Here is a 115343-nt window from a genome sequence, read left to right as displayed (position 1 = left end):
ACCCCTTTTTTACTTCTATTCTAGCAAACGAAGAAACAGAATGCACGTTCTGCATCCTAAGTACTTTTCAACCAAAAAAGGAGAAGATCTAATATTGACCTTCCCCTACTAAATTAAGAATCTTTTTTAGATAAGGCTAATGCTTTTTTGAAATCCTTTAATGAGCTCGATCTTCCATAAAGTAAAACTCCACCTTTATATACTTTTGCTCCAATATACGCAAATAAAAGAATGGATAATACTATTATTCCTATTGATACCATTACTTCCCAAGTTGGTATGTCCAACATTCCCACTCTCATAAACATGATCATTGGGGAGAAAAACGGGATAAAGGAAGTAACCTTAACGATAGTTGAATCTGGTGCCTCTAAACCAAACATAGCGATAAAGAATGCAATCATAATTAAGAAAATTAGTGGTAACATCATTTGTCCTGTATCTTCTACTCGGCTAACTAGTGAACCAAGCATTGCAGCAATGGTTGCATATACTAAATATCCTAATAAGAAGAAAATAATCGCATATACGTAAACTGCTGGGGAAATATCTTGAAACCCTAAATATTCAAAAATACCTCCCATATACTCATCCTGTTTTGATTTAATAAGAATGATTCCTAGTATGATAATAGAACCGACTTGTGTAAGTCCAAGAAGTGCAATACCAAGGATCTTTGCAAACATATGTGTCACAGCTGGAGCACTAGAGACTAAGAGTTCCATTACTCGGGATGATTTTTCATTCGCCACATCCGTCATAATCAATTGCCCATATGACATGACCGTTATATATAGAACGAATAGCATGACATAGACAATACCCCTTGCCTGATTCAGTTCCTCTTCTGTCTTAGCTGTTTCGTCCAAAGCGGTTGCTTGAAAAGTTACCGGTTCATTAATTTCCATTAATGCCTTTTCGTCAATTCCTGAATATTGGGTAGCTAATGCAACTTTTAACTGTTGCACTTGCTGTTCAAGGAGTATTTGATCACCTGTATCGGAAATATTATTAGCATAATACGACGCTTCTGGTAATTGCTTACCATTTAACGTGATAACAAGAAGTGCATTATACTCCTCATTAATGACAGCGTCTTTCCCTTCTTCTACTGTCCCATCAAACTCTACTAATTCCAAATCATTACTAGCCGCCTCTACATTTGTTGTTAATGGAACAAATAATGTGTTCGATTCATCGATTACTGCAATTTGGTCAACCTCATCATCAGTGAAAAGATCAATAATCGACTGGATATTTGCCAACGCAACAACGAATAATAGCGAAATGATAGTACTTATGATAAATGGTTTTGCCTTCAGCTTTGATAAATAGGTATGTGAAAGGATTACCCAAAATTTATTCATAGCTTGCACCTACCTTCTCTATGAAAATATCATTTAGGGAAGGTTCCTCTAGTTCAAATTTACGAATAAATCCTTTTCCTTGTAACAAAGAAAAAATTCGTTGTGAAACATCTTCATTTTCAATTTGTAATTCACAGCCTTCCGCTACCTTCTTATATCGTACTACTCCAGATTCATTACCTAAAAAATCTAATTCAAAATCTGCATGAATGATAAGATTTTTCTTACCGAAGGAACGTTTAATTTCCCGTAATGAACCTTCCACAACTGGGTTCCCTTTGTGCAAAATACATAGATGCTCACATAATTCTTCTACATGTTCCATGCGATGTGAAGAAAATACAATGGATGTACCTTGTTCTTTCAAATCAATCACAGCATGCTTCAACAATTCTACATTGACAGGATCCAACCCAGAGAATGGTTCATCTAATATTAATAATTTGGGTTTATGAATTACTGCGGAGATGAATTGAATCTTTTGCTGGTTCCCTTTTGAAAGTTCTTCTACCCGTTTATTCATATACTCCGGTACTTTAAAACGCTCTAACCAACTTTCAAGCTCTGATACGATTTCTTTCTTTCTCATCCCACGTAATTTACCTAAATAAATGATTTGGTCTTTAACCGTTAATTTCGGATATAAACCTCTTTCCTCTGGAAGATAGCCTATGAGATGACTTTTACTGTAGTTAATTCGCTCGCCATTCCAAGTAATTTCCCCTTCCGTAATATCCAAAAGACCTAGAATCATTCGAAAGGTTGTCGTTTTTCCAGCGCCATTAGAAGCGTGTATATATAGACAACAGGCTATAACCCTTGCCAGTCAAGGGGTTATAAAAACTTAAAGACAATTAAACATATCTATAATCACACCTAAAACGTCATTTGAACGGTATTTTATCGATCATTGGCGTTTTTAAGTTGTGATCTTTAGGGGTGATTATTTTTGAAGGATAAAATAACTGAAAAGGATTCTAGTGCAGCTTTAAAATTAGGAAGTCTTTTTGATGGGATTGGTGTATTTCCTTTGGCGGCTTCTCGTTATGAAATTACGCCAACATGGGCAAGTGAAATTGAGAAAGCACCTGTGTCTATTACAAAACACCATTTCCCTAACATGCTCCATCTTGGAGACATCACAAAAATAGATGGTGGAAAAATACCACCTGTTCATATCATTACCTTTGGTTCACCCTGTCAGAACTTATCCAATATCGGAAAACGAGAAGGTCTTGCGGGAAAGCAATCGAGTTTATTTTATCATGCAATACGAATTATCGAAGAAATGAGGTGTGCAACGAATGGAACATATCCAGTTATCGCTGTTTGGGAAAACGTCATGGGAGCTTTTTCATCAAATAACCGGATGGATTTTAAAGCCGTGCTGGAGTCCTTCACAAATACCAAAATTCCAATGCCTGCTTCTGGAGTCTGGGCAAATGCTGGAATGGTCAGAGGGAAGGATATTGAAGTGTGTTGGCGACTCTTGGATGCCCGATATTGGGGAAAGCCCACACTCGCTCAAAGAAGAAGACGTATCTTCCTCGTGGCAGATTTTAGAGGAAAACGTGCCAGGGAAATATTATTTAAAACCCGTGATCTGCAATCGTTTCCTACGTCTTGCGGAAAGGGCGGGTTGTCCTCCACCAGCACCAGTCGAATATCTGCTCCAAAAACAAGGGGGAAAATACCCATCGTCCGTCCCTTTCAAGAAAGACGCATGCGAAGCACCGCAAAAGACAAAAACAAAACAGGATTCCATGCAAGTTTCGGACGAACACATGACCCTTTTCCCACTTTGCTCGCAGGCTCTGTAAATTATTTTTCATTTTGGTACGAAGGAGAAGAGAAAGAAGGATTTATTCGTCAGCTTACCCCATTAGAATGTGAACGTTTGATGGGATTACCAGAGGGTTGGACAGCTTTAGGACACAAAGATGAAGCAATCAGTGATTATGCAAGATACAAAGCCCTTGGAAATGCGATCGCCATACCATGTGCGGAATATATTATGGCTGGTATTGCAGAAAATTTATAGTAAATCAATTTTTGAGCATGTTGGATAATTCTCATCTGACGTGCTTTTTTTATGGATTCATAGAAAGGAGAAAATTGTATGATGTCTTTGAATGAACAGGATATATACGAAGAAAAGGTAATGGAATGGATTGATGATCATTTTGTTATAAATGAAATTGAGATTGAAGACTTTCCATTTTTTCCTCATGGGAAATTGATACGGGATGAAAATGGAGAAACAATGGTTGTATTTTGGTGTGTCATTTATGGACGTGTAGATTATCGTTTACAAGAAGCGTAAGGAGTGATTGACAAATGAAGAGGTATTTTTCTCGTTCTCCCCCCTTCTGCCTTGCTTTTCATACGGATAGATAAGCAAAAATTAAAACAAGAAAAGAGGTTTATATGATGGAATTAAAACATGTTGTTCCAAATATGGAAAAAACATTTGGAAATTTAGAATATGCAGGTGAAGGCAAAGTCGAACAGCGACGAATTAATGGACGTATGACCACTCTTTCTAGGAGTTATAATCTGTATTCCGATATTCAACGGGCAGATGATATTGAAGTGATTCTCCCTCAAGAAGCTGGAGAAAAGTTTTTTGAACATGAGGAAAAAGTAAAATTAGTGAATGCAAGAATTACCGCAGAAGGTTATAAAATTGGTGATCGTGGATTTACAAAATATATCTTACATGCAGATGACATGGTCAAAGCATAAGGAGGAATAACACATGAGATTAGCACAAGGAATTGTCATTGATAAGGAAAAAACGTTTGGTTTATTAAAGTTTTCGGCATTACGACGTGAAGTCTTTCTTCAAAATGAAGATGGTACGGTATCAAATGAAGTGAAAGAACGCACGTATGACTTAAAGTCTCGTGAACAAGGACGTATGATTCAAGTGAGTATTCCTGCTTCCGTTCCCTTAAAAGATTTTGATTATAATGCGGAAGTAGAACTTATTAATCCTGTCGCAGATACCGTTGCAAACGCGACTTTTCGTGGTGCTGATGTCGATTGGTACATCAAGGCAGATGATTTAGTCTTAAAGGGAAAAGCGTCAACATCGACTAATCATGTTTCAAAATTTACTCCTGATAAGGATAAATAATGAATATTTTCAAAGGACGAGGGAAACGCATTAAAGAAAAAGATGCTTCTCTCGTTTTTCAATTTGTATTCTTTGGGCTGGTTGGTGTATGGCTCGTTTCCTTTATCCCTTTTCATCTGCCCTTTTTACTCTCGACCACATGGCAATTGGATGACTTTCAAGCACACTTTATTAGCACCTATGGATTGGTGACATTGTTAATTAGTCTTGCCTTAACTGCTGGATGTGCATATCTCTATTATCGCTATCGGTATGACAAAATAAAACAAGTCATTCACCGTCAAAAGCTCGCAAAAATGATTTTGGAGAACGGATGGTATGAAACAAAACAAATTACACAAGAAGGCTTTTTTAAGGATATTCCATCCAATAAAACGAAGGAAAAAATCAGCCATTTTCCAAAGATGTATTATCGGTATGAAAAGGGATTATTGTATATTCAAGTGGAAATTACACTCGGTAAATATCAAGAACCCCTTTTAAATTTAGACACCAAATTAGAAAGTGGGCTGTATTGTGAATTGGTATCAAAAGAGTTACATGATTCCTATGTGGAGTATGCCCTTTTCCATGATATGATTGCGAACCGTATTTCGATTGATGAAGTTGTTGCACAAAATGGCAGCTTGAAACTGATGAAATCCCTCTATTGGGAATATGATAAGTTGCCGCATATGTTAATTGCTGGTGGAACAGGCGGAGGAAAAAGTTATTTTATTCTTACATTGATTGAAGCGCTACTCAAAACAGATGCAAAATTGTATATTTTAGATCCGAAAAATGCCGATTTAGCGGACTTAGCTACTGTGATGCCTGATGTGTACTACAAAAAGGAAGATATGATAACCTGTATCAATGATTTTTATGAATCTATGATGGCTCGTAGTGAAGAAATGAAACAGATGCCTAATTATAAAACAGGAGAAAACTATGCTTATTTAGGCTTATCTCCCCACTTTTTAGTTTTTGACGAATATGTAGCTTTTATGGAAATGCTTGCTTCTAAGGAAAATACAGCAGTATTAACCAAGCTAAAACAAATTGTCATGTTAGGGCGTCAAGCTGGATTCTTCCTTATTCTTGCTTGTCAACGACCAGATGCAAAGTATCTTGGAGATGGCATTCGAGATCAATTTAATTTTCGGGTTGCTTTAGGTCGTATGTCAGAATTAGGGTACGGGATGGTTTTTGGGTCGGACGTACAAAAACAGTTTTTCTTAAAACAGATTAAAGGCCGAGGGTATGTTGATAATGGGGATAATGTAATTTCTGAATTTTATACACCGCTTGTCCCTAAAGGTCATGACTTTTTACAAACAATTGAAACACTTGCAAAAGCAAGGTAAACATCATCAGTAAAAAAAGAAATGGAGAAATAGAGGAATGGCTATGAAAAAATTAGAAGTCTATCATACACCGACAGAAAACTGTACCCTTTGTCTTTGTATAAATACAGACCAGTTCACAGTAGATTGTGACCAATACATCATTGACCGATACAAAGGCTTTACTGTCAATCCCAAAGCACGATTTTACTCGAAAATAGATAAGTTGATTGATGAAATTATTCGTGAAGTAAAAAAGCCACCGTTCAAATTTAGAATGCGGTTAGATAGTCGTCACAGTATTACCAGCAGGAATATTCATTACCGTTTTCAGATTTTTGATAGGGATTCATTCAAAAAGGATACTTTATCAGAAGTGATTTTGCATGAACAAATAGAGCCAGAGATTGATTTTGTAGTGATTTATACTGGAATACAAGGGCTATCAAAAACAGACGACAAAGGCGGGTTTTACGGTCCCAAACCGTAAAACCTGTCTTTGTCGGGCAGGGCTTGCCCTGCCCTTACCCCCCCGTTTCTAACAGGGGGGTAGAAAAGCAATAGGAAACTGTCCGAGAAGTGCCTTAACACCTGTAGGCACAATAGTTTAAAGGATATCACAAAGATGTCAACTCAAACGAAAAAGTTGACATCTTTTTTTAGTTTGGAGGAATGCACATGAATCAAGTGCCTTGGTATCAACGTTTAAAGGAAAGACGAGTGGAATATGGCGTATCACAAAATAAATTGGCTGTACATGTGGGGATTTCTAGACAATATATCAGTGAAATCGAAACAGGAAAAGTAACTCCGACTCCAACATTAAAAAATGCTCTATTCAATGTTTTAGAACAATTTAATCCAGATGCACCTTTGGAAATTTTGTTTGACTATGTACGGATTCGTTTTTTAACGACCAATCCGAAGCCTGTCATTGAAGAAATTTTGAAACTTAAAATGGAGTATATGATGCATGAGGATTACGCATTTTACTCGTACATGGAACAATATGTGTTTGGAGATATTGTCGTCATGGTTTCACCTGATGAAGATAAAGGTTGTTTACTGGAACTGAAAGGAAAAGGATGTCGCCAATTTGAAAATTTCTTATTAGCCCAACAGCGAACATGGTTTGATTTTTTCATGGATGTGTTTCGTGTTGGTGGCGTATTTAAACGAATTGACCTCGCGATAAACGACAAGATAAGCATCTTAGATATTCCGTTTTTGACTAACAAATGCCGTAATGAAGAATGTATCTCTGTTTTTCGTAGTTTTAAAAGCTATCGTTCGGGTGAACTGATACATGGCGAAGAAAAGCGGGATATGGGCAATACGTTATATATTGGTTCATTAAAAAGTGACGTATATTTCTGTGCTTACGAGAAGGATTACGAACAATACGTAAAGCATGGAGCATCACTAGAAGATACAAAAGTGAAAAATCGCTTTGAAATACGCTTAAAAAATGATCGTGCGTATCACGCGATTGTTGATTTAATGACCTATGAAGACGCTGGACGAACAGCGTTTTCCATCATTAACCGATATATTCGTTTTGTCGATAAGGATGAGAAAAAGCGTCGTAGTCATTGGAAAATCAATAAAGAATGGAAACGATTTCTGGATTTAGGTGTAAGTAGAAAAATTACTTTAACAACAAAACCTGAACCGTACACATTTGATAAAACACTTAGATGGTTGGCTCGACAAGTGGCTCCTACTTGGAAATTAGCAACGAAGCTCGATGAAATCAATCAAACGACTGTGATTAAAGATATGTTAGACCAGGCAAAGTTAACTAAGCGTCACCAACAATTATTGATGCAACAAGCACTTGCGACAGAAGAAGTCATTAACCGATAGATTGGAGGGATTGTATGAAGTTATTAAAGTACATTTTTATTACGATTATGGGCGGTGTTATTTTATGGGTTATCGAATGTATGCGTCAAGTGACAAAGTATTAGAGAATGAAAGGAGAAATAAACAATGAATTTTGGTCAAAATCTCTATAATTGGTTTTTAAGTAATGCACAATCGTTAGTGTTGATGGCAATTGTTGTTATCGGGATTTATTTAGGATTTAAGCGTGAATTTTCTAAGCTGATTGGCTTTTTGATTGTTGCCTTAATTGCGGTGGGATTAGTCTTTAATGCGAGTGGAGTGAAAGATGTATTGTTAAACTTATTCAACAGAATTATTGGAGCTTAGATAATGTGATTTATAGAAAAAAATGTGTGTTTATTGTATAGTATGAAATATTAATACTAGAAAAAGAGTCGTTTATTCAACAAACGGGTCAGTTAATGGAATAAAAGAAAGGGAAAAATGATGAGCAAAAAACGTAATTTAGTATTATTTATTGCTTCAAGTTTGGATGGATATATTGCTACAAAAGAGGAATCTCTTGAATGGTTATTTAAGGTTGAAGGTGAAGGAGATAACGGATTTACAGAGTTTTATGAAACGGTCGATACGGTTTTAATGGGCAAAAGAACTTACGATTGGATAATGAAGCAAGATATAAAGGAGTTCCCATATAAAAACAAAGAATGTTATGTGTTTACAAGATCGGTTGTTGAAGATACCGAAAATGTAAGGTTTGTTAATGATGATGTAACTAATTTTATTCATAAATTGAAAAATCAAGAAGGAAAGAACATATGGATTGTTGGTGGAGGAGAATTGTTACAGTCATTTATACAAGAAAAATTGGTTAATGAACTGATCTTAACGGTTGCTCCAACAATACTTGGTAAAGGGATTCCATTATTTAAAGAGGGAGATTATCAATTGGATCTTTCGTTGAAAGGAACTAGGAATTTCAATCAATTTGTTGAACTACACTACGATGTCAAAAATTAATGGAACACTCTTCAACTAAAGGGCGCGATTGTTTAATACAAGCTTAACGCAGATATCTCTTAGATCTTATTCAACAAATATTTTTATTAATTGTTGGCTCTAGTGAAATTTAAATACGAAAATGAAAACAGCTACTATGAACAGTTAGCTGTTTTTTTATGCCCATTTTTAATAAAAAGGATGTGAAAACTAATGGACATGCAAGTTTACATTGCCAATCTAGGAAAATACAATGAGGGCGAATTGGTAGGCGCTTGGTTTACTCCTCCGATTGATATGGAAGACGTAAAAGAGCGTATCGGATTAAATAGCGAATATGAAGAATATGCCATCCATGATTACGAGTTGCCGTTTGAGATTGATGAATATACACCAATCACTGAAATCAATCGTTTATGTGCCATGGTGCAAGAATTAGAAGGTTCGCCTATCTATCATGAACTTTCTGAAATTCAAGCCTATTGGTTTGATAGTTTGGAAGAATTACTAGAACATCAAGACGATATTATGCATTACCCCGATTGTGAGAATATGGCAGATGTCGCAAGGTATTTTGTGGAAGAAACAGGAGCACTTGGAGAAGTTCCTGCCCATCTACAAAACTATATTGATTATGAAGCCTTTGGACGTGACCTAGAAATAAACGGTAACTTTCTTGTTACATCACATGGCGTATTTGAATATCTTGTGTAATGAAATATGTTATAAAACTGTGAAACAGTCTGTTTATATGCAGGCTGTTTCACTTTTCGAAAGGAGAACGTATGAAAAAACTAAAAAGTTATACACGTATTTGGTCAGTAGAAAAAGTGATTTATGCCATTAATGATTTTCGTTTACCTTTTCCCGTCACATTCAACCAAATGTCATGGTTTGTACTCTCTCTTTTGATCGTAATGTTACTAGGGAATTTCCCTCCCCTTTCTTTGATTAATGGGGCGTTATTAAAATATGTCGGAATACCAGTTGGTTTGACTTGGTTTATGAGTCAGAAAACATTTGACGGCAAAAAACCGTATAGCTTTCTCAAGTCCGTATTGACTTATTGGTCCCGACCTAAAGTGACCTATGCGGGAAAACCTATCAAACTACAACGCATGAAGTTTAATGAAGCTATTACTACTGTGAGGAGTGAAGTCCATGCGTTATCCGATTAAATATATGGAAAATAATCTCGTCTTTAACCATGATGGAGAATGTTTCGCCTATTATGAGCTGTTACCATATAACTATTCGTTCCTTTCATCAGATGAAAAAATACAAGTACATGACCACTTCCGTCAATTAATTGCACAAAATCAAGATGGCAAAATTCATGCACTGCAGATTAGTACCGCGAGTAGTATTCGCTCGGTACAAGAACGAAGTAAAGAGTTAGTCACAGGACGATTACAAAAAGTTGCTTATGAACGGATTGATGACCAAACAGAAGCACTTGTTTCGATGATTGGGGAACATCAAGTCGATTACCGTTTCTTTATCGGTTTTAAACTGCTTTTGAATGAAGAAGAAGTCAGTTTAAAATCGATTGGGAAATCAATAAAAAATTCACTATCTTCTTTTGTCCGTGATGTGAACCATCACCTGATGGGAGATTTTGTTTCCATGCCTTATGATGAAATGAGACGTTTCTCTAAAATGGAATCTTTATTACAAAACAAAATAGCTAGACGTTTTAAGATCCGCCCTTTAAATAAAAATGATTTTGGCTACCTAATTGAACATCTTCATGGACAATCAGACATTGCTTATGAGGAATATGATTATCCTCTCCCTCTAAAGAAGTTGAAAAAGGAAACGTTAGTAAAGCGTTATGACTTGGTCAAACCGACTCGTTGTTTGATTGAGGAAAACCAACGTTATTTAAAAATTGTACAGGAAGAACAGACAACGTACGTTGCTTATTTTACGATTAATTCGATTGTAGGTGATTTGGAGTTTCCATCCGATGAAATCTTTTATTATCAACAACAACAATTCACTTTTCCGATTGATACGTCCATGAATGTAGAAATAGTCACCAATAAAAAAGCCTTGTCTACGGTGCGGAATAAGAAAAAGGAGTTAAAGGATTTAGATAACCATGCCTGGGAATCCGATAACGAAACAGGAAGCAATGTCATCGACGCATTAGAACAAGTGAATGAATTAGAAGATGTGCTCGACCAAACGAAAGAATCGATGTATAAATTAAGCTATGTTATTCGAGTTTCTGCTTCTAATTCGGACGAACTTAAACAGCGTTGTAATGAGGTAAAAGATTTTTATGATGATTTAAACGTAAAACTTGTTCGTCCATTTGGAGATATGATCGGTTTACACAGTGAATTTATTCCAGCCAGCAAACGCTATATGAATGATTACATTCAGTACGTTACATCCGACTTTTTAGCTGGGCTTGGATTTGGGGCTACACAAATGCTTGGTGAAACAGAAGGGATTTATTTTGGCTATAACTTGGATACGGGAAGAAATGTCTATCTCAACCCTAGCTTAGCTAGTCAAGGGGTTAAAGGTTCGGTCACAAATGCCTTAGCTTCTGCTTTCTTAGGTTCACTTGGTGGTGGGAAATCTTTTTCCAACAATCTACTAGTCTATTATGCGGTTCTTTTTGGAGGACAAGCACTCATTGTTGATCCAAAGGCAGAACGGGGAAACTGGAAAGAAACGTTGCCTGAAATTGCTCATGAGATCAATATTGTAAATTTAACAAGTGATGATTCCAACAAAGGATTACTTGATCCTTTTGTCATTATGAAAAAGAAAAAGGATTCGGAAAGTCTTGCGATTGATATTCTTACCTTTCTCACAGGTATATCGAGTCGAGATGGAGAAAAATTTCCTGTATTACGACGCGCAATTCGTGCGGTCAGTCAACAAGAGGAACGTGGGTTACTTCTTGTTATCCAGGAACTTAGAAGTGATCCGAATCCATTAGCTGGACCGATTGCAGATCATATTGAAAGTTTTACAGATTATGATTTTGCTCACCTTCTGTTTTCAGATGGAACGGTGAAAAACTCGATTAGTTTAGAAAAACAGTTAAACATTATTCAAGTGGCAGATTTAGTGTTACCAGATGCAGAAACGAGTTTTGAAGAATATACAACGATGGAACTGCTTAGTGTTGCGTTGTTAATTGTTATCTCTACGTTCGCATTAGATTTTATTCATTCTGACCGCAGTATATTTAAAATTGTTGATTTGGATGAAGCTTGGAGCTTCCTACAAGTTGCACAAGGGAAAACACTTTCCAATAAATTGGTTCGTGCAGGACGTGCCATGAATGCTGGCGTGTACTTTGTCACTCAGAATGCGGATGATTTAACCGATGAAAAATTGAAGAATAATATCGGTGTGAAGTTTGCTTTTCGATCCAGAGATATCAATGAAATTAAAAAGACACTTGAATTCTTTGGAGTGGATAAAGAAGATGAGGGAAATCAAAGGCGCCTACGGGAACTGGAGAATGGACAATGTTTGATGCAGGATTTATATGGGCGTGTCGGAATTATTCAAGTTCACCCTGTCTTTGAAGATTTATTCCATGCTTTCGATACGCGACCACCTGTAAAGGAAACGAGGTGACAAAATGAACAAACAAAAAATAAAGAAGATCGTCCTAACGGTGGTACTCATTGGTGCCGCCGTTTTTCTTTGTCTTCTTTTACTTGGAACATTTGCACAAGCTGCTGGTTTAGTGGATGATACGGTATCGGAAGACAATTTGTATTCTAAATATGCCCTTGACCATTACCAACTCGATTTTTACGTGGATACGGGTTGGGATTGGCTCCCGTGGAACTGGAATGATGGCATCGGAAAACAAGTGATGTATGGCCTATATACAATCACCAATTTTATTTGGATTATTAGCCTATATTTATCAAATGCGACAGGCTACTTAATCCAACAAGCCTATTCATTGGATTTCATTTCACAAACAGCGGATGCCATCGGGAAGAATATGCAAACATTAGCTGGAATCACCGCCAGTGGTTTTAGCAGTTCGGGGTTTTATGTGGGCTTCCTGCTTATCTTTATTTTAGTAATCGGGATTTACGTGGCCTATACAGGATTAATGAAACGGGAAACGACAAAAGCCATTCGAGCGATTCTCAATTTTTTAGTTGTGTTTATTTTGTCTGCCTCCTTTATTGCCTACGCTCCAACATATATCAGTAAAATCAATGATTTTTCAGCAGATATTAGTCAAGCAAGTTTGGACTTAGGAACCAAAATTTTGATGCCGAACTCGACAAGTCAAGGGAAAGATAGTGTGGATATGATACGGAATAACCTTTTTTCTATTCAAGTGGAACAACCATGGTTATTATTACAATTTGGTGATTCAGATAAAGAGACGATTGGCGAAGAACGTGTCGAAGCCTTAGTTTCCACTAGTCCAGATGCCAATAACGGAAAAGATCGGGAAGATGCCGTCAAAACAGAAATTGAAGATCACGACAATAAAAATTTAACGATTACGAAGACCACTACACGTTTAGGAATGGTCTTCTTTTTATTTCTATTTAATATCGGAATTTCCATTTTTGTGTTTCTTTTATCGGGAATTATGATTTTCTCACAAATTCTGTTTATTATCTATGCCATGTTTCTACCTATCAGTTTTTTATTGTCCATGATACCTACCTTTGAAAACATGGGAAAACAGGCGATTATGAAATTGTTTAATGTGATTATGCTTCGTGCTGGGATTACATTAATCATTACTGTTGCTTTCAGTATTTCTTCCATGCTTTACAGTTTAACAACGAGTTATCCATTTTTCTTGATTGCCTTCTTACAGATTGTGACATTTGCGGGCATTTACATGAAGCTTGGTGACATTATGAGCATGTTCAAACTGCAAAGCAATGATTCGCAACAAGTTGGACGTCAAGTCATGCGTCGTCCATACCGAATGTTTAACCGGGGTAGTCGCCGATTACAGCGAACAATTGGACGTACCCTTGCGGGGACAACAGCTGGAGCAACGATCGGAGCAATGGTCGGGAAATCAAAACAAGCAAAAGGTTCGTCCTCTTCACTACGTCCATTGCAACGGCTAACATCGACTACAAAAAATAACAAAGAACGCTCAAATGCAAATACAAAACCAATCTCTTTGAGCCAAAAAGTAGGTCAAGTCACAGGAAAAGTACTTGGTGCGAAAAAGCAGTTGCGTGCAAATATTAAGTATCGTAAAGATCAGCTACATGATTTACCTACTACTGCTCAATATGCGGTCATGAAAGGAAAAGAACAACTTACAAAACCTTCTCGTGATTTTAAAGAAGGGATAAAACAAGCAAAGGAAAAAAGACAGCAAGTAAATAAAGAACGTGAAGCAAAACATCGTCAAACCATTGCAGATAGGCGACAAGCTTTGGATAAAAAACGTACTCCTTCTCGGGAATTTGTCAGTCCTAAACGACCACTCACACAAAAAGGCAATGAATTGTTATATCAGGAAAGATTAATGAAAACAACTGTTCAACAAAAAGAAAAGACAAGACCTGTCACAAAAAGCGAGCATAGAAAGCAATTCAAGTTACAACGGCAGTTATCGAATCCAGACAGAAAAGAACATTTTACTGATAATCCCAAACAACCTGTTAAAAAAGGAAACCGATCTCCCAATGAAGAACGTTCTCGACCAAAAAGTAGTCGGACAATCATCAAGCGTCCTTCTAAGCCGTTGAAACGTGCAAATCGAAAACACATGAATAAGCGTCCAATCCATGCAGTTAAGAGGAAACGCCGATGAAAGTCATGAAATTAAAGATCATGTTCATTGTTGGGGGATTAGGCTTTCTTGCGTTGTTTGGGCTATTAGCATTTGTAGCTATTTTTATATCGAATGAAAAACATTCATCAGATGGTGGTCATTTCATGCATGATGTAGGCGGTATATCAGTATCCGCAGATGTGTTAAAACATCAAGCAATGGTAGAAAAATATGCGAAAGAATATGGGATTCTTGAGTATGTTTCAACACTACTTGCCATTATCGAAGTGGAAAGCGGCGGCAAGTTACAAGATGTAATGCAGAGTAGTGAATCGTTGGGATTACCACCTAACACATTGGATACCGAAGCATCCATTCAGCAAGGTGTCAAATATTTTGCGGATTTATTACGTTCCGCAAAAACAAATGGTGTCGATGAGAATACAGTCATTCAGGCTTACAATTATGGCGGTGCTTTTATTGATTATGTTGCAAAACGAGGAAACTCTTACTCTTTTGAACTAGCTGAAAGCTTTGCGAAGGAACGTTCGGGCGGTAGCAAAACTACTTACTCCAATCCAATAGCCGTAAAGAAAAATGGGGGCTGGCGTTATCTTTACGGCAACATGTTTTATGTTGATTTAGTGAGTCAGTATTTCATTTCCCCTCAATTTGATGATGAAATGGTTCAGATGGTCATGAATGAAGCCTTAAAGTATGAGGGATATCCGTATCGGTTTGGGGGAGACAATCCGAACACTTCTTTTGATTGTAGTGGATTAACACAATGGAGTTATCGGAAAGCTGGCATTCATTTACCTCGAACGGCGCAACAGCAATATGACGTGACCGAACATATTCCTCTTTCAGAAGCAAAACCGGGGGATTTAGTGTTCTTTCATTCCACGTATAACTCTGGAACGTATGTTACCCATGTTGGTATATTTGTAGGAAATAATCAGATGTATAACGCTGGTGATCCGATTGGTTATGCCGATTTAAAGTCTTCTTACTGGCAAAAGCACCTCATTGGAGCTGGACGGATTAAACAATAGAAAGGGCTGGTTCAAATGAAAGGATTATTTAAAAAACAAAACAGACAACCGAAAGAAACAAAAGCTACAACGTTGAAAGTACGGGCAATAGGAACACGAAAAAAGTCAGTGACTATTTTATGGTTAGTCCTCATTGGGAGTCTTGCCTTTGGGATATATAAAAACTTTACGGCGATTGACCGACATACCGTTCACGAAAGAGAAATCATTGAAACAAAGATTGTAGATACAAATGCGATAGAAACCTTTACGAAAAACTTTGTGAAAGATTACTACACATGGCAAAATGAAAAAGATTCTATTGAACAACGAGCAAAAAAGATTAATGACTACTTGACAGAAGAACTACAAGCTTTAAATGTAGATACTGTAAGAAACGATATCCCGACTAGTTCGAGTGTGACTGGTATTGATATCTGGTCTGTGACACCAGAAAAAGATGATCATTATGTGGTTGTATATTCGGTAGACCAAAAAATTACAGAAGATAAAAATAGCCAAATGATACGTTCCAATTATCGAATTTTGTTGCATCAAGATAGTACTGGAAACTTAGTCATTACACAAAACCCTACCTTATGGAGTCCACCGAAAAAATCAGATTATGAGCCACCACAACCTGAAAGTAATGGAACGGTTGATTCTGATACTACACAGGAAGTAACAGAGTTTTTGGAGACTTTCTTTGCGTTCTATCCAACTGCGACGGATAAAGAACTTGCATATTATGTAAAAAATAATGCCTTACCTCCAATTGATAAGGATTATTTATTTTCCGAGTTAGTTAATCCCGTATTTCAGACAGTAGATGATCAAATAAAAGTATGGGCTACAGTTAAATATATTGATGAAACAACGAATGCCACACAGTTTTCGCAATATATACTTAAGTTAGAAAAAGATACGAACTGGATGATTGTAGCATCTAAATGATTAAAGAGAAAAAAGTTCTTTCTAGTTATAAAATTCTTTCTGTTGAAATATTATTTTACATTATTAAAAATCATCACTTGGCAAGAATTAAGCAAGTGATGATTTTTTTCTTTATTTTAATTAGCACCGGGTTTACCACCAAAGAATTGTCCCTCATTGAATAGATAGAATAACGAATAAATCACTTATTTTTATTTTTTATCTTTATATGTTCTTCTTCAATTTCCGTATACAATGCTGGATACTGTTTTCTAAAAGAATTTACTATTTTTGCGATTTTACTAAACGCATACTTTTCAACTTCATTGTAGGAAATCCAAATTTCTCTTTCTTGAATTTTTTCATACAGAGATGAAATAACTTCATCACGGTGAGTAGAAGGAAGTTTTCTTGTGGTACGCCTTTCTTTCATTTTACTGTGATAAAGTTTATTAAGTTCTATTGCAATCCAATTCTTTTGGCTTTGTTTCAATTGTGAGAAACGCTTATTGGATTGAAGTAGTTTTCCATTTACTTTAATATGATTTTTCATCTATCTACCTTCCTATTGTAGATTGGTATACTTCTGCTTTCTCCCCTCCTACATTTGTCTAAAATGGATGAACAACATTTTCTAATATTACTAGCAATAGGTTAATAGGGGTTTCATTTATTCTAGTTTATACACATGTTTTATAAAACCTTCTCATAATCATATTCGGGAGTTTGACACCCTAAAATAAAAAAAACGCGCAAAAGCCTTGGTACGGCTTTATTTTTTTGTCAAATTTTTCATAATTTTATTGCGTAACATTTCGTAATATACTATAATTAAGGTAACATTAGCTGCTTTGGGGGTAATTTTATGCGTATTAAAGTGAGTCGTTCTAAAAATTCCAAGTCTTATTTTGTAATTAAAGATATTTATCGGGGCAATAAAAGGACAACCAAAGTTGTTGAAGCCTTGGGAAATGACAAAGAAATTTTAGAAAAGCATCCTGGTGTGGATCCCTATACCTGGGCAAAAGAATACGCTAAAAAGTTAACACTGGAAGAAAAGGAACGAAACTATAAAATCGTCACCAAATACAGTCCTGCCAAGCAAATACCATTGAATAAACAGACGCTATTTAATGCTGGTTACCTCTTTTTACAATCTATTTACCATGGGTTAAAACTGGATAAAATTTGCCAGAAGATATCTCAGGAGTATGAATTCAAATATGATCTGAATGAAATACTTTCGCGCCTTCTTTATTTACGGATTCTACATCCGACCTCTAAAAAAGGAACGTTTGAACATTCGAAAGACTTACTTGAACCTGCACATTTTCAGTCACATCAAATTTATCGGGCACTTGGTGTCCTCGCCGAGCAATCAGATTACATAGAGGAAATGGTGTATAAAAACAGTCTAAATGTAGTGGATAGAAACACACAGATTCTATATTATGACTGCACAAACTTTTTCTTTGAAATCGAAGAAGAAGACGGTTTAAAACAATATGGAGTTTCTAAAGAAAATCGCCCCAACCCAATTGTTCAAATGGGACTGTTCATGGATGGGTCAGGCCTTCCACTTGCTTTTAGTATGACACCTGGAAATAGAAATGAACAAACAACCTTGAAACCGTTGGAACGTCGTATTTTAAAGGACTTTAACCTTTCAAAATTTGTTGTATGTACAGATGCCGGTCTATCTTCAAATAAGAATCGGATATATAATACTCGAGGAAAACGCGCCTTTGTAACTACGCAGTCTATCAAAAAACTGAAGAAATTTTTGAAGGAATGGTCTCTGGATCCTGAAGGGTGGCGAATACCAGGAAGTAATAAAAAGATAAATTTGAATGACATTCGCAATCTCGAAAATGACCAGAGAACGTACTACAAAGAGCGTTGGATCAAGGAAAATGATCTAGAACAAAAGTTAATTGTCACCTACTCCCCTGTTTATCAGCGTTATCAATCATCCATTCGAGCTAAACAAGTTGAACGAGCGAAGAAAAAGATGGAAAATCCAAGCTCGTTGAATAAACATAATCAGAATGACCCAAAGAGATTCATTAAAGCGACACATGTAACAGACAATGGTGAAATTGCGGATAAGACGCAAGCAACTCTGAATCAGAAACAGATTGATAACGAATCCATGTATGATGGATTTTATGCCGTATGTACCAATCTAGAATCAACTATTGAGGAAATAATTAAGATAAATCATGGGCGATGGGAGATTGAGGAGACATTCCGAATACTAAAAAGTGAATTCCAGGCTCGACCAGTTTACTTGCAAAGAGAAACCCGAATAAAGGCACATTTTCTAACATGCTTTTTGTCCTTATTGATCTATCGCATTCTAGAAAAAAAGTTGGATGAAAGATTTACATGTCCTGAATTAATTAGTACGTTAAGAAATATGAACATGCTAGAATTGGATGGAGAAGGATACATACCTGTATATACTCGAACAGAAATTACGGATGCATTACATGATGCATTTGGCTTTAGAACTGACTACGAAATAGTTACTCAAAAAAATATGAAAAAAATTTTTAAACAAACCAAAAGGGAAAAATAGTACGCAGTTTTATGCCTTAAAAAAATCGCCATAAACATTGATTTAGCAGTGTTTTTGGCGATTTTTAGTGTCAAACATGAGGGTTTCATTTATTCTAGTTTATACACATGTTTTATAAAACCTTCTCATAATCATATTCTCTGCTTATTTTACATTACTACAATTAATTTATCAAAAAGAGATGAGTAAATGGAGAAGGAAAAACAATTTTAAAGAGAACTATTGCGACTATTCTTGAACATAAATGTGGTACAATCACAGGAGTAATTTTTGTTTGAATATTTGTTAGGAGCCATATGAAGTGCCTATACCTTCATTCTTAGCATAACAAAGACCGCTCAAGGGCGGTCTTTTATTTGTGCTCATATAAAATATCATATATTGAATATTGAGAAGAGAAGAAGAGGCGAATAAATTGAATTACTCACCTCCGAAAGAGAAGTATGCATTTCTCTAACTATTATTATACATTGATAAATTTAAGATAAAACAAATAAATGTTACATTTTGGTGAATTTGCTATAATTCTAACAATTTATAACAAAATGTATTTTGAATAATTTGTAAAAAGTATCTACACTTAAGTAAGTGCCGTTATTAAATATAAGAAAACTTGTCGTAGGTTTACCACTATATATAATATAAGTAATCGGAAACACATTTATATTAAATTATGATAAGTTATTGGGATCCTCATAAACCAATGCTTTCAACTAACATTTGAATACATTATATTACGAAATAAATATACTTTAATCCGTTGACATATCAAGAGGTCAATGTAGTAGAGAAGTAAATTTAAATACTTTCTGACTATTTAATTTTAAAATATAAATAATTTCCGTTATATTTTTGGGATTTTAATTTTTTATCCTTTTCATTTATATTAGGTTTAGTCGCAATCTATGTGTAAAATAGTTCTCGAGGATTTGAAACTAAATTCTAGAAAAAAAAGAAAAGGCACTCTATCATTAATGTATGCTACCAGGCAAATACATTAGAAAGAGGCCTTTTCATGAATACAATTATATCAAAAATAAGTGATTTATTAAAGGGTACAAATAATTTAATTGACTTTGAGGAACAAGTTCAAATATGTTTATATGATCTTCTTACAACACTGATGGGTAACGTTTTTACACAGCTTAATCAAACAATTAAAAGAGAATTGCAAAGTAAGGGTTGGACAGTGGAACGAGAGGATGAAAAGACGATTCAGTTTATCTTTGGGGCGGTTCGTTTTACTCATACATTAATGCACGATGAGAATGGGAAGGCACATTATCCCTTTGATGAGTGGATTGGATTTAGAAAGTACCAACGACACAGTCCTTTGGTTGAAGTAAAAGTGGCAGAGTTGGCTAGTGAGAGTACGTATCGAGAAACGGCACGTATATTAAGGGAATGGACTGCCGTAAACCTAAGTCACACAACTGTGGGAAGTATAGTGAAACGTGTAGGAGAAGCACAAGCAAAAGCCGATGAGGAAATGTTAGTTGAATTAGAGGAGGCTGCCTATTTACCAAAAGGAGAAGAATTAGACTTTTTATTTGCCGAGGCAGATGGTGTATTTGTGCGTGGAACAAAGAAAAAGACAAGTCACGAAGTCCATCATGCGGTACTCCACGAAGGTTGGTGTAGAAATGGAAAGCGCATTTCACTAAAGAATCCACAGGTCATCATGACAACCAAACCAACGAATGATTTTTGGAAAGAAGTCCAAGCGTATACGGCTAATCATTATTCCTTAGAAAAGACTCAAGTGGTTACGAATAGTGATGGTGGCCAAGGCTATACTGCAGAACGTTTTCAAGAAGCTTTCTCACAGTCCGAATATCCAGTTTTAAATCAATTGGATTCCTTTCATATTTCCAAGGCGTTGAACCGAACTTTTGGAGCTAAAAAGAGCCAGTTTAAGGATGGTGTACAAAAGGCAATCAAAGAGCACAATCTTGATGATTTTACACGTTGGATGGATACATTTGAGAGTACTTTAGAAACGGATAAACAACTGGAAAAAGCAGAGGTTTTTCGTAAATATATTGGCGGTAATTGGGATCGGATTTTTGATTGGAGAAAGAAAGTTGAGAATCCACCTAAAGACGCAAGAGGCATGGGCGCAATGGAATCCAACCAACGCCATATTTCATTCCGAATGAAAAAGCGTGGAATGCATTGGAGTTCAGAAGGTAGTGAAGCAATGGTGAAAATTAAGCAAGGGATTCTAAATAAAACATTACGATCTGTATATCTGAAGGATCAAAAACGAAGTGTTAGAAAGCAGCGTGACGTGAAAAAGACGGTTCGTATGACAGAATTCCTACGCCAGGTGACACAACCATCAATAGGAGTAAAACAAGGCAAAATAAGCCTAAATACAGCTCATTCATCAGCTATTGGACAGTTAATAAAAAGTTTTAGTTAACTCCCTGATTTTTAGGTAAGGTTCTTGGTTTTTAGAACGTTACCTAAAAATTGGGGACAGCAAGCGACGGAGGTCGCGCGGTAGCCGAAAAAGTGTACAAAAATAGAGTGCCGAAGATATTGGTGTGAAAGACACACCGAGAAAAACTTGACACATACAGTCGCAATATTTTATTTGTAAATTTCTTTTACTTCTTTTATTATTTCTTCTACATGAGATTCATCCGTATAATTATATTCGTTTATGACATAACCTTGATCATCTACTAAGTAAAAATTCGTTCCATGGATGACCTGATTAGAAGTATCAGGTTTTTGAACAATCGTTTGAAATTGTTCTCTTGCAAATTCTTCAATTGTATCTTGAGAGTACCCTGTCAATATATGCCAATTTGTTTCATGATTCGTGAATTTCTGTATATATTCTCTTAATACATCTGGTGTATCAAGATTAGGGTCTACGGTGAATGAGACAAACTCTACGTTTAAGTCATTTTCTGCCATTTCTTTTTGTAGGGATGCCATTTCAAACATCATAGGAGGGCAAACTGTTTCACAATTCGTAAAAATAAAGCTGGCTACCCAAACGGTTCCATTTAAATCGTCTGTTCCAAATGGTTTCTCATTTTGATCTATAAATGAAAATGGATCAATTTTATTCCCAGTAGGTTGATTCGCACTACAAGCTGATAAAATTAATAGACAGACAAGAGAATAGATGATATATCGAATCTTCATGACTATATTTCCACTCCTTCTATGTCTAGATAAGGCAATTGTATTGTAACAGTTGTCCCCGTTGATTGAGTACTTGAAATAGTAAATTTCCCTTCATGTAATCGAATAATTTCCTTTACTATAGATAATCCTAATCCTGTTCCTCCAGTTGTACGATTTCTAGCTTTATCCGTTCTGAAAAAACGCTCTCCGATTCGCTCAATATCTTCTTTTGGAATTCCTACTCCATCGTTGTTAATTTGAAATTGTACTGCCCTGTTTACTTTCTTTAATTTAATCGAAATGATACCCATTGGTAACGAATATTTAATAGCATTATCGATGATGTTATAGAACACTTGGTGAATTCGTTGTGAATCACCTAATACAATAAGATCCTCTTCAATACTAAGTTTTATGTGTAATTTTTTTTCTTTTAGGAGAATCTCGAACAAATCAATTGTATCTAATAATACTTGTGCGACTGCAATTGGTTGCATGTTTGTTGAATAGGAGTTTTCCTGCAAATAGTTCAAATCAACGAGATCATTAATCAATTTACTTAACCGTTCCGTTTCTTTTTGTATCGTTGTTAAATAATTATTCGCTTCTTCAGGCGAAGTATATATTTTTTGTTTCAAAGCCTCGGTATAACCACCAATATACGTAAGAGGAGTACGCAGTTCATGTACAATGTTTGAGGTGAACTCTCTTTTACGTTCTTCCATTTGTCCTAATGATAAACACATTTGGTTGAAGGCTTTAATTAATTGACCAATTTCATCTTGGCGATCTGTTTGTATGATATTAGAATAGTTCCCTATTGAAACTTGATCTGATAGTCGTTGTAACTCTTGGAGAGGTTTGAACATGGATTTCCAGATAAGAGTAATTATCAAAAAGAAGATGCAAAAAAACAATGAGCCAACGACAAGTAATATAGGAATACTATCACTAAATACATCTTGAATAGCTTCAAGTGGAACATAGATATATATAAACCCAATGAGTCCTTGATTGCCTTTAATCGGAAAAATTGCTCCTAATATCTCTCGATTTAGTTCTTCGACAAATCCTTCTTTTTTTACATATTTTCCTTGCTCTAATTCAGACTGATCGTGTGAATTAATAAGATTTTCATAATTTACTTTATAAGGAAAGTATGAAGACAAATCATCCAAATCATCAACAACGATGATTTCATATTCGGAAACAACATTATACCATTGGATTTTTTCAATAATTTCATCACTTAATTCTCCATAATGATAATGTGAAGCTGTGCGTTTCCCTTGGTGAACGATGGAGTCCTCAATACTTGAAACATATAATTTAGAATATAAGTAATGAATAAATAAAAAAGAAAATAGAACAGAAAAACTAATACTAAAAATGATGATGAGTAATATTTTTTTATTAAATGTTAGATTTTTCATTTTACACCTCAAATTTATAACCAATCCCCCAAACAGTTTCAATCAAATTTCCATGGTCTCCCATTTTTAATCGTAATGTCTTAATATGAGTGTCCACTGTTCTACGGCTACTTTTGTGGTCATCACCCCAGACGAGATGTAATAATTGTTCTCTAGAGTATACGCGACCACTATTTTCCGCAAGAATATTTAGTAATCCAAATTCTTTTCGTGTTAATGAGAGTAACGTATCATTTATTCTTACTTGATAAGATTCATAATCAATTAAAAGTGGACCTACTATTAAAACATCAGATTCATTTTTTTTACCATATGTTCGTCTTAGAACGGATTCAATTCTAGCAAGAAGTTCTCCAGGGAGAAAAGGTTTTACTATATAATCATCTCCTCCTAACTTTAGACCATGGACTTTATCCCATTCTTCCCCTTTTGCTGATAAAAAAATAAGAGGTAAGGATGATAGGCGCTTGACTTCTTGAGCAAATGTGAAGCCGTCCATAAAGGGCATCATGACGTCAACTAGCAATAAATCTGGTTTAGTTTTGTCTATTAAAGAGAGTGCATGAGAACCATTTGTTGCTTCAACAACCGTATACCCATCTTTCTCTAAAAACGTTCGTATCATTTTCCTCATTTGTTCCTCATCATCTATTACCATAATGATTTTTTGATTCATACCATTACCTCATTTCAACAATGAATATGTATTTTAATTATAGAAGAAAAATGTGAATTATGTGTGAAATAAGATGTTTGTCCATAAAAACTCAATACTTAATTGGCTTCATACAGAGAATTTTATTAAAATCTTTAAACTAGATTAGAACACGATACTTGTAACTGTATTTTCGAAATAACCTCACAATGAATTCATACATATAGTGTACTATTTTTCTATAGTAACAACAGATTAACGATTGTAACTGCATTGAAAGGAGGATAAAAATTAATCTATTTTTATATAAAATAAAGTATTGCTGTTTTAAGAGTTTAAATGAAAAAACACATACTAGGAGGTAATGGAAATGAATTTTCCAGTTGTGGAGTTTCCATGGTTGGGTAACGGTACAGTCATCGCAATCATCGCAATTGTACACGTAATTGTTAGTCACGGTGTGGCTATTGGAGCAACAGCTTTAATGGTTTCAATGGAGTACGTAGGGATTAAAAATAAAAATGATGGGCTAATTAATTTAGCTAGAAAATTTAGTAAGTGGATTTTAATTATAACAACAACAGTTGGGGCAATTACAGGTGTTGGAATATGGGTTAGTACAACGATTATTCAACCAGATTCTATCGGCTCATTACTGCGTATATTCTTTATACCATGGTTTGTAGAATGGCTTGTTTTTGTTGGAGAAGTAATACTACTATTAATTTATTTTTATACTTGGGATAAATGGACAGGTGTAAAACAATATATTCATAATCGAATTGGAATTGTATTGGTCATTTTCGGATGGTTAACGGCAATGATTATTACAGGTATACTTACAGCTAAGTTAACTCCTGGATGGTCAGAAGATATATCCTTTTGGTATGCTTTTATTAGCCCACCATATCTTCCATCTCTAGCCTTTCGAACTTTTCTTGCATTGGTCTTAGCAGTTTCATTAGTATCCATATTTGTCAGACTATTTATTAAACCAGAAAAGTTAAAACAAGATGCATTTTTATTATTTGGAAAAATATACAATATTTGTTTACCTTTACTATTAATATCAGGTCTATGGTATTTAATCACAATTCCTGATGAAGCATACAATCAAGTTCTCTGGTCAACAGGAATGTCAAAAGAAGTTTTTATGTTTATTAATTATTCAGGATTATTTGCTTTTGTTATATTTGGTATCTGGATAATTGGGAGACCAGACAAAGTATCTATCATCTTAGCTATAACGATATTCTTTTCATCCATGGGTTTTATAGCAGAATTTGAAATGGTTCGTGAATCAGTTCGTAAACCTTATATTATCTATGATTATATGTATGCAAATGGCGTTATAGAAAAAGATGCAGAAAAATACAATAAAGAAGGTTACTTAAAGAACTCTACTTTTGCAGCTGTCAACGAAGTGACAGAAGAAAATATATATGAGGCGGGAGAAGAAATTTATAAAGGGCAATGCCTATCCTGTCATACCATTGATGGTTGGCGTGAAAAACGTGCGTTCTCTAATCGTTTAAATGGTTGGACGGAAGAAAACATTGCCCAATATATTGAAACTTTACATGAAACAAGACCTTTTATGCCTCCGTTTGTAGGAACTGATGAAGAACGAGAAGCTTTAGCACATTACCTACAAAAGGTATCGAATGAAGGTAAGAAAGAAAAGCAAGAAACAACATCAGGGGAGGAATCATGATGGTTTTACAATCAATAGTGCCTAAGGATTTGGATCTTGTTATCCCAGGAAGTATAGGTTTTTTTGAAATATTAATTGTCGTTAGTTTTTTGCTTCACATACTATTTGTAAATATAACAGTTGGTTCATCAGCAATGGCAGTATTTCAAGAAATAAAAGGAATCCGCTCTGGGAGAAAAGAAGATGATCTTCTAGCGTCTCAATTAGCACATCACACTTCTGTATTAAAAAGTATTGCTGTCGTCTTGGGAATCGCTCCTTTATTGTTAATTAGTGTTATTTATACGCAATATTTTTATCCAGCGATGATTCTGATAGGAAAGTCGTGGTTATCGTTACTGATTATTCTAATTGTTGCCTTTTTAATGTTATACGCATATAAATTTACTTGGGATAAGATGCAACATATTCGAAAAAAACGTATTCACGTATTATTTGGTACAATGGGAAGTTTGCTACTTCTATTTGTTCCACTTATTTTTATTGTCACCGTTGTTTCAATGCTATATCCTGATATGTGGGAAGGATCAAAAGGTTTTTTCCATAGTTTAATTTATTATCCTCAAATTTGGCAACGCTACTTTCACTTTATATTAGCAAGCTTTGCAATTGCAGGATTTTATCTGTATTTTTGGAATAATCGTTTACAAAAGGCTGGCTCAAAAGACAAAACTGATGAAGCAATGAAAAAGCAAGGGAAAAGATTAGGTCTACAAGTAATGATTGGTACGACTGCTTTACAATTTTTTACAGGATTTTGGTTATTAATGAATTTTGAACCTGAAATTCGCTTGCTTTATATGGGAGAAGATTTGCTACTAACAGGACTTTTGATGGCATCTATTTTATTTACCATGTTATTATTATTTTTTCTCTACTTGCTTATGAAACATGATCAACGAAAGTATTTTATGATGTCTCTTGCTACTTTTGTTTTTGTATTGGGGTTAATGGGATGGATGCGGCATGAGTTAAGAGAAACATATGTAAAACCGTATAAAGACGAAGTTCCGCAAACAACTCAAGTGAAAAAAGAAACAATAGAATAAGAACTAATTGAATAAAGAGAAGTGACAAATTCACTTCTCTTTATTTACCACACATAATGTTCAATAAACTTTTAAGCCCAACACATTGTTAGCGAATTTTAATGTAGATTAGTACCGCATCATGTCTCCTTTTAATGATAGGCCTCTTCAAAAATAGGCCAATTCATTTTTCTGTTTACCATCCTCATGTTTTATTTTCTTCTTTTTATTCAAAAAACTAATTAAATATCATTAAAGTTTTGTTGTAAGGAAAAGTTCGAAATAACCTCACAATAACTTCACACACATAATGTATTATTTTACTAATGAGTTTTATGGAGGTGAAAAGTTATTATTAATTGAACAAAGAAGGTACTTGTAATTGTAAGAGAATCAAATGGCAACACTTCCTTTAGACTTAAAAAATGCCCAGACTTAATATTGTTTGGAGAGAATTGAGACTTATAGGCATAAAGAGGCGGTGTTAAGTATTCAAAAAAAATTTATTAAAGTTGCCTTGGCATTAGGTTTTCTGTTTATCCTATTTTTCCCTATTTATGCAAATGCACAAGAGCAATCTATTCAACATCAGATTCGAGAATCACAATCGGGTGAGACTGTTAAACTACGCAAAGGTGAATATAAGGAAAGTATTGTTATAGACAAACCCATTCATCTTGTAGGTGACGAAAATGTAACTTTGATTCAAAAAGGTTCCAATCCTACCATTACAATCAATTCAAATAATGTGAAAATTGAGAACTTTAATATTAAACATCTGGATACTGGTAGTAAGTCACCAGCCATTTTCATAAATGGCGACAATAATTACTTGAAAAATATTCAAATTGATACAAACAGCTATGGAATCCAATTAGATGAGGCGAATTATAACATATTATCGTATTTAAACATTTCTGGAGATGAAAATGAATTAATAAAAAACCGACAACATGGTATCGATTTATGGAAATCGCATTACAATATCATCCATGACACAACTATAGATCATGTACAAGACGGTATTTATATAGAAAGAAGTAATGAAATTAAAGTATATAATAATACCGTTTATCAATCTCGTTATGGTTATCATCTTATGTTTACAAATAACACCATTCTTGAAGAAAACGAATCTTATGAAAATATTAGCGGCATGATGATCATGGGTACTGACGGAACTATAGTGAAGCATAATATCTTAAAATACAATCAGGAAAATGTTCAATCACTGGGTCTACTTTTATTTGATACGGTTAATTCCACCATTACAGAAAATAACATAGTGAATAACCGTATAGGAGTTTTTATTGAAGATGCAAGTAACAATAAGTTGGCCTTAAATAATGTACAGGGAAATTATATAGGTATCCAATTTAAAGGTGCGGAAAATAACAATATTTTTAATAATTCATTCGTTGCCAATGTAGTTCAAGGTCAAGCGAAAGAGAGTTCTCATAATAATACCAATCAAAACTATTGGGGAGACCACTTTGGACTAGATATTACTGGAGATAAGATTAGTAACTTAACATATAAAGTTGATCCATTTTTTTTGAACATAACGAATGAATATCCGCCATTTCAATTGTTATTTCAATCACCAGGGATGGTTTTTCTGGAACAACTTATTCATACACCTGTTGAACAGCAACTTATTGATCAATCTCCATTAATGGAAAATCCGTTAATAAGTTCAAACAATCAATCTATCAATCAAGTTCCTATTTTATTATTTTGTATTTCTTTATTAATTGTTAGCATACTTATTATTTATTTGGGGGTAAAAAGCAATGAAAAAATTTAGTTTTTTATTTATGGTTTTAGCGGTAGTTACATTAATTTTAGCTGCATGTGGTGAAGGCAATAATGATAAGAAAGAAGATGCCAATTCAGAAAATGCAGAACTCAACGAAACAACTGAATTAAAGTATAAGCCTGAAGATATTAATCCTGACACGGATGTTTGTGAAATTTGTGCTATGGCTGTTGCTGATGATCAGCATGCGACTCAAATCGTATTAAAAAGTGAACGTTCACTAAAGTTTGATGATTTAGGTTGCTTATATGCATGGATAACAGAAAACGGTGAAGACGAAATTGGGGCAAAATTTGTTCGTGATTTTAATACAGAAGAATGGGTTTTAATGGAAGATGCAACTTACGTTTTTGATGAAGAAATTAATACGCCGATGGCTTATGGAATTATTTCATTTAAAGATCGTGCAGACGCCGAAAGTTATATTGAAGAAAATGGATTTGGTGAAATATTAACGGCTGATGATTTAAAAGATCATAAGTGGGAGATGATGAACCATGATCATGACCACGGTCATGACGGACATGATGGTCATGATGATCATGCACATGGATTTCACGCAGAAGGATTTGATATGCACTTTACAGAACTTGAAAATGCAACGGTAGGAGAAGAAACTAAATTAGAGGTTAATATTACACTTGATGAAGCTGGTTTAGAAGGTGCTAAAGTTCGTTATGAAATTTGGAAGGAAGATAATAAAGATAATACGGACTGGGTAGACGCAAGTGAAGTTAATACAGGGAACTATGTTGCAGATTATTCCTTTAAAGAAGCCGGTACATACCATGTTCAAGTTCATGTAGAAGATGATCATGATTTACACGAGCACATGGAATATGAAGTCATTGTGAAGGAATGATATGAAGTTGCGTATCCTAACAGTAGCAAAAAGAGAAATAAAATTAGGGTTTAGAAACTCTTGGACCTATTCTTTTATGATTCTATTGTCCATTTTCACTGTTGCTATACTACTGTTACAATCAGGTGTCGCAACTACACAAGGGTATACTGATATGACTGGTACGGTAATAAATATGACTCTATATTTATTACCGTTAATTACCCTTCTATTAGGTGGATTTTCAGTAGCAGTTGAAAAGGAAGATGGGCAATGGGGATTACTTTCTACCTATCCAATCTCTGTGTATACTTTTTTATGGGGAAAATGGATTGGGCTGGCCGTTATTCTTTTAACAATGCTCTTTTTTAGCTTTGGGCTTGCTGGTGTTATTACTATCGTATTTGGACAGGAATTAAGTATTAATACTTTAGTTTTCTTTTGGCTCTTTTCTACTGTGTTGGCATTAGTCTATTTAAGTATTGCTTTATTCATAGGTTCTATTGCGATGAATCGTTGGCAATCACTTATTGGAGGAATCGCAGTATGGTTTTTAACAATTATTATATGGCCGTTGTTAATGATTAGCACACTTAGCCACTTACCATCGTATAAATTAGTAAAACCTACTTTACAAGTACTAACTCTTTTAAATCCCGCTGAATTTATTCGTGTTGTTTCTATTATGAGATTTGGAGCGGGGGCGGCGTTCGGAGCTGACTATTATAAATGGATTACATGGGCAACTAGTAGCTACGGCATACTTATTTTTTTCGGTGTTTTTTTGAGTTGGATATTCGTATCAATATTCGTTGGCGGATTTATTTGGAATCGGGGCGACAAAAATGAAGCAGATTAACATGGCAGTAGAGTTTCATAATCTATCGAAAAATGTAAAAAAGAAGCACTTATTGATGCCTTTAAATTATCAACTTTCTAAAGGGAGGATACTTGCTTTATGTGGTGGCAACGGGGCAGGTAAAAGTACACTAATTCGATTGATTACAGGGTTAATAAAGCCCACAACAGGATATGTGACAATCAATGGATTAAATAAAAAAAAACATAAAACGCAATTCTTAGAGCAATTTGGTTATATGCCAGATGATTTTCAATTTCAAAAGTCGATGACTACAAAAGAAACGATGGATTTTTATGCACAAATTAAAAATATTAGTAAAACTAGGTATTTAGAAACATTAAAGGAAGTGGGCTTGCTAGATAAACTAAATGAGAAGGTTGGTAACTTTTCAAAAGGAATGAATCAACGTCTTTTGTTAGCTCAAGCACTCTTGGCAAAGCCAAATACGCTTATTTTGGATGAGCCAACGAACGGTTTAGATCCATATTGGGTGAAACAATTTTGTAACCTTATGCTACATGCTAAAAAGAATGGGCAAACGATTATTTTTTCAACGCATGACCTTCATATTGCAGAACAAATTGCTGATGAAGTTTTGTTTCTTAGTGACGGTGAGGTCATTAGTAAGGGGCCTATTAATCAATATCGTGATTCCGGTTTATATGAAACATTTCAACAGCTTTATTTTAATGCTATTTCAGAAGATAAAACATGTCTACATGAACAATAGCCAGAGATGTTATATAAAAATAAAAGGGATGGAATCTAATTTGAAAAATACCTATAATCCTTTACAAAGATTACATCTTTACGCTGCGTTGTTTATCACCCCGTTATTACTTACACTGACTCTATCAGGTATCGGATATCTTTTTTTCACGGATGTAGAAAATAAGATATATCAACAAGAGTTTTTTGGTAAAAGTGAAGAAACTGAACAACAGACACTTAAACAAGCAGTTAAAGAGATTGAAGAAACATATAAAGGCTACAGTATAAACAAGATTAGTATTATGGAAGAGCCTTATAATGATAGAATAACGGTCAATGATGAAGATGGAAATCAACTATACGTTTTCTTAGATGAAAATAACCAAATAGTTACTAGTCAAATTGCAAAATATACTTATTCGAATGTAATGAGAAACATACATAGTTCACTGTTTACGGAAAACACAATTATTAATTACTTAGTAGAGTTAACTGCATGTTGGACTATTTTCATGATTGTGTCTGGAACTTATATGTTAGTTAAAAAGAAACTCATTACGAATAAAAATAAGAAATTAAGATTTCAAAAATGGCATGCTCTCTTAGGATTGATTGTAGCCATACCTTTGGTTGTTATTGTATTAACTGGTATTCCATGGTCAGCATTCATGGGAAGTCATATTAGTAAGTTGGGAGAAGATTATCCAAATTTAGGACATACGGAATTACGTTATAATCCACCTAATTCAGATGTTAATGAGATTCCTTGGGCAACTAGAAGTAAAAAAGAACCAATGTCTGAGAATGGTGAACATAAAGGACACGCTGATCGTCACGGTGCATCAAGTTCAGTTACTGATTTACCCAATCAAATGACTGTTGATGAAATTGGTAATATTGCCCAAAAAGAGGGTGTTTCTAAGCCTTTTTCTATAGTATACCCGTCAGATGATAAAGGCGTTTTTACCATTTCTAAAGGTAGTAATACAGGTGTCACTGGGCTAGATGTTTCTCCATATGAAGAAACAACTATTTATTATGATCAATATAGTGGTAAAAAGCTTGGCAAAGTAGATTATGAAGAATATGGTCTTATTGGTAAGTGGTTTACTTGGGGTATCCCATTACATGAAGGACATTTATTTGGTTTGCCAAATAAAATAATGAACCTACTTGCCTGTATTGCTTTTCTGGGTACTATCATAATTGGTTTTATATCTTGGATTAAACGTACTAAAAGCTTCACAAAAATACTTCCAAAAAGAATTAATAAACCACTTTCACTGTCTGTTATATTGATGTTAGTAATACTGGGTATTTTAATGCCATTGTTTGGACTATCTATTATTCTTGTGTTAATTATTGAATATATTTTGTATTTCAAGAAGAAAAAAGCGGTGTCTTAAGACATCACTTAACTTGTATAGAAAGTGATTATTTTTTCTTCACAGTACCATTTTATATGAGTCTAAAAAAAACAAAAACGTTCAATCGTTGAAAAACTTTACAACATCTTGCGATTTATACATGAAGATTACTTAATCATTAATGAATGATTGTCTCTCTTATAGTTTTCATAAACATAAATCTTACTATTAAATTTGTTTTGTGATACGCATAGGCTAGATATATTCTGATGAAGATTCTCAAATAAAAGGATGTCAACTAAAGCTTAAAATCTGACATCTTTCTTGAATGTTGCAAACTGTTGCTTCCACTAATGATGGAGGATTTGATAAATATCATAATAAGAATCTAAATAGCATTTCAAAAAAAGTTTTGAATTTTAATCCCCAACTGACTTTTATTCAGTTGGGTTTTTATTTTTTAAAATAAATTTTCTCAAATCTTTGGCATTTCACAAAAAATCTTGTTGAAGGTTATGAAAGGGGAAATCATCACCCACCTTTGCAGTTGCGAAGGGAGAGGAAATGCATGATAGAACCAAATCGTACCGAGTGGCAAGTTCGCTGTGCATTTAATGCTTTTTGTAAACGAGTATTGAAGAATGAAGCAATCAATATTTACAACGAAAGACAACAGCGACAAGCAAAGGAGATGACATTTTCCGATTTAACTCCACAAGAAGAAAATCAACTCTTTACTTTGGATAAGCAATATGAAGGTGAAGATGGACAAAGTTTTCAAGTGGCTGGAAAGAAAATCACTCCGAAATTACTTGCTGAAGCAATGCGTACTTTGCCAAAAGAAAAGCGTATCACTGTCCTACTATACTATTTCTTTGAGCTGTCTGATGTGGAAATTGGTCAACTACTTGATATTCCACGCAGCACCGTACAGTATAGACGGACAAGTTCTTTTGAACGGTTAAAACGGTTTTTGGAGGAACATGCAAATGACCGGGATGATTAATTCTAATGTTGAAAACAATGAGCGTGGCTTATTGCCGTATCCAATTATTTTAGCTGCAAATAAGGGTGAGCCAGAAGCAATGAAAGTAGTTGTTCTGCATTATGGAAGCTATATAACAAGCTTGTCTATGCGTAAGCTCCGTGATGAACATGGAAACACTTTTTGGGGTATCAATGAAGATACACGTGATCGCTTACGATCGAAGCTTATGCAATCTGTTTTAGTTTTCAAGATTTGATGGAATAATGGTTAGGTTTTCCCTTTCAATAATCATATGTTTGCTCTTTGACAAAGAAAGCACGGAAGATAACTACGTGCAGTATAAACAAAAAATCAGATACGTTCTACTGATGATGAGCCACTTAATTCATACGCCATGACTTTCATTAGAAACGAGCGATAACCTATGAGTCTAATGCAATTGTGGTAGATTGCTGGCGATAACCCATCAGTTAGGATAATGATACTCCCCTATCGTCATGGTTCGAGCGTTTAAAGCGTCGCAAGCTATGAGTAGGGCTGGAAGAAATACTTGCAGGGGTGGAATTCCCGTGGAGCTGTACCAACAGCCGTCTGATTTTTTAATCACTATGGAAGGATGATCGAATATGGTTGATGTTAAAAAGCTTGATAAAAACAAACGTCAAGATAAAAATAGTCATCAATCACCAAACCTTGTAGACATTCGGCATATTCAAATTGACATGGAATTACCTGCATTCGAGCGATTGGAAAAATATCTTCAAGACATCGAAAATCCATACCAGTTTCTATGCGGGCATGTAGCGGTCCATGTTTGCTTTTCTGATGAAGGAAATGATTTGTCTACACAATTAAAACACTATTTTTCAAGCTATAATCACTGAATTTATATTTAATGCGCGATATAATAAAGATGTGATTATAGAGGATTGGAGGAACATGGCACGAGTTAGAAAAAATACAAAAGTTGAAAAGTCACGTCGGCAAATATGGAAGGTTGCGGTTTATATCCGTTTGTCCAAAGATGATGGAAATGATGAAAGTTTAAGTGTTACGAATCAACGAAAAATCATTCAAGAATATCTTGAACATACCTTTGGTGATGAATATGTACTCGTTGACTATTATGTGGATGATGGACAATCTGGTACAACAGATTATGAAAGAATTGATTTTCAACGTATGATACACGATGTTGAAACAGGCAAGGTCAACTGTATTATTTGTAAGACACTTTCAAGGGCTTTTCGTAATTATTCTGACCAAGGCTATTTTTTAGAAAGAGTATTTCCTTTACATGGTACGCGTTTTATTAGCATAGGTGATCCAGTGATTGACACCTATCTGAATCCAGAAGTAATTCAAGGATTGGAAGTTCCAATGGCGGGATTACTAAATGACCGCTATGCCGCACGGACATCAAATGATATTCGTCGGACATTTGATACTAAGCGTCGAAACGGTGAATTTATTGGTGCATTTGCTCCCTATGGGTATAAAAAGAATCCAGAGAATAAAAATCATCTTGTAATAGATGAGGAAGCAGCCCAGATTGTACAGAACATTTATCATTGGTTCGTTCATGATGGCATGAGTAAAGCTGGCATTGTGAAACATTTAAACGAGTTAGGTGTTCCCACACCGAGCGTATATAAACAGCAAAAAGGATTGAAGCATGTTACACCGAATGCTAGTAAAAAAGACGGCATGTGGAGTTTAGGCACAGTATTTCGTATCTTAACCAATCGAGTCTATATTGGCACAATGGTACAAGGACAACAACGAGTGGTTAGTTATAAAATCCGTGAAAAAATCACACCACCAGAAGAAGAATGGTTTGTAGTAGAAAACACACATGAACCTATTATTGAGCCAAGTTTATTTGAAAAAGCTCAAAGTTTAGGACAACGTGATACCCGTACTGCACCATCTAAAAAGAAAGTATATCTTTTTTCTGGCTTCCTTCGTTGCCGAGATTGTGGGATGTATATGACAAAGAAAACCAATCGTAAAAAGACAAAATCAGGGCTAAAGGAATACACTTATTATGTTTGTTCCACCTATTCTGTTAAAAATAAAAACAAATGTACGCGACACAGTATGAAATTAGAAGATATAACGGAAGCCGTATTACGAGCGATTCAAGCCCAAATAGCACTTGTTGATGATATGACCACAATCATTAAGGAAATTAATAAAAGACCAATCATTAAAACCAAATCAAAAGAATTAGAGCGACTGTATAAGGCTAAACAACAACAGCTTGAAAGAATTACAGTAGTTACAGACAATCTGTATATCGATTGGAAATGTGGTGACATTACAAGAGCTGAATACTTGCGCATGAAAGCAAAATTTGAACAGCAAGCTGAGGAATTGAAACAATTCATTGAAAACCTTAAATTAGAAATGATGAATGTCCAAAAAGATACTGGTGTCAACAGTCTCTATCTACAAACATTTTTAAAATACAAGAATATCAAAGCACTTGATCGTGGCTTGTTAGTTGCGTTAATTGATCATATTGATATTCATGAAAATAATGAGATTACGATCCAATTTAACTTTGAAGACCAACATAAACGAATGTTGGAATTTATTCAAGAAAACAAGAAATCACACATGGTAAAAGAAAGCCAAGTGATGTGATAACTTGACTTGGTTTTCTTTCTTCGTATTTTCTTCTATATATTCATGCACCATTTCCACCTAAAAATCCAAACATTTCTTTTTCTGGGATTTTTAACGATAAATGATTAACTGCTGTATCTTTTCCAAATCTTTTTGTTACTTGATTTAACACTAACGTCATTCTGTATCCCCCCCTAAAAGTAACAGTATGATTATAACAAAAACATATCATTCTTTGTTAAGAAAATATAGTTTTGCAATAATTGCGGTAATATTATGGAAGACATAAAGGGCTGTTATTAGAAAGAAACTAAATGAAATGCCATCAAATATAATCACCATACACCATGCAATCATATATATCACAATCATGGCATCCCAAGATCTTGCCTTCATACGGTTCGTCTGTTGATGATAACGTTCAGACCAAAAGCGCAAGCGCCCGTTTAGCGACGTACGGACTGGACTGAGCCGTAGGAGATAAAGGAAACACGACGAACGGAGTGAGTCGATGTTGACTTATCGCACGGAGGTGAAGGAAGTCTCGCTAGTCGCTGGGCGCTGGAGCTGGACGTGGACTTCCCTATGACAAGATTTATAAGCTAAATTCTTATACTTTCACTTATCTTATCAAATAAATGTTTCTTCTTCCCAATATGTTTATTAACAAAGTATACAACAAGCAAAATAATTCCTGCTCCAATGACCCCCATTAACCCCCAAGGATTCGCTAAAAAGGATTCACTCAATATTCTCATCCCCTTCAAAAATAAATAATTCTTCAATCGTACATCCGAATGTCTGGGCGAGTTTATGTGCTAAAACTAAGGAAGGTTTGTATTTTCCTTTTTCAAGTGAAATAATGGTTTGTCTGGAAACTTTTAACCTTTTAGATAATTCTTCTTGTGTGATGTTTAATTCCGTTCTTTTTTCACGAATTAATGTCTTCATCTTCACTCCGCCCCTTACAAATAGTAAAGTTCACTTGACGTTAAGTTTACTTCACAAACTCCTTAATGTCAAGTAGGCTTTACAAATGTTTTAGTTTAAATTTTTCTTGTCTTAATTTATAATAATATTTAGAATATAGCGATTAAACATAAGGAGGCTATGCTATGGGAGAATATACATTAACGCACTAGCGTTGCATAAAAAATAATTGTAGAAGTCAACCATTTAATTTATAGCTTTAATTTAAATGTACAAATTTTCAGATATAAATTATATTTAATTTATGAAAAAAGGTTAACAGGGCTCTAAAGGTAGTCCTTTATCCATTTTCTGAATTTTATATAACATTTTAGATGATTGGGTCATAGGTTAAATCGTCTAAGAGCAAAACATCTCCTAATTCGTATTGTGCAACAGTTACTTGAAAGACCTTTTCGTGATCAAGCCTTCGTCGACCACGGGATGATCGCTCTGGTTCCTTGAATACTTTAGAAATAAGGGTTGTGATGGAGTGAGAACAGAAATCCCGTATCCAACGTAACATTTCCAGCAAGGTCCCTTTATAGCCAATTTTGTTTTTCATTAAAAGGGTTAAACAGAAAGAAATCATTGCCAAATAGATTTGATTATATACCGCATTTTCGCTTTTTCCATATAGTTTTTTAATAACCATATGCTGCTTGACCCATTTGAAAAATAATTCTATCTGCCAGCGGTTGCGGTAGAGATCACTCATTTCCTGTGCACTGACTTTAGCATCATTACACACAATTCGAATCTGATTTCCTTTACTGTCTACAGTTTCAACGAGTTGCAGCGGGTTCTTCATCTTTCCGATCTTTACTACCGCATGACGGGTGATCGGTGAAGAGGAATCAATCGGTAATTCCTCGATGACATGTACGACCGTGTTCGTTTTAATTCGTGTGACAAATCGAATACCTTCTGCACAGTAGGTATCAAACTTTTTAAAATTGAAATAGCCTCGGTCAAATACATGAAGAACGTTTTTATCTAATACGATTAATGAATCTAGCTGTGTTTCATCTGCAGGTCTTGCAGGTGTGAGAATGACTTCATTTGGGTAAGAAATGCCCTCGCAAAAAGTAATGGAAGTATGCATTTTCACACCCGATTTTGTATCTCGAAAATCTGCCCATTCATATTGACTAAGGCACATCGAAATCGTTGATGAATCAATCAGATGAAGCTTTCCAAGTGCTTTGCCTGCCGTTTTTGGTCCAAGTATGCGGTGCAGTTTTTGAATTAGATGATGCAGGATAACCTGGAAAATCTCGGATGGTATATCCCCATTTTTTCGAGATAGCTGTGATTTACTAATGCTTTCTATGCCAACCAATCTTTGGACGGTTTTCTTGCGTTTTATCGTGTCACTTATCCGCTGAAGGTTATCTAGTTGCTTCAATTGCGCATAAATAAACGTGTTCATAAACGTAAGCACATCAAACTTTTTGACATATTTGTCAATCTTGGCGTGATCAATCATTTTTTGTATTATTTTTGAATCTAATGGATGAATGTATTCCTTGAATACAGTTTTTATGGTATGATTGTCCATGGTTATCTCCTTATAGTTAGGGATTTGGACAGGACTATCATACCCTAATTATAAGGTTTTTTTATGGATTTTTGTAGTGAAAGTTCCTATTATTAATAATATTGACATAAAATGTTTCGCTTGACTTTTTACCGAAAACTTTATGCAACGCTAGTGACATTAACGGTATTCAGTAAATCCGGGGAAAAATTATTAGATGAAAAATTTACAGCACAAAATAATGAGGAAGCAAAAGCAATCGGACAACAACAATTGGAAGAGAAAGGTTATAGTGAATATACACATCGCTGTGTGTCACCTGAAGCTAAATTAGTTTTATTCCATAGGTAAAGAAACGACTTCACATGGTGAAGTCGTTTCTCGTATTACTGATGATCCGGATTTCCATAAAGCTCTTCTAATGGTTTTGTAATAATTTTACTAATATCATTAATTAAAAGATTTAGTTGTTGTTCATCTTCCATTAGTTTAGAAATATCACTATGTTGTTGTACTTCTTCTACAACTGTGCGAGCTTGTTCTACTTCTTCTTCCGTTATATCTAATCCTTGCATTTGTTTTTCTTGTAATTGCATTTGTGTATCGCGAAAACGTTCAAATAATTGTTTTGCTTGTGGATTACTCATTACTGCTTCAAAGGAATTTTTTAAATGATTAAATTCCTCACTTTCTCGAATTGCTTTCTCCAAATCGTACGCACTATCATGAATATTAGCCAAAAACGTACCCTCCTAGATTTTTATTCTTATCCACTATATCAAACGTGATTTCCCATGTATACCCATAAGTCATTATTTAATTTCAATGAATCACCACTACCATGTTAAAATGGATATATATGATAGAAAAGAGGAATTACATGTATATGAATGATCTAAAGAAAATATTCCCATCTTTATGCTATAAAGATGAAGGAGTTAATATTCCAGAAAAATATAGTTGGTTTATAACAGATGATCATAAAATAATTGGGATTGATAAAAAGGAACTAACCCATAAAGATGAAGAAATATTATCGGCTTTTCTTACACCATACCATATTTTTATTCCTCAACCTACAGAATTAGAACAAATTTGGAATCAACGAATTCATACTAATACTAATAATGAATATGTTAATACATTTCGTTTTGTTTATTTTTCTACAAAGAACACTCCAATGGAACCAAAACTATTTAAAGAAGCAATACATAATTTCTATACAAACCCTGTAGCAATCATGTGGGAAAACGATCATCAAGGGGTTATCATCGAAGAAAAACCTAACATTTCGGATGAATCGATATCCTATGAACAAATGATTGACGTATTAATGAGCGATTTATATATAAACATACGCTTTTGCATCGGACCATATATGAATAAGTTGGAAAGATTAAATGATTTTTATACAACTTTTATAAAGGAAGCTAATATTGCATTTCACTATACAGACCAATCAGTTGTTACGTATGTTGATGCGATTCCCTATCTTCTGATCCACCAAGCAGAAAAGGAATTTTTACAAAAAACGAAAGATATGATATTAGGCGAATTGACAAATGATCAAGATCTACTCCATTCCATTAAGGTATTTATTCTAAGTAATCAAAATGTAACTACTGCTGCAAAAAAACTACATTTACATCGCAATAGCTTACAATATCGATTAGATAAATTTATTGATAAAACCGGTATAGATGTTAGACAATTCAGTGGTGCAATGGCTGTATATTTAGCGATATTGTCCATGGTGCACAAGAAATAGTCTATTCTTTGTGCACGTCTACCATTTTCAGAATTCTCCATAAACCATACAATATAATTAACCGCTTACACCAAATTGGAGGTAATAAAAATGGCTGAATTAAGATTAGAACATATACAAAAAAAATATGATAAAGAAGTAGTTGCAGTAAAGGACTTCAATCTACATATCAAAGACAAAGAATTTATCGTCTTCGTAGGTCCTTCTGGTTGTGGTAAATCTACTACACTACGTATGGTTGCTGGATTGGAAGAAATCTCAGGTGGAGATTTTTATATTGATGGTAAACGTATGAACGATGTTGCTCCTAAAGATCGTGATATCGCGATGGTATTCCAAAACTATGCTCTTTATCCACATATGTCTGTATTTGATAATATGGCGTTTGGATTAAAACTACGTAAATTTAGCAAAGAGGAAATTAACAAACGTGTGAATAATGCGGCCAAAATTTTAGGCCTTGAAGCTTATTTAGACCGTAAACCAAAGGCCCTTTCAGGTGGTCAACGTCAACGTGTTGCTCTTGGTCGTGCAATAGTAAGAGATGCAAAAGTATTCTTAATGGACGAGCCTTTATCAAACCTAGATGCAAAACTTCGTGTTCAAATGCGTGCTGAAATTCAAAAACTACACCAAAGATTACAAACAACTACCATTTATGTAACACATGATCAAACAGAAGCGATGACAATGGCTACACGGCTTGTAGTTATGAAAGATGGAATAATCCAACAAATCGGTTCACCAAAAGAAGTTTATGATCTTCCTGAAAATGTATTTGTTGCCGGATTTATTGGGTCGCCCGCAATGAACTTCTTTCATGGTAAAATAACAGACGGTTATTTTGAAATAGGAGACGTTAAAATAAAAGTTCCAGAAGGTAGAATGAAATCGTTACGTGAACAAGGATATACAAATAAAGACGTTATTTTAGGTATGCGTCCAGAAGATATCCATGACGAGCCGGCATTCATCGCTGCCTCTCCTGAAACAAAACTCAATGTAAAAATTGATGTATCAGAACTAATGGGGGCTGAATCCTATCTATATTCTTCCGTAGCTGGCCAAGAATTTGTTGCCCGAGTAGATTCACGTTCCAATATCAATGGTGGAGATCAAATTGATTTGGCATTTGATATGAACCGTGTACATTTCTTTGATGCAGAAACAGAAAGCCGTATTAAATAAGTTTTAATCAAAAATCGAGTACATGGTGCTCGATTTTTTGACGCCCCTCTAAAAAGAGGAAAGCCTTTGCTTTCCTCTTATGCCATTTCTATATTAAATTTATTGTCCACCATTTAGTTGTTGTTGAGCTGTGTGTACTAGACGTTTTGTAATTTCTCCACCAACAGAACCGTTAGCACGAGAAGTAGTGTCTGCACCTAAGTTCACACCAAATTCAGATGCGATTTCAACCTTCATTTGGTTTAGAGCTTGCTCAACCCCAGGAACTAATAATTGGTTAGAATTGTTGCTTGCCATTTTTATCTCACCTCCTTGTTTGTTGTATTTCTATTGTCTGTTATTTTTATAAATCCTATTACAAAAAAACATTGGTAAAATGTAGATATAATTCCAATTCAACAGCTACTACAAAAAATAAACGCTTGGAGTAAACTTTCTATTACTCCAAGCGTTTGCTATTCATTATTTAGGATGTGTCATTTCTTCCGGTTTTACAAATTCATCAAATTCTTCCGCTGTCAGCAATCCTAATTTAACAGCGGTTTCTTTTAATGTTGAGTTTTCATTAAATGCTGTTTTAGCAATTTTTGCTGCATTTTCATATCCAATATGTGGATTTAATGCAGTTACTAGCATTAAGGAATCATTTAAATTCTTTTCAATTTGTTCATGGTTTGGTTCGATTCCTTGAGCACAACGCTCATCAAAAGAAAGAATACTATCAGCAAGTAATTGACAAGATTGTAAGAAGTTATAAGCAATAACTGGTTTGAATACATTTAATTCAAAGTTACCTTGGCTTGCTGCAAAGCCAATTGTAGCATCATTACCCATTACTTGTGCAGACACCATTGTAACTGCTTCACTTTGAGTTGGATTAACTTTACCAGGCATTATCGAGCTTCCTGGTTCATTCGCTGGTATGGTAATTTCCCCAATTCCGCAACGTGGGCCACTTGCTAACCACCGGACATCATTAGCAATCTTCATCATGTCCGCAGCAAGACCTTTTAGTGCACCATGAGCATATACAGATTCGTCATGACTGGTTAAAGAATGAAACTTGTTTGGCGCGGAAACAAATGTTTTTCCAGTAAATTCACTAATCGCCTGACATACACGTTCTGAGAATTCAGGATGTGCATTTAGGCCTGTACCAACTGCTGTTCCCCCAATTGCTAATTCTTTAATATGCTCAACACTTTCCTTAATCATCATTTCTGATTTTTCAAGCATACGATGCCATCCACTAATTTCTTGTCCTAATGTTAGTGGTGTAGCATCTTGAAGGTGAGTTCGTCCAATTTTTACGATATCAGAAAACGCATCGATTTTTCCTTTAAGTGTATTTTTTAATGTTTTCACAGCAGGAAGTACTTCATCTTCTAATTTTAATACGAAAGCAACATGCATAGCTGTTGGGTATGTATCATTAGAACTTTGTGATTTATTTACATCATCATTAGGATGAAGGATTAAATCGCTACCATTTTCTAATAGCCATTTATTTCCAACATGTGCGATTACTTCATTGACATTCATATTCGATTGTGTACCACTGCCAGTTTGCCAAACTACTAATGGGAAATGGTCATCTATTTTCCCTTCAATAATTTGATCTGCTGCATAGGCAATAGCTTCGGCCTTTTTACTATCTAATAAACCTAGATCACTATTAGCTTTTGCCGCACTTTTCTTCAAAATCGCAAATGCACGAACAACTTCTTTTGGCATTAATTCATTTCCAATAGGAAAGTTTTGTTTACTACGTTGTGTTTGTGCACCCCAGAATTTGTCTGCTGGTACATTAATTTCCCCTAATGTATCTCTTTCAACACGGTATTCCATCCTGTAATTCCTCCCCTATGTTACTTTTACTATCAACTATATTGTAACAAATTTCATAACAAATAAGGTACTAAATATACTAGGTTTAAGGTAATTTTATAAAGAAGTTGGATAAAAAACTACAAAAAGCCCCACCAATAATGGCGAGGCTTCCTATTTTTCTACTCCCAAACGTAGTCCATATACACTTGGCTATATTTTAAAAATTCATCTTTATTATCTGTCTCAATCGAATAATGGATCTTGTCCAATATTTTTTGTTTATTCCAGTTAAAGCAAATCTCATCCAACATTAACTGTGCATTTAAACCAAACTCATAAGGGATTTCTTTTCTTGCATAAAGTTCCGTACCTGCATAGCGACGAAAGTTGTATATTACTTTTTGTTGTTTCAAGAGAACTCCCCCTTAACCTTTTTAATATTATAATAATTTTTTAGAAAAATCTCAACACTTATTTTTACAAATACATGATGACTTTTGATTCATAATAAGTAAGGTATTTATTTCATTCCCTGTAATCATAATAATTAAACTTCTTACATATCCTGTCTTTTCTTTAGACTATGAAATTTACATATGAGAGAATTTAGGTAACAACATAGCGGAGGAAATAAGATGAATTACGCAGATAACTTAAAGCAGGCTGAAAAAGGAGCATGGATAAGCATAATAGCTTATATCACTCTTTCTATTATAAAATTGCTTATTGCTTATGTTGGTGACTCTGATGCCTTACGTGCTGATGGATTAAATAATGCAACAGATGTTATCGCATCAATAGCCGTCTTAGTTGGATTGAAAATTTCCCGTAAACCACCTGATAACGATCATCCATATGGTCATTACCGGGTCGAAACGATTGCCTCCTTATTTGCAGCTTTTATTATGGCGTTTATAGGGATACAGGTTATTTTCGATACATTCCAAAAAGTCATTTCTAATAAAGTGTCGGAGGCTCCCAATTTATTAACTGCTTGGACAGCTCTAGGTGCGGCTATTGTTATGTTTTTTGTTTACCAGTTCAATGTTAAACTTGCTAAGAAAATAGAAAGTAGCTCATTGAATGCAGCCGCACAAGATAATAAATCAGATGCTCTAGTAAGTATTGGAGCATTTGTAGGAATTATCGGTGCGCAATTTGGACTATTCTGGCTTGACCCGCTTGCAGGCTTTGTTGTGGGAATCATCATTTGTAAAACAGCTTTGGATATTTTCAGGGAAGCAACCCTCACTCTGACAGATGGTTTTGAAGAGGATAGATTAAAAGAGATTCAAGCAAGTATTGAAAAAGTGAAGGAAGTAAAAGAAGTGATTGATGTGAAAGGGAGAATCCACGGAAATCAATCACTTTTAGATGTAACCATATTAGTTGATCCCAATTTAAATGTCATTCAAAGCCATCGCATAACCGAAGATATTGAAAATTACTTGTATGACCAACATAAAATAACTTATGTGCATATCCATATCGAACCATACTGTAAATAGGCTGTTCAAAATAACAGCCTATTTAACTATTCATGTATAATTGACACTAGTTTTCTTAATCCATCTAATAATCTTGGGGATGGTCTACAAAATAGTGATTCCTCTAAAACATGAATCTTTTTATTTTTTATTGCTGGCATCTCACTCCATCCCGGTCTTTTGATCACCAATTCCGGGCGCATTTTTTCCTCTTTCACCCCCACCCATACCATACAAATATGGTCTGGATTTCGTTCTTTTACATCATCCCAATCTGTCTGAACACTTGCGACTTTTTCTGATGAGAAAATATTCTCTCCACCAGCTATTTCACTAATTTCAGACAGCCAGTTCAATCCACCTGGAGTAAATATTGGTTTAGGCCACCATTCCCAGTATAATTTAGTTTTTTTCTCATTTGATTGAAATTTATTTCTAATCCCTTCTATATCACCTAAGAATTGTTTAGCCTTTTCTTCACCTAAGTCGCTAAACCCTAGTGCTTCCCCCACTGTTTGAATGTCCTTTGCAATCTCTTGGAGTGAATTTGGATTTAAAATAATATATGGTATCTTTCTTTCATCCAATGCTTTAATGTTCTTCTCCATACCAGGCACACTTAAAGAAGCAAGTACAAGATCGGGTTTCATATCCTCCACCTTATCCATATCTATAGAGAGGTCTGGACCAACCTTTGGTAAATTTTGAATAGATGCTGGCCAGTCCGAATAATTATCCACCCCTACTAAAACTTTAGTTAATCCTAAATAGGCTACAATCTCTGTGTTACTCGGACAAATCGATACAACTCGCATAAAATTTCTCCTCTCATTTTTAACTTTATAAAGAAACGTCCAGAAAATGCTAGGTCTAAAAATCTGCATTTTCTGGACGTTGAATAGATATATTATTTAGCAGTAAGAAAAGAGTAAACTTTCTTCCTGTAGCGAATGTTAAGCTTTCTAATCTTGATCTGTTATGATAAGTGGACCATCTTTTGTAATGACAATTGTATGTTCATACTGTGCAGAACGGCCTTTATCAACTGTTCTTGCTGTCCAACCGTTCGAATCCATCTTACTTCTCCAATCACCTTCGTTAATCATTGGCTCGATTGTAATAACCATTCCTTCTTTTAGGCGCATTCCTTTATTTGGCAAACCAAAATGTGGGATGTGTGGATCTTCGTGAAGGGTAGGGCCAATTCCATGCCCAGTAAAGTCACGGACAACTGAAAAACCTTCAGCTTCTGCAAAAGTTTGGATAGCATGACCAATATCACCAATGCGATTTCCAACTTGTGCCTGCTCAATTCCTTTATAAAGGGATTCTTTTGTTACAGCCATTAAGTGTTTCCCTTTTTCATCTACGTTTCCAACTGCATATGTCCAAGCTGAATCTGCCAATCCCCCATCTATATTCACTACCATATCAATGGTTACGATATCTCCATCTTTCAGTTTCTCATTTCGGGGAAAACCATGACATATTTCATCGTTTATGGAGGCACATGTTGCATATTCATAGCCATTATATCCCTTTTGCTCAGGAGTTGCTCCATTCTTAGTTAGAAAATCTTCGACAAAAGCATCAATCTCCATTGTTGTAATACCAGGTCTAATCATTTTTGCTATTTCTTTATGTGTTTTAACAAGCAAATCGCCTGCCGCTTGCATCTTCTCAATTTCACGTTTACTTTTACGAGTAATCAACTATCTTCTTCCTTTCTTTTGGCAGATTGGAAAATATATAAAATTTTTCTCCTGCATAAGTACAACTAAGATACTTCTTAGCTTCTTACTTCTATATAAAAGCTATACCTAACTAATTATCGATACCACATAAATTTTATCATAAAGTTAAACTTCTTGCAGATTTTATGGATTTACTTTAGTGACCGACTTCCATCAATGGGGGGTTCCTTCATCCCCCACTGATAGTTAGTCGCACTTACCGAACCTCCTACCTACCTTTTTTGTCCCTCAGAAGCTTGAAAATGCAGTGGGTTACCCACTGCATTTTTTCTTAATATACGCATCCTCCTGTATAGGAAGTACCAATAATAATTAGAAGGATAAATAGAACGACTAACAGCGCAAAGCCTGAGCCGAAACCTCCAAAAAATTCTTTACTCATAACTTTCCCTCCCTCTTTTAAAGGCTAATTTACTATATTCAATTAGAATTCAAAATGGGAAGGGATTTTTAGAAAACTTAGGATTTATCAAGTATTTGGGCGAACACCTAAGTCACATTATACACCTAATAATGTTTATAATCAGAGATAATCTGTAATATTATATAATTTCCCATTGATCACACCTTCATCATTTAAAATATCAATTAATACACTAGCTACGTCAACGGGACTGTTTAATTGGTTTTCCGCTTTTAATTTTCGATAACGTTCCACATCTAAAAAAGCACCTTTATCCATCGACCGAATAGTTTCCTGCATTTGTGTATCCATAACTCCTGGATTAAATGCAATTACTTTGTTTCCTGTGTTCAATTCCTCCTGTTCCAGGGCAACGGTTTCTGTATACAGATTAATACCTGCTTTCGTAGAACAATACGTACTCCATCCAAAAATTGGTCGTTTCCCTGCTCCTGATGTAACTTCGACAGCTATAGCTTGTACATGCTCATGCTTATTTGCTTCGTTTAGGAAGGAATTCGTTATTAACATAGGAGCTATCATATTCACATGGATGTGATTAACTAGATCTTCTTTTTTGATATTCATTGCTTGATCCATCGGTTCGACAGCAGCAGCATTATTAATTAGAAAGACTTCCGTTAATTCCGGTATGAAAACGAAATCTTTTAATTGTTCAAAAGTGTCATCTACTTCGTCAGGGTCGCTTAAATTACAACTAAAATGCTTATAAATTTGATTATTCTCTTCCGCTATTTTTGGTAATTTATGATTATTCGTTCTTGATATTCCTATAACGTGAACACCAGATTCTAAAAATAACTTTGCTAGACCTTCTCCTAACCCTCTTGAAACACCAGTAATGATGGCGAATTTCGTCACTATTACTCCCCCTGTTCCTCATTTTATTCTTTTGATTTAACGTTATCCCAATAGTAAACTAATGTTTCCATTCCCTTTTCCAAACTATCCATAGGAAAGCTTTCATTTGGGGAATGTAATCGATCTTCAGGTGTACCAAACCCTAATAATACAATTGGAATTTGATAAATAGCTTCTATCCATTCTACAACTGGAATCGAACCACCCATGCGAATATAGACGGTTTCTTTACCAAAAGCTTTTGTATAACTTTCAGCCGCCTTTTTAATTAAAGGATGTGTTGGTTCTACTTTATATGCCTTAGCTGATAATTTTTCTTTTTTCACTTCTACTACAACACCTTTTGGCGCTACACGATGGACATGTTGTTCCAATAAGTATTGAATGTTTTCTGGATCTTGCCCTGGAACTAATCGACACGTAATTTTTGCAGTAGCTGATGAAGGGATGATTGTCTTGGTCCCTTCTCCCTGATACCCGCCATATATCCCATTTAATTCCAAAGTCGGTCGTCCCATTGTATGCTCTTTTGGAGAATATCCTTTTTCCGAAACTGTTTCCGGAATTCCTGTCGCCTTCACAAAGTCTTCACTCGGCACCTCAGCAATTAGTTTCCTTTCTTCATCCGTCAATGGCTCAACACCATCATAAAAACCATCAATCGTAATGACTTCCTCTTCATTTTTCATTGTGGATAAAATATGACTTAAAGCCATTATAGGGTTTCTTACTGCACCACCGTACATACCTGAATGAAGATCATGATTCGGTCCCGTTACCGTAATTTCAATACCAGTAAACCCTTTTAATCCGTATAAAATGGTTGGTTGATTTTTCGCTACCATTCCAGAATCTGAAATAACGGCAAAATCGGCTTGGAATTGTTCTTTTTTGCTTTGTAAAATTTCATATAAATTCTTACTACCAATTTCTTCTTCCCCTTCAATACAAACTTTCACGTTAATTGGAAGCCTTCCCTCTGTATTCATATATGCCTCAAATACGGCTAGATGCATAAATACTTGTCCCTTATCATCACTTGACCCTCGCGCATACAGTCTTCCATCTCTTATCTCTGGTTTAAAAGGATCACTATCCCATTTGTCAATTGGATCTACCGGTTGCACATCGTAATGTCCGTAAAACAGTACAGTAGGTGCAGTTGAACCAGCTCCATTATATTCTGCATAAACAATCGGATGTCCGTTCGTTTGCTGCTTTTCAACTTTTTCAAATCGTATATCATTCAAATATGTAACAAGGAAATCACAAGCTTTATTTACATCATCTCTATATTTACTGTCTGTACTAATACTAGGAATGGATAAGAACTCATTCAATTTAGATATTAATTCCTCTTGATGTTCTTTCAAATACTTTAACGCCTTTTCACTCATCTTTTTTCCCTCCGCATAAACGTTTTCATTCATTTTAGCATATTTTTAAAAAAATAAAAAAAGAAGCAAGCAACCATCATTAGTTGCTTGCAAGAAGTTTTATTTACCTTTTATTCTGTGGGAATAGGCGTTCAATCATATTACCAAATTGGTCAAAGAATCCTTCCACTGGTTTACCACGGTCAACATCATTCGAATAATTATTTGCTAAATTAAAGAAATCTGGGTTTGTGGAGACGTAAACATTGTCTATATCGTTGTCAACTGAACGAACAATATCTGATATTTCTTTTTTGACATGATCTGATAATTGATCATCAAACATGTCATTATCATTGTTATTAACATTATTGTTGTTAATATTGTTATTGTTGTTGTTACCGTTATTGTTGTTATTGTTGTCTGTATCTAATTCCGCAGCAACATATGCGTTATTATCCGTGGTTAATACATAGACATTATCAATTTCTTTTACTTTCTTAGAAATTTGATTTGCTGCTTCTTTGGATACTTCATAACGAGTATTGTTATTGTTACGAACGCCATCATTTCGGTCCCCAACATTACGAACGCCGTCATTTCGATCTGCGACATTACGGAAACCATCGTTTCGATCTCCTACTCGATTTCCATTGTCATTATTAAATATATCATTATTGGTTAAATATCGATTATCACGGTTTTGGAAACGATCTGCATCGCGTTCTAATGTGTAGTTACGAACGTTGGTCATTCCGTCACCAGTGTTATTCCTGTTTTGATCCATATTACCAGGAGCGGCTCCTTGATCCCCCGCTTGACATCCCACTAAAGCCATTGTTACAACAACTGCGCCAGATAAGAGCTTTTTCTTCAAATTTGTTTCCTCCTTTTGATTATGAATCAGTCATAGTATGATTCCTAAGGAGAACAATATTCGATAAATGTTGATACTATTTCTGGTAATCCAACCATAAACTAAAATACACATGTTACCTTAACAATGGGCATGATAGTAGTAACCCTGAATGTTAAGGAGGGGTAAAATGGTGCCTGATTATGACAAAGCCTTATATTATACGCTTTGGGGACAATGGGATGATTTACTTGTATTGATGGTACGAACAAAAGATGATATGCTTTCCAAAAAGATCCAGCATTTTCTGCATTCTTACCGATATTCCCTTGATCAGCAGAAGGTAATGGAATCCCATGACAACCTTCTTTATTATATAGACCATGCAATGAAACAAACACCTACTATGACGATGGAAGTATAGAAAAGCGGAGCGACTTTCACCTCAAGGGTATAAGTGCGACTAAGCCTCAGGTTTCACCATCGGCAAGTCTTCTTTATCGTGTCATGAGGTGAAGGATCTTGCTACGGCTTTAGCGCTGAAGCTGGAAAATTAAAAGGAAAAGCAATAATTTGCTTTTCCTTTCATGTTTATTCATTATTTCCGTTCTTTCCTTTTTGATTACTCGGATGATTTTCATCCTTCCAATTGGCCTGATCATTATCCTTTTTATTTTGACTTGGATGTTGATCGCTATTCTTTTTTATATTATTACCGTTAGAATTAATCTCGCCATTTTTACCTTTTAATTCACTTGGATGTGGGTCTTCCTTTGAATCTTCATCAGTTGGTATATTTTCTTCCTCATTGGTTTCCGTATGTTCTTCAACTTCAGATTCCTGGGGTGGATTAGGGGTATTAACTTCCTCGTTCGTTTCATCGTTGATGTCATCGTTCATTTCAACATTTTCATCATTTTCCATTTCTTCTTCATGATCTTCCTGTGGTTCCTCTTCATTTACTATCTCTTCTTCATCTGTTTTCTCTTCCGCATTATCTGTAGATTTAAAGAAAGTATCCATGATTTCTACTTCTGAAATATCAAGAAAATCCTCATTTTGAAGAGATTGAATAGATTCCGGTTCTTGGCCAATAATCAATTGTTTAGCCATCAGTTTATTCATTGACGTCTCTTGTTCGTTTGCCAAGTCACGAATATCTTTCGGAACATTAAAAGCAGCAAGATTCCAATCAGGTTTATTTTCCTCAAAATGGTTTTCAATTTCCTTTAAAATCTTTTGTTCATCATCTGTTTTTTCTTCATCCATATAACTTATTCCAACTAATATATTTTTCCCGTTGTTTATTAACCCATTTTCCTCACTTGTATTCATAATCATCTGAATGACTGTTTCCAAATTTTCGTTTAAATAATTCGTTAATTCTCCCATTATTTGTTCTGCATCATCATTCATAGCATGTATTTTTCGTACAGTATAATTTTCATCTACCTCTAATTCTATACTAGGGTTAATATCGACTGTAACATACGCATACGTTTTATCGTTTGGGGAAAAATAAAAGGGAAGAAAAAGACAAACCAGTACGATACATGCAACCGTTAATATTCTAGCTGGTAAATGCCTTTTATTATTTTTGGATAGGAAAAAAAACCTCTTTGGGTAAATTGGTTCAAATACAACCTCATCACCTATTTGTGCATCCTTTACGTAAACTTTCCCTTTTAAAAAAGCCCCATCTTTCGTCATTAAGATAGTATATTTTCGATGTCGTTCGAGTATAATTCCTTTTTTCACAGACCCACACCCTTAAGATAGTCCTTCAAATATATAAAATCTTCACTTAGAACAATAAAAATGGCCAAAATGAATTTTCGGTTACGTTCTAATGTTTTTTTACTTACATCCACCTGCTTGGAAAGCCCTTTAATCGGCAGTTTTTTCTTTTTCCAAACATATTCTCGCAAATCTTTATCCGCATATAAAATACGTGCCGTTCGAACAGCCGATTCTCTTGCATCATTATGTTTTGGAGAAACTTCTGTAAGCTCCATAAGACTTAATTTGTACTCTGAGAGCTTTTTCTTAAATTCTTCAATTTCATCCCTTAACATGGCCGCATTTTCTTTTTCTTGATAATGCTCCTTAGCAATACGGATTTCGGTAGGGTTTTCCAATTGATCATCATCAAAATCCTCATCAATAGAAACTGTTTTAACGCCCTTTTGACTGTAACGAATATAATCAATCACTTTCCGTTTGATGACAATGCTCGCGAAATTCAAAAATGAACTACCTTTTTCAATCGAATAGGAAAAAATCGCATCATTAAAAGCTGTTAATCCTATACTGAATTCATCATCGTGCTGGGGATTGATATATCGTTTACAAACATCCGAAACACATTTTGCTACAAATGGTTGATACGTTTTTAACAGATAATTGTGTACTTCTGTATCTCCATTTTGCGCAGAAATAATCAACTGCTCAAGGGGTTTTTCTTGTACTGTTTTATTAATCATTAAACAGGAGCACCCCCTGATAATATATTTTTCGTAGTATACAGAAACTTTTTGGGTGTGGTTTCATACTATTATTATTTATTTGATTTACTAGAGAAACTAACATTTTCATTCCACCATTTTCTAATTCGTGTCACGACATTTTTCGATCCACTTCGACATACCCTATCGTATCGCAACCAATGTAGAGAAGCTATCTCAAAAACATTACATTTTATTTAAATATCCATGACCATTTATTTCATAATAGTGATATAATAATTGAATCGGTACAAACAATCCAACTTTACCGTGTGATTTATCATCTAAAGTCGCAAAAATAACTCCAATTACCTCTCCATTCCGATTTAAGACAGGACTTCCACTATTTCCGCGATAGACAGGGGCGTTAATCATCACCACGTTTTCTTCCCAATCCTTTAACATGGTAGTGCCAACAATGTGTCCTTCATTAGCGATTCCATTAAATCGTAATGGATTTCCAATAAACTGTATTTCTTCTTCCTGAGCAAAGGAAGTATCTGATAAGGTTAAATATGGTAAGTCTTCTCCTTCAACTTTTAACAAAGCCATATCAATGGAAGGATATGCCGTTACTATTTCTGCTTCAAAAAGACCATTATCTGGAAAGGCCACTACGATTTCATCTTTATTTTCGATGACGTGATGATTCGTTAATATAAGCCCATCACTTGAAATAGCAAACCCAGTCCCCTTACTATTTTCAGATTCTACAACTACTACTGCCTTTTTGTATTGTTGAATATCTTCATCCTTAGACAAAGTTGCTGATGTCTTTAAAAAGTCGATTGCAGGGATGGAAAACGTTTCAGGAATCGTAGAAAACAGACTAAAAGCCATCATAACTGCAATTAGCCAAAACGCCCATTTCGGAAATGGGCGTTTTGGTGACTTGTGCTTTCTCATTTTCTCTCTTTCTAAAGCTTTTCTTCGTTCTTCTTGGACCAGTTCATACAACTCGTCATCATCGATTTCTTCATATAAATCTTCATCCATAATATCTGTTTTATCATTCATTTTTTTATCCATATATCACCTCGAGCAATATACGTTCATTCGTTTAAAAATGGTTCTTCCATATCTATTTTCATTATACCACATGTTATTTTTTAATTCTGTTAGACGTTAATTAATATTATCAAGATAAAATTGTTACGACTTTCTCACAAAATCTGATATTATTTTATTAAAGAAATGGAGTTGATCAAAATGCATCTTGATGAAATGTTAGAATTTAATAGGAAATTCGTTGAAAGCAAAGAATACGAAGCATACACAACGGATACATATCCTAATAAAAAGATGGTTATTTTCACCTGTATGGAATCAAGGCTGATTGAATTATTACAACGCTCCTTGAATATTCAAAATGGTGATGTAAAAATGGTGAAAAATGCTGGTGCCATCATCCGAAAACCTTTTGATAGTATTATGAAGAGTATTTTAGTTGCAATCTATAATTTAAAAGCTGATGAAGTAGTTGTCATTGGCCATCATGATTGTGGGATGTCGCATGTAAATGTTGATGCTTTAACAGATAATATGATAGAACGTGGAATTAAACAAGAGACGATTGACACACTAAAGCACTCAGGAATTGATTTTGATGATGAATTCCATGGATTTAATACAGTTGAAGAATCTGTAGAACAGAGTGTAGAAATAATACGTAACCACCCACTTTTACCTAAAGGAATTAAAGTTCACGGACTTGTAATCGATCCAGGTACCGGGAAAGTGGATGTAGTTACTAGAGAAGACTAATAAGAGAATTAATAAGTAAAAACAAAAAAACTATCGCAAAATGTTTGCGATAGTTTTTTTGTTTTTTACATAAAATGCTTCCCTCCTCCGCATACTATACCAATGAAGCTTCACGACGTGGAGGGCATGCGAATGAGAAAAAATCGGTTTATGAAAAAAGATAATATTTTTCCAATCACCGTTAAAGATCTAGAAGAATTATTAAATAGTAAATTTGAAAACAACCCAGACCTTTCTATTTCTAAATTTGAAAATAAGGGTAAAAAAGCGCTAATTTTCTATATTGATTACCAGGTTCAGGGAAACATGATGGAGGAATATTTATTAACGCCCCTTCTTGAGAAAGATATGAAATGGAATAATTCTACTATTTTAAACGAAATTCCTTTAAGCAATGGAAAAACACTCCAATCACTTGATGAGATACTGACGGATTTATTAATTGGTGGGGTATTTATCTATGTAGAAGGAGAAGATAGTGTTATTGGCTATCTTTTATTAAAAAAAGAAAAACGTTCTTTAGAACAGTCGGAAACGGAATCGGTTGTATTAGGACCTAAAATTGGCTTTACAGAGTCACTGGTTACGAACTTGAATATTGTTCGGTGGACGATAAGATCGAAAGACTTAGTTCTCGAAAGTTTCTTGGTTGGGGAACTAGAACCACGCGAAGTACGACTCATTTACCTGAAGTCTGTGGCTAATGAAACAGATATTAATACGATGAAACAAAGAATAAGTGAGTTGGAAATAGATGTAGTAGATGATAGTTCCGTATTAATGCAATATTTAGAGGATTCAACTTCTACTATTTTTCCGCAGTTCCTGACAACAGAATTGCCAGATCGTTTTAGTTACAGCATTAATCGCGGAAGAATTGGTGTATTAGTTGAAAATAGTCCTACAGCTTTCATTGCACCAACGACATTTTTTAGTTTTTTTGAATCAACCGAAGATCTTTATATGCGTTGGAATATTGGAACTATTTTAAGAGCATTACGATTTATTTCATTTATTCTTTCTACGATTATGACACCATTATACGTAGCGGCAGTAACGTTTCATTATGAAATTATTCCTATACCATTGTTAATAAACTTAGGTCAATCAAGGGCAGGAGTACCGTTTACACCAATAGTTGAAGTTTTGATTTTAGAATTCATAATTGAATTACTCCGAGAATCTGGAGCACGACTCCCAACTAAAATTGGCCAAACCATTGGTATCGTTGGTGGTGTAGTTGTAGGGACAGCAGCTGTTGAAGCAGGAATTACAAGTAATGTTCTGATCATCTTTGTTGCTCTTAGTGCTTTAGCATCGTTTTCAGCACCCAATTATTTGATGGGTACAGCAGCTAGAGCCATACGATTCCCAATGATCATACTTGGTGGAGTTTTGGGGATGGTAGGACTGGCATTCGGACTTTGTTTCTTAGTCATTCACTTATTAAAGATAACGTCACTAGGCAGACCTTATTTATCCCCTGTTTATCCATTGAGATTTCAAGACTTTAATAAAGCACTTTTTCGCTTACCACCACAATTTGAAAATAAGCGATTTAAGTCATACCGTCCAAAAGAATTAATTCGCTATAGTCGAGAAAAAGCTAAACAGAAAAAGGATATTGATGAGTAGGTGGAACGATGGATATAAATATTAAAATTAAAGATAATTTACAAATACAAGCTTTTTATATTTTCTTCGTTGTTGTATCTATTCAAATCGGAGTTGGTTTAATTGGGTTTCCAAGGCTTGTTATCATGGAAACCCTTCAAGACTCATGGATCTCCATTCTTATAGCTTACGCTTATATTGTTTGTGTCCTTATTGCAATGATACTTATTCTCAAACAGTATGATAGTTCCGATATTTTTGGAATCCATGTAGACATTTTCGGAAAATGGGTTGGAAAATTAATAGGAATGGTATTCATCATACACTTTGCTATTAGCATGTTCTCTGTACTAATTACATACATTGAGATTGTTAGGGTCTTTATTTTCCCGAATATTTCCATTTTTGCATTGAGCTTTTTAATCCTTTGTTTAGTCATTTATAGCGTTCTTGGCGGGATCCGGGTTATTGTGGGAGTTTGTACCGTTTTAGGTATTTATTCCAATTGGATTTTCCTTCCACTTATTCAACCTACATTACAAATAGATTTAACCCACCTTCAACCATTATTTGAAACGCCATTACCTAACTTATTAGAAGGAGCAAAACTGAGTGGATATTCATTCCTAGGTTTTGAAATTATATTAGTCCTATATCCATTCATAAAAAACAAAAAAAAGATTACGTTCCCTCTATTTCTAGCTACTAGTTGGACAACCATTATCACCTTATTTATCACGATGGTCGTTATGGGATATTTAAGTTACCGTGAAATAAGTATCGAGCAATGGGTTTTACTTATTTTATATAAGCTTCAAACTTTTTCATTTATTGAAAGGTTTGACTTTATCATTGTAGCCAGCTGGTTGATCATTATTATCCCAAATATGATTATACTTATGTGGGGAATAACGTATGGGATGAAACGAATGTATAAAATACCTCAGAGATATACACTTTATATCGCTTCTCTCATCTCACTTGCAGCTAGCCCATTTTTTTATGAACATTTTTTAATACAAAAAGTTATTAACCTCTCAGCTCAATTGGGATTTTGGCTTGTGTATGTTTATCCATTCATCCTATTGCCTATCGTTCTAATAAAAAAACGACTCTTGGAAAATAGGAAGTGATTATCATGCGAAAAAAAATTCACATTGGTTTAATAGGGTTGTATTTAGTTTTCCTTGTTGGTTGTATTGAAAAAGAGGTAATTGAGGATCTCGCCATTATTACTGCACGTGGAATTGATGTGGCGGAAGATGACAAAATTGAAAAAACGGTTAATTTCATACGATTTGATCCTCAAGCAGACAGCATATATGGCACCGTTTCAGGAGAGGGTAAAACGCTAAAAGGGGCAAGGGAAGTAATTGCAAGACAAGTTAGTTTTAAATTAAGAGAAGGTCAACTTAAAGTGGAAATTTATGGAAAGGAAATTGCTAAAAGAGGGATAAGTACATATATAATGGCTTCCGCACGGGATGCACTCACATCTGATACGATGAAACTTGCGGTTGCAGAAGAAACCGCAAAAGAAATATTTTATGCAGATTCCGAAGAAGCAGCCTCGATTGGAAGGTTTTTAGATGAATTACTTGGAAAAGAAACAAAATCGGGAAATATTCCTTCCTCTTCCCTGCAATTTTCTTCACGAAGATCCGCAACAACGGGTCAGGATGGAGTATTACCTATCATTGGTTTAAAGGGTGAGGTACCCGCCCTAAAAGGATTGGGTGTTTTTCATAATGATCACCTAGCATTGGAAATATCTCTTAAAGAAGGGCTATTATTGAAGATGATAATAGATGGTGTAAAAAATACACCATTAGAAATGACTATACCGTCAAAACCTGTTGAAAAATATCTTGACAAATCTCCTCTAATCCAACACGACCATAGCATGGAGGAAGATGTTCCATTAAATTTCCTTATCATTAAGGGAAAGAGTAAGACAAAAATGAAAAGCATAAAAGATTTAACGTATCAAACGGATATTCATATGACAATAGATTTGTCAGAATTATACGAGGAGCTTAGAATAAACAAAAGAGAGGTTACAAAAGCGCTTGAAAAAGCATTAGAAAAACAGTTTAAAAAGGAATATGAGGAATTACTAAAAAAAACACAAGAAGTTAATGCCGATCCATTCGGATATGGTAAGATATATCGAATAAACAAAAGGGAAAAATTAATAACGGAAAATGAGTGGGATGAGAAATATCCAAGAATATCTGTGGACTTTAATGTAAAAGTAGATATTATGCATACCGGAACAATAGATTAAAATAATACATCCCTTGTTAGGCTTAACAAGGGATGTTTAGTCTAATTATTTTCTTACTTCCTTAATAATTTCAATAACTCGGTCACGTGCTTTTTCACTTTTAAACTCTTTCATCTGATCCATCATGACTGGTGCAACTTTTTTCAACTGGAGTAGTTCTTCCACTAACTTCTCTTCTGTCAATTCCTCTTCCTCTAACACTTGAGCATAGTTTTTATTTTTAAAAGACCTGGCATTCACAATTTGGTCTCCCCTACTAGCTGCTCTAGAGAGAGGAATAAGTAACATGGGAATCCGTAAAGCCAAAAATTCAAAAATAGCATTCGATCCAGCCCTTGATAAGACAAAATCTGTTGCAGCAAATATATCTTTTAATTCTTCATTAATATATTCAAATTGAACATACCCTTTTTCTTTAATCGAATGATCTACCTTCTCTTTTCCACATATATGAATAATTTGAAACGCATGTAAAAGCTTAGATAAACTATTCCTTACCGTTTCATTAATTTTCTGTGAACCGCCACTTCCCCCCATGATGAGAAGCACCGGTTTTTCTTTCGTCAATCCTGCAAATTTTAATCCATTCTCTCGATTTCCTTGGAAAAGTTCCTCGCGAATGACGGCCCCAACATGCTCTGATTTATCTTTTGGTAAATACTGCATCGTCTCCGGGAATGTGGCTAATACTTTTTTTGCAAATGGAATTGATAGTTTATTCGCTAATCCCGGAGTATAGTCAGACTCATGGATAATGGTGGGAACACCACGAAGCTTGGCAGCCGCTACAACTGGCACGGACACGAATCCACCTTTTGAAAAAATAACGGATGGCTTTCGCTTCCCAATAATTCGATAAGCTTGCATCGTTCCTTTGAGCACTTTAAAAGGATCCTTAATATTTTCTTTTGAAATATATCTTCTTAATTTTCCTGTTGAGATTGGGTGATAGGTTACACCTATTAATGACGTAATTAAATCACGTTCAATTCCGTTGTGTGATCCAATATAATCAATTTCCCAGCCCTTTTCCTGATAGTAAGGAATGAGAGCTAAATTTACAATGACATGTCCGGCCGTTCCACCACCAGTAAATAATATTCGTTTCGTATTCATTTATGTACTTCCTTTCTTTCCGTAAATATCTTATGAGTTATCATGATTCCTATGCCTTAAAATTACTTGTAGAAAAGGAATGCTATATTATGTGTGAAACATCTTCTATAAAGAAGACTTCCCATCGGTGGGAGTTTTACTGCCCGTTTAGGTGGGACAAAAGAAAAATTCGAGCTAAATAGCAATCAATTCTATTATAGCGCAAATTACAGTAGCAAGGGAAAATCATCTCGTTGTATGTATTCTTTTTTTTCATCCAAAAAATTGACCACAAATTGTTATACAATTTATAGTCAATTTATATTACGCTTTTGTTCTTAATGCATTGGAAAGAAGATCATTTGTAGTAGAAAAATAAATCCAAACACGTAAATAATCCAATGAACATCCTTTCCTTTACCCCTAACTAATTTCAGGATAGGATAAATAATAAATCCAACTGCTATTCCAGTTGCAATACTAGATGTAAAGGGCATCATTAGGATAACAGCAAATGCTGAAAAAGCTTCTTCAAATTCTTGCCAATTTATTTTTGCTAATCCACCCATCATAAAACTTCCAACGATAATCAATACAGGAGCTGTAATCGCCGGAACACCTGCAATTACTTTGATAATAGGAGTAAAGAAAATAGAAGAGATAAACAATATAGCAACAACTACAGAAGTAAGTCCAGTCCTTCCTCCAGCAGCAACACCAGAAGTAGATTCTACATAAGCTGTAGAAGGACTTGTTCCAAACATGGAACCAACCGTTGTTGCAGTGGCATCTGATAGCAATGCTTCTTTAGCATGCTTCATTTTTCCATTTTTCATATATCCTGCTTGTTCAGCTACACCTACCATCGTTCCAGTTGTATCAAACAGTGTAACTAATAAGAATGCAATAATTACAGTATAAAGACCATTCGCAAAGACACCGGCAATGTCTAAATCAAAGAATACAGGGGATGGCGGGGTTTCGATGACTCCCTCAAAGTGTAATTGCCCGGTAAAAAAGGCAATAATACCCGTAGCCACCATCCCAAAAAATAATGCGCCTTGGACTTTTAATGTATATAAAATTAAAGTAATGAATAATCCAACAATCGCTAAAATAACCATTGGATTTGTCAAATCTCCTAACCCAATCACATTTGCTTCATTTGCACTAATGATTCCCGCATTTTTTAATCCAACAAATGCAATAAATAAACCAATTCCAGACGTAATTCCGTATTTCAATGAATTAGGAATGGCGGAGATAATTGTCTCACGTAATTTAGTAAAAGTTAATATTAAAAAGAGTATTCCGGCTAAAAACACCGCTCCAAAAACAACTTGATAAGATAAACCTTGTGTTACCACAACACTAGTGAAGTATGCGTTTAATCCCATTCCCGGTGCTATCGCTATTGGATAATTGGCAAGTAATCCCATCATTAGTGTTCCAACAACTGCAGAGATAACAGTAGCCATAAATACTTGTTCAAACGGAACACCCGCAGCTGATAAAATAGATGGATTAACAATAATGATATACGCCATTGTTAAAAAAGTTGTAATTCCCGCAGTCACTTCTGTTCGGATATTTGTATTGTTTTGTTTTAGTTTAAAGAAATTTTCCATATCAAGCACCTATCTTTCCGAATAATAAAACCAACATTTTATATAATATTCGTTTTTAACATAAATTGCAATGGAAAAGCCCTTTTTAGTTTGCCAAAAAGAACAAAGGCGTAAGCGCCCGTTTAGCGACGTACGGACTGGACTGAGCCGTAGGAGATAAAGGAAACACGACGAACGAAGTGAGTCGATGTTGACTTATCGCACGGAGGTGAAGGAAGTCTCGCTAGTCGCTGGGCGCTGGAGCCGGACGTGGCTATTCCGCGAATTAGTTATTGAGTTATTTTTATAATTTCCTAAAGAACAGAAAAAAAACCCTCGTATTAACCAATAAGTCAATACGAGGGTTTTCGTACATGATTAACCTTCCAACAATAATGTTTCAGGGTCTTCTAGCATTTCTTTCACACGAACTAAGAAACTTACTGCTTCTTTTCCGTCTACAATTCGGTGATCATAAGATAGAGCAAGATACATCATAGGACGAACTTCAATAGTGTCATCAGGCATTACCATCGCACGTTTTTGAATACTGTGCATACCTAAAATCCCTACTTGTGGTGCATTTAAAATCGGTGTAGACATCATAGAACCAAAGATTCCACCATTTGTAATGGAGAACGTACCACCTTGTAAATCACTTAATCCTAATTTATTATCTCGAGCTTTCTTACCAAGATCAGCAATTTCTCTTTCAATTCCAGCAAATGATAATCGATCTGCATCACGAACAACTGGTACAACTAAGCCATCATTCGTAGAAACAGCAATACCGATATCGTAGAATTTTTTCACTACAAGTTCATTACCTTGAATTTCCGCATTTAATAATGGGAATTCTTTTAACGCTCCTACTACTGCTTTCGTAAAGAATGACATAAATCCAAGTTTTACACCGTGTTTTTCAACGAATTTATCTTTTCTTTCTTTTCTTAGATTCATAATTGCCGTCATATCTACTTCATTAAAAGTAGTTAACATTGCAGATTCTTGCTGTACAGAAACAAGATTCCTAGCGATTGTTTGGCGGCGTCTTGTCATTTTAATACGCTCTACTGGTTTATCAAATTCCTGTTTAGAAACTTGTGCTGGTGCATCTTTCTTCGCCACTGTTTCTTGTTTTGGAGCTGCACTAGCTTGTGCGGTTGCTTCAACGTCTTCTGGACGCACTCGACCTAGTGGATCACGTGCAGTCACCGCACTTAAATCAATATTTAATTCACGTGCACGTTTTCTAGCAGCAGGTGTAGCGATAACGTCTGCTTGATTACCTACTTCCGCTTGGACTTGTGGAGCAGCTTTTACCTCAGTAGCTGGTGCAGCCTTTGTTTCTTCTTTTTGAGGAGCTTCAGCTTTAGCCGGTGCGGCTCCTGCCGTTCCATTTTCGTCTAATTTAGCAATAACATCTCCAACTGCTACATCGTTACCTTCTTCTTGAAGAACCTCTGTAATTACCCCTGAAAAATCTGAGTTTACTTCAACGTTTACTTTATCAGTTTCAAGTTCTACAATAGGGTCTCCCTTTTCTATCTTATCCCCTACTTTTACAAGCCATTCTGCGATAGTACCTTCTGTAATTGATTCTGCGAGTTCTGGAATTTTAATTTCTTGCACTGGATTTTCCTCCTTCAGGGTTAATTGCTTGTTGTATAATTTGATTTTGTTCAAATTTATGCACGTTTGGAAGTCCTACAGCTGGTGCTGATCGATCCGGACGACCAATATAACGTATTTTTTGACCATCCTTTAATAACGGACGTACATAATCATCGACAAAGTCCCATGCTCCCATGTTTCTTGGTTCCTCTTGAACCCAAACAATTTCTTCTAGATTTGGAAGTTCATTAATAATCTCTTCTAATTCTTTCTGAGGGAATGGGTAAATTTGTTCAAGTCGAACGATACGTAACCAGTCGTAGTTTTCACTTGATCCATCCATTGTTTCTTCAATATCTACCATGATCTTACCGGTACCAATTAATAAACGTTTTGCATCTTTGCTTATTGCAAAGTTTGGCTGGTTTCTCAATGATTTAAATTTAACATCTGTAAATTCTGCTGCTTCAGATGCCATTCTTGGATTACGAATCATACTACTCTTAGGTGTCATAACAACTAACGGTCTCGCAACATCTTCCCCACCTAATTTAGCTTGTCGGCGTATTAAATGGAAGAATTGTGCAGATGATGTAGGATAAGCAATAATCCAGTTATTTTCTGCAGCCATTTGCAAAAATCTTTCTAGACGAGCACTAGAGTGTTCTGGTCCCTGACCTTCAAATCCATGCGGAAGTAACATTACTAGATTCGATTTATCTCCCCATTTTGCACGGGCAGAAGAAATAAATTGGTCAAACATTACTTGCGCCACATTGGCAAAGTCTCCAAATTGAGCTTCCCATATAACTAATGTCTCTGGAGAATGAATGCTATATCCATATTCGAATCCTAGTACAGCTACTTCAGAAAGTGGACTATTTCTAATTTCGAATGTTGCTTTAGCATCCTCAATTCCATGTAACGGACAATACTTTTCACCAGTTTCTACATCATAAAGCACCATATGACGATGGGCAAAGGTACCACGTTCGGTATCTTGACCAGTGATACGAATTGGAATTCCATCTTTTAGTATGGAAGCATATGCTAATGCTTCACCCGTTCCCCAATCCGCTTTATTTCCCTCTTCAAGGGCATCTTCACGACGTTTTAATATTCTTTCTGTTTTCTTAAATCCTTTAAAACCTTCAGGCCGTTTTAACAAATCTTTATTAAGTTTCCTCAATGATTCTAGTTCGACGCCAGTTTCAAATTTATTTAAACCGTTTCTTAAAACACTTGGCATTGGGGTCGGTTCTGAATCTACCGAGTCATTTTCAATCATACTATTATATATTTCGCGAAACTCTTGTTCTACTTTATCCGTAATCTGCTTTATGTCACCTTCATTAATATATCCGTTTTTTTCCAATGAGGCAGCATATACATACGTTACGGAAGGACGATTATCTATTTCTTTATAAAGTAAAGGTTGTGTCGTCCTTGGTTCATCCATTTCATTATGACCATAACGACGGTAACCTACTAAATCTATTAAAAAATCCTTTTTAAATTTTTTACGGTATTCATAGGCAATTTTAATTGCGGACATACAAGAAATAGGATCATCTGCATTGACGCGAATAATTGGAATCTCAAAACCTTTAGCCATATCGCTAGCATACCTAGTAGAACGGCCATCTTCTCGATCCGTTGTATAACCTAATAGGTTATTAGCTATAATATGAACAGTACCACCAGTATGATATCCAGGTAATCCGCTTAAGTTTAGTGTTTCCGCTACAACGCCTTCTCCGATAAATGCAGCATCTCCATGAATAAGTACACTAAATGCTTTATCAACATCACGTTTTGGATAGCCTGCTTTACTTCTATCATCTTGTGCAGCTCGAGCCAAACCTTCTACAATTGGATTTACAAACTCTAAGTGTGATGGATTATGAGCTAAAGTTACTCTTGTTGTGTGATCTCCATTTTTAACTATTCTTTGAGCGCCAAAGTGATACTTAACATCACCTGTCCATCCATAATTAATTTTCCTTGAGCTTTCATCAGAAGGTATTAATTCTTTATCTGATGAATGATGAAATTCAGAGAAAATCTTATCGATTGGTTTTCCAAGCACATGTGCAAGAACGGAAAGGCGTCCACGGTGTGCCATACCCATCATAATATCTTCTACATTATCTTGATTACCAAAATTAACTAGTTCATCTAACATTGGTACCATCATTTCTAGACCTTGGATTGAGAATCGTTTCTGCCCTACAAATGTTTTTTGTAGAAATAATTCGAAACCTTCTACATGAGCTAATCGCTCTAGTAATTGAATTCTCTCTTCCTTTGATAATTCTAATCTAGCATTGCCAGATTCGATTAAATCAAATAACCATTTTCTTTCCTCATCGTTGTTTACATGATCATACTCAAATGTAATGGTTCCTGTATAATATTTCTTCAATGTATTGTATACATCTAAACCATTTTCAACTCCAGCTGGGGATTGTTCCCATAGCCAATTAGCTGGCATATTTCTTAAATCTTCTTCTGTAATACCATATGTTTCCGGATCAATCTCATGGGACATTGGGTCTTTATGTTGATATACAGGGTATATATCAGCTTCTAAATGACCATAACGACGAATAGCCTCAACAAGTTTCAATGCTGAGGTTAGCTTTTTCACATCAAAATTCGAAGGAGCATTAGGAGTCGCTATGTTTGTTGAATTTTCTATATTTTGCTGATTTAGCTTCTCAGGTGAACCATATTTTTCAAATATTTCCCTGATTGATGGTTCGACAGCTTCAGGATCTTTTTTAAATAATTCATATTGTTGCTGTACATACCCAATATTTGGGCCATAAAATTGTTCCCAAAATCCTCTAGCAGATTCTTCCAATCCTACTACCACGATGAATACCCCCATAAATACTTTCTCCGTTTTTGTAAACGGTTTATAATTGATTGATACTGCCCTTCACCAATAATATACATTATTTTATGGATGGATACAATAAATCCACACGATATTTGTAAAGAAAATGAATTGTCGTAATTATTGTATATTATACGAAATATAACTAAATATTCAATTTATATTTCATGTTGATTTTTAGTTAACATTGAAACCGTTTTGATTTATACTATATTATAATAGCATCTATATAAAGGAGGAAATATATATGAAGTTAGCTTTAATTTTAGGGGTAGCTCTTACATTTCTAGTTTCTATTTTCCAATCAGGATATGAAGCAAAACCGGGAGTTCCTAAAGATAATCAATAATACGAAAACCGCCATGTATGAAAACATGACGGTTTTTCTTATGTCAAATGCGTAAAATTCTGTTGCCTTAATGCTTCGTAAATAATGATTGCCGCTGTATTGGATAAATTCAAGGAACGTACTTTATCATTCATATGAATTCTTAAGCAGCGATCCTCTTTACCGATAAGCAATTCTTTTGGTATTCCATTTGTTTCCCTACCAAAAACGAAAAATATATCTATATTTTGGTCACTAAAATCATAATCCGTATAATGCTTCGTACCAAAGTTCTCAATATAATAAAATTCACCTTCAGGATATTTATCATAAAGCTCATCAAGTGAATCATATTCACGAATATCTACATTTTGCCAGTAATCAAGACCCGCACGACGAACCATTTTATCATCCGTAGAGAAGCCAAGTGGACGAATCAAATGAAGGGTAGTATCTGTTGCTAAGCATGTTCTTCCAATGTTCCCTGTATTAGCCGGAATTTCTGGTTGATATAATACAACATGTAAACTCACTTTTCTATTCTCCTATCCATTTAAGTACAACATCTATTATAACATTTCTACTCCCCAATACGGAAAAATTTATATTGTATATTCGGCGTATATGCCGTTGAATCTTCATAAGACCAATATCGATGCCTGCTATTATCCGTATGTGCATTTACTAAAGGCATTCCATATGCATCCTTACTTACAACGATTGTATTATGGTCCCATCTGTCATTTCCTTGAAAATCATAGCAAATAATATCACCTAATAAAAGGTCTTCAGGATTTTCTACTTCTCTTCCTTTTAAACCTTCTCTGGAACCACTCAAATACCAACGTAATGAATGTGCAACTGCCCAACTATAACTCCAATTATCTCCACTATACCACCAGCCTCTTTCACGAAAAGGTGCCCCTCGCATTGGTGCCCCACCAGCTCTAAGGCACTGAGAAACAAAATTGGTACAATCCACATCAAACACTCGGTATTCTGGATTATAACTATTCCACCAACGTTCTGCATATTGTACCGCAGCATGTCGATCATAAGAAAATCGCTCACCATTTCGTTCAGTTGTCTTATCTACACTTAAGGTGGGAATATCTTCAGAAACGGTATTGGTAACTATCTGTTTATGATCTACTATTTCGTTATCTATTAGTCTGAATTGATACGGAACAACCAGTTCTTCCAGATGAAAATTCTTTCCCTGTTTTATTAAGAAAGAGACATGAAATAAGTACTTATAAAGGGTTTTATTGTCATACTTCAACTTTTGAAAAACTTCTCCATTACCCTTCGTCTGTACAATTTTGGCATCTCTTTTTTCCCATAAAGCTTTTTTTCGTGCCCACCAATGATTGTTATTTCGTTCATTTTGAAAAAAGTCTAACCACCAATGTTTTACCTTTTCCATAAAAATCCCCTCCACTTTTAGTTTATGAAGGGATGGCTTGGTTAAAGTATAAATAGGCGGGATAAAATTAAAAACTTACTATAATATTTTCGTGTTTTAATAAAAACTCCTTCTTATCTAACCCCCCATTATAACCGACCATTTTTCCGTTTGTTCCGATAACACGGTGGCATGGAACTATAATAGAAAAGGGATTTTTATTAACAGCTCCGCCAACTGCACGAACAGCCTTGGGATTTCCGATCGCTATCGCTATGTCTTTATATGACCTTGTTTCACCAAACGGAATGATGTCATATAAGGAACGCCATACCATTCTTTGGAAAGGTGTACCATGAAACTCTAAATCGATTGAAAAAGTGGATTGTTTTCTATCAAAATAATTCTTTAACTCCGATTTAGCTTGTAAAAAAACCTTTGCATCTGGATAATGAATTAATTCTGTGCATGATAAATAACGTGTCATCCACTTATGATAGTATTCGGATAATTCATTCATTGAACCAAAATCCATTCGAATAAGTTTATCATCGTGTCCAAGTAAGGTCATCGGTCCAACAGGAGTATCGATTTCATCAAAATAAAGCTTCATAGTACCATAACCACCTTATCTACTTAAATAGCTGTTTCTGCAAATTCCAATCCTTTTTCCATTTCGTATTTTACTCGATCATCTTTCTCGACTTTTATAGCTTCTTTGATAGCTAAAAAAGCTTCTTCTGTTCCAATTTTACCTAGTGACCATGCGGCTGTTCCGCGAATGACTGGTCTTGGGTCGTTTTTCATCACTTCAATAATCTCTGTTACAGCAGTTTTGTCTTTATAATGGGCCAGTGCAATTAATGCGTTTCTTTGAAGTGGTTTCTTCCCCCGCCATGAACCTGAAATAGAACCAAATTTTTCCTTAAATTCACGATTTGAAATTCGCAACATAGGGATTAATTTCGGCTTGGATATTTCAGGATCCGGTTCGAACTCAGGATGTGTGTGAAAATCGATCTCTTTGTTTTTTGGACATACTTGCTGACATGTATCACAACCATATAAACGATTTCCGAGTTTTATACGAAATTCATCCTCTAAATAATCCTTTGTTTGCGTTAAAAATGCAATACACCTATTCGCATTAAGTTGTCCACCTTCCCCTACTAACGCTCCAGTTGGGCAAGCATCCAAACATTTTCTACAATCTCCACAACTATCTTCTACCGGATTATCTGGTATAAACGGAATGTTCGTTATCATTTCCCCTAAATAAACAAAGGAACCAAATTCAGGAGTAATGATGGATGTATTTTTACCACTAAACCCAATGCCCGCACGTTCCGCAACTGCACGATCAGATAACTCTCCAGTATCTACCATTATCTTTGTTATGGCTTCGGGTACCTTTTCATGAATAAAATCAGCTAATTTGTTTAAACGATCCCGTAAGACTTCGTGGTAATCAATTCCCCATGAAGCCCTAGCAAAAAGACCACGCCTTTCTTCCTTGGTACTTTTCGGTGCATTTTTCATTCGAGACGGATAAGCTAAAGCAATAGAAATAATCGATTGTGCTTCTGGAAGTAATCGTACCGGTTCTGTACGTTCTTCAATAGTTCCTTTTTCAAATCCAGATTGGTAATTTAATTCTTGTTGACGTCTTAAACGTTCCTTTAATTCGGTAAAAACATCCGCTGTAGCAAATCCAATTTTATCTATGCCTATCTTCATCGCATATTCTCTTATTTCCTGTTGTAGTTCTTCGGTGCGCATTTATTGAACCTCCCTTCTTCGATTTATTTTTATATAGTTCCAGAATACTACGGAAATTTTGCCTTTTTCAAGTTATGTATCTAGGTAAGATTATGGAGGTGTTTTCTTCGTAGGATATTTTTACATGTTAAAAAGTGGAAAAAAGGTCTAGGAAAGTGAAAAACGCAATACTTCGTAGCCCTTTTTACTACGAAACACTGCGTTACAACCTTATGTATGGAGCGGGTGATGGGAATCGAACCCACGACATCAGCTTGGAAGGCTGAGGTTATACCATTTAACTACACCCGCATATAATTAAATTATTAAACTAAACTCAATCACGACCAACATGCCTCTCCATCTACAAGCATATTCAGGGAAGTGAATACTTCGAGGCAACTCGTAGCGGATTCGGTGGATGTATCGCTCGTGGCTGAGGTTATACCATTTAACTACACCCGCATTTTTTGTTTATCGAACTAACAAAATATATTATAACAATCTAGCATACTGAATTCAAGAGGTAATTCTACATTTTTTTACAAAGTTTTTAAAAAACCTTAACTTTTTTGTAAAACTAGATATAATTGGTGACAAAATGTTACATGGATATGACAAGATTTGTTATCGACCCGCTTTGGAAGAAGTGATAAACTAGATTTACTTGGGAGGGGAAAGTATAAAATGGCTATATATCCTATTATTTTGACTCAGACTAAATTCATGCATCACGATCATTTAAAGTATCCATTTGAAGAAAGAGGCTTACAGTTTGGGGATGGAATTTATGAAGTGATTCGCATTTATCAAGGTGAGTATTATTTATTTGAAGAACATGTAGATCGTTTATATCGTTCTGCGGAAGCAATTAAACTAACATTACCTTTTTCAAAAGAAGAATTAAAAGATTTATTACTAGAATTAATAAATAGAAATAAAATGAAAAAGGACGGAAAGTTATACCTTCAAGCAACACGCGGTTCAGCTCCAAGGGATCATATTTTTCCAAAAGACGTTCTTCCAAATATTTATGGATACATCCAAGAATTACCTCGTAACGTAAATAATTTAAACAATGGAGTAAAAGCTATAACAGAGCGAGATACAAGATGGGAAAATTGCTATATTAAAAGCTTAAATCTTTTACCTAATGTTCTTGCGAAACAAGAAGCTAGTGAGAATGGCTGTTATGAAGCGATTCTACATAAAGATGGGAAAGTAACGGAATGTAGTAGTTCAAATGTGTATTTAGTGAAGAACGGAAAAATATTCACTCACCCAGCTACAAATAACATTCTTCATGGTTGTGTTAGAATGGCTGTTGAAAGATTTGCTAATGATCTAAACATCGAATTCATTGAAGATGCCTTTTCTATTGAAGAAATTGCTAATGCAGATGAATTATTTTTATCAAGTAGTACGTCAGAAGTTTTACCAATCATCCAAGTTGACAAAACGATTATTTCTGATGGAAAACCTGGTAAAGTAACAAGAATGCTTCAGGCAGCTTATGAACAAGATGCTAAACTAGCTAAACAAAGATTAGAATATTAATATCTATAAGGGAAATCGGGAGTGATGGACACTCCCGATTTCATTTAATTTAATTTACTTTTTCTGATTTCTAAGTATTCCTGTAGAGATAAGGTTTTATCTTGATGTTCATTAATATGGCATTCTACCATTGCGTCTAGCGTTTCTAAACTTGTGAAATATGGGATTTGGTATCTAACTGCCAATTCCCTTAGATAGAATCCGATTTTTTCCTTTTCTCTTCCTTGGTTCGGAATGTTTAACACAAGATCTGGCATATTCGTTTTCCAATAATTAAAGATTTCATCCTTATTATTAGAAAGTGGAAATGCATAGATTCCTTTTGTTTCTAAAAATTTTGCGGTACCTTCCGTTGCTACAAGTTGAGATCCTGCTTCTACAAACTTTTGAATAAGAGGTAAACTTTCCTCTTTTAATCGATTGGATATGGAAACAAATAACTGGTTTACATTTCGAATATCACCCATTTGAGAAGCCACTTTTTGTAGTGCCTGATTATCGGAATAGCCTAAGCCAATAATTTCCCCAGTGGATTTCATTTCAGGCCCTAAGACATGGTCGACACCCTTTAGTTTACTTGCTGAGAATATGGGCGATTTGACCGTATAATAGGTTGGTTCGGGAAGTAAATCTAATTGATTTGTGATCTCCCTTAATGAATGACCTAATTGTGTTCTTACTGCCCACTCAACCATTGGAACACCTGTTACCTTGCTCATAATCGGGATTGTTCTAGATGATCTCGGATTGACCTCTAATACGTAGATAACATCCTTATGAATAACAAACTGAATGTTCATCATTCCAATAACTGGAACGATCTGACTTATCTTTTTAGCCATATCTATCAGTTGTTGTTTTACTTCTTCTGTTAAAGAAATTGGCGGAAATACCCCGATGCTGTCTCCAGAGTGAACCCCAGCACGTTCAATATGCTCAAAAATTCCCGGAACAACAATATCTGTCCCATCACTAATAACATCAATTTCGCATTCGACACCAGGCAAATATTGGTCAATAAGTAATGGCCAACAACGACCATTTGTATCCTTTTGAATACGCGATACATAGCTATATAATTCTTTTTCATTATTACAAATGAACATCGATTGTCCACCTATTACATAGGAAGGACGAATAAGAACTGGAAATCCTAAATCGTATATTGATTCTGACACTTCATCCAAAGAGTGAACGATATGTCCAGAAATGTGTGGGATACTCAGTTGATTTAGAAGCTCATAAAATTGTTCTCTATCTTCCATTTGGTCAATATGTTCTGGTAGTGTACCAAATATATGGATGCCCTCTTCTTTTAAATCATTAGCCAAATTAATGGCTGTTTGACCACCAAACTGAATAAGAACCCCTTCTACTTGTTCTTTCTCAATAACTTGAAGTACATCTTCTAATGCTAATGGTTCAACATATAATCGATCTGCTATGGAATAATCCGTACTTACTGTTTCGGGGTTATTATTAATAACAATTGCTTCATATCCCATTTCTTTCACAGCCCAAGCTGCATGAACGGAACAATAATCAAATTCTACCCCTTGTCCAATGCGTATCGGCCCAGATCCTAAAACAAGCACCTTCCTTTTATCATTGACTACTTCTACTTCGTCTTTTCCTTGCCATGTAGAATAATAGTACGGCGTTACTGCATCAAATTCGCCTGCACAAGTATCTACTAATTTATATGCTGGTTGTAAAGAAACCTCTTTATAATAGTCTCTTAGGTTTTTCGCAGATGTTCCTACAAGTTCGGCAATCCGGAGATCACTAATATGAAAACGTTTCGCTTCGATTAGCATTTCTTTCGGAACATTTGGCCACTCGTATTCGCTCAATTTCGTTTCAAACCGTACCATTCGTTCTATTTTTCGTAAAAACCAAAAATTGATATGTGTCCTATTCATGATTTGCTCTATGCACATTTCGCGCCCGAAAGCCTCCGCGATAGCAAACAGTCGCAAATCATTTGGTTTAGTGAGTAACTCTAAAATTTCATCGTTTGTTTTTTCATTCATTCCAGGCCACTTCAAACTATACATATTCATTTCAAGCGATCGAATAGCCTTATTTAATGCACCTTCAAAAGTCCGATCTATGGACATGACTTCCCCAGTAGCTTTCATTTGTGTCCCCAATGTACGATCCGCTTCTGTAAATTTGTCAAACGGAAAACGTGGAATTTTTAAAACGACATAGTCGATTACTGGTTCAAACGATGCATAGGTATTACCTGTAATCGGATTAATAATTTCATCTAAATGCTGACCAATCGCACATTTAGTTGCAATTCTAGCAATTGGATATCCAGTCGCTTTTGATGCCAGTGCGGATGAACGACTAACACGTGGATTAACTTCGATAATACAGTATTCTTTAGATTCTGGATGAAGAGCAAATTGAATATTACATCCTCCAACTACACCTAATGCACGTATTACTTTTAAAGAGGAAGTACGGAGCATTTGGTATTCTACATCTGTCAGAGTTTGCGAAGGAGCAACAACTATGGAATCCCCAGTATGTACACCTACCGGGTCAACGTTTTCCATATTACAAATAATCACGCATGTATCATTGGAATCCCGCATTACTTCATATTCAATTTCTTTCCAACCTTTAATACTCTTTTCAACTAATACTTGGTTAATCGGACTTAAGCTTAGGCCATTTTTGAGAAGTGCCGTAAACTCTTCTTCATTATAGGCAAAACCTCCCCCTTCTCCGCCAAGCGTGTAAGCTGGTCTGAGGATAACTGGGTAACCAATTTGTTTGATGAATTCCAAACCTTCATCTAACGTTTCCACGATTTGGGATTCAGCAATTGGTTCACCAATATCAATCATTAATTGACGGAATTTTTCTCTATCTTCCCCTTTTTGAATGGAGTCAACAGAAGTTCCCAATAATGTTACATTGTATTTGTCTAAAATACCTTCTTCATACAACTTGACCGTTAAATTTAAACCCGTTTGTCCTCCTAGCGTTCCAATTAAACCATCTGGTCTTTCTTTGGCAATAATTTTTTCTAAAGAATCAATGGTCAAAGGTTCCATATATACTTGGTCAGCAATCGACTCATCTGTCATAATCGTTGCTGGATTATTATTAACAAGTACCACTTCTATACCTTCTTCTTTTAAAGCAAGACATGCTTGGGTACCAGCATAGTCGAATTCCGCGGCTTGCCCGATAACAATCGGACCCGAACCTATGACTAATACTTTATTTAATGATTTATGCTTCGACATACTCTTTCCCTCCTGAAGAAATCACCTGCTGCATGAAATCAGCGAAAATATATTCTGTATCACTTGGCCCAGGATGTGCTTCAGGGTGGAATTGAACAGATTGAATGGGTAAGTGTATATGTTTTATTCCTTCAACAGACTTATCATTAACATTTCTAAACCATACTTGAAATTCATTTGAATCTATACTGTTATCAATGACAGCATATCCATGGTTTTGTGACGTTATATAGACTTTTTTAGTTTCCATCTGTTTTACTGGGTAATTTCCTCGATGCCCAAATGATAACCTTTCTGTTTTTGCACCATAGGCTAAAGCAATCAGTTGGTGACCTAGGGAAATTCCAAGAGTAGGATAATGTTGGGTTAATTTCTTAATGGTTGAAAGTACCCCATTTAATTCTTCAGGATTCCCTGGTCCACTACTAATTAAGATCCCATCAGGATGTAAAGCGTTTATTTGTTCGAAAGGAGTGTTGTATGGAACAATCGTTACCTTACATTTTTCTTTCAACAGTACTTGAAGTAATGATTTTTTATAACCGAAATCAAGAATGACTACATGATGGTCTCCATCCCCATAAACTTCTGGCGCTTTAACGGAAACTTTACTAACTAATTCTATGGAATCCTTGCTTTTCCAATTACTATTCGTATACCCTTCTTGCTTCGTAATGGCTCCTTTTACAGTCTTATATTTTTTAATAGTTGCAACTAAAGAACGTGTATCAATATTTACTAATCCAGGTATATTAGATTTTTTTAATTGCTCAGAAATCGTTGTAGTAGATTGATAATGGCTAGGCTCATCACAAACATCATTTATAATAACAGCTGAAACGGCAATATCATTACTTTGATCATCATGTATATTGATACCATAGCTACCTACAGTTGGGTAAGTAAATGTTAATATTTGACCTTGATAAGATGGATCTGTTAACATTTCTTGATATCCGGTCATGCTCGTATTAAATATAACCTCCCCTTCCGCTTCTATGTCTGCTCCTAACCATTCTCCTACGAATGATTCGCCCGTCTCTAACACAAGGTATCCTTTAGTCATGATGTCATTCCTCCGTTTCTATTTCATGAAAAACATTCACAAATTGGTTTAACTCTTCCTTAGTAGTTGTTAATGGAGGTAAAACTCTTAATACATTTGCACCTGCTGACAGTACTAAAATCCCTTTTTCTCGGAATCGATCAATCCATGGACCAACCGGCTCTGTAAGTTCGATTCCAACTAAAAAACCAAGCCCTTTTATTCCAATCACTTTATTAGAAGATTGCCGTAATTTCTCCAATTGTTTCCGGAACCAGTCACTTTTCTCTTTTACCTCTGCAAGAAATCCATCACTTAATATGCTTTCGATTGTTGCAATTCCAGCACTTGTCGCAAGTGGGTTACCACCAAAAGTACTTCCATGTGTTCCAGGGCTAAACGAAGCTGCAACAGATTCACTCGCAAGCATTGCACCGATAGGAATACCTGATCCTAGTCCTTTTGCTAAAGTTATTACGTCTGGTTTCACACCAAATTGTTCATAGGCAAATAATGTTCCCGTTCTTCCCATTCCAGTTTGTACTTCATCAACCATTAGGAGAATGTCGTTTTCTTTACAGATTTTTTCCAACTGTGTAAGCCATTCTTTATCAACTGGATTTACTCCACCTTCTCCTTGAATAACTTCTAGAAGAACTGCGGTTGTTTTCCCATCGCTAATTTCACTTAAAGACTCAAAATCGTTTAAAGCTAAATAACGAAATCCTACAGCAAGCGGCGTAAAACCTTGATGAATCTTTTCTTGCCCGGTAGCTGCCATCGTTGCTCCAGTACGTCCATGAAAGGATTGTTTAAACGTTACAATATCCGTACGTTCTGGATTACCTTGATCTTTCGCATATTTCTTAGCAATCTTAATTGCTGCTTCGTTCGCTTCCGCACCACTATTGCAAAAGAACACTTTTTCAAACACACTATTTTGAGTTAAAAGTTCGGCCAACTCTTCCTGATTCGGAATCTCATAAAGATTCGAACAATGCCATAGTAGATCAAGTTGTTCTTTTACTCTAGATTGTACTTGATCTGGAACATGCCCTAAATTACATGTTGCAATACCAGAAGTATAATCTAAATATTCATTTTCCTTATCATCCCAAACTTTACTCCCTTTTCCTTTTACAAGTTTTACTGGGAATCGATTGTATGTATTCATGATTGCTATATTTTTAACTGCTAGATTATTAGACATGTTGGACCTCTCCCATTACAATTTTTGTTCCAATGTTTTTCCCTTTCATATAATCTTTCAAGTCACTCGGAGATACCCCATTTATAATAACGGATTCATCTACCCCAGCCGATAATGCATCCATAGCGGAGTTTACTTTAGGAATCATTCCACCATAAATAACTCCGGAAGATATCATGGAATTAATCTCTCGTTTGGTTAGTTTAGAATGGACCACTTGTTTCCCATCAATCGTCTCCATAACCCCTGGAATATCGCTCACGAATATCAATTTGCCCCCTACGCTACTCGCAACAGCTGCAGCTGCCATATCCCCATTAATATTGTAGCGAATCCCTTCCTTGCCAATTCCAATTGGTGAGATAACTGGTATACCACCTTGCTCCATGATTAACTTAAGCCAATAATCATTAATTTTTTTCACCTTACCTACGAAACCTAATTTCCCCGAAGGATCAATAGGCTCTGCTTGTAAAAGAGAACCGTCGACACCACTAAGGCCAAAAGCTATCCCTTCCGCTTTTATCAACTTATTAACAATTCGTTTATTGATAGAACCGCTCATCACCATCTCAGCAATTTTTAGAACATCTTCAGTTGTTATACGTAATCCATCCACAAAAGAGCTTTCGACTTCCGCTTGCTTAAGTGCTTGATTAATTTCAAGTCCCCCACCATGAACGATAATCGGGTCACATATTTTCTTTTCTTTTAATTCAACAAGGCTTTTATAAAAGTCTTCAGGAAGTTTTTCTAAAACACTACCACCCATTTTTAACACAACAATACCCATTTTGTTCACCTCACGTACGATAAGAAGCATTAATTCTTACATAGTTATAGGTTAAATCACAGCCCCACGCTGTTGCTCCAAATTCTCCGTTTTGCAAATCGATATTAATCTTAACTACTTCATTTTGAAGATACTCACTTGCTTCTTTTTCCATAAATGAAACAACTGCCCCATCTTTCACTACATCAATATCCCCAATCGATACACAAATTTTGTTTGGCAAAATTGGTTGTTCACTATAGCCAACTGCGCAAATAATACGGCCCCAGTTTGGATCTGAACCATATACTGCTGTTTTTACAAGATTAGAAGAAATAACTGCTTTCGCCACCTGTTTCGCTACTATTTCGGTTGGTGCACCAAAAGTGTTAACCTCAATAAGTTTAGTCGCCCCTTCTCCATCCTTTGCTACTTTCTTCGCTAGTTCTTGACTAACAAATTGTAATGCTTCCACAAACTCTGCCCATTGTGGATGTTGTTCATTTAACATTTCATTTCCTTGCGTTCCATTAGCTAACACAAGGACCATATCGTTTGTACTTGAATCGCCATCTACCGTTATCATATTAAAGGAATAGTCGATTGTTTGGCGTAATGCGTTTTGCAGACTTACAGCGTCAACTACGGCATCTGTCGTCAAAAATCCTAGCATGGTAGCCATATTGGGATGAATCATTCCAGATCCCTTAGCCGCCCCACCAATTGTGATCGTTTTTTCATCAATTTCAATTTCCACTGCTACATGCTTTGTTTTTGTATCTGTTGTTAAAATTGCTTGCTCAAAATTCTCCGCTGCTACATGATTTTCTTCTCCCATAGCGGCAATTCCTATACGAATCTTATCCATTGGCAATGTTTCACCAATAATACCAGTAGAAGCAACCGCAACTTGATCGACCTCAACCGTCATTTTTTCAGCTGCTAATCTTTGCATTTCTAAAGCATCTTGATACCCTTGTTCACCAGTAAAAGAATTCGCATTCCCAGAATTAACAATAATGGTTTGAATTTTATGGACCTTTTCTAAACTTTTCTTCGTAACCTGTAATGGTGCAGCTTGAAAAGCATTTAAGGTATATACACCAGCCGCAACAGCCGGGACTTCTGAATGAATCCAACCAAAGTCTAGTTTTTTTCTACGAATTCCACAGTGTACCCCTCCTGCTATAAACCCTTTTGGACTTGTCACATGTCCATTTTCTAAGACATTCATTTTCTTTGGTTGTGTTGTGATCAACTTATTTCATCCTTTCCTTATGAGGTTGTTCCAAAAAGTCTGGTGAAAATGACACTTTTCACCTCCTTTTTGAACACATATTTTTATGGAAAAATAGGGATATGATATAGTCCGTGCTTCTCATCCCAACCATTCATTAAATTTGCATTCTGAATTGCTTGCCCAGCTGCCCCTTTAACTAAATTGTCGATTGCGGATCCAATAATGAGTTGATTGGTTCGTTCATCAACATGTAAGCCAATATCACAGAAATTGCTTCCGTACACTTCTTTTGTTGAAGGAAATACTCCTTCTTCTCTAATTCTTACAAAAGGATGCGTTTCGTAGTAGGATTGGTATAAATCAATCACTTCTGGAGTGGATACTTGCTTATCTAACTTTCCATACATGGTACATAGTAATCCTCTTGTCATCGGGATTAAATGTGTCGTAAAGGTCGTAGCTATGTCTTCATTCGCAACTTGTGATAAATATAAATCGATTTCAGGAATGTGCTGATGTTTTCCAATTTTATAAGGGGTAACATTTTCATTCGTTTCAGAGTAATGCGTCATCTGGGATTGTTTTCTTCCCGCTCCAGATACTCCAGTTTTGCCATCAATAACGATGGATTGATTATTCAATATCCCATGTTCTACTGCAGGTAGTAAACCAAGCAATGCAGAAGTGGGAAAGCATCCAGGGTTAGAAATAATCTTTGCCTTTATAATCTCCTCTTTATAAATCTCGGACAATCCGTAAACTGCTTCATCTAATATTTCCTGTGGTGCCGCTTCTTTACCATACCAGGTTAGATACGCTTCACGAGCATGTAGGCGTAAGTCCCCGGATAAATCAATGCATTGTACATTTGATTCTTGGAATTGTGGTACTAAATCTTTTGCAACCCCAGCAGGTGTAGCAAGAAAAACAACATCTATTTCATCTTTTAATCTATTAATATTTAATTCTTCCATTGGGTCATCATAAAATTCTGTTAAATGCGGATAAACAGATGTAATTTGATCCCCATATTGTGAATGTGAAATGATCTGTTTTATTTTCATATAACGATGGGACTGGAGTAATCGAATTAATTCAACCGCGCCATAACCCGTTCCACCAATGATTGCTACATTTTTCACCGAATGACTCCCTTTCATATTTTCGAATTATTCATTATTATAGATTTTCCCATCCATTTATGCAAGTATATTTATGAAAAAAAATTAATATTTATGCATAAATATTTCTGAAAACCTCCATTTAATTGTATAAAGGATGTATAAAGAGACTTCCATCAATGAGGTTTTCCTTTATCTACCACCGATGGTTATAGGATAAAAAATGGTTCTCCAGAAAACTGAAGAACCATTTTTTAATATACATATTTGTCTAAAAACCTAGTTAATGTATCTAAATATTTATCTCGTTCCAAGATAATGGATTCACCGTGATTAGCTCCATCCACAATCATAAGCTCTGCTTCACTTTTCGTGTTTTTCAACAATTCCTTAGTCATGGAGGTTGGAACAAATGTGTCACTTCCCCCATGTATATAAAGGATTGGTACCTCCGCTTTTTTTACTTGTTCCAGTGCGGAAGCCTCCTTAATGTTATATCCGGCTTTTATATTGGTGATGAGTCCAGTTGTTGGTAATACCGGAAATTCAGGTAATTTAAACATTCTATCCAATTGATATGCAAATAAATCATTTACACTTGTATATGGACTATCAGCTACAATTGCTTTAACATTATCTGGAAACTCTTCCCCACTAGCCATTAATACTGTTGCGGCGCCCATGGAAAGACCATGTAACACAATCTCTGTATCATCCCCAAGTTCATCAACTACACGTTTGACCCAGTCGATTAAGTCAAGACGATCATGCCAACCAAAGCCAATATAGTCGCCACCACTTTCTCCATGTCCTCGCATGTCTGCGGTAAACATATTGTAACCTAATTCCTCTACATAATACTGACCAAACAAGCCCATATCACTAGCTCGTCCTAAATAGCCATGAGCAAAGACTACTGTTTTATTCGTTGGCTCTTTGGCAGGTAAAAAATATCCCTGAAGTGCAATTCCATCATAAGATTTCATTTTCCACTCTTTAAAGTCTTGAGCTTTTACCCAATCACGCCAATCCCCTTGTGTAAACTCTTCCATCGCTTGGGCGGAAACCTGCAAATCCTGATTACCATTTAAGAAATCTTTAACATTTCTTTCTATTGCTAAATCATATAAGTAATATCCGATCATGAAATTGATAATAATTGCTATAATAAATAACCCTACGACGATTCTTAAGATTATTTTTTTCATTTATTCGCTCCTCTACGCTAACTATTATTCTATTATACTCGAATAGTTAGTCATAGCGGAAGACGATATAAATGGTAGTTTATTACATCTTTACGTGGAGCTTATCCCCCATCACTTTCTTTGTCCCCCAGAAGTTTGAGATGGGATAAATTTTAAAATAATACTCCAAGACTCCACTTTTTCATCAAATGTTTTGGTAAATCGACCTGGAATAGGGCTAGTGGAAGGCAATTTCTTAACATGGACATCCGGAAATTGAGTGAAATCAAAGTGCTTTTTGAATGTGTCAAAAGCTTTCGTCCCATTACATCCAATAAAACGAATAGTGGGATATCTCTCTAAAAGCCCAGCTATATCATTAGCCTCTGCATCTTTAATGGAAGAATCTAAACTTCCTTCCCGATAACAAGCTGCAATTGCATCCCATAATGCTATTCCATGTTTTTTCACAAAATCGATTCGGTCATCATAATTATCTATTTTATTTTCTTGAAATAAAGCAAAAAGAATTGGCCAAAAATGATTCCTAGGATTGCCATAATATTGCTGTTCTTCTAGTGATTTCACACTAGGCATGGAACCAAGGATTAAAACTCTTGGTTCATCTGGAAGTACTGGTGGAAAAGAAACTATTTTTTTATCCAATTCAATCACTCACTATCCGTATTTGCTTTTTAAAATTATTGGCTACTTTGTTTATGTTCTTCTTCCAAGGTCTCGTCCGCCTTCTTTCTTCTTTTCGGTAGTTTTTCCCGTATTAATGAAAAGAAACGCTTAAGCGGTGGTATCCCTTTCTTTATCCAATGCTCTTCCATCTTTTGAAACATCGGTTTCAGTTTCTCATTAATAAATGGAACGTGATATAACCTTGTGAGCAATTCGGTTATAACAAATATAAGCCAGCCGATTATATATACGTACCCAATCATTAATGTAATGGCTAGCCCATTTAAATCAAACACTTTCTCCAACATAAATTCATATCCATTACCCGTTTTTCTCTGTGCAGTATACACAAATGAAACTAATGGTATTAAAAGAGATAATATCATAGCAATTGCTGCCAACGCACTAAATCTCTGTTTGACCCAGTATACAATGCTTGCTACTAGGGTTATAGAAAAAATAATCATATAGATGACCAAAAATATTTGTGGCAAACTTTCCAATGACCTCACTCCTTATAAAGGATAAATGATAAATAATACGTGTTTGTTCATTTATATGAAATGAGGGTGTTCTTTTATGTTTTGTTTTCTTAGTGGATTATTCCATTTAAAAATTGAGATAATCGATGTTCAAATTCTTCCGTCGCCACTTCATATGCTTTTGTATGACCCGCACCAGGAACTATCCATAATTCCTTTTCTCCTCCCGCGGCTTCATAAAGCTCATGTGCCATTTCTGTTGGTACTAATTCATCCTCATCCCCATGAATGATAAATAGTGGTAGCTTATTATTTTTCACTTGATCTAAAGCAGATGCCTCCTCAAAGGTGAATCCAGATCTAACTTTAGTCATCATACTAGTAAAGTCCAAAAGCGGACGTGCTGGTAAATCATATAAATGCTTTAATTGATGGGCAAGCTCTTCTTTTACCGTTGTATATCCACTATCTGCAATAATACCTCTCACTTGTGGAGGCAATTCCTCACCACTTACCATTAATACAGTAGCCGCCCCCATGGAATTACCATGAAGGACTATGTCTTCTATATCATATTTTTCAATTAATACATCAACCCATCCAAGATAATCAATTCGATCATGCCATCCATAACCAACATAATCCCCTTCACTATTTCCATGCCCTCTTGCATCCGGAATTAGAATATCAAATCCCAGATCATAATAGAATTTAGCATAATCTCCCATTTTGTCACTATCCGATCTATAACCATGGGCAAGAATGACTGCTTTATTATTTTGTTTTTCATTCTTTAAATACCTAGCATATAATGTTAATCCATCAAAAGAAGTTTGGCTAACAGCTTCCAAATTTTGTTCTTTAAACCAATTCCTCGCGTCATCTAATGTAGAAGGTTCTTCCTCCTTTTTTACGACCTCAACAGTTTGTTCCTTTTTACCATCATACAACTCCACTTCCACTCCACGCTTTACAGCTTCCCCATAAAAATAATTAACAACGAAAAACAAAGATGCACTCAGGACAATAAAAAGGATTGCTAATACTTTAATAATCTTTCTTTTCAATTGTCTGCCCCCGATCCGTTTTCTTTTAAATTACCATAAAAACTTCTACTAAGCATTCGTCTAATTTCTAGGGTAACGGAATAAACTAGTAAAATCACCATGATAAAAGTCTATCACGGACATAAGAAACGGAATACTACCGTGGAAAGTCCGTGACAAAGGGGATCACGGACAAAGTTCCTGTTCTTCTTGCTTCAATTGTCCGTGAGCTCCTGTCACGGACAAAAGAAATAAAAACGCTCCTGGAATGTCCGTGACAAGGTTCATAGACAAAAAGAGTGACCCTAAAGAACCTTTATTAGAAAACTTATGCTGGAAACAAAAAAGGTATCCTTCTATTAGAGATACCTTTATAAAAACGAACTATGCTTCTTTTTCCTGCAACGATACCATTACTCGTTAAAATTTGTAAGCTTGCCGGTAAAACAGAGAATAATTCTGGAACAACAGTAACTCCAAGACCCATTCCCACTGGACACGCGATAATCATAGCACCTGTCGATAAATAAAAGCATGACCCTCTCTCTCCGAGATGTCATGCTGTGTCGTAATTCAACAAATCCTCATTATTCAACCACTACTTCTCCAACCATGCCCTCCTTCTCATGGTATCGGCATATCAATTCATACGTGCCGGTCTTTTCGGGCTTTATCGAGATTTTTTTCTCTTCTCCCGGTTGAAGCTCCACATCAATGGCTAGTCTTTTTACAGTAAAGGTATGTTCTTTCATTCCTTTATTCTGAAGCAGTAGAATTGTCGTTTCTTCATTTGGAAGCGTAATTACGTCCGGATTAAAGAAATCATCGTTCAATTCGACCACGACTTCATTATTTGCATTCTGAGCTTCAGTTTCTGCAACTCCATGTAGCGAGCCAAAACTAGAAAGAACCATGATCACCGCAAATACACAAACTAACCTTATTAACGGATTTTTAATAGACATTGGATAATACCTCCTTTCTGCCTGTTAGTTTCTTCAATTTACAGGAAAATATCAAAGAATATTAGAAGTGATATATTCGTCTATATCAGGTATGACTAATTCTAGATTTCATGATTTCACTTTTATTAAACGTTTCCTAAATAACTTTAAAAGGAGAAAGCCATCCTTACGGCTTTCTCCTTTTATGCTTCTACTAAATTATCATTCCTTAGTTCCCGCTTCTCAAATCGACTTTTCACAAGATAAGCCGCACCAATCATTCCTGCATCATTGTCCAATTGTGCGAGCTTCACTTCACAACATTCACTTACCCTAGGAAGGGCATACTTTTTGAATGCTGCTGTTATTTTAGCGAGCAGCGGCTCCCCTGCTTTAGAGAGTCCGCCACCAATTATAATCTGACTAGGATTGATCGTAACTGCCATATTTGCCATCGCCTTACCTAACATATCTGCCATCCGTTCAATAATCCTTTGACTCGCTTCATCTCCGGACGTTGCACAATCAAAAACATCTTTCGCTTCTAACATACCACGTTGGTTATAACGGGCAGCGAGTACACCGTGAGGAGCTTCTTTTATATGATCCATGGCCATGTGCACAATTCCCGTTGCCGAAGCTATTGTTTCCAAACATCCCATTCTTCCGCAATTACAGCGGTATTCGTTTGGCGCAACTAAAATGTGTCCAATTTCACCGGCAGTGCCATTCGTTCCGTTCGAAATCTCTCCATTTGCGATAATTCCGCCACCAACTCCAGTGCCAAGCGTAATAAATATAAGGTTTTCAGCAGAGTTGCCGCTCCCTTTCCAGTTCTCCGCTAATGCTGCTAAATTAGCATCATTTTCTATAAATACAGGTAAACTTGATAATCGGTGAAGTTCTTCTTTCAGATTGAAGTTTTTCCAACCAATATTTACAGCCTCTTCCACGATACCAGTTACTGGATGTATAAAGCCTGGAGCGCCCACACCTATTCCTATTATTTTATTTTCTATTTTGTATTTTGATAAGGTATCCGCTATCGATGCCCAAATATCTTTTACAATTGTCTTTCCTGCATTATCTTTGTTCGTTGGTATTTTCCACTTAACTAAAAATTCTCCCTTATGATTGATTAAGCCGATTTTTACAGTAGTGCCTCCAATATCTATGCCTATCATCAACTCATCCATTTAGACGTACTCCTTATCATGTAAGTTTAGCGGATTGCTTCCTTATGAGTAGGTTACTCCTGAATGATCAAACAACATCTTATTTTATCTGATACACTCGGGCTTCATACGGACGGAAAGTCATCGTATCCAGTGTTTCATGAGCCTCTTGCACCTGATAGTTGCTTAATCGCAATTCCGCCTGCTTCCCTAGTAAATTTTCAGGGAACTCGAAATCGGCAGTACCATCCAATAAGTTTGTTAAAATAACATACTGTTGCTCACCTAACGTACGCACGTAAGCATAAATTTGCTCATGTTCTTCTAAGATAAGTTCATAGCTACCGTATATGAGTGTCTCATTTCCACGGCGCAGCTCGATCAACTTCTTATAATAATGGTAGATGGAATCGGGATTCTCCAGTTCGGCTTCTACATTGATTTCCTTCACATTTGGATTTACTTTCATCCATGGTGTTCCCGTTGTAAATCCGCCGTTTTCCTTACTATTCCATTGCATCGGTGTTCGGGAGTTGTCCCGGCCGCTCTTCCAGATGATTTTCATCACCTCTTCATGACTTTTACCGGCTACCCGTTCTTCTTTATAAAGTGTTTTAATTGCAACATCATTATAATCATCAATGGAATCAAACTTGACGTTCGTCATTCCAATCTCTTGCCCTTGATAAATAAACGGTGTTCCTTGCATTAAAAAGTACATGGTTGCAAAGCTTTTTGCCGATTTTTCCCGCAAGTCCGTATCATTTCCCCATGTGGAAACAGAACGAGGCTGATCATGATTTTCTAAGAACAGAGCATTCCAGCCGATACCATCCAGACCTTTTTGCCATTTGCTGAGCGCTTTTTTAAGACCTTGCATATCGAGTCCGCCTGTTGCACTCTTGCCCCAAAGGTCCAAATGTTCAAATTGGAAAATCATATTGAAAAAGCCATTCTCCTCGCCGACCCATGCATCCGCTTGTTGAATTTTGACTCCGTTCGCTTCTCCGACGGTCATAATATCATATTTATCAAATGTTTCTTTTCTTAGTTCCTCCAGGAAAACTTCAATTCCAGGTCGGTTCATATGTCCCTCATACGAAGGAACATATTTTTGATTGTCGGGGTTCGGCATATCCGGAAAACCGGGAACTTTTTTAATATGTGAAATTGCATCGACTCGGAAACCATCGATTCCTTTGTCCAACCACCAATTCACCATTTTATACAAATCGTGGCGAACTTCCGGGTTTTCCCAGTTGAGGTCTGGTTGTTTACTGGCGAATACATGCATGTAATATTCCCCTGTCTTCTCATCGTATTCCCAGACGGACCCTCCAAAGATAGATTCCCAATTATTCGGGGCTTTGCCGTCTATCCCAGGATGCCAAATATAATAATCCCGGTATGGATTGTCCCTTGAAGAACGGGATTCAATGAACCATTCATGCTTATCCGATGTATGGTTAATGACGAGGTCCATAATCAATTTCATACCACGGGCATGTACCTCTTCCAGTAATTCATCAAAATCTTCCATCGTTCCGTATTCGGCTGAAATTCCCTGGTAATCGCTAATATCGTAACCATTATCAATGTTCGGAGATGGATAGATTGGGGAGATCCAAATGACATCAATCCCTAAATCCTGTAAATAATCCAATTTCGAGATGATACCTTGGATATCCCCGACGCCATCTCCATTTGAATCCATAAAACTTCGCGGATAAATTTGATAGGCTACCGCTTCCTTCCACCACTGGCTAGTCATACTTATTTCCTCCTTTAGCTGAACGGTTTGATATAGAACATCAGCTAATTCTTTTCCTGTAAAGCAAGATTATGCCCACCAGATATTAGCGGGGGCCTCTTCCATATTGATAGCTTTCAAGTTTCGAACTGCTGCGCGAAAGCCTTCATCAATAGACATGATTGGATCTTCATGTTCAATGCTCATGACATAATCATAGCCATACGTCCTTAATGCACTAACTATGTTAGACCATTCTTGGATACTATGACCGTACCCAACTGAACGGAAACTCCATGCACGCGTCTGGACATCTGCATATGGCTGCATGTCTGTCAGTCCATACATGTTTACATTATCTTGATCAATAAATGTGTCTTTCGCGTGGAAATGATGAATCGCATTTTCCTTACCTAATATTTTAATCGCTGCAACCGGGTCGATGCCTTGCCACCATAAATGACTTGGGTCCAGATTAGCACCAATTGCCTCGTTCGTTGCATCTCGCAGTTTCAGTAATGTATAAGGTGTATGAACGAGAAAGCCTGCATGAAGTTCCAATCCAACTTTCACCCCATGATCTTTTGCAAATTGAGCTTGCTCTTTCCAATAAGGAATCAATTTTTTCTCCCATTGCCAATTTAAAATATCAGTGTACTCGGTTGGCCATGGTGTCACAGGCCAGTTAGGGTATTTGGAATCTTCATGTGATCCTGGTGTACCGGAAAACGTGTTGACGACTGGTACATCCAGCATTTGCGCAAGTTTCACGGTTTTCACGAACATATCATGGGATTTTTTTGCATGTTCTTTATTTGGGGAAACCGGGTTATCATGGCAGCTGAATGCACTGATCGTTAAGCCCCTTGAATGGACTTTATCGATAAATTCCTTCCGTTTATCCTCATTAGCGAGTAATTCATCCACATCACAATGAGCAGTGCCAGGATTCCCACCAGTACCAATTTCAACTGCTTGCAATCCAGCTTCCTTTACATGATCCAACATTTGTTCAAAAGGTTTTTCATTAAATAATACTGTAAATACGCCTAATTTCATGGATACCGCCTCCAGTTAATTTAATGTTATACTTGATTTGTTTTCACTACTTTTGTAAATCGCTTCAATTATTTTAGTAACAGTTCTGGCTTGCTCGGGTTTGTTCACTAATTCCGCTTCCCCAAGACAGCTTTCAATAAAGTTTTTGGCCTGAAGAAATCCTGCTTTTGCTTGATCATCTTCTACTTTTGCTGTGGTTGTTAGGTATGCTCCGTGTTTCGGCTGATAGAATTCAATTGGAAATACATTCAATCCGCCATTCGAACCGGATATGCTTACATTTGTCGTATCTTCTTTTATATTTGCTGCCCAAGAGCATTCAAATAACATAGAGGCACCATTCTCAAATCGGATATAGGAAGATACATGGTCATCCACATCAAAAGATTCATGATCAAAGTTGCCCCAGTCGTTGAGCTGATTTGGCGTTTTGCTTAATCTGTTATACGTTGTTCCTGTTACTTCTACTGCGTTGGGTTCATCTAATAGCCAAAGTGCTGCATCCAAAAAGTGACAACCCCAATCTATCAGACTTCCTCCGCCTTGTAATTGTTTATTCGTAAATACACCCCAGCCCGGAACTTTCCGGCACCTTAATGCCTGGACCCTTGCTACAAGCGGGTCCCCAACCTCTTTCATCGTTTGTTTTGCCAGCTGAACAGATTCTATGAACCGATAATGATACGCAATGCTTAAACACTTATCCGCTTTCTTTGCTGCTTTGATCATTAAATCGCACTCTTCGGCCGTGATGGCCATCGGTTTTTCACATAAAACATGGACTCCTGCTTCTAATGCCGCGATAGAGATTTCTGCATGGAATTTATTCGGTGTGCAAATTGTCACCGCATCAACGGTGGCGAATAGTTCTTCATAATCGGAAAACACGTAAGGGATATTAAACTTTTCCGCTACTTCTTTTGCTTTTGTAATTTTAAGATCTTGTATTGCGGTAATTTCCACTTTGTCTGATAATGCCTGGTAGGCCGGGATATGACGATCTTGCGCTATCCCACCTACTCCGATGATTCCCATTTTCAATTTCCGCATCCATTTCACTTCTCCAAACTGATAATTCGTTTCGTTTCCACTGATTCCAATGCACCTAGAATCACTTGCAATGATTTCTTACCTTCCTCGCCATCAATTAATGGATTTGTATCATGAAGAATGGATTCGATGAAATGATCGATTGTATGTGAGGTTGTTTGACCTCCATCTTCATTCGATTGAATGCCATCCAACTCATACTTCACTACCTCTCCATTATTGTATTGCACAATAAGGGAGTATTCGGGATCATCCTCAAGCCTTAACGTTGCCTTTTCCCCATAAAGAATCGTTGAATTATCTTCTTTTGCGGTATATGCCCAGCTTGCTGCAAGTGTACCGACGATGCCGCTTGTTGATTTTAAAATTAACGTTGCATTATCATCGACATTGATATTTTCTTTCGCATTCGTTTCGACAAAAGCTCCAACCTCTACGAATTCCTCACCTAACAGATAACGCAGTAAATCCGCTTTATGTACACCAAGGTCACCCATTGCTCCGATAAAGGCCTGATCTTTTTTGAAGAACCAACTGTCCGCTCCGTCTGCACTCCAGCCTTCTGGGCCACCATGTCCAAAACTCGTACGGAAACTATAAATTTTTCCAATTTCACCTTGTTCGATTAATTTCCTTGCTTTTTGATGAGAAGAAACGAAGCGTTGATTATGGCCGATCATGAGTTTCTTATTATTCCTCTCGGCTGCTTCAATCATCTGTTCAGCTTCTTCACGGGAAGTTGCCATCGGTTTTTCACATAAGACATGAGCGCCTGCATTTAGGGCAGCGATACTTACTGGTGCATGTAAATAGTTAGGGAGACAGACGCTCACTGCATCGATATTTTCTGATTCCAGCAATGCTTCATAACTTGTATATGCCTTAGCATGATATTTTTCAGCAGTTTCTTTTACTCTTGCTTCATTAATGTCACTCACAGCGACAATCTCCACATGTGGGTTATTGTTGTATTCGATTAAGTGGCGGTGTTTTGCAATACTTCCACAGCCAATGACGGCAACACGAATTTTTGTCATAGGACGATTCCTCCTTCGATTATTTCTCGGCTATTTGTCTAGTGAATCCGCATTTCCATGCGCAGGGGGCCAGTCAATCTTCCATATTCACTCAGACTTATATTCACTTACGGATTCACGGTAAATTACTTTGTGTGGAATGATGATCCGTTTTGCCGGTTCTGATTTATTTACTGTCTTTTCTATTAATGCTTTAGCTGATTGTGCGCCTATTTCATAGATTTGTATATCAATCGTTGTTAATGCAGGACGTGTAATTTCTGATAAATATACATTATTGAAGCTTACTAACGAAATATCCTTTGGAACATGCAATCCCGAATCTTCAAGCATGCTTAAAACACCTAAGCTGATTAAATCATCACTAATTACAATCGCTGTCGGAGGCGTCTCGAGCGCTAATAAACTCTCTACTGCTTCCCGCCCTCCTGATTTCAGAAATTCGGTATGAATCTGATACGCTTCTTTATTTTCTAGTCCAGCTTCATCCAGTGCTGCTTTATAGCCTTCCTCACGGTCAACTGTTACGAATAAATCCCTTGCCCCACCAATAAAAGCGATTTTTTCATGCCCTTGTTCAATAAGATGTTCGGTAATTTCTTTCCCTGCTGAAAAGTTATCATTATCGACATGGGTTGTTTCGCTGATGTTCTCATAGGGCTTTCCAACGATAACAAACGGAAATTCACTTTCCCTAAGGAACTGCGTAACAGGATCATTCATCCGGGAATAAAGTAAGATCATACCGTCGACATAACTGCCATAAACCATACGTTCAACTTCCGCAAGTATTTCTTCCTCTGTTTGTCCGCTGGAAAGCATCATTGTATATTGTTCCTTATGTGTAACAGATCCAATTCCCCGTAATACTTCTGGGAAAAATGGGTTTTGCAATGCTTTGTCAGCAGATGATGGCAAGATAACACCGATTGACTTTGTTGATTTGGCAACTAAGTTTCGTGCATGAATATTCGGATGATAACCTAGCTTTTTCATTGCTTTTCGTACTTTTTTCTTTGTATCAGGACTAATTCTCGGATTATCGGCAATTACCCTAGAAACTGTAGAGGGTGATACACCTGTTACCTTTGCTATGTCTTTAATTGTTACCATTTTCCATTTCACCCCGCTTCTTTAATCGACTGACTTCCCATACTGGGTCTTTATTTTCTGTAGTTGTTTCCTTTCAACGTACTCATCACTGAAGTGAGTATGATAAAACACAGCGAGCAAGATAAAGATTAGAGCCGTTGACTGTGTCATAATAATGACAATAACATCGAATCCTAACAATCCCATAATCATTGCGATTAAAGTTGCTAATCCAAGTGTGTTTACAATTAGATTGACAGATTCTTTATATGTCCCTATTGATGAGGATTGACCTCTCTTCGTTAAATAGATGAAGAATGAAGCACCTATTACAAAAAAGAGCAGGCTTGCAAAGGCGATATTAAAAACAGCAAAGATTAAGCCACCTACAACGATTGCTTTATTCTGGGTAAACCATTGATTAGAAATCGCTGCTTGCAGTTCTTTTTCATTGGTTACTCCAGACAAATTGAAATCCCGAGTATATTTAATGTTTGCAATTGGCTGCCCCGCTTCTTTGATTGTTATGCCTTCCTTTTGGAAGAGGACTGCATTTTCCATTTCCAGCGCTTGCTCCATTTTCTCATCTGATAAATTTCCGCCGATCACGCCAGTTTCTTTCTCTTGATAGAAAGTAGGAGCATGCTCCATTTCTCCTTGAGAGAAAGTTGCATTTTCTAATGAGGTCACGGTTGTGTCATCAATAAGTGCAAACGCATTCGGATACGTTTCATCAATTTCGTAAGTATCCATTTTCGCAAAATCCAGCGACACTGGGATCAAAATCAAACCATTTAAAAAGAAAAACACAATAATGATTTGCAACCAGTTTAATTGATGTCTCCCCGTAAACATGTCGGTAGGCCTGAATATACTTTTAAAGTAATTTAATGGGAATATATCTGTTTTCATCTATACTCACTTCATTTCTATGATTTAAATCGATTATCCTTTTGTTCCGCCTGCAGTTAAACCGGAAACAAAATTCTTTTGTAACATAAAGAATAAGATACTAATCGGTATCGCAATTAAGATTGCCCCTGCAGAGAAGAGTGCTACTTTCTGTTCTTGCGGATTACTAATAAATGTATGTAATCCAATTGCTACAGTGTAATTTTCAGGTGACCGCAATAGGAATTTAGCTAACATGTATTCGCCAAACGGTGTCATAAATGCCCATAATGCTTGAACAGCAATCATCGGTTTTGCCATTGGCAGCACGATTTGTGCGAATATCCTGAAGTGACCAGCACCATCCAGCTTTGCCGATTCATCCAAATCGTATGGTATCGTATCAAAATACCCCTTCATGAGCCATGTATTCATCGGAATACCTCCACCAATGTAAAGGAACATCAAGAACCAACTTTGGTCGAGTGCACCTAACAGCAATGCCATAACGTAGAAAGCAACTAAAGTAGCAGTCGTTGGTATCATCTGTACGAGTAAGAAAAACATCAAGCTTTTCTTACGGCCAATAAAACGGTAACGGCTAAATGTATAACCGGCCAATGTAATAAGTATCACCTGGACAATCATCGTGACAAATGCAATGACCAACGTATTAATATACCATTCGCCATAGAGTGTTTCTGTAAATAATCTCCTGAAGTTATCCAATGTCCATGTCGCATCGAAACTGAGATCAAAGGCGGAGATGTTACCGGCTTTAAACGCGGAGCTTGCTGTTATCAACAAAGGATACAATATAATCACGGATAGGAGTAGTAAAAATGCATACGTGAAAAACTTTGTAAAGAATCGGGAAGATTTTTGTGATCGGAATAAATTACTCATCGTTAATCCTCCATTTCAAATGCTTTTGTCTTTTTAAATACAATCAACGCAATAGTAATGACAAATATCGAAATAAATAATGTTACTGCTGCTGCAATTGAATATTGTGGTGATGTTCCAGTTGTAAGCTTAAATATCCATGATATTAAGATATCCGTTGAACCCGCACCTGCTCCGATACTTCCTGGTCCGCCTTCATTAAAGAGGTAAATCATGTTGAAGTTGTTCAGATTAAAGGTATATTGCGTAATAAACACTGGCGCTGCAATCATTAATATCGTTGGAAGGGTTATATGACGAAAGCGCTGGATTGGACCAGCCCCATCAATTTTTGCTGATTCATATTGTTCTTCTGGAATAGATTGCAAGATTCCCGATACCAGCACATAAATATAAGGGAATCCTAACCAACCTTGAACTAATATAATTGCTATCTTAGTAAAAAAGGGGTCCGTCTTCCATGGTAAAGCTCCCAAATCTATAAAAGGAACAAGCGAATTGATAAACGGAATGACCTGTGAATTTATTGCTCCCAAGCTATCATTAAACATGTTTGAGAAACTCATAATAGTAATGAATGCAGGTACAGCCCACGGGAGTAAGAAAATAATTCCAAATAACCGTTTAAACTTAATAAACTTCTGGTTTAACACAACTGCCGTAAATATACCGATCGCTATTTGTAATGAAGTGGCACCTAGTGTCCAAATTATCGTCCAACCAAGTACAGCTATAAATGTATCACGATACGAGCTGAGGAAGAACATATTGATAAAGTTTTCAAACCCAACCCAATCAATTAAACTAGCTGGAGGTATATGATAAAAGTCATAGTTTGTAAATGAGATAAAGATCGTAACTAAAACCGGGAAGATAATTGCAAAAATCATAACTAGGTAAGCGGGTATTGTAAATAGATAAGGAAAACCATTATGATACACATTCTTCAAAATATCCTTCGCCGTTTTATTTATTTTCTTTTCCTCAACGATTTGTATTGCAACTTTCCTCGCATCATAAATATTAATGGCATAAAATAAGAAAAATATAACTGTCAAAAGTAGTTGCAAGGATCCCTCTATGAGCAAGAATAAAGAATGATCCTCACCTGGTGTTAACCCTAACGTAACCATACCAGTAAACGCAGCAAAACCAAACACAATCATTTCATAAATAAACAAAGCGAATACTACTAGAAAGGCAATGCCTTTAAATGTTTGTTTGTTATAAAACTGACCTATTCCTGGAATGACTGAGAGCCATGTCGCTGTTCTTACCCTCTTCTTCGCGTCCTTTGTACGTTCCACAACAGTGTCACTCCCTTTTTCCAAATGCCCGGCAGAGCCTAATTGGGCCCTGCCGTTACATTGTTTTCCTTATTGATATTTTTGTTCGATATTTTCTTGAATGACTTTTACTGCATCATTCGCTGATTCTTCCGGTGTTTTATTACCAGAAGCAGCATCGAACATTAATGTTTCTGCACCTTTCCAAACTTCAGCCATTTCAGGTATATTCGGCATTGGAACAGAAGTGTTATATTGTTCAATTACCGCGCTTGTTAACTCGTTATCTCCTTGGCTGACTTCTTCTTTTGTGAAATTGTTAGCAGGGATTTCTGCTCGCATATCATATAGTATTTTTTGATTTTCTTCGTTTGTTACATAAGTCAACCATTCTTCTGCCAGCTCTTTATCTTCTGCATAATTACTGATGATCCATGCTTTCCCGCCGGCAAATGGTTGGTAAGCTTCACCATTTGGAAGAGTTGGTATAGCAGATACGCCGTAATTTAGACCTGCTTCATTATAAGTCGCAGCTTGCCAAGGTCCACCGATAATAGCTGCAGTGTTTCCACCCGTGAATTGGGCATCAATGAAATCTCCTGCAGAGGTGGCATCCATCATTCCTTGTGGCCATACATCCTGGAACCATTTTGTCGCATACGCAATTCCTTCAATTGCGCCTGGATCATTCAAGCCAACGTCTGTCGGGTCTGTTCCGTCTTGTCCAAACACATAACCACCATGTCCTGCAAGGAGTCCATATGTGCTATAGAAGTCCAACCAATTTGCTAAGAATACAGTACTCTTACCACTTTCAGAAGCAAATGCAAAACGCTCATCATCTATTAGAGCTTCCAATTCCTCAAAAGTTTCCGGTGCCGCGTCTAGTAAATCTTTATTATAATAAAGGACTAATGCTTCAATAACGAATGGAGCTCCGTAAATTTTCTCTTCAAATGTCACTTGCTTTTCGTCTGTTTCATCATATCTTCCATCTTCAGGGAACGTATATTCCGCTAAATGTCCTTGTTGGCCTAAGTTTCCAACACGGTCATAAGGAGCAATCATAACGTCCGGTGCAAGTCCAGCTGGACCATCTAATGGCAACGCCTCCAACGTGTCGAACATGTCTTTTTCTGAAACCTTAATGGTGACACCATGTTCTTCTTCAAATGCAGGGGCAATTTCCTCTATAAAGCCGATATAATCATCCTCCACCCCAACTTCTAATGTTGCGGATCCTGTACTTTCTCCTCCATCCGTTGAATTGGATGAATCAGCTTTGTCTTCTTTGCCACCACTACAAGCTGCTAAAAACAGAATTGCAACCATAATCATACTTAATGTAAACTTTTTCCAATTCCTTATATTCATTTTACAACCCCTCTTTCACGTTTTGTCGATTAATTCAATCTTTTGCCCCCGAAAGACTACTAAAACGCTTTCTTAAATTACCAAAAAATGATTTTGTTTTAAGTATTATATCTCCTTTCCAATATCGTAGTTTTGAAGATTGCGAAATCGTTTGCACAACCTCTATTAATATATTATACTAAACTCAAGATTTGCGCAAACGATTTCATTAAATATTTTTAGTTTTATATATAAATAGGATAATTCAAATACTATTTTCCCTCGCGTTTTAAGGAGAAAAAGAGACTATCAATTTAGTGTCAAATCTACCTTTATTATTGACAGCCTAATCCGCTTACATTACATTAAATGGAGAACAACTTAAGGGCAATGCTTTGTACAAATGACAACAACCCCGATTTCTAACATTACGGAAATCGGGGTTTCTATTTCAGAAAGGAGAAAATTAAATGCTAAAAGAAGCAATCTACCACCGTCCAAAGAATAACTTCGCATACGCTTATGATAAGGACACATTACATATCGTACTGCAAACGAAAAAGAATGATATGGAGTCTGTTGCACTTCTGTTTGGAGATCCGTATGACTGGAAAGATGAGGTATGGCAAACGCAAACGGTTGAAATGATTAAGTCAGGATCGACCGCCTTATATGATTATTGGTTTATCGCAGTAAAACCTGAGTTCTACCGGATGCGCTATGGATTTCGTTGCATGGATTCTAGTGAAACATGCTATTACACGGAGAGTGGTATTTATTCTGATCCTCCAGCAGATATTTCAAATTACTTCTGCTTCCCGTACTTGAATCAAATCGATGTCTTCCAAGCACCAGACTGGGTTAAGGACACTGTTTGGTATCAAATTTTTCCAGAACGGTTTGGAAACGGGGACCCATCATTAAATCCGAAGGGAACTTTACCATGGGGGTCAGCTGCACCGACTGCTACAAACTTCTTTGGCGGTGATTTTCAAGGCGTTATCGATCACTTGGATTATCTTGTTGATTTAGGAATTAATGGTATCTATTTCACGCCTATTTTTAAAGCGTATTCCAATCATAAATATGACACGATTGATTACATGGAAATTGATCCGCAATTTGGGGATAAGGAAACTTTCCGCCGTCTCGTGCGGGAATGTCATCAGCGGGGAATTCGTGTCATGCTTGATGCGGTATTTAATCATAGCGGCTATTATTTCCCTCCATTTCAAGATGTACTGGATAAACAAGAGAAATCAGCTTATACGGAGTGGTTCCACCTTCGAGAATTCCCTGTAAAACCAGAGCCAGTACCAAATTATCATGCGTTTGGCTTTGCTGGATCCATGCCGAAGCTCAATACGGAAAATCAGGAAGTGAAAGCCTACTTACTAAAAGTTGCCCGCTACTGGATCGAGGAATTTGATATCGACGGGTGGCGTTTAGATGTCGCGAATGAAGTCGATCATCAGTTTTGGAGAGATTTTAGAAAAGAAGTGAAAGCAGTGAAACCGGACGCTTATATATTAGGAGAAATTTGGCATGATTCAATGCCTTGGCTTGGCGGCGACCAATTCGATGCTGTCATGAATTATCCGTTTACAAATAGTGCAATCGATTTCTTTGCAAAAAATGAGCGATCTCCTGAAGACTTTACGAATTCCATTACCAATGTATTGCATATGTATCCAGCGAATGTGAATAAAGTTGCATTTAATTTGCTTGATAGCCACGACACACCGCGGATTTTGACATTAGCAGATGGCGAGATGGATCGTGTGAAACTTCTATATCTCTTTCAACTTTCTTTCATTGGTACACCTTGTATCTATTATGGGGATGAAATTGGGATGGAAGGCGGTCAAGATCCGGGTTGCCGCGCATGTATGGTATGGGACGAAACGAAGCAGAATCGAGAGTTGTTTACGTATGTTAAAAATCTGATTGCAATGCGAAAAACAATTCCTGCTTTTGGAAATGATGGTACGTTCCAAATCGTTATGTACGATAATGAAACAAATACATTGGTCTATCAAAAGCAAGCAGATAACCGGCGTATCCTTTTTGTAATAAATAATAGTACGGAGGAACAAACGTTAGGTTTACCAGATTTTCCTGAAAAATATTGTAGCGAACTAGTAGTTGGAACTAGTATAGATACAGTCTATTCACGAAAGCCGATTCAACTGACAGCGTCAGATAAGATAAAAGTCTCTACTTTAGGATTTCGCATTTTTGAGTATAGTAATGAATAGATTCACTTTCTAAATATATACCTAAGGACAGTTCTTGTTAAAAAATCACAAGAACTGTCCTGTCATCAAAGATCACGGACATAAAGAGAAACAAAAAAAAGATACCCCCGCATGGAGATACCTTTATAAAAACGGGCTCTACGTCAAGTGACGTTGGTACTGTATTTTAGTCGACTTTTAATATGTATTTGATTATCACACTCTAGGGAAGCTATGCTACTCTAGAGTGTGATTTGTTTACTACGGGTTTCAGTTTAAAATGTAATCTTATTCGGTTTTTGTAATGCTTAAAATTCCGATAGCCATATGCAATCCGATTGAGTACCTTGATTTTATTGTTAATACCTTCAATTCGCCCATTGTTATACGTATATTGAAAACTGTTTTTCGTATAGGGCAAGTGCTTTCTTAATGTTTTAATGCTTGTTCTTAAATAGGTTGATGACTGGGTTGGACACTTTTTGTTTAATGTGTTCTCTAATGCATGATAGTCCTTTTCGTCAATTGCCTCCAACAGGTCCTGATATATACCATAATTGACTTTAAGTTCCTCACTATAATCCAACATTTCTTGCACTATTGAACTTTCAAGACGTTGGCCAAATAAGCCGTAATATTTATATTCTGTATAAGATAAACTCGATCTTTTTTTCAGTAAAAGCTTCCAATAACGTTTAAGGCGGCGATACTTTTTCTGATCTTCCCCATTAGATGTTCTGAGTTGGTTCATGATTTTAACACGCGTTTTGTTCATCGCTCTTGATATGAGTTGAACTAAGTGAAAACGATCAATAATAATATCTGCATTTGGAAACATCTCTTTTATCAAACTTACATAACCTGCGTTCATATCGATTGTCACGGTTTCTACTCGTTGTCTAGCTGATAAGCTATAATTTGTGATGAAGTGATCTGTAATAGACCGGTTATCACGACTATTTAAAATGTCTAAGATGTCACCCGTTTCAACATCGATATATTCAAAAGCCATCTTGCCCTTGGCATACTTAAATTCATCAAACGATAGATGCTTAGGTAGGGCTTTATAATGCGGTTTATATTTATTTGCTTCTTTATTAATGATTCTCTGAACAGTTGCCTCAGATACACCACAATCCTGGGAAATATCTTTAACGGACTGCGCTCCAGCTGATTTAATCATGATTTGGGCTTCTGTATTTGAGGATATAAAACAATGACGCTTTACGATATTTGTTTGTGCAGTAAAACTAACACCACAATGTTTACACATAAAACGCTGCTTACTTAATAATAAATATGTTGGATAAACTCCCATGGTCGGAATGGTAATACGAGATAATTGTGTTCCGTTTTTATAAATAGAAGAGCCTACTTTCTCCACCTGGCAATTTGGGCATTGATCTGCATCATATGTTAATTTCGCCTTAATAAATTTACAAGACTTCCCTTTATGTTTGCCATACGTTACTGCATTTTCGCTCATATAAATATTTTTATCTTGAATATCTAACATATTTCTAATATCATTTGATATAGACAAGTGAGTTCCCTCCTAGGAATGGTTTTCAGCGACTTTAATTCTACAGGGAATCTCACTTGTTTTCTATTTATAAACACAAAAATGACGTAGGTGAGTTTTTCCCACCAACGTCATTTATTGTACAACCTAAAAACGAACTATGCTTCTTTTTCCTGCAAAATAGGGACAGGATTATTTTCTACTTTTTTCTCTGGTTTCATATTAAAAATAATGTTTAAAACAATAGCAGTTACACTTCCTGCAACAATACCATTACTCGTTAAAATTTGTAAGCTTGCCGGTAAAACAGAGAATAATTCTGGAACAACAGTTACTCCAAGACCCATTCCCACCGAACACGCGATAATCATAGAGTTCTCAGACGAATCCCCCATTACTTTTCCAAGCATTTTAATCCCTTGTGAAATAACCATACCAAACATAGCAAGCATAGCGCCACCTAATACGGATGTTGGGACGATGGTTGTTAAGGCTGCAATTTTAGGAACCAACCCTAATACAATTAAAATAATACCTGCAACCAAGATAACTTTACGTTTTTTCACGCCTGTCAATTGAACCAATCCTACGTTTTGCGAGAATGCTGTATATTGAAATCCATTAAATACTCCACCTAAAAACACAGCAAGACCTTCTGCACGATAACCCTTTGCTAAATCTTTTTCGGTTAACTTTTTGTCTGTTATATCACTTAGTGCAAAATAAACACCTGTGGATTCTACTAATGATACCATTGCAACAAGACACATCGTAATGATTGCTGAGACTTCAAAAGTAGGCATCCCGAAATAGAAAGGATGGGGCATATGCAAATAAGACGCATCTGCAACCGCACTAAAATCGACTTTCCCCATAAAACCAGCAACGATTGTACCGATGACTAAGCCAATTAAAATGGAAATAGAACGAATAAATCCTTTTGCAAAACGATACATAAGGATGATAAAAGCCAACGTACCAAAACCTAATAAAAGATTAATAGAAGAACCGAAATCACTTGCACCTTGACCGCCAGCCAAGTTATTAATAGCAACTGGAATTAAAGTGAGACCAATAATTGTGACAACACTACCTGTTACAACTGGTGGAAAAAATCGAACAAGTTTCCCAAAAACGGTACTAATAAGAATAATGAATAATCCGGAACAAATAATAGCACCGTAAATAGCAGAAATGCCAAATTCTCCACCAATAGCTATTATTGGACCTACAGCTGTAAAGGTACACCCAAGTACAACCGGCAATCCAATTCCAAAGAAACGATTACTCACTACTTGTAGCAGAGTTGCGACACCACACATAAATATATCAATAGCAACTAAATAGGTTAACTGTTCCGTTGTTAGACCGAGTGCACCACCGATAATAAGCGGTACTAAGATGGCACCAGCATACATAGCTAAAACATGCTGAAGACCTAAGGCAGTTGTTTTCATTTTATAGTTCCTCCTTGAAGGTTACTTTTCCATCAGCCAACGAGTCAATAATAGCTAATGACTCTACACGGATTCCTCGTTCTTCTAACAACGCTCTACCGGTTTGGAATCCTTTTTCAATAACAATTCCTATACCAACTAATGTCGCTCCTGACTGTTCGACGATATCAGTAAGTCCTAGAGCTGCTTGTCCATTCGCTAAAAAGTCATCAATGACCAGAACATTATCCTCTTTTGAAATGTATTGTTCGGAAACGGATATCTCGTTCGATTCCTTTTTTGTAAAAGAATATACTTCCGCTGAATATAAGCCATCAATTAAAGTTAAAGATTTACGTTTTCTCGCAAAAACCGTTTTTACACCAAGTTCTAGAGCCGTCATTACAGAAGGAGCAATACCAGAAGACTCTAATGTTAATACTTTCGTGATTCCAGCGTCTTTAAAACGTTGGGCAAACTCCTGTCCAATTTGTTGCATTAATACAGGATCAATTTGATGATTTAAAAATGAATCCACTTTTAGCACGGATTCCGATAATACATTTCCCTCTTCTAAGATTTTATGCTTTAAGGCCTTCATATAAATCTCCTTCCAAATTTTAAATAAAAAAAGCTTAAGAAATACTCCTTACTATGAAGAAGCATATTCTCAAGCTTAAAAGTTTGAAATTAGAGTAATCCCTTAGAAATGTGATTACTCTCTGCTTTTTCATAGTCGGTTTATTTACGGTAAACCGGTAGAAACTCGCAAGCCATATTCTCGCTATTATATGAAAAATGTATTTAGTTTTCAAATTTATTTCCAGTATAACACGGATTTTCCGAATTACAACCCATAAAACGAAGTGAAATGTTTCTAAAAAATTGTGTTTTAGTATGAAAGGGGATACAGTTCCATTTTAAAGTATGGATTTTAATGTAGATAGTAAAAGGCCAGTATTCAACATGAATACTGACCTTCGATTTTCACTATGTAGTACAGCCACATTTGCCGTATTTGTTATAATAAAAAGTTTTAAACCACCACTTCACCAAGTGGGTGTTCGCAGAAATCTTCCTGCCTTCCGTTACATGACGGCCCGGCATTTGGATTCCGATGTAAAACTCCCTATTATCTTATTAGAGGTTAAAACTTTAATTAAATACGCACAATGTAGCTTGTAACTATATATTACACGTTCCTATCATAAATGGCAATAGTAAATTTTTCCTAACCATTTTTGACCTATGCAGAATTTACACAAACAAAATCTCGGGAGTTTGACACCCTAAAATAAAAAAAACGCGCAAAAGCCTTGGTACGGCTTTATTTTTTTGTCAAATTTTTCATAATTTTATTGCGTAACATTTCGTAATATACTATAATTAAGGTAACATTAGCTGCTTTGGGGGTAATTTTATGCGTATTAAAGTGAGTCGTTCTAAAAATTCCAAGTCTTATTTTGTAATTAAAGATATTTATCGGGGCAATAAAAGGACAACCAAAGTTGTTGAAGCCTTGGGAAATGACAAAGAAATTTTAGAAAAGCATCCTGGTGTGGATCCCTATACCTGGGCAAAAGAATACGCTAAAAAGTTAACACTGGAAGAAAAGGAACGAAACTATAAAATCGTCACCAAATACAGTCCTGCCAAGCAAATACCATTGAATAAACAGACGCTATTTAATGCTGGTTACCTCTTTTTACAATCTATTTACCATGGGTTAAAACTGGATAAAATTTGCCAGAAGATATCTCAGGAGTATGAATTCAAATATGATCTGAATGAAATACTTTCGCGCCTTCTTTATTTACGGATTCTACATCCGACCTCTAAAAAAGGAACGTTTGAACATTCGAAAGACTTACTTGAACCTGCACATTTTCAGTCACATCAAATTTATCGGGCACTTGGTGTCCTCGCCGAGCAATCAGATTACATAGAGGAAATGGTGTATAAAAACAGTCTAAATGTAGTGGATAGAAACACACAGATTCTATATTATGACTGCACAAACTTTTTCTTTGAAATCGAAGAAGAAGACGGTTTAAAACAATATGGAGTTTCTAAAGAAAATCGCCCCAACCCAATTGTTCAAATGGGACTGTTCATGGATGGGTCAGGCCTTCCACTAGCTTTTAGTATGACTCCCGGAAATAGAAATGAACAAACAACCTTAAAACCTTTAGAACGTCGTATTTTAAAGGATTTTAACCTTTCAAAATTTGTTGTATGTACAGATGCCGGTCTATCTTCAAATAAGAATCGGATATATAATACTCAAGGGAAACGTGCCTTTGTAACTACGCAATCTATTAAAAAACTGAAGAAATTTTTGAAGGAATGGTCTCTGGATCCTGAAGGGTGGCGAATACCAGGAAGTAATAAAAAGATAAATTTGAATGACATTCGCAATCTCGAAAATGACCAGAGAACGTACTACAAAGAGCGTTGGATCAAGGAAAATGATCTAGAACAAAAGTTAATTGTCACCTACTCCCCTGTTTATCAGCGTTATCAATCATCCATTCGAGCTAAACAAGTTGAACGAGCGAAGAAAAAGGTGGAAAATCCAAGCTCGCTGAATAAACATAATCAGAATGACCCAAAAAGATTCATAAAAGCTACACATGTAACAGACAATGGCGAAGTTGCGGACAAAACTCAAGCAACTCTGAATCAAGACCAGATTGATAAGGAATCCATGTATGACGGATTTTATGCCGTATGTACCAATCTAGAATCAACTATCGAGGAAATTATCAAGATAAATCATGGACGATGGGAGATTGAGGAGACTTTCCGAATCTTAAAAAGTGAATTCCAGGCTCGACCAGTTTACCTGCAAAGAGAAGCACAAATAAAGGCACATTTTTTAACATGTTTTCTATCCTTATTGATGTATCGCATTCTAGAAAAAAAGTTGGATGAAAGATTTACATGTTCTGAATTAATTAGTACGTTAAGAAATATGAACATGCGAGAATTGGATGGAGAAGGATACATACCTGTATATACTCGAACAGAAATTACGGATGCATTACATGATGCATTTGGCTTTAGAACTGACTACGAAATAGTTACTCAAAAAAATATGAAAAAAATTTTTAAACAAACCAAAAGGGAAAAATAGTACGCAGTTTTATGCCTTAAAAAAATCGCCATAAACATTGATTTAGCAGTGTTTTTGGCGATTTCCAGTGTCAAACATGAGACTATATATTACACGTTCCTATCATAAATGGCAATAGTAAATTTTTCCTAACCATTTTTGACCTATGCAGAATTTACACAAACAAAATCTCAAAAACTTCTGTTAATTGCTGAACTCTTTCGTCATTTTGTACATTCTTCGCGTAGTTCAATTCATTTTCCAGTACATTATCTAAGTATGCAACTTCTGATTCTTCTAGATCATCTACGAATTCCTTTTCACTTTTATAGTGGTTCTGTTCTATTTTCTTTATAATATGTTGACAAACTTCATTTTCACTATAATTGGATAATGACTCCCGCAGATATCTTAGTGTGTTATCTATGATCATTCACCTCTTACTTAGATCTTCGTATTTTTCTTTTTTGCCCGCTGCTCTAATTGTGATTTTGGCAGTTGATCAGCAACATCTTCTGTTAAACCTTGAGGATTCACACTTGAATTGACTCTTTTGTTTCTCGATTTCTTATCCGTCATGATTAACACCTCCAATCATAGTGTTTCTAAAATTTTTCATTATATCCTAATTAATACGAAAAAGAGCGAAACAATATTGTTTCGCTCCTGCCAACTATTCTATAGCAATGTCCTCATACGTTTTTCGTAATGAACGTTTTAGTATTTTTCCACTTGGATTTTTCGGCAGTTCATTCGTAATGACGATATATTTAGGTATTTTAAATTTGGATAATTTTTGTTTACAATAAGCTAATATTTCATCTTTTGATAAAGATTTTCCGTCTTTTGGTACAACAATAGCAGTGACCGCTTCAATCCAGAATGCATCTGGAACTCCAATAACCGCAACTTCTGATACTCCATCTAACTGGTAAATAAGTTCTTCTACCTCTCTACTTGAAACATTGACACCGCCAGTATTGATCATATCCTTTTTTCGATCAACTATTGTAATATATCCATCTTCGTCCATAACACCTAAATCCCCGCTATGAAACCACCCATTTCGAAATGCTTCTGCCGTTTTTTCAGGATTATGCAAATATCCTTTCATTGCATGTGGAGTTCGATGGACAATTTCTCCTATTTCACCAGTAGCTACCTCTTGGTCATTTTCATCTACTATTTTAGTTTGACAGTTTAAAACTGCTTTTCCAGCTGAACCGAGTTTTTTTAATTGGTCTTCAGGTCTTAGGACAGTAACTAAAGGCGCTACTTCCGTTTGACCATAACAATTCCAAAGTTGCATGTTAGGAAGCCGCTCACTTAACTCCTTAATCACTTCTCGTGGCATAATGGCCGCTCCATAATACCCTTTTCTTAAAGAAGATAAATCAAACATTTCAAAATCCGGATGACGCAATAATCCAATCCAAACAGTCGGTGGACAGAATAGGGATGTTACCTTCTTCTCTTCAATGGTTTTGAGAATCGCTTCAGGAGTTGCCGAACCAAGAATAACACCACTTGCCCCCATATAAACACTCGGTCCTAAAAAGACATGGAGTTGTGCGCTGTGATATAGTGGCAAGGCATGAATCACCACATCATTCGTTTCCATTTTTGCATCTATTACCGTGCTCATATACTCGCTGATAATACTTTTGTGCGTTAACATAACACCCTTTGGTTTCGATTCCGTTCCACTCGTATACAAAACGTGAGCAAGATCGTCGTCATCGATATCCGCTTCAATTGTTTCTGTCGGCTTACCTTCTCTTGCTACAGACAACATATTTTGGATAACGGTCTTTCGTACGTTCCAATAAATCACCGAGTGTATTTCTTCTTGCACGCCTTACCATTTTATCTAATTCAGCTTGTGTATGAACGGTCATCCCATCACTCCTTAAAGAAAATTAGATGCATCTATTTTAAAGAATTTTCTATCTATTATTTTAATTCAGTAATGTACTTTAATCAATTAACTACTACACTTTTTTTCATCTCAACGTCTAGTGGGGGGTTCCATAATGATAGAATATTTCTCGAGTGCACGGGAAATATACCATTTATAGGTAGTAAGAGTAAAAAATCCTTTCCTTACTGCACCCAACGTTATAGGTCTGGCTAATGCCAAATCTTTTCTGAATTGGAGGTTTTTGTGATGGGTCAAATTATTTCATGGATTCTATTTATAGCCCCCTGGTTTTTATTACTCCCTTTAGATTCACAACGCGTAAAGCGTTTTATGCCAGTAGGTCTATTTGTGGCTGTATTATATACAGTTATTTTCCAAATCGCTGAAGTATGGAATTGGTGGGATGTACACGAGGAAAACAATATTTTCTTTCTTACCAACATTTCATCTTTCGTATATGGTTTTTTGATTGTAATAACCATTTATATGTTTTATTTTACGTACTCGAATTTTTGGCTATTCCTAATTGCGAACTGGATTATCGATTTTCATTCAAGCTCTTATTATAAGTCCTTTTATCTTTCAGAAGGTTGGGCTGTATACGATGAACAATATGTCTAATTTCGGACTCTTTGTTATGATTGCTATTACCGTACCTGTCGTTTACTTATATCAAAGATGGCAAGATTCCGCGCTTAGACAGTCGGACAATAACGATAGGTAAAAGCTATTTTTTCCAAGGACATTCTAGCCTAAAATGCTATGAAGCACGACTATCTTGTTGTGCTTCATAGCATTTCCATCTTATTCTTCTTTCCTAGCTTTAAAAAATACTTTTCCATTTATCTTTTTTCTGTCTACCCTTTTTATATTTTCTAAATAAATCAACCTTGTAAAAGTCGCCATGAATGCACTTAAGTCAATGATAATGTTCATCGTACCATAGATCTCTTCACATACTTGTTTAACAGTTTTATATTCATCTTTTACAGCAGCATGTACTTCTTCAAGACGCATCATATGTCTCTCTTGCAATTCCGTTACACGTTTTTTAAATTCATAAATCGGTTCTCCATGTCCTGTCAAAGCAATTTTAGGAGAATAACCTTTGATAACTTCCAACGACTGGAAATAGTCTTGTAATGGATTCCCTTCTTCTTCAGCAGTCCATACACCAACTACCGGGGAAACATCTTTTAATACATGGTCTCCAACAATGAGAACGTTCTTTTCTTTATTGTAGAAACAAAAATGATCATATGCGTGACCCGGAGTCCATATGGTTTCATATAAATCGTCACCTAGTTTAATTTTTTGGTGATTTTCAAACGTTTCATCTGGTTGAAAAGCAAAAATCCTCTTATTTTCAAAATAAAAATTAGGTAGATTAGGTCCATCATACTTTTTGATATATGCTCTTACTTGTTCTAAATCTTGATTTAATGCTTTCTCCATTTCTTTCATACTTATTTTTGGTATAGCAACAGGAACGCCAACTGTCTCTTGGAACCAACGAGCTAGTCCAACATGATCTTCGTGTGTATGAGTTATAACTACCTTTTCTATCTTGATACCTGTATCTAATACGTCTTTCCATATTTCAACAGCTTCATCTAAATTAGCACCTGTATCAATTACGGTATAACCATTTTCTCCTTCAATTAAATAACTATTGACATCTCCCATCCCCATCGGAAATGTTACGATTAATCTTTGTATTCCTTCAGTAATCTCTGTTAACATAATTCTTCCTTCTTTCTTTAAATTGCTATTTCCTTTTTCCATTCGGTAAATTCATCCATTATTTTTTTATTAATTTCAAATCCAATTCCTGGTTTTATCGGAACTTCAATCATACCTTGTTCCACAACTACTTCCGGTGTAATAATATCTTTTTCCCAATAATTTTGCGAACCAGCAGTATCTCCTGGGAGAACAAATTGTGGCAAAGTGGTTAATGCTATATTGTGAGCCCTACCTATTCCCGCTTCAAGCATTCCACCACACCAAACTTCCATCTGATGTTCTTGGCAAAAGTCATGAATCCTTTTAGCCTCTGTTAGCCCGCCAACTCGTCCTATTTTAATATTGATTATTTTACAGCTTCCTAATTCAAATGCTTTTCTAACATCTTCCAAAGAATGAATACTTTCATCTAAACAAATCGGGGTATCCATTTCCTTTTGCAATTTAGCATGTTCAACAATATCATCATGTGCCAAAGGTTGTTCTATCATCATAAGATTTAATTCATCTATTTTTTTCAAATGATTAATATCCTCTAAACTGTAGGCAGAATTTGCATCTGCCATAATTGCTGTATCCGGAAAATGGGAGCGCACTTCCCTTAATACTTCAATATCTGCCCCCGGTTTAATTTTTAATTTTATTCGCTTATACCCTATTTGAAGTGCATCCTCTATTTTCTCAATTAAATCTTTGATAGTTGGCTGAATCCCAATACTTATTCCTACTTCTATTTTCTTCTTATCTCCACCAAGTGCTTTGCTTAATGAAACATTTTCTCGTTTAGCATATAAGTCCCAAATCGCACCTTCTATAGCTGCCTTAGCCATATTATTTCTTCTTATCGGCTGAAACACCTTAGAAACATCGTTTGGGTGGGTCAACCTACTTCTCTTCAAAATAGGAATCAAAAAATCCTCTAACATATGTTGTGTTGTTTTTACCGTCTCTTCCGTATACCAAGGCTCTGAAAACGCGACCGATTCCCCGTATCCACAGTTTCCTTCCCCATCATAAACTTCTATTACAAAAAACTCCTTATCTTGAGTCGTTCCAAAACTCGTTATAAATGGATTTTTCAGTCGCATGTTTAATTTTCTTAGGACTATTTTCTTTAATGGTATTGTCATTATGATGTCCTCCCGGAACATATTCTTTACCTTATTATAGAATAGAACCCTTAGAGTTCTCCAGTTATTGCCCACTTATCAGGTACATCCAAATATGTTACTATGAAATATAGATTGATAATTTAAAAGTTTAGGGGTGAAAAAATGGTTAAAAAAATGAACGTGGAAAGTTTCAACCTCGATCATACTAAAGTTCAAGCACCATACATTCGCTTAGCAGGTATTACAGAAGGTGCAAATGGAGATATTATTCATAAATATGACCTTCGTTTTAAACAACCTAATAAAGCACATATGGAAATGCCTGCTTTACATTCATTAGAGCATTTAATGGCCGAATTAATTAGAAACCACCACAGTACGATTGTGGATTTAAGCCCAATGGGATGTCAAACTGGTTTCTACCTCACCGTTTTAAATGACGATAATTACGATGGCATTTTAGATACAATCGAAAAAACATTAGAAGATGTTTTGAAAGCAGAAGAAGTTCCGGCATGTAATGAGGTACAATGTGGCTGGGCTGCTAGCCACAGCTTAGAAGGCGCGAAGGAATTAGCTCGTGAAATGCTAGCAAAACGAAATGAATGGAAAGACGTATTTGGAGAGTAATTAAATCCATTAAATCCTTTATAGCTTAATAACACACCTCAAAAGTTGAGTGAAATCAAACTTTTGAGGTGTTTTTTTAAATCTAATTCAAGCTTTATTTGGGCCAAACACCCGCTTTTCAACAGAAGATTCTTTCCCTTCCAACCGCTTCTCCAATGTTTGCCGCCAATTGGATGCCAAAAATTCGCAGGAAGCAAGATCCTTCGCAAGTTGTAAGTCATCTTTTCTTTCATACATCACTTCATTACATTTTGAAATGGTCCATTCTGGATAAGGCCGTTCTAACAGAATAAGATTTTGTTTTTCTTGAACAAACCCCTCTTTTAAAACCCGAAAATACCATCCCGTTCTCCCCGTATTCTGGATTCGTAAAGCAAAATCTATGATCTTAAAGCGACACGCTGGTTTCCAACAAGGTCTACGCGGTTGAGATACCTGAATAATTGCATCACCGAATTGATAAGTATCTCCTATACAAACCGTTTCCTCATCCAAATAATTAACTGCGATATTTTCACCCATTGCCCCAATCCCAATATGTATATCAAGCTCCAATTTCCATGTATCATAATGTTTTGTTGAATAAGCGAAAACAGCTTTTTCCGATCCTCCATGATTTTTCTTATCTGCAACTTCATCTCCTGCTAACCCACTATTACTAAGCCATTTCTTATCGTGAGCAGTGTCCTTAAATATACCACTCTCCCACTCACGCTCCATCGGATTTTTAGCTTCGGGTTTTCCAATTTGCTTAACTTTTCCTACTAACAAATTTTGAACATAAGGATTATTCATAACAATCACCTCCTAGTACAATTAAAAAACTTGGCATTCGCTGCGAAACTTTGCGAATGCCTTAATGCAAAAGCTATGACCCGTTCTCATCACGTTTATTTGGCAATCTTCCTGCCTTTTTTGCTTGTTCACGCAATAAATACTCGATGTGACTGTTTACACTTCGAAATTCATCATTTGCCCATGATTCAATAACTTTATATAGCGTTGGATCAATTCGTAAAGGAAAATTCTTCTTTTTAGCCATAATAGCCCTACTTTATTGGTATAGTGATCCAGTATTGATTACTGGTTGTGCGCCATTATCGGAAACGATAGAAACAAGTAAATTGTTTATCATAGCTACTTTACGTTCTTCATCTAAATCGACAATTCCTTCTTTTTCTAATCTTTGAATCGCATCTTCTGCCATTCCTACTGCCCCATCTACAATTTGCTTACGTGCAGCAATGATGGCACTTGCTTGTTGACGCTGGAGCATCGCTTGCGCAATTTCTGTAGAGTAGGCCAAGTGCGTTAGCCTTGCTTCGATGACTTCTACACCTGCAACTTTTAATCTTTCTTGTAATTCAACTAATAATTCCTGTGATACTTCGTCCGCGTTACCACGTAGGGAAAGATCATTGTTTTCATACGAATCATAAGGGTATTTCGTTGCAACCGTTCTGATTGCTGTTTCACTTTGAATCTCTACAAATTTTTCATATTGATCCACATCGAATACAGCCTTTGCTGCATCAACCACTTTGAATACGATAACAGCCGCAATTTCAATCGGATTCCCGTTAACGTCATTTACTTTCAATCTATTACTGTTAAAATTCCTAACGCGAAGTGAAATCGTTCTTCTAACCGTAAATGGGATGGTAAGCGCAATTCCCTCTTGCCTAATGGTTCCCATATATTTCCCCAAAAACATAACTACGACCGATTGATTTGGTTGTACCAATGTAATTCCAGAGGCTAGTGTGATGGCAAGAACTATTAAAATCCCACCAATTACAAATCGCTGTTCCAAAATACTAAATACTGCTCCAGCCAAAAGTATAGCAATAATCAAAATTCCTAAAAAGCCATTTAATCTCCATGCTTGTTTCTCACGAAGTCCATCCATGATATCAATCCTTTCATTTCACTTTCATATTATTATGATATCATATTTAGGATTATTCTGTCAATTTGAACTATGTCTCTTGGAATAATAAATATTCACCGGTTGAAGATGCTTTTATATTAAACCTGTCCCCATTATACGAGGATCGGGATTAAATTACCTACTAAGTTTAAACAAACAACCATTTTTATGAAGAAAGTGACCCATATTTGATTTTAGCCTTTCCAAATGTTTATCTTTTTTCATACCTTGTTGATAACCAATTGTTGAACAGTATTAAAATCTTTCTTTATTGTCCGTTGATCATTCACTATTTCGTTTTCAAAACACTTGTCATATTGTTAGTTAGGAATGTTAAAGAATTTGAGAAACTAATAGGAGGTGAATAAATATGCCATTTTATCCCCCAAATCCAGGAAGAAGACCGTTTTACCCTCCTAATCCAAGGAGGAGACCATTTTACCCTCCAACCCCGGGAAGGAGACCATTCCCTCCAGGCAACATACAAAGAAATTGGCCAGCTAATCGAATAGAACGACAGCCACATCCTTTTTTAAATCCAACCCAAGGTCAACAAGCACCAACTTCTGGACTACAAGGATTACAAACGGTGATGGGACACGTGGGAAACGTTACAAATGGAATTAATATGCTGAGACAAATGGGATCATTAATGAAGTTTTTTTAATTAATTTTAGTTAGGAAGCTGTTTTAAAGGGAAAACCTTAAATAACAGCTTCTTTTCCTATTTGAGCGCTATTCGGAAACCACGTTATATCACTTAAACTATTGTGGGTGTAGGTTTCACAGCTAAACCTTAGAATGTAGTAGTTGATCTTCTTCATCCATAAAATCCAATTTCTAGTATTCTTCTATAAATACGAAAACGCCACAGCTAGAAACACAGTGATAAGAGTAAATTTTATAAGATAACAAAAGCCACCACAATCGTGATGGCCTTTCTACTTATTTTCTTATTTGTCCGTTACCATTTATAAAAAATTTACTGGATGTTAAAGCAGGTAATCCCATTGGTCCTCTTGCATGAAGTTTTTGTGTACTGATGCCAATTTCAGCTCCATAACCGAATTCAAATCCATCCGTAAATCTAGTAGAAGCATTGTGATACACAGCAGCGGCATCTACACCATTTTGGAAAATCTGTGCGTTTTTGTCATCTTCGGTAATAATAGCTTCCGAATGTCTTGTACCGTATTGATTAATATGTGCAACAGCAGCCGTTACATGATCAACTAATTTTACACTGATTGTTAATCCTAAATACTCTGTAGCCCAATCTTCTTCCGTAGCGGCTTTCGCTTCTGGGAACGCTTCGCATACAGCCTCATCCCCATAAATTTCCACTTGATTCTCTTTCAACAGGTTTAACAGGTTAACACCATTTTTCTCAAACCAGGCTGGATGAATAAGAAGAGTTTCAATCGCATTACAAACAGAAGGTCGTTGTAACTTGGCATTTAAAACAATTTCCTCAGTCATTGATTTCTTAGCGGATTCGTCAATAAAGATATGACAATTTCCCGCACCTGTTTCAATTACTGGAACAGTTGATTCTCGTACTACTGTATCAATTAAGTTCTTCCCACCTCTTGGGATTAGAACATCCAAATATTCATTCAGACGGAAAAGTTCCTTAGCTGTTTCTCTGCTTGTATCTTCTATTAACTGAACAGCACCTACTGGAACAGAACTTTTTTCTAATGCTTTATGAACGGATTTCATTAATGCAATGTTTGAGTACTTGGCAGAAGAGCTACCTCTTAATATAACTGCATTACCCGTTTTTAATGTTAGTGCTGCTGCATCAATGGTGACATTTGGTCTCGCTTCATAAATCATCCCTACTACCCCGATAGGAACTCTTTTTCTTTCAATATATAAGCCATTTTCCTTTTCTATCGTTTCTAACGTTTCACCGATTGGATCTTTTAAGTCAATAACCTGTCCCATTCCTTCAGCCATTCCTTCGATTCGAGCCTTATCAAGAAAAATTCTATCTAAAACAGCTTCAGTAAGCCCCTTTTGTCTACCATCTTGTATATCTTTCTTATTTTCCTCTAAGATCACATCTTTATCTGCAACGATTTGCTCTGCAACTAAGGCTAATGCCTCATTTTTATCCTCTGTTGTTAATGTTGTCATTTGATAACTTGCTTCTTGTGCTTTTTTCCCCTTAAATTGTACTTCACTCATTCGATTACCTCCCCAATCTTTTTCACCACAACCCACTGATCGCGATGTATCACCTCAATTGCCGGAATTCGAGTAGCTCCTTCTTCTCTACGTAATTCTATACTTTTATTTAATTCACTAGAAGAACATTTCACTTGTCCTTTTCCAAGGAGACCGTTCTTGCTTAGAACTTCAACGACGTCCCCTTCTTCAAATAAACCTTGAACTTTAAACACACCGGGAGACAATAAACTACTGCCATGATAGAGGATCGCCTCTTCTGCTCCTTGGTCAACATACACTTTACCAGATGATTCTGAATGTAAACCAATCCATTGTTTATTTGTATTTACCCAAGTTAATTTCTTATTACTTATATAAGTTCCATTTCCTTTACCACTTAATACGTTAAGTAATTTATTTTTCCCTTCTCCCTGACCGATGAAAACAGGAACGCCTAAGGAAAGAGCGGTTCTTGCAGCGAGTAATTTTGATTTCATTCCTCCAGTACCAACTTTGGAACCATTTGAATCTACTGCATGAAACATCTCATCATCTACCGTATCTAAATAATCAAATTTTTTCGCATCTGGATTCGTCCTTGGATTTCCATCATAGATTCCATTTATATCTGTTAATATAATCAAGCGATCTGCATGAACGAAACCACTGACTAAGGCTGATAGCATATCATTATCACCAAAAGTTAACTCATCAATGGATACCGTATCATTCTCATTAATAATCGGCAAAATACCTCGATCCAATAGCTCACTTAATGTAGCGAATGCATTTCGATATCGCTCCCTATTCGAAAAGTCCGAACGGGTTAGTAAAATTAAAGCGGCAGTTACATCATATTCATGAAACTTATCCAAATAGGTCTGAATAAGCAAACTTTGTCCAACAGCGGCTGCAGCTTGTTTCCCTTTTATGGTTACTGGACGCGAAGAATAACCTAATCTTTTAAAACCCGCTGCTACGGCACCAGATGAAACCAAAACGACTTCATGGTTATTCTCTCTTAATGCAGCTATCGCATGTACATGGTCTTCTAATTTCTTATGATCAATTTCCCCTTGTTCATTCGTTAATGAACTACTTCCGATTTTAACCACAATTCGTTCCTTTGCCATTTATCTCTGCTCCTGTTTTATAATGATAATTTATAAGATTCAAGTTGCAAGTCCAATTAAATAAAAAAAGCCCAATCATCCTTCATGTTTAAAAGGACGAAAGAGCTCTGCTTCCGCGGTACCACCATTTTTGGATGTTTATACATCCCACTTTTCTTCATATAACGTTGAAGAGACGCCAATGTTTTCACAAAGGACTGATGAAGGTAGGTTCAGTGATTTGCCTGTGGCGGAATCTCCCAGCAATTAACTCCACTCTCTTACACTGCAAGGTTCACTTACTAGTCCTTCCTAAACGTTCTAATCTATTACCATTATTATGTATAGAAACCGTATATATGTCAATAGTTAAACATTGGTAGAAAAATGCTTTATTGTGAAAAGTCGAAACTCTCCGTATAATAGAGACAAAAGCGTTAGCGCCTAGTTAGGGACATACGAAGGTGAAGGAAGTCTCACCTGTCCCTAGGCGCTGGACGTGGCCTACCTTATGACAAGATTTAATAAGCTGAATTTCTATACTTACATATTAGAAAAGGAGGGAAAACTATATGTGTCTAATAAACTTTCATTTTCATGATCACCCTACTTACAAATTAATCATTGCGGCAAACCGTGATGAATTCTATCAACGACCAACCGCACCCGCATCCTATTGGAAGGATCACTCAGAAATTCTTGCCGGACGAGACTTACTACAAATGGGAACGTGGTTTGGCATAACAAAAAAAGGGCGTTTCGCAGCATTAACCAATTATCGTGATCCGAATTTACCGGAAACAGGAAAATTTTCACGTGGAGAAATAGTACGTTCTTTTTTAGCAGGCGAACAAACTCCTGAGGAATATTTACAAACATTGAAATTGGATAGAGAGAAATATGCAGGTTATAATGTCCTGATTGGCAATGGGGACGAATTATATCACTACAACAATATATTAGATGAAGCAAACAAAATCACATCCGGTACACATGGGCTGAGCAATGCCACGTTAAATACACCATGGCCTAAGATAGTCAAGGGGAAACGAATGTTACAGGATTATGTAACTAATCATAAAGAAATAGATTCAAATGAATTATTCCGTATTACTTCCAATGCTGAGCAAGCAAACGATGAAGATTTAC

107 protein-coding genes, 1 tRNA gene, 1 other RNA gene, 4 pseudogenes and 1 riboswitch (1 of these 114 running past the window's edge) are annotated in these 115343 nt (G+C 35.9%); of the genes and pseudogenes, 44 read left to right on the top strand and 69 right to left on the bottom strand.

Annotation, left to right across the window (positions count from 1 at the left end; all coding sequences use genetic code 11):
• Nucleotides 1-113 precede the first annotated feature (113 nt).
• Both MHI02_RS07305 and MHI02_RS07300 read right to left on the bottom strand, forming a co-directional pair.
• Nucleotides 114-1367, bottom strand: a complete 1254-nt coding sequence (locus MHI02_RS07305) for an ABC transporter permease (RefSeq protein ID WP_341165804.1) — start codon at nucleotides 1365-1367, stop codon at nucleotides 114-116.
• Nucleotides 1360-2154 (bottom strand): annotated as a pseudogene (locus tag MHI02_RS07300) (ABC transporter ATP-binding protein); the annotation flags it as partial. The pseudogene MHI02_RS07300 and the gene MHI02_RS07305, both read right to left, overlap by 8 nt.
• A gap of 162 nt (nucleotides 2155-2316) precedes the next feature.
• On the opposite strand from MHI02_RS07300, the gene MHI02_RS07295 reads away from it, so the two are divergent.
• The 15 genes from MHI02_RS07295 to MHI02_RS07225 all read left to right on the top strand — a co-directional run bounded on the left by MHI02_RS07295 (nucleotide 2317) and on the right by MHI02_RS07225 (nucleotide 16418).
• Entirely contained in the window at nucleotides 2317-3408 is a 1092-nt protein-coding gene (locus MHI02_RS07295) for a DNA cytosine methyltransferase (protein WP_341165803.1), read from the top strand.
• Between the two features lie 78 nt (nucleotides 3409-3486).
• Nucleotides 3487-3690, top strand: a complete 204-nt coding sequence (locus MHI02_RS07290; protein WP_047185298.1) for a hypothetical protein — start codon at nucleotides 3487-3489, stop codon at nucleotides 3688-3690.
• Between the two features lie 107 nt (nucleotides 3691-3797).
• Nucleotides 3798-4112, top strand: coding sequence for a YdcP family protein (locus MHI02_RS07285; RefSeq protein WP_341165802.1), 315 nt, complete (start codon nucleotides 3798-3800; stop codon nucleotides 4110-4112).
• Between the two features lie 13 nt (nucleotides 4113-4125).
• Entirely contained in the window at nucleotides 4126-4506 is a 381-nt protein-coding gene (locus MHI02_RS07280; protein WP_047185296.1) for a YdcP family protein, read from the top strand.
• A complete protein-coding gene (locus MHI02_RS07275; RefSeq protein ID WP_047185295.1) occupies nucleotides 4506-5852 on the top strand; it encodes an FtsK/SpoIIIE domain-containing protein in 1347 nt (448 codons plus the stop codon). The genes MHI02_RS07280 and MHI02_RS07275 overlap by 1 nt, the downstream gene beginning before the upstream one ends.
• Before the next feature lie 43 nt (nucleotides 5853-5895).
• Nucleotides 5896-6321 carry a hypothetical protein gene (locus MHI02_RS07270; RefSeq protein WP_341165801.1) on the top strand — a complete coding sequence of 142 codons (426 nt, stop codon included), beginning with the start codon at nucleotides 5896-5898 and terminating at the stop codon, nucleotides 6319-6321.
• Between the two features lie 188 nt (nucleotides 6322-6509).
• A complete protein-coding gene (gene mobT / locus MHI02_RS07265; RefSeq protein WP_341165800.1) occupies nucleotides 6510-7697 on the top strand; it encodes a MobT family relaxase in 1188 nt (395 codons plus the stop codon).
• Between the two features lie 126 nt (nucleotides 7698-7823).
• Nucleotides 7824-8045: a hypothetical protein gene (locus MHI02_RS07260; protein ID WP_047185293.1), complete on the top strand. Its 222-nt coding sequence runs from the start codon at nucleotides 7824-7826 to the stop codon at nucleotides 8043-8045.
• Between the two features lie 120 nt (nucleotides 8046-8165).
• Complete coding sequence (locus tag MHI02_RS07255; protein ID WP_341165799.1) at nucleotides 8166-8699, top strand: dihydrofolate reductase family protein; 534 nt, start codon at nucleotides 8166-8168, stop codon at nucleotides 8697-8699.
• 192 nt (nucleotides 8700-8891) lie between these two features.
• Nucleotides 8892-9392 (top strand): antirestriction protein ArdA, encoded by a 501-nt coding sequence (locus MHI02_RS07250; protein ID WP_341165798.1) that lies wholly within the window; start codon nucleotides 8892-8894, stop codon nucleotides 9390-9392.
• Nucleotides 9393-9463: 71 nt separating this feature from the next.
• Entirely contained in the window at nucleotides 9464-9856 is a 393-nt protein-coding gene (locus MHI02_RS07245; protein WP_341165797.1) for a conjugal transfer protein, read from the top strand.
• The gene (gene tcpF / locus MHI02_RS07240) at nucleotides 9840-12287 is read left to right on the top strand and encodes a conjugal transfer ATPase TcpF (RefSeq protein ID WP_341165796.1); all 2448 of its coding nucleotides are present in this window, start codon (nucleotides 9840-9842) and stop codon (nucleotides 12285-12287) included. Before MHI02_RS07245 ends, tcpF begins: the two co-directional genes overlap by 17 nt.
• 4 nt (nucleotides 12288-12291) lie before the next feature.
• Nucleotides 12292-14469 carry a CD3337/EF1877 family mobilome membrane protein gene (locus tag MHI02_RS07235; protein ID WP_341165795.1) on the top strand — a complete coding sequence of 726 codons (2178 nt, stop codon included), beginning with the start codon at nucleotides 12292-12294 and terminating at the stop codon, nucleotides 14467-14469.
• 5 nt (nucleotides 14470-14474) lie between these two features.
• Complete coding sequence (locus MHI02_RS07230; RefSeq protein ID WP_341166103.1) at nucleotides 14475-15485, top strand: bifunctional lytic transglycosylase/C40 family peptidase; 1011 nt, start codon at nucleotides 14475-14477, stop codon at nucleotides 15483-15485.
• A gap of 15 nt (nucleotides 15486-15500) precedes the next feature.
• On the top strand, nucleotides 15501-16418 hold the full coding sequence (locus MHI02_RS07225) for a conjugal transfer protein (protein ID WP_047185288.1): 918 nt from the start codon (nucleotides 15501-15503) through the stop codon (nucleotides 16416-16418).
• A gap of 181 nt (nucleotides 16419-16599) precedes the next feature.
• Here the strand turns inward: MHI02_RS07225 and MHI02_RS07220 are convergent, their stop codons facing one another.
• A complete protein-coding gene (locus tag MHI02_RS07220) occupies nucleotides 16600-16950 on the bottom strand; it encodes a transposase (RefSeq protein WP_341165794.1) in 351 nt (116 codons plus the stop codon).
• Nucleotides 16951-17262: 312 nt separating this feature from the next.
• Between MHI02_RS07220 and MHI02_RS07215 the strand changes: the two genes are divergently transcribed.
• A complete protein-coding gene (locus tag MHI02_RS07215; RefSeq protein ID WP_047184088.1) occupies nucleotides 17263-18978 on the top strand; it encodes an IS1634 family transposase in 1716 nt (571 codons plus the stop codon).
• Nucleotides 18979-19993: 1015 nt separating this feature from the next.
• A complete protein-coding gene (locus tag MHI02_RS07210) occupies nucleotides 19994-21403 on the top strand; it encodes an ISLre2 family transposase (protein ID WP_341165774.1) in 1410 nt (469 codons plus the stop codon).
• Between the two features lie 170 nt (nucleotides 21404-21573).
• Here the strand turns inward: MHI02_RS07210 and MHI02_RS07205 are convergent, their stop codons facing one another.
• Genes MHI02_RS07205 through MHI02_RS07195 form a run of 3 tightly spaced genes read right to left on the bottom strand, consistent with a single transcriptional unit; the run spans nucleotide 21574 to nucleotide 24231 of the window.
• Nucleotides 21574-22140, bottom strand: a complete 567-nt coding sequence (locus MHI02_RS07205) for an SCO family protein (RefSeq protein WP_047185287.1) — start codon at nucleotides 22138-22140, stop codon at nucleotides 21574-21576.
• Nucleotides 22141-22142: 2 nt separating this feature from the next.
• On the bottom strand, nucleotides 22143-23555 hold the full coding sequence (locus MHI02_RS07200) for a sensor histidine kinase (RefSeq protein WP_341165793.1): 1413 nt from the start codon (nucleotides 23553-23555) through the stop codon (nucleotides 22143-22145).
• Between the two features lies 1 nt (nucleotide 23556).
• On the bottom strand, nucleotides 23557-24231 hold the full coding sequence (locus MHI02_RS07195; RefSeq protein WP_341165792.1) for a response regulator transcription factor: 675 nt from the start codon (nucleotides 24229-24231) through the stop codon (nucleotides 23557-23559).
• 349 nt (nucleotides 24232-24580) lie between these two features.
• On the opposite strand from MHI02_RS07195, the gene MHI02_RS07190 reads away from it, so the two are divergent.
• The 11 genes from MHI02_RS07190 to MHI02_RS07140 all read left to right on the top strand — a co-directional run bounded on the left by MHI02_RS07190 (nucleotide 24581) and on the right by MHI02_RS07140 (nucleotide 36189).
• A complete protein-coding gene (locus MHI02_RS07190) occupies nucleotides 24581-25924 on the top strand; it encodes a c-type cytochrome (protein ID WP_341165791.1) in 1344 nt (447 codons plus the stop codon).
• Nucleotides 25924-26973 carry a cytochrome c class I gene (locus tag MHI02_RS07185; RefSeq protein WP_341165790.1) on the top strand — a complete coding sequence of 350 codons (1050 nt, stop codon included), beginning with the start codon at nucleotides 25924-25926 and terminating at the stop codon, nucleotides 26971-26973. The genes MHI02_RS07190 and MHI02_RS07185 overlap by 1 nt, the downstream gene beginning before the upstream one ends.
• Before the next feature lie 460 nt (nucleotides 26974-27433).
• Complete coding sequence (locus MHI02_RS07180) at nucleotides 27434-28759, top strand: right-handed parallel beta-helix repeat-containing protein (RefSeq protein WP_047185282.1); 1326 nt, start codon at nucleotides 27434-27436, stop codon at nucleotides 28757-28759.
• Nucleotides 28746-29633: a nitrous oxide reductase accessory protein NosL gene (locus tag MHI02_RS07175; protein WP_341165789.1), complete on the top strand. Its 888-nt coding sequence runs from the start codon at nucleotides 28746-28748 to the stop codon at nucleotides 29631-29633. The genes MHI02_RS07180 and MHI02_RS07175 overlap by 14 nt, the downstream gene beginning before the upstream one ends.
• 1 nt (nucleotide 29634) lies before the next feature.
• Nucleotides 29635-30471 carry an ABC transporter permease gene (locus tag MHI02_RS07170; protein WP_052771718.1) on the top strand — a complete coding sequence of 279 codons (837 nt, stop codon included), beginning with the start codon at nucleotides 29635-29637 and terminating at the stop codon, nucleotides 30469-30471.
• Complete coding sequence (locus MHI02_RS07165) at nucleotides 30458-31204, top strand: ABC transporter ATP-binding protein (RefSeq protein ID WP_052771717.1); 747 nt, start codon at nucleotides 30458-30460, stop codon at nucleotides 31202-31204. The genes MHI02_RS07170 and MHI02_RS07165 overlap by 14 nt, the downstream gene beginning before the upstream one ends.
• Nucleotides 31205-31244: 40 nt before the next feature.
• Nucleotides 31245-32591, top strand: coding sequence for a PepSY-associated TM helix domain-containing protein (locus MHI02_RS07160; protein WP_047185281.1), 1347 nt, complete (start codon nucleotides 31245-31247; stop codon nucleotides 32589-32591).
• Between the two features lie 529 nt (nucleotides 32592-33120).
• On the top strand, nucleotides 33121-33558 hold the full coding sequence (locus tag MHI02_RS07155; protein ID WP_047185280.1) for an RNA polymerase sigma factor: 438 nt from the start codon (nucleotides 33121-33123) through the stop codon (nucleotides 33556-33558).
• Complete coding sequence (locus MHI02_RS07150) at nucleotides 33542-33796, top strand: helix-turn-helix domain-containing protein (protein WP_047185279.1); 255 nt, start codon at nucleotides 33542-33544, stop codon at nucleotides 33794-33796. The genes MHI02_RS07155 and MHI02_RS07150 overlap by 17 nt, the downstream gene beginning before the upstream one ends.
• 370 nt (nucleotides 33797-34166) lie before the next feature.
• Nucleotides 34167-34424: a DUF6870 family protein gene (locus MHI02_RS07145; protein ID WP_047185278.1), complete on the top strand. Its 258-nt coding sequence runs from the start codon at nucleotides 34167-34169 to the stop codon at nucleotides 34422-34424.
• 55 nt (nucleotides 34425-34479) lie between these two features.
• A complete protein-coding gene (locus tag MHI02_RS07140) occupies nucleotides 34480-36189 on the top strand; it encodes a recombinase family protein (protein WP_341165788.1) in 1710 nt (569 codons plus the stop codon).
• A gap of 46 nt (nucleotides 36190-36235) precedes the next feature.
• Here the strand turns inward: MHI02_RS07140 and MHI02_RS07135 are convergent.
• The 4 genes and pseudogenes from MHI02_RS07135 to MHI02_RS07120 form a co-directional block, all read right to left on the bottom strand.
• A pseudogene (locus MHI02_RS07135) lies at nucleotides 36236-36352 on the bottom strand (sodium ABC transporter ATP-binding protein); the annotation flags it as partial.
• 421 nt (nucleotides 36353-36773) lie between these two features.
• Complete coding sequence (locus tag MHI02_RS07130; protein WP_157851580.1) at nucleotides 36774-36920, bottom strand: hypothetical protein; 147 nt, start codon at nucleotides 36918-36920, stop codon at nucleotides 36774-36776.
• Nucleotides 36913-37122, bottom strand: a complete 210-nt coding sequence (locus tag MHI02_RS07125; RefSeq protein ID WP_047185276.1) for a helix-turn-helix transcriptional regulator — start codon at nucleotides 37120-37122, stop codon at nucleotides 36913-36915. Before MHI02_RS07125 ends, MHI02_RS07130 begins: the two co-directional genes overlap by 8 nt.
• 349 nt (nucleotides 37123-37471) lie before the next feature.
• On the bottom strand, nucleotides 37472-38701 hold the full coding sequence (locus MHI02_RS07120) for an IS4 family transposase (RefSeq protein WP_341165787.1): 1230 nt from the start codon (nucleotides 38699-38701) through the stop codon (nucleotides 37472-37474).
• 111 nt (nucleotides 38702-38812) lie between these two features.
• On the opposite strand from MHI02_RS07120, the gene MHI02_RS07115 reads away from it, so the two are divergent.
• A complete protein-coding gene (locus MHI02_RS07115) occupies nucleotides 38813-39031 on the top strand; it encodes a YhzD family protein (protein ID WP_341165786.1) in 219 nt (72 codons plus the stop codon).
• A 35-nt stretch (nucleotides 39032-39066) separates the two neighbouring features.
• On the opposite strand, the gene MHI02_RS07110 is transcribed toward MHI02_RS07115, so the two are convergent.
• A complete protein-coding gene (locus tag MHI02_RS07110; protein ID WP_047185274.1) occupies nucleotides 39067-39420 on the bottom strand; it encodes a YlbF family regulator in 354 nt (117 codons plus the stop codon).
• 140 nt (nucleotides 39421-39560) lie between these two features.
• On the opposite strand from MHI02_RS07110, the gene MHI02_RS07105 reads away from it, so the two are divergent.
• Nucleotides 39561-40448, top strand: a complete 888-nt coding sequence (locus MHI02_RS07105; protein ID WP_060667487.1) for a PucR family transcriptional regulator — start codon at nucleotides 39561-39563, stop codon at nucleotides 40446-40448.
• Between the two features lie 90 nt (nucleotides 40449-40538).
• On the top strand, nucleotides 40539-41636 hold the full coding sequence (locus tag MHI02_RS07100) for an ABC transporter ATP-binding protein (RefSeq protein ID WP_047185273.1): 1098 nt from the start codon (nucleotides 40539-40541) through the stop codon (nucleotides 41634-41636).
• A 99-nt stretch (nucleotides 41637-41735) separates the two neighbouring features.
• Here the strand turns inward: MHI02_RS07100 and MHI02_RS07095 are convergent, their stop codons facing one another.
• The 3 genes from MHI02_RS07095 to MHI02_RS07085 all read right to left on the bottom strand — a co-directional run bounded on the left by MHI02_RS07095 (nucleotide 41736) and on the right by MHI02_RS07085 (nucleotide 43879).
• Nucleotides 41736-41933, bottom strand: a complete 198-nt coding sequence (locus MHI02_RS07095; protein WP_047185272.1) for an alpha/beta-type small acid-soluble spore protein — start codon at nucleotides 41931-41933, stop codon at nucleotides 41736-41738.
• Between the two features lie 165 nt (nucleotides 41934-42098).
• Complete coding sequence (gene fumC, locus MHI02_RS07090) at nucleotides 42099-43484, bottom strand: class II fumarate hydratase (protein ID WP_047185271.1); 1386 nt, start codon at nucleotides 43482-43484, stop codon at nucleotides 42099-42101.
• Nucleotides 43485-43645: 161 nt separating this feature from the next.
• Entirely contained in the window at nucleotides 43646-43879 is a 234-nt protein-coding gene (locus MHI02_RS07085; RefSeq protein ID WP_047185270.1) for a hypothetical protein, read from the bottom strand.
• Between the two features lie 222 nt (nucleotides 43880-44101).
• Here MHI02_RS07085 and MHI02_RS07080 point away from each other — a divergent pair, with 222 nt between their 5' ends.
• A complete protein-coding gene (locus MHI02_RS07080; protein ID WP_047185269.1) occupies nucleotides 44102-44974 on the top strand; it encodes a cation diffusion facilitator family transporter in 873 nt (290 codons plus the stop codon).
• Between the two features lie 26 nt (nucleotides 44975-45000).
• On the opposite strand, the gene MHI02_RS07075 is transcribed toward MHI02_RS07080, so the two are convergent.
• From MHI02_RS07075 to MHI02_RS07050, 6 genes are all read right to left on the bottom strand, one after another.
• Nucleotides 45001-45768, bottom strand: a complete 768-nt coding sequence (locus MHI02_RS07075; protein WP_060667489.1) for a cobalamin-binding protein — start codon at nucleotides 45766-45768, stop codon at nucleotides 45001-45003.
• A 147-nt stretch (nucleotides 45769-45915) separates the two neighbouring features.
• On the bottom strand, nucleotides 45916-46665 hold the full coding sequence (gene map, locus MHI02_RS07070) for a type I methionyl aminopeptidase (protein ID WP_047185267.1): 750 nt from the start codon (nucleotides 46663-46665) through the stop codon (nucleotides 45916-45918).
• Nucleotides 46666-46978: 313 nt separating this feature from the next.
• Nucleotides 46979-47089 (bottom strand): YjcZ family sporulation protein, encoded by a 111-nt coding sequence (locus MHI02_RS07065; protein WP_047185266.1) that lies wholly within the window; start codon nucleotides 47087-47089, stop codon nucleotides 46979-46981.
• Nucleotides 47090-47230: 141 nt separating this feature from the next.
• Nucleotides 47231-47992, bottom strand: coding sequence for a (S)-benzoin forming benzil reductase (locus MHI02_RS07060; RefSeq protein ID WP_047185265.1), 762 nt, complete (start codon nucleotides 47990-47992; stop codon nucleotides 47231-47233).
• 23 nt (nucleotides 47993-48015) lie between these two features.
• Nucleotides 48016-49389, bottom strand: coding sequence for a dipeptidase (locus tag MHI02_RS07055; protein ID WP_047185264.1), 1374 nt, complete (start codon nucleotides 49387-49389; stop codon nucleotides 48016-48018).
• Between the two features lie 103 nt (nucleotides 49390-49492).
• Nucleotides 49493-50245 (bottom strand): YhcN/YlaJ family sporulation lipoprotein, encoded by a 753-nt coding sequence (locus MHI02_RS07050; protein ID WP_047185263.1) that lies wholly within the window; start codon nucleotides 50243-50245, stop codon nucleotides 49493-49495.
• 169 nt (nucleotides 50246-50414) lie between these two features.
• Between MHI02_RS07050 and MHI02_RS07045 the strand changes: the two genes are divergently transcribed.
• Nucleotides 50415-50648 carry a YhdB family protein gene (locus tag MHI02_RS07045; RefSeq protein ID WP_047185262.1) on the top strand — a complete coding sequence of 78 codons (234 nt, stop codon included), beginning with the start codon at nucleotides 50415-50417 and terminating at the stop codon, nucleotides 50646-50648.
• Between the two features lie 167 nt (nucleotides 50649-50815).
• Here MHI02_RS07045 and MHI02_RS07040 read toward each other — a convergent pair whose 3' ends face one another.
• The 3 genes from MHI02_RS07040 to MHI02_RS07030 form a co-directional block, all read right to left on the bottom strand.
• Nucleotides 50816-51982 carry an anti-sigma factor domain-containing protein gene (locus MHI02_RS07040; RefSeq protein ID WP_047185261.1) on the bottom strand — a complete coding sequence of 389 codons (1167 nt, stop codon included), beginning with the start codon at nucleotides 51980-51982 and terminating at the stop codon, nucleotides 50816-50818.
• Nucleotides 51979-52707, bottom strand: coding sequence for an RNA polymerase sigma-I factor (gene sigI, locus MHI02_RS07035; protein WP_060667494.1), 729 nt, complete (start codon nucleotides 52705-52707; stop codon nucleotides 51979-51981). The genes MHI02_RS07040 and sigI overlap by 4 nt, the downstream gene beginning before the upstream one ends.
• 207 nt (nucleotides 52708-52914) lie before the next feature.
• Nucleotides 52915-53757: a S1C family serine protease gene (locus MHI02_RS07030; protein WP_341165785.1), complete on the bottom strand. Its 843-nt coding sequence runs from the start codon at nucleotides 53755-53757 to the stop codon at nucleotides 52915-52917.
• A gap of 180 nt (nucleotides 53758-53937) precedes the next feature.
• Here MHI02_RS07030 and MHI02_RS07025 point away from each other — a divergent pair, with 180 nt between their 5' ends.
• From MHI02_RS07025 to MHI02_RS07010, 4 genes are all read left to right on the top strand, one after another.
• Nucleotides 53938-54492 carry a beta-class carbonic anhydrase gene (locus MHI02_RS07025; RefSeq protein WP_047185258.1) on the top strand — a complete coding sequence of 185 codons (555 nt, stop codon included), beginning with the start codon at nucleotides 53938-53940 and terminating at the stop codon, nucleotides 54490-54492.
• A gap of 132 nt (nucleotides 54493-54624) precedes the next feature.
• Nucleotides 54625-56127: a spore germination protein gene (locus MHI02_RS07020; RefSeq protein WP_084824070.1), complete on the top strand. Its 1503-nt coding sequence runs from the start codon at nucleotides 54625-54627 to the stop codon at nucleotides 56125-56127.
• Between the two features lie 8 nt (nucleotides 56128-56135).
• Complete coding sequence (locus MHI02_RS07015) at nucleotides 56136-57239, top strand: GerAB/ArcD/ProY family transporter (protein ID WP_047185256.1); 1104 nt, start codon at nucleotides 56136-56138, stop codon at nucleotides 57237-57239.
• Between the two features lie 5 nt (nucleotides 57240-57244).
• A complete protein-coding gene (locus MHI02_RS07010) occupies nucleotides 57245-58393 on the top strand; it encodes a Ger(x)C family spore germination protein (RefSeq protein WP_047185255.1) in 1149 nt (382 codons plus the stop codon).
• Between the two features lie 45 nt (nucleotides 58394-58438).
• Here the strand turns inward: MHI02_RS07010 and MHI02_RS07005 are convergent, their stop codons facing one another.
• The 9 genes from MHI02_RS07005 to MHI02_RS06965 all read right to left on the bottom strand — a co-directional run bounded on the left by MHI02_RS07005 (nucleotide 58439) and on the right by MHI02_RS06965 (nucleotide 69414).
• On the bottom strand, nucleotides 58439-59509 hold the full coding sequence (locus MHI02_RS07005) for an undecaprenyldiphospho-muramoylpentapeptide beta-N-acetylglucosaminyltransferase (protein WP_047185254.1): 1071 nt from the start codon (nucleotides 59507-59509) through the stop codon (nucleotides 58439-58441).
• Nucleotides 59510-59826: 317 nt separating this feature from the next.
• Nucleotides 59827-61116 carry an NCS2 family permease gene (locus MHI02_RS07000; protein ID WP_060667499.1) on the bottom strand — a complete coding sequence of 430 codons (1290 nt, stop codon included), beginning with the start codon at nucleotides 61114-61116 and terminating at the stop codon, nucleotides 59827-59829.
• A gap of 357 nt (nucleotides 61117-61473) precedes the next feature.
• The gene (odhB, locus tag MHI02_RS06995) at nucleotides 61474-62727 is read right to left on the bottom strand and encodes a 2-oxoglutarate dehydrogenase complex dihydrolipoyllysine-residue succinyltransferase (RefSeq protein ID WP_060667500.1); all 1254 of its coding nucleotides are present in this window, start codon (nucleotides 62725-62727) and stop codon (nucleotides 61474-61476) included.
• On the bottom strand, nucleotides 62714-65587 hold the full coding sequence (locus tag MHI02_RS06990) for a 2-oxoglutarate dehydrogenase E1 component (RefSeq protein ID WP_240473186.1): 2874 nt from the start codon (nucleotides 65585-65587) through the stop codon (nucleotides 62714-62716). The genes odhB and MHI02_RS06990 overlap by 14 nt, the downstream gene beginning before the upstream one ends.
• Before the next feature lie 411 nt (nucleotides 65588-65998).
• The gene (trmL, locus tag MHI02_RS06985; RefSeq protein ID WP_047185250.1) at nucleotides 65999-66472 is read right to left on the bottom strand and encodes a tRNA (uridine(34)/cytosine(34)/5-carboxymethylaminomethyluridine(34)-2'-O)-methyltransferase TrmL; all 474 of its coding nucleotides are present in this window, start codon (nucleotides 66470-66472) and stop codon (nucleotides 65999-66001) included.
• Nucleotides 66473-66519: 47 nt separating this feature from the next.
• A complete protein-coding gene (locus MHI02_RS06980) occupies nucleotides 66520-67365 on the bottom strand; it encodes an amidase domain-containing protein (protein ID WP_047185249.1) in 846 nt (281 codons plus the stop codon).
• Between the two features lie 67 nt (nucleotides 67366-67432).
• On the bottom strand, nucleotides 67433-67957 hold the full coding sequence (locus MHI02_RS06975) for a methylated-DNA--[protein]-cysteine S-methyltransferase (protein ID WP_047185248.1): 525 nt from the start codon (nucleotides 67955-67957) through the stop codon (nucleotides 67433-67435).
• A gap of 23 nt (nucleotides 67958-67980) precedes the next feature.
• On the bottom strand, nucleotides 67981-69123 hold the full coding sequence (gene queG, locus MHI02_RS06970; RefSeq protein WP_257457719.1) for a tRNA epoxyqueuosine(34) reductase QueG: 1143 nt from the start codon (nucleotides 69121-69123) through the stop codon (nucleotides 67981-67983).
• 217 nt (nucleotides 69124-69340) lie between these two features.
• A tRNA-Gly gene (locus tag MHI02_RS06965) sits at nucleotides 69341-69414 on the bottom strand.
• 375 nt (nucleotides 69415-69789) lie between these two features.
• Between MHI02_RS06965 and dat the strand changes: the two genes are divergently transcribed.
• A complete protein-coding gene (dat, locus tag MHI02_RS06960) occupies nucleotides 69790-70659 on the top strand; it encodes a D-amino-acid transaminase (protein ID WP_047185246.1) in 870 nt (289 codons plus the stop codon).
• 44 nt (nucleotides 70660-70703) lie between these two features.
• Here dat and carB read toward each other — a convergent pair whose 3' ends face one another.
• From carB to MHI02_RS06850, 22 genes and pseudogenes are all read right to left on the bottom strand, one after another.
• The gene (gene carB / locus MHI02_RS06955) at nucleotides 70704-73925 is read right to left on the bottom strand and encodes a carbamoyl-phosphate synthase (glutamine-hydrolyzing) large subunit (RefSeq protein WP_341165784.1); all 3222 of its coding nucleotides are present in this window, start codon (nucleotides 73923-73925) and stop codon (nucleotides 70704-70706) included.
• On the bottom strand, nucleotides 73912-74991 hold the full coding sequence (locus MHI02_RS06950; protein ID WP_047185244.1) for a carbamoyl phosphate synthase small subunit: 1080 nt from the start codon (nucleotides 74989-74991) through the stop codon (nucleotides 73912-73914). Before MHI02_RS06950 ends, carB begins: the two co-directional genes overlap by 14 nt.
• A 4-nt stretch (nucleotides 74992-74995) precedes the next feature.
• Nucleotides 74996-76180, bottom strand: a complete 1185-nt coding sequence (locus MHI02_RS06945) for an acetylornithine transaminase (protein WP_047185243.1) — start codon at nucleotides 76178-76180, stop codon at nucleotides 74996-74998.
• A complete protein-coding gene (gene argB / locus MHI02_RS06940) occupies nucleotides 76173-76973 on the bottom strand; it encodes an acetylglutamate kinase (RefSeq protein WP_047185242.1) in 801 nt (266 codons plus the stop codon). The genes MHI02_RS06945 and argB overlap by 8 nt, the downstream gene beginning before the upstream one ends.
• Nucleotides 76974-76983: 10 nt before the next feature.
• Nucleotides 76984-78210, bottom strand: coding sequence for a bifunctional ornithine acetyltransferase/N-acetylglutamate synthase (argJ, locus tag MHI02_RS06935; protein ID WP_047185241.1), 1227 nt, complete (start codon nucleotides 78208-78210; stop codon nucleotides 76984-76986).
• A gap of 83 nt (nucleotides 78211-78293) precedes the next feature.
• Nucleotides 78294-79334 (bottom strand): N-acetyl-gamma-glutamyl-phosphate reductase, encoded by a 1041-nt coding sequence (gene argC, locus MHI02_RS06930; protein ID WP_083452456.1) that lies wholly within the window; start codon nucleotides 79332-79334, stop codon nucleotides 78294-78296.
• 233 nt (nucleotides 79335-79567) lie between these two features.
• Nucleotides 79568-80521 carry an alpha/beta hydrolase gene (locus tag MHI02_RS06925; protein WP_047185239.1) on the bottom strand — a complete coding sequence of 318 codons (954 nt, stop codon included), beginning with the start codon at nucleotides 80519-80521 and terminating at the stop codon, nucleotides 79568-79570.
• Nucleotides 80522-80632: 111 nt separating this feature from the next.
• Nucleotides 80633-81175, bottom strand: a complete 543-nt coding sequence (locus MHI02_RS06920; protein ID WP_312030825.1) for a DNA-deoxyinosine glycosylase — start codon at nucleotides 81173-81175, stop codon at nucleotides 80633-80635.
• 26 nt (nucleotides 81176-81201) lie between these two features.
• Nucleotides 81202-81690 carry a hypothetical protein gene (locus MHI02_RS06915; RefSeq protein WP_047185237.1) on the bottom strand — a complete coding sequence of 163 codons (489 nt, stop codon included), beginning with the start codon at nucleotides 81688-81690 and terminating at the stop codon, nucleotides 81202-81204.
• Nucleotides 81691-81779: 89 nt separating this feature from the next.
• Complete coding sequence (locus MHI02_RS06910) at nucleotides 81780-82736, bottom strand: alpha/beta hydrolase (RefSeq protein WP_047185236.1); 957 nt, start codon at nucleotides 82734-82736, stop codon at nucleotides 81780-81782.
• Between the two features lie 307 nt (nucleotides 82737-83043).
• Nucleotides 83044-83229, bottom strand: a pseudogene (locus MHI02_RS06905) (purine permease); the annotation flags it as partial.
• A gap of 73 nt (nucleotides 83230-83302) precedes the next feature.
• On the bottom strand, nucleotides 83303-83680 hold the full coding sequence (locus MHI02_RS06900; RefSeq protein ID WP_047185234.1) for a cupredoxin domain-containing protein: 378 nt from the start codon (nucleotides 83678-83680) through the stop codon (nucleotides 83303-83305).
• A gap of 182 nt (nucleotides 83681-83862) precedes the next feature.
• The gene (locus MHI02_RS06895; protein WP_047185233.1) at nucleotides 83863-84855 is read right to left on the bottom strand and encodes an ROK family glucokinase; all 993 of its coding nucleotides are present in this window, start codon (nucleotides 84853-84855) and stop codon (nucleotides 83863-83865) included.
• A gap of 79 nt (nucleotides 84856-84934) precedes the next feature.
• Nucleotides 84935-86605 (bottom strand): glycoside hydrolase family 13 protein, encoded by a 1671-nt coding sequence (locus MHI02_RS06890; protein WP_047185232.1) that lies wholly within the window; start codon nucleotides 86603-86605, stop codon nucleotides 84935-84937.
• A 69-nt stretch (nucleotides 86606-86674) separates the two neighbouring features.
• Nucleotides 86675-87643 carry a sugar phosphate isomerase/epimerase family protein gene (locus MHI02_RS06885; RefSeq protein WP_047185231.1) on the bottom strand — a complete coding sequence of 323 codons (969 nt, stop codon included), beginning with the start codon at nucleotides 87641-87643 and terminating at the stop codon, nucleotides 86675-86677.
• Between the two features lie 15 nt (nucleotides 87644-87658).
• On the bottom strand, nucleotides 87659-88693 hold the full coding sequence (locus tag MHI02_RS06880) for a Gfo/Idh/MocA family protein (protein WP_047185230.1): 1035 nt from the start codon (nucleotides 88691-88693) through the stop codon (nucleotides 87659-87661).
• Nucleotides 88694-88698: 5 nt separating this feature from the next.
• Nucleotides 88699-89730: a Gfo/Idh/MocA family protein gene (locus MHI02_RS06875; protein WP_060667512.1), complete on the bottom strand. Its 1032-nt coding sequence runs from the start codon at nucleotides 89728-89730 to the stop codon at nucleotides 88699-88701.
• Between the two features lie 87 nt (nucleotides 89731-89817).
• Entirely contained in the window at nucleotides 89818-90843 is a 1026-nt protein-coding gene (locus tag MHI02_RS06870; protein ID WP_060667513.1) for a LacI family DNA-binding transcriptional regulator, read from the bottom strand.
• Between the two features lie 21 nt (nucleotides 90844-90864).
• A complete protein-coding gene (locus MHI02_RS06865; RefSeq protein ID WP_060667514.1) occupies nucleotides 90865-91734 on the bottom strand; it encodes a DUF1189 family protein in 870 nt (289 codons plus the stop codon).
• Between the two features lie 33 nt (nucleotides 91735-91767).
• Nucleotides 91768-92619: a sugar ABC transporter permease gene (locus tag MHI02_RS06860; protein WP_047185226.1), complete on the bottom strand. Its 852-nt coding sequence runs from the start codon at nucleotides 92617-92619 to the stop codon at nucleotides 91768-91770.
• A gap of 2 nt (nucleotides 92620-92621) precedes the next feature.
• Nucleotides 92622-93926, bottom strand: coding sequence for a carbohydrate ABC transporter permease (locus tag MHI02_RS06855; RefSeq protein ID WP_060667515.1), 1305 nt, complete (start codon nucleotides 93924-93926; stop codon nucleotides 92622-92624).
• Between the two features lie 69 nt (nucleotides 93927-93995).
• Nucleotides 93996-95273, bottom strand: a complete 1278-nt coding sequence (locus MHI02_RS06850; RefSeq protein ID WP_222115721.1) for an extracellular solute-binding protein — start codon at nucleotides 95271-95273, stop codon at nucleotides 93996-93998.
• A gap of 455 nt (nucleotides 95274-95728) precedes the next feature.
• Here MHI02_RS06850 and MHI02_RS06845 point away from each other — a divergent pair, with 455 nt between their 5' ends.
• Nucleotides 95729-97516, top strand: a complete 1788-nt coding sequence (locus MHI02_RS06845; protein WP_047185223.1) for a glycoside hydrolase family 13 protein — start codon at nucleotides 95729-95731, stop codon at nucleotides 97514-97516.
• A 211-nt stretch (nucleotides 97517-97727) separates the two neighbouring features.
• On the opposite strand, the gene MHI02_RS06840 is transcribed toward MHI02_RS06845, so the two are convergent.
• From MHI02_RS06840 to ssrS, 4 genes are all read right to left on the bottom strand, one after another.
• Complete coding sequence (locus MHI02_RS06840) at nucleotides 97728-99038, bottom strand: ISL3 family transposase (protein ID WP_047185367.1); 1311 nt, start codon at nucleotides 99036-99038, stop codon at nucleotides 97728-97730.
• A gap of 137 nt (nucleotides 99039-99175) precedes the next feature.
• Nucleotides 99176-100474, bottom strand: a complete 1299-nt coding sequence (locus MHI02_RS06835; protein ID WP_047185222.1) for a nucleobase:cation symporter-2 family protein — start codon at nucleotides 100472-100474, stop codon at nucleotides 99176-99178.
• A 1-nt stretch (nucleotide 100475) separates the two neighbouring features.
• Nucleotides 100476-101054 (bottom strand): xanthine phosphoribosyltransferase, encoded by a 579-nt coding sequence (locus tag MHI02_RS06830; protein ID WP_047185221.1) that lies wholly within the window; start codon nucleotides 101052-101054, stop codon nucleotides 100476-100478.
• 112 nt (nucleotides 101055-101166) lie between these two features.
• A riboswitch (purine riboswitch) is annotated at nucleotides 101167-101268 on the bottom strand.
• Between the two features lie 181 nt (nucleotides 101269-101449).
• A non-coding RNA gene (ssrS, locus tag MHI02_RS06825) (6S RNA) lies at nucleotides 101450-101637 on the bottom strand.
• 236 nt (nucleotides 101638-101873) lie between these two features.
• Between ssrS and MHI02_RS06820 the strand changes: the two genes are divergently transcribed.
• On the top strand, nucleotides 101874-103589 hold the full coding sequence (locus MHI02_RS06820; protein ID WP_341165782.1) for an IS1634 family transposase: 1716 nt from the start codon (nucleotides 101874-101876) through the stop codon (nucleotides 103587-103589).
• 154 nt (nucleotides 103590-103743) lie between these two features.
• Here the strand turns inward: MHI02_RS06820 and MHI02_RS06815 are convergent, their stop codons facing one another.
• From MHI02_RS06815 to MHI02_RS06800, 4 genes and pseudogenes are all read right to left on the bottom strand, one after another.
• Entirely contained in the window at nucleotides 103744-103995 is a 252-nt protein-coding gene (locus MHI02_RS06815) for a sigma-G-dependent sporulation-specific acid-soluble spore protein CsgA (protein WP_047185324.1), read from the bottom strand.
• Between the two features lie 17 nt (nucleotides 103996-104012).
• Complete coding sequence (gene sspL / locus MHI02_RS06810) at nucleotides 104013-104147, bottom strand: small, acid-soluble spore protein L (protein ID WP_084824069.1); 135 nt, start codon at nucleotides 104145-104147, stop codon at nucleotides 104013-104015.
• 94 nt (nucleotides 104148-104241) lie between these two features.
• Nucleotides 104242-105321, bottom strand: a pseudogene (locus MHI02_RS06805) (AMP-binding protein); the annotation flags it as partial.
• Between the two features lie 16 nt (nucleotides 105322-105337).
• Nucleotides 105338-105466: a hypothetical protein gene (locus MHI02_RS06800; protein ID WP_257457562.1), complete on the bottom strand. Its 129-nt coding sequence runs from the start codon at nucleotides 105464-105466 to the stop codon at nucleotides 105338-105340.
• A 269-nt stretch (nucleotides 105467-105735) separates the two neighbouring features.
• Here MHI02_RS06800 and MHI02_RS06795 point away from each other — a divergent pair, with 269 nt between their 5' ends.
• On the top strand, nucleotides 105736-106110 hold the full coding sequence (locus MHI02_RS06795; RefSeq protein WP_244986929.1) for a hypothetical protein: 375 nt from the start codon (nucleotides 105736-105738) through the stop codon (nucleotides 106108-106110).
• Nucleotides 106111-106293: 183 nt separating this feature from the next.
• Here MHI02_RS06795 and MHI02_RS06790 read toward each other — a convergent pair whose 3' ends face one another.
• Nucleotides 106294-107274 (bottom strand): MBL fold metallo-hydrolase, encoded by a 981-nt coding sequence (locus MHI02_RS06790; protein ID WP_052771715.1) that lies wholly within the window; start codon nucleotides 107272-107274, stop codon nucleotides 106294-106296.
• Nucleotides 107250-108365: an o-succinylbenzoate synthase gene (gene menC, locus MHI02_RS06785; RefSeq protein ID WP_216883698.1), complete on the bottom strand. Its 1116-nt coding sequence runs from the start codon at nucleotides 108363-108365 to the stop codon at nucleotides 107250-107252. The genes MHI02_RS06790 and menC overlap by 25 nt, the downstream gene beginning before the upstream one ends.
• 144 nt (nucleotides 108366-108509) lie before the next feature.
• Between menC and MHI02_RS06780 the strand changes: the two genes are divergently transcribed.
• On the top strand, nucleotides 108510-108977 hold the full coding sequence (locus tag MHI02_RS06780; protein WP_047185220.1) for an S-ribosylhomocysteine lyase: 468 nt from the start codon (nucleotides 108510-108512) through the stop codon (nucleotides 108975-108977).
• 87 nt (nucleotides 108978-109064) lie between these two features.
• On the opposite strand, the gene MHI02_RS06775 is transcribed toward MHI02_RS06780, so the two are convergent.
• The 3 genes from MHI02_RS06775 to MHI02_RS06765 form a co-directional block, all read right to left on the bottom strand.
• Nucleotides 109065-109772 carry an MOSC domain-containing protein gene (locus tag MHI02_RS06775; protein WP_341165781.1) on the bottom strand — a complete coding sequence of 236 codons (708 nt, stop codon included), beginning with the start codon at nucleotides 109770-109772 and terminating at the stop codon, nucleotides 109065-109067.
• 73 nt (nucleotides 109773-109845) lie between these two features.
• Complete coding sequence (locus tag MHI02_RS06770) at nucleotides 109846-110019, bottom strand: hypothetical protein (protein ID WP_047185218.1); 174 nt, start codon at nucleotides 110017-110019, stop codon at nucleotides 109846-109848.
• A gap of 12 nt (nucleotides 110020-110031) precedes the next feature.
• Complete coding sequence (locus MHI02_RS06765) at nucleotides 110032-110886, bottom strand: SPFH domain-containing protein (RefSeq protein WP_047185217.1); 855 nt, start codon at nucleotides 110884-110886, stop codon at nucleotides 110032-110034.
• 391 nt (nucleotides 110887-111277) lie between these two features.
• Between MHI02_RS06765 and MHI02_RS06760 the strand changes: the two genes are divergently transcribed.
• Nucleotides 111278-111574, top strand: a complete 297-nt coding sequence (locus MHI02_RS06760; protein WP_052771714.1) for a hypothetical protein — start codon at nucleotides 111278-111280, stop codon at nucleotides 111572-111574.
• 278 nt (nucleotides 111575-111852) lie between these two features.
• Here MHI02_RS06760 and MHI02_RS06755 read toward each other — a convergent pair whose 3' ends face one another.
• A complete protein-coding gene (locus MHI02_RS06755; protein WP_341165780.1) occupies nucleotides 111853-113100 on the bottom strand; it encodes a glutamate-5-semialdehyde dehydrogenase in 1248 nt (415 codons plus the stop codon).
• The gene (gene proB, locus MHI02_RS06750) at nucleotides 113097-114215 is read right to left on the bottom strand and encodes a glutamate 5-kinase (protein WP_060667517.1); all 1119 of its coding nucleotides are present in this window, start codon (nucleotides 114213-114215) and stop codon (nucleotides 113097-113099) included. The genes MHI02_RS06755 and proB overlap by 4 nt, the downstream gene beginning before the upstream one ends.
• A 551-nt stretch (nucleotides 114216-114766) precedes the next feature.
• Between proB and MHI02_RS06745 the strand changes: the two genes are divergently transcribed.
• Nucleotides 114767-115343 carry the 5' portion of an NRDE family protein gene (locus MHI02_RS06745; protein ID WP_216883700.1) on the top strand. It continues 188 nt past the right edge of the window, so the window shows 577 of its 765 coding nt (coding positions 1-577); its start codon is at nucleotides 114767-114769; the stop codon falls past the right edge of the window.

Origin of the sequence: Oceanobacillus sp. FSL K6-0118 (assembly GCF_038006665.1) — a bacterium.
GTDB classification, from domain to species: domain Bacteria; phylum Bacillota; class Bacilli; order Bacillales; family Amphibacillaceae; genus Oceanobacillus; species Oceanobacillus caeni.
This window is presented reverse-complemented; position numbering and strand designations above follow the sequence as displayed.

What these genes read in the sequence shown, in the direction of transcription:
- MHI02_RS07305 (WP_341165804.1), bottom strand. Translation starts at nt 1,367, where the DNA reads ATGAATAAATTTTGGGTAATCCTTTCACATACCTATTTATCAAAGCTG.
- MHI02_RS07290 (WP_047185298.1), top strand. Translation starts at nt 3,487, where the DNA reads ATGATGTCTTTGAATGAACAGGATATATACGAAGAAAAGGTAATGGAA.
- MHI02_RS07285 (WP_341165802.1), top strand. Translation starts at nt 3,798, where the DNA reads ATGGAATTAAAACATGTTGTTCCAAATATGGAAAAAACATTTGGAAAT.
- MHI02_RS07280 (WP_047185296.1), top strand. Translation starts at nt 4,126, where the DNA reads ATGAGATTAGCACAAGGAATTGTCATTGATAAGGAAAAAACGTTTGGT.
- MHI02_RS07275 (WP_047185295.1), top strand. Translation starts at nt 4,506, where the DNA reads ATGAATATTTTCAAAGGACGAGGGAAACGCATTAAAGAAAAAGATGCT.
- MHI02_RS07270 (WP_341165801.1), top strand. Translation starts at nt 5,896, where the DNA reads ATGAAAAAATTAGAAGTCTATCATACACCGACAGAAAACTGTACCCTT.
- mobT (WP_341165800.1), top strand. Translation starts at nt 6,510, where the DNA reads ATGAATCAAGTGCCTTGGTATCAACGTTTAAAGGAAAGACGAGTGGAA.
- MHI02_RS07260 (WP_047185293.1), top strand. Translation starts at nt 7,824, where the DNA reads ATGAATTTTGGTCAAAATCTCTATAATTGGTTTTTAAGTAATGCACAA.
- MHI02_RS07255 (WP_341165799.1), top strand. Translation starts at nt 8,166, where the DNA reads ATGAGCAAAAAACGTAATTTAGTATTATTTATTGCTTCAAGTTTGGAT.
- MHI02_RS07250 (WP_341165798.1), top strand. Translation starts at nt 8,892, where the DNA reads ATGGACATGCAAGTTTACATTGCCAATCTAGGAAAATACAATGAGGGC.
- MHI02_RS07245 (WP_341165797.1), top strand. Translation starts at nt 9,464, where the DNA reads ATGAAAAAACTAAAAAGTTATACACGTATTTGGTCAGTAGAAAAAGTG.
- tcpF (WP_341165796.1), top strand. Translation starts at nt 9,840, where the DNA reads ATGCGTTATCCGATTAAATATATGGAAAATAATCTCGTCTTTAACCAT.
- MHI02_RS07235 (WP_341165795.1), top strand. Translation starts at nt 12,292, where the DNA reads ATGAACAAACAAAAAATAAAGAAGATCGTCCTAACGGTGGTACTCATT.
- MHI02_RS07230 (WP_341166103.1), top strand. Translation starts at nt 14,475, where the DNA reads ATGAAATTAAAGATCATGTTCATTGTTGGGGGATTAGGCTTTCTTGCG.
- MHI02_RS07225 (WP_047185288.1), top strand. Translation starts at nt 15,501, where the DNA reads ATGAAAGGATTATTTAAAAAACAAAACAGACAACCGAAAGAAACAAAA.
- MHI02_RS07220 (WP_341165794.1), bottom strand. Translation starts at nt 16,950, where the DNA reads ATGAAAAATCATATTAAAGTAAATGGAAAACTACTTCAATCCAATAAG.
- MHI02_RS07215 (WP_047184088.1), top strand. Translation starts at nt 17,263, where the DNA reads ATGCGTATTAAAGTGAGTCGTTCTAAAAATTCCAAGTCTTATTTTGTA.
- MHI02_RS07210 (WP_341165774.1), top strand. Translation starts at nt 19,994, where the DNA reads ATGAATACAATTATATCAAAAATAAGTGATTTATTAAAGGGTACAAAT.
- MHI02_RS07205 (WP_047185287.1), bottom strand. Translation starts at nt 22,140, where the DNA reads ATGAAGATTCGATATATCATCTATTCTCTTGTCTGTCTATTAATTTTA.
- MHI02_RS07200 (WP_341165793.1), bottom strand. Translation starts at nt 23,555, where the DNA reads ATGAAAAATCTAACATTTAATAAAAAAATATTACTCATCATCATTTTT.
- MHI02_RS07195 (WP_341165792.1), bottom strand. Translation starts at nt 24,231, where the DNA reads ATGAATCAAAAAATCATTATGGTAATAGATGATGAGGAACAAATGAGG.
- MHI02_RS07190 (WP_341165791.1), top strand. Translation starts at nt 24,581, where the DNA reads ATGAATTTTCCAGTTGTGGAGTTTCCATGGTTGGGTAACGGTACAGTC.
- MHI02_RS07185 (WP_341165790.1), top strand. Translation starts at nt 25,924, where the DNA reads ATGGTTTTACAATCAATAGTGCCTAAGGATTTGGATCTTGTTATCCCA.
- MHI02_RS07175 (WP_341165789.1), top strand. Translation starts at nt 28,746, where the DNA reads ATGAAAAAATTTAGTTTTTTATTTATGGTTTTAGCGGTAGTTACATTA.
- MHI02_RS07170 (WP_052771718.1), top strand. Translation starts at nt 29,635, where the DNA reads ATGAAGTTGCGTATCCTAACAGTAGCAAAAAGAGAAATAAAATTAGGG.
- MHI02_RS07165 (WP_052771717.1), top strand. Translation starts at nt 30,458, where the DNA reads ATGAAGCAGATTAACATGGCAGTAGAGTTTCATAATCTATCGAAAAAT.
- MHI02_RS07155 (WP_047185280.1), top strand. Translation starts at nt 33,121, where the DNA reads ATGATAGAACCAAATCGTACCGAGTGGCAAGTTCGCTGTGCATTTAAT.
- MHI02_RS07150 (WP_047185279.1), top strand. Translation starts at nt 33,542, where the DNA reads ATGACCGGGATGATTAATTCTAATGTTGAAAACAATGAGCGTGGCTTA.
- MHI02_RS07145 (WP_047185278.1), top strand. Translation starts at nt 34,167, where the DNA reads ATGGTTGATGTTAAAAAGCTTGATAAAAACAAACGTCAAGATAAAAAT.
- MHI02_RS07140 (WP_341165788.1), top strand. Translation starts at nt 34,480, where the DNA reads ATGGCACGAGTTAGAAAAAATACAAAAGTTGAAAAGTCACGTCGGCAA.
- MHI02_RS07125 (WP_047185276.1), bottom strand. Translation starts at nt 37,122, where the DNA reads ATGAAGACATTAATTCGTGAAAAAAGAACGGAATTAAACATCACACAA.
- MHI02_RS07120 (WP_341165787.1), bottom strand. Translation starts at nt 38,701, where the DNA reads ATGGACAATCATACCATAAAAACTGTATTCAAGGAATACATTCATCCA.
- MHI02_RS07115 (WP_341165786.1), top strand. Translation starts at nt 38,813, where the DNA reads ATGTTTCGCTTGACTTTTTACCGAAAACTTTATGCAACGCTAGTGACA.
- MHI02_RS07105 (WP_060667487.1), top strand. Translation starts at nt 39,561, where the DNA reads ATGTATATGAATGATCTAAAGAAAATATTCCCATCTTTATGCTATAAA.
- MHI02_RS07100 (WP_047185273.1), top strand. Translation starts at nt 40,539, where the DNA reads ATGGCTGAATTAAGATTAGAACATATACAAAAAAAATATGATAAAGAA.
- MHI02_RS07095 (WP_047185272.1), bottom strand. Translation starts at nt 41,933, where the DNA reads ATGGCAAGCAACAATTCTAACCAATTATTAGTTCCTGGGGTTGAGCAA.
- fumC (WP_047185271.1), bottom strand. Translation starts at nt 43,484, where the DNA reads ATGGAATACCGTGTTGAAAGAGATACATTAGGGGAAATTAATGTACCA.
- MHI02_RS07080 (WP_047185269.1), top strand. Translation starts at nt 44,102, where the DNA reads ATGAATTACGCAGATAACTTAAAGCAGGCTGAAAAAGGAGCATGGATA.
- MHI02_RS07075 (WP_060667489.1), bottom strand. Translation starts at nt 45,768, where the DNA reads ATGCGAGTTGTATCGATTTGTCCGAGTAACACAGAGATTGTAGCCTAT.
- MHI02_RS07065 (WP_047185266.1), bottom strand. Translation starts at nt 47,089, where the DNA reads ATGAGTAAAGAATTTTTTGGAGGTTTCGGCTCAGGCTTTGCGCTGTTA.
- MHI02_RS07055 (WP_047185264.1), bottom strand. Translation starts at nt 49,389, where the DNA reads ATGAGTGAAAAGGCGTTAAAGTATTTGAAAGAACATCAAGAGGAATTA.
- MHI02_RS07045 (WP_047185262.1), top strand. Translation starts at nt 50,415, where the DNA reads ATGGTGCCTGATTATGACAAAGCCTTATATTATACGCTTTGGGGACAA.
- sigI (WP_060667494.1), bottom strand. Translation starts at nt 52,707, where the DNA reads ATGATTAATAAAACAGTACAAGAAAAACCCCTTGAGCAGTTGATTATT.
- MHI02_RS07030 (WP_341165785.1), bottom strand. Translation starts at nt 53,757, where the DNA reads ATGGATAAAAAAATGAATGATAAAACAGATATTATGGATGAAGATTTA.
- MHI02_RS07025 (WP_047185258.1), top strand. Translation starts at nt 53,938, where the DNA reads ATGCATCTTGATGAAATGTTAGAATTTAATAGGAAATTCGTTGAAAGC.
- MHI02_RS07020 (WP_084824070.1), top strand. Translation starts at nt 54,625, where the DNA reads ATGAGAAAAAATCGGTTTATGAAAAAAGATAATATTTTTCCAATCACC.
- MHI02_RS07015 (WP_047185256.1), top strand. Translation starts at nt 56,136, where the DNA reads ATGGATATAAATATTAAAATTAAAGATAATTTACAAATACAAGCTTTT.
- MHI02_RS07010 (WP_047185255.1), top strand. Translation starts at nt 57,245, where the DNA reads ATGCGAAAAAAAATTCACATTGGTTTAATAGGGTTGTATTTAGTTTTC.
- MHI02_RS07005 (WP_047185254.1), bottom strand. Translation starts at nt 59,509, where the DNA reads ATGAATACGAAACGAATATTATTTACTGGTGGTGGAACGGCCGGACAT.
- MHI02_RS07000 (WP_060667499.1), bottom strand. Translation starts at nt 61,116, where the DNA reads ATGGAAAATTTCTTTAAACTAAAACAAAACAATACAAATATCCGAACA.
- MHI02_RS06980 (WP_047185249.1), bottom strand. Translation starts at nt 67,365, where the DNA reads ATGGAAAAGGTAAAACATTGGTGGTTAGACTTTTTTCAAAATGAACGA.
- MHI02_RS06975 (WP_047185248.1), bottom strand. Translation starts at nt 67,957, where the DNA reads ATGAAGCTTTATTTTGATGAAATCGATACTCCTGTTGGACCGATGACC.
- queG (WP_257457719.1), bottom strand. Translation starts at nt 69,123, where the DNA reads ATGCGCACCGAAGAACTACAACAGGAAATAAGAGAATATGCGATGAAG.
- dat (WP_047185246.1), top strand. Translation starts at nt 69,790, where the DNA reads ATGGCTATATATCCTATTATTTTGACTCAGACTAAATTCATGCATCAC.
- carB (WP_341165784.1), bottom strand. Translation starts at nt 73,925, where the DNA reads ATGTCGAAGCATAAATCATTAAATAAAGTATTAGTCATAGGTTCGGGT.
- MHI02_RS06950 (WP_047185244.1), bottom strand. Translation starts at nt 74,991, where the DNA reads ATGACTAAAGGATACCTTGTGTTAGAGACGGGCGAATCATTCGTAGGA.
- MHI02_RS06945 (WP_047185243.1), bottom strand. Translation starts at nt 76,180, where the DNA reads ATGTCTAATAATCTAGCAGTTAAAAATATAGCAATCATGAATACATAC.
- argB (WP_047185242.1), bottom strand. Translation starts at nt 76,973, where the DNA reads ATGGGTATTGTTGTGTTAAAAATGGGTGGTAGTGTTTTAGAAAAACTT.
- MHI02_RS06925 (WP_047185239.1), bottom strand. Translation starts at nt 80,521, where the DNA reads ATGAAAAAAATAATCTTAAGAATCGTCGTAGGGTTATTTATTATAGCA.
- MHI02_RS06900 (WP_047185234.1), bottom strand. Translation starts at nt 83,680, where the DNA reads ATGTCTATTAAAAATCCGTTAATAAGGTTAGTTTGTGTATTTGCGGTG.
- MHI02_RS06895 (WP_047185233.1), bottom strand. Translation starts at nt 84,855, where the DNA reads ATGGATGAGTTGATGATAGGCATAGATATTGGAGGCACTACTGTAAAA.
- MHI02_RS06890 (WP_047185232.1), bottom strand. Translation starts at nt 86,605, where the DNA reads ATGACTAGCCAGTGGTGGAAGGAAGCGGTAGCCTATCAAATTTATCCG.
- MHI02_RS06885 (WP_047185231.1), bottom strand. Translation starts at nt 87,643, where the DNA reads ATGAAATTAGGCGTATTTACAGTATTATTTAATGAAAAACCTTTTGAA.
- MHI02_RS06880 (WP_047185230.1), bottom strand. Translation starts at nt 88,693, where the DNA reads ATGCGGAAATTGAAAATGGGAATCATCGGAGTAGGTGGGATAGCGCAA.
- MHI02_RS06875 (WP_060667512.1), bottom strand. Translation starts at nt 89,730, where the DNA reads ATGACAAAAATTCGTGTTGCCGTCATTGGCTGTGGAAGTATTGCAAAA.
- MHI02_RS06870 (WP_060667513.1), bottom strand. Translation starts at nt 90,843, where the DNA reads ATGGTAACAATTAAAGACATAGCAAAGGTAACAGGTGTATCACCCTCT.
- MHI02_RS06865 (WP_060667514.1), bottom strand. Translation starts at nt 91,734, where the DNA reads ATGAAAACAGATATATTCCCATTAAATTACTTTAAAAGTATATTCAGG.
- MHI02_RS06860 (WP_047185226.1), bottom strand. Translation starts at nt 92,619, where the DNA reads ATGAGTAATTTATTCCGATCACAAAAATCTTCCCGATTCTTTACAAAG.
- MHI02_RS06845 (WP_047185223.1), top strand. Translation starts at nt 95,729, where the DNA reads ATGCTAAAAGAAGCAATCTACCACCGTCCAAAGAATAACTTCGCATAC.
- MHI02_RS06835 (WP_047185222.1), bottom strand. Translation starts at nt 100,474, where the DNA reads ATGAAAACAACTGCCTTAGGTCTTCAGCATGTTTTAGCTATGTATGCT.
- MHI02_RS06830 (WP_047185221.1), bottom strand. Translation starts at nt 101,054, where the DNA reads ATGAAGGCCTTAAAGCATAAAATCTTAGAAGAGGGAAATGTATTATCG.
- MHI02_RS06820 (WP_341165782.1), top strand. Translation starts at nt 101,874, where the DNA reads ATGCGTATTAAAGTGAGTCGTTCTAAAAATTCCAAGTCTTATTTTGTA.
- sspL (WP_084824069.1), bottom strand. Translation starts at nt 104,147, where the DNA reads ATGACGGATAAGAAATCGAGAAACAAAAGAGTCAATTCAAGTGTGAAT.
- MHI02_RS06800 (WP_257457562.1), bottom strand. Translation starts at nt 105,466, where the DNA reads ATGACCGTTCATACACAAGCTGAATTAGATAAAATGGTAAGGCGTGCA.
- MHI02_RS06795 (WP_244986929.1), top strand. Translation starts at nt 105,736, where the DNA reads ATGGGTCAAATTATTTCATGGATTCTATTTATAGCCCCCTGGTTTTTA.
- MHI02_RS06790 (WP_052771715.1), bottom strand. Translation starts at nt 107,274, where the DNA reads ATGGAAAAAGGAAATAGCAATTTAAAGAAAGAAGGAAGAATTATGTTA.
- menC (WP_216883698.1), bottom strand. Translation starts at nt 108,365, where the DNA reads ATGACAATACCATTAAAGAAAATAGTCCTAAGAAAATTAAACATGCGA.
- MHI02_RS06780 (WP_047185220.1), top strand. Translation starts at nt 108,510, where the DNA reads ATGGTTAAAAAAATGAACGTGGAAAGTTTCAACCTCGATCATACTAAA.
- MHI02_RS06775 (WP_341165781.1), bottom strand. Translation starts at nt 109,772, where the DNA reads ATGAATAATCCTTATGTTCAAAATTTGTTAGTAGGAAAAGTTAAGCAA.
- MHI02_RS06770 (WP_047185218.1), bottom strand. Translation starts at nt 110,019, where the DNA reads ATGGCTAAAAAGAAGAATTTTCCTTTACGAATTGATCCAACGCTATAT.
- MHI02_RS06765 (WP_047185217.1), bottom strand. Translation starts at nt 110,886, where the DNA reads ATGGATGGACTTCGTGAGAAACAAGCATGGAGATTAAATGGCTTTTTA.
- MHI02_RS06760 (WP_052771714.1), top strand. Translation starts at nt 111,278, where the DNA reads ATGCCATTTTATCCCCCAAATCCAGGAAGAAGACCGTTTTACCCTCCT.
- MHI02_RS06755 (WP_341165780.1), bottom strand. Translation starts at nt 113,100, where the DNA reads ATGAGTGAAGTACAATTTAAGGGGAAAAAAGCACAAGAAGCAAGTTAT.
- proB (WP_060667517.1), bottom strand. Translation starts at nt 114,215, where the DNA reads ATGGCAAAGGAACGAATTGTGGTTAAAATCGGAAGTAGTTCATTAACG.